Origin of the sequence: Bacillus crepusculi (assembly GCF_014764715.1) — a bacterium.
Taxonomy (GTDB): Bacteria; Bacillota; Bacilli; order Bacillales; family Bacillaceae; genus Bacillus.
On sequence record NZ_JACXXE010000001.1, the window covers coordinates 230687 to 346029 of the forward strand.

122 protein-coding genes and 5 pseudogenes (2 of these 127 running past the window's edge) are annotated in these 115343 nt (G+C 40.6%); 74 read left to right on the top strand and 53 right to left on the bottom strand.

Annotation, left to right across the window (positions count from 1 at the left end):
* Nucleotides 1-150, bottom strand: partial view of a S8 family peptidase gene (locus IEE86_RS01100; protein WP_191095552.1) — the 5' portion only. 1176 nt of this gene lie to the left of the window's left edge; the window shows 150 of its 1326 coding nt (coding positions 1-150); its start codon is at nt 148-150; its stop codon lies beyond the left edge, outside the window.
* Nucleotides 151-727: 577 nt separating this feature from the next.
* On the opposite strand from IEE86_RS01100, the gene IEE86_RS01105 reads away from it, so the two are divergent.
* The gene (locus IEE86_RS01105) at nt 728-1462 is read left to right on the top strand and encodes a poly-gamma-glutamate hydrolase family protein (RefSeq protein ID WP_191095553.1); all 735 of its coding nucleotides are present in this window, start codon (nt 728-730) and stop codon (nt 1460-1462) included.
* Nucleotides 1463-1540: 78 nt separating this feature from the next.
* Nucleotides 1541-1990, top strand: coding sequence for an OsmC family protein (locus IEE86_RS01110; RefSeq protein ID WP_191095554.1), 450 nt, complete (start codon nt 1541-1543; stop codon nt 1988-1990).
* A 46-nt stretch (nt 1991-2036) separates the two neighbouring features.
* Here the strand turns inward: IEE86_RS01110 and erbB are convergent, their stop codons facing one another.
* The 4 genes from erbB to IEE86_RS01130 form a co-directional block, all read right to left on the bottom strand.
* Nucleotides 2037-2405, bottom strand: coding sequence for an SMR family multidrug efflux transporter EbrB (erbB, locus tag IEE86_RS01115; RefSeq protein WP_191095555.1), 369 nt, complete (start codon nt 2403-2405; stop codon nt 2037-2039).
* Between the two features lie 13 nt (nt 2406-2418).
* The gene (gene erbA / locus IEE86_RS01120) at nt 2419-2736 is read right to left on the bottom strand and encodes an SMR family multidrug efflux transporter EbrA (protein ID WP_191095556.1); all 318 of its coding nucleotides are present in this window, start codon (nt 2734-2736) and stop codon (nt 2419-2421) included.
* Between the two features lie 2 nt (nt 2737-2738).
* Nucleotides 2739-3281 (bottom strand): TetR/AcrR family transcriptional regulator, encoded by a 543-nt coding sequence (locus tag IEE86_RS01125; RefSeq protein ID WP_191095557.1) that lies wholly within the window; start codon nt 3279-3281, stop codon nt 2739-2741.
* 108 nt (nt 3282-3389) lie between these two features.
* Nucleotides 3390-3662 (bottom strand): spore coat protein, encoded by a 273-nt coding sequence (locus tag IEE86_RS01130; RefSeq protein ID WP_191095558.1) that lies wholly within the window; start codon nt 3660-3662, stop codon nt 3390-3392.
* Between the two features lie 104 nt (nt 3663-3766).
* On the opposite strand from IEE86_RS01130, the gene IEE86_RS01135 reads away from it, so the two are divergent.
* The 9 genes from IEE86_RS01135 (at nt 3767) to IEE86_RS01175 (ending at nt 10642) form a co-directional block, all read left to right on the top strand.
* On the top strand, nt 3767-4168 hold the full coding sequence (locus IEE86_RS01135; protein WP_191095559.1) for a YmaF family protein: 402 nt from the start codon (nt 3767-3769) through the stop codon (nt 4166-4168).
* 69 nt (nt 4169-4237) lie between these two features.
* Nucleotides 4238-5194: a tRNA (adenosine(37)-N6)-dimethylallyltransferase MiaA gene (gene miaA / locus IEE86_RS01140; protein WP_191095560.1), complete on the top strand. Its 957-nt coding sequence runs from the start codon at nt 4238-4240 to the stop codon at nt 5192-5194.
* Between the two features lie 25 nt (nt 5195-5219).
* Nucleotides 5220-5441 (top strand): RNA chaperone Hfq, encoded by a 222-nt coding sequence (hfq, locus tag IEE86_RS01145; protein WP_003211269.1) that lies wholly within the window; start codon nt 5220-5222, stop codon nt 5439-5441.
* Between the two features lie 161 nt (nt 5442-5602).
* A complete protein-coding gene (locus tag IEE86_RS01150; RefSeq protein WP_191095561.1) occupies nt 5603-5929 on the top strand; it encodes a YmzC family protein in 327 nt (108 codons plus the stop codon).
* 80 nt (nt 5930-6009) lie between these two features.
* Nucleotides 6010-6222: a hypothetical protein gene (locus IEE86_RS01155; RefSeq protein WP_191095562.1), complete on the top strand. Its 213-nt coding sequence runs from the start codon at nt 6010-6012 to the stop codon at nt 6220-6222.
* A gap of 265 nt (nt 6223-6487) precedes the next feature.
* Complete coding sequence (nrdI, locus tag IEE86_RS01160) at nt 6488-6880, top strand: class Ib ribonucleoside-diphosphate reductase assembly flavoprotein NrdI (RefSeq protein ID WP_008360380.1); 393 nt, start codon at nt 6488-6490, stop codon at nt 6878-6880.
* Nucleotides 6840-8942, top strand: a complete 2103-nt coding sequence (gene nrdE / locus IEE86_RS01165) for a class 1b ribonucleoside-diphosphate reductase subunit alpha (protein WP_191095563.1) — start codon at nt 6840-6842, stop codon at nt 8940-8942. The genes nrdI and nrdE overlap by 41 nt, the downstream gene beginning before the upstream one ends.
* 17 nt (nt 8943-8959) lie before the next feature.
* Nucleotides 8960-9940, top strand: coding sequence for a class 1b ribonucleoside-diphosphate reductase subunit beta (gene nrdF, locus IEE86_RS01170; protein WP_191095564.1), 981 nt, complete (start codon nt 8960-8962; stop codon nt 9938-9940).
* Between the two features lie 84 nt (nt 9941-10024).
* Nucleotides 10025-10642 carry a hypothetical protein gene (locus IEE86_RS01175; RefSeq protein WP_191095565.1) on the top strand — a complete coding sequence of 206 codons (618 nt, stop codon included), beginning with the start codon at nt 10025-10027 and terminating at the stop codon, nt 10640-10642.
* A gap of 54 nt (nt 10643-10696) precedes the next feature.
* On the opposite strand, the gene IEE86_RS01180 is transcribed toward IEE86_RS01175, so the two are convergent.
* On the bottom strand, nt 10697-11455 hold the full coding sequence (locus IEE86_RS01180; RefSeq protein ID WP_191095566.1) for an N-acetylmuramoyl-L-alanine amidase: 759 nt from the start codon (nt 11453-11455) through the stop codon (nt 10697-10699).
* 320 nt (nt 11456-11775) lie between these two features.
* Between IEE86_RS01180 and spoVK the strand changes: the two genes are divergently transcribed.
* From spoVK to IEE86_RS01250, 15 genes and pseudogenes are all read left to right on the top strand, one after another.
* Complete coding sequence (gene spoVK / locus IEE86_RS01185) at nt 11776-12735, top strand: stage V sporulation protein K (RefSeq protein ID WP_191096026.1); 960 nt, start codon at nt 11776-11778, stop codon at nt 12733-12735.
* A 121-nt stretch (nt 12736-12856) separates the two neighbouring features.
* A complete protein-coding gene (hflX, locus tag IEE86_RS01190) occupies nt 12857-14119 on the top strand; it encodes a GTPase HflX (protein ID WP_191095567.1) in 1263 nt (420 codons plus the stop codon).
* 18 nt (nt 14120-14137) lie between these two features.
* Nucleotides 14138-15418, top strand: coding sequence for a methionine gamma-lyase family protein (locus IEE86_RS01195; RefSeq protein WP_191095568.1), 1281 nt, complete (start codon nt 14138-14140; stop codon nt 15416-15418).
* A gap of 90 nt (nt 15419-15508) precedes the next feature.
* Nucleotides 15509-15919 (top strand): MerR family transcriptional regulator, encoded by a 411-nt coding sequence (locus tag IEE86_RS01200; protein WP_191095569.1) that lies wholly within the window; start codon nt 15509-15511, stop codon nt 15917-15919.
* Between the two features lie 60 nt (nt 15920-15979).
* Nucleotides 15980-17314, top strand: coding sequence for a type I glutamate--ammonia ligase (gene glnA, locus IEE86_RS01205; protein ID WP_007499421.1), 1335 nt, complete (start codon nt 15980-15982; stop codon nt 17312-17314).
* Nucleotides 17315-17771: 457 nt separating this feature from the next.
* Nucleotides 17772-18863 (top strand): Rap family tetratricopeptide repeat protein, encoded by a 1092-nt coding sequence (locus IEE86_RS01210; protein WP_191095570.1) that lies wholly within the window; start codon nt 17772-17774, stop codon nt 18861-18863.
* Between the two features lie 2 nt (nt 18864-18865).
* Entirely contained in the window at nt 18866-19000 is a 135-nt protein-coding gene (locus IEE86_RS19510) for a hypothetical protein (protein ID WP_263479559.1), read from the top strand.
* A 126-nt stretch (nt 19001-19126) separates the two neighbouring features.
* Entirely contained in the window at nt 19127-21004 is a 1878-nt protein-coding gene (locus IEE86_RS01215; RefSeq protein WP_224740723.1) for a ribonuclease YeeF family protein, read from the top strand.
* 12 nt (nt 21005-21016) lie between these two features.
* Nucleotides 21017-21391: an immunity 22 family protein gene (locus tag IEE86_RS01220; protein ID WP_191095571.1), complete on the top strand. Its 375-nt coding sequence runs from the start codon at nt 21017-21019 to the stop codon at nt 21389-21391.
* A 324-nt stretch (nt 21392-21715) separates the two neighbouring features.
* Nucleotides 21716-22117: pseudogene (locus IEE86_RS01225) on the top strand (DNA/RNA non-specific endonuclease); the annotation flags it as partial.
* Between the two features lie 6 nt (nt 22118-22123).
* A complete protein-coding gene (locus IEE86_RS01230; RefSeq protein ID WP_191095572.1) occupies nt 22124-22606 on the top strand; it encodes a TIGR01741 family protein in 483 nt (160 codons plus the stop codon).
* Between the two features lie 204 nt (nt 22607-22810).
* Nucleotides 22811-23272, top strand: coding sequence for an SMI1/KNR4 family protein (locus IEE86_RS01240; protein ID WP_318010246.1), 462 nt, complete (start codon nt 22811-22813; stop codon nt 23270-23272).
* 293 nt (nt 23273-23565) lie between these two features.
* Entirely contained in the window at nt 23566-23880 is a 315-nt protein-coding gene (locus IEE86_RS19260) for a hypothetical protein (RefSeq protein WP_224740724.1), read from the top strand.
* Nucleotides 23881-23918: 38 nt separating this feature from the next.
* Nucleotides 23919-24089, top strand: coding sequence for a DNA/RNA non-specific endonuclease (locus IEE86_RS19265; RefSeq protein WP_263479560.1), 171 nt, complete (start codon nt 23919-23921; stop codon nt 24087-24089).
* A gap of 3 nt (nt 24090-24092) precedes the next feature.
* The gene (locus tag IEE86_RS01250) at nt 24093-24569 is read left to right on the top strand and encodes a TIGR01741 family protein (RefSeq protein WP_191095573.1); all 477 of its coding nucleotides are present in this window, start codon (nt 24093-24095) and stop codon (nt 24567-24569) included.
* A gap of 65 nt (nt 24570-24634) precedes the next feature.
* Here IEE86_RS01250 and IEE86_RS01255 read toward each other — a convergent pair whose 3' ends face one another.
* On the bottom strand, nt 24635-25057 hold the full coding sequence (locus tag IEE86_RS01255; protein WP_191095574.1) for a macro domain-containing protein: 423 nt from the start codon (nt 25055-25057) through the stop codon (nt 24635-24637).
* Between the two features lie 202 nt (nt 25058-25259).
* Here IEE86_RS01255 and IEE86_RS01260 point away from each other — a divergent pair, with 202 nt between their 5' ends.
* Entirely contained in the window at nt 25260-25802 is a 543-nt protein-coding gene (locus IEE86_RS01260; RefSeq protein WP_191095575.1) for a GNAT family N-acetyltransferase, read from the top strand.
* Between the two features lie 142 nt (nt 25803-25944).
* On the top strand, nt 25945-26526 hold the full coding sequence (locus tag IEE86_RS01265; RefSeq protein WP_191095576.1) for an undecaprenyl-diphosphatase: 582 nt from the start codon (nt 25945-25947) through the stop codon (nt 26524-26526).
* A 52-nt stretch (nt 26527-26578) separates the two neighbouring features.
* Here the strand turns inward: IEE86_RS01265 and IEE86_RS01270 are convergent, their stop codons facing one another.
* The gene (locus tag IEE86_RS01270; RefSeq protein WP_191095577.1) at nt 26579-26950 is read right to left on the bottom strand and encodes an iron chaperone; all 372 of its coding nucleotides are present in this window, start codon (nt 26948-26950) and stop codon (nt 26579-26581) included.
* 494 nt (nt 26951-27444) lie between these two features.
* On the opposite strand from IEE86_RS01270, the gene IEE86_RS01275 reads away from it, so the two are divergent.
* Nucleotides 27445-28557 (top strand): response regulator aspartate phosphatase, encoded by a 1113-nt coding sequence (locus tag IEE86_RS01275; RefSeq protein WP_191095578.1) that lies wholly within the window; start codon nt 27445-27447, stop codon nt 28555-28557.
* Nucleotides 28558-29016: 459 nt separating this feature from the next.
* The gene (locus IEE86_RS01280; protein ID WP_191095579.1) at nt 29017-29238 is read left to right on the top strand and encodes a hypothetical protein; all 222 of its coding nucleotides are present in this window, start codon (nt 29017-29019) and stop codon (nt 29236-29238) included.
* Between the two features lie 40 nt (nt 29239-29278).
* On the opposite strand, the gene IEE86_RS01285 is transcribed toward IEE86_RS01280, so the two are convergent.
* Both IEE86_RS01285 and IEE86_RS01290 read right to left on the bottom strand, forming a co-directional pair.
* Nucleotides 29279-29974 (bottom strand): YoaK family protein, encoded by a 696-nt coding sequence (locus IEE86_RS01285; RefSeq protein WP_191095580.1) that lies wholly within the window; start codon nt 29972-29974, stop codon nt 29279-29281.
* 34 nt (nt 29975-30008) lie between these two features.
* A complete protein-coding gene (locus IEE86_RS01290) occupies nt 30009-31877 on the bottom strand; it encodes a DNA ligase D (RefSeq protein ID WP_191095581.1) in 1869 nt (622 codons plus the stop codon).
* A gap of 115 nt (nt 31878-31992) precedes the next feature.
* On the opposite strand from IEE86_RS01290, the gene ku reads away from it, so the two are divergent.
* Complete coding sequence (gene ku, locus IEE86_RS01295; protein WP_191095582.1) at nt 31993-32841, top strand: non-homologous end joining protein Ku; 849 nt, start codon at nt 31993-31995, stop codon at nt 32839-32841.
* Nucleotides 32842-32863: 22 nt separating this feature from the next.
* Here the strand turns inward: ku and IEE86_RS01300 are convergent, their stop codons facing one another.
* On the bottom strand, nt 32864-33307 hold the full coding sequence (locus IEE86_RS01300; protein ID WP_191095583.1) for a DUF2188 domain-containing protein: 444 nt from the start codon (nt 33305-33307) through the stop codon (nt 32864-32866).
* Between the two features lie 161 nt (nt 33308-33468).
* Between IEE86_RS01300 and IEE86_RS01305 the strand changes: the two genes are divergently transcribed.
* From IEE86_RS01305 to IEE86_RS01335, 7 genes are all read left to right on the top strand, one after another.
* Nucleotides 33469-33942: a VOC family protein gene (locus tag IEE86_RS01305; RefSeq protein ID WP_191095584.1), complete on the top strand. Its 474-nt coding sequence runs from the start codon at nt 33469-33471 to the stop codon at nt 33940-33942.
* A 48-nt stretch (nt 33943-33990) separates the two neighbouring features.
* A complete protein-coding gene (locus IEE86_RS01310; RefSeq protein ID WP_191095585.1) occupies nt 33991-34404 on the top strand; it encodes an Rrf2 family transcriptional regulator in 414 nt (137 codons plus the stop codon).
* 140 nt (nt 34405-34544) lie between these two features.
* Nucleotides 34545-35396: an SDR family oxidoreductase gene (locus IEE86_RS01315; RefSeq protein ID WP_191095586.1), complete on the top strand. Its 852-nt coding sequence runs from the start codon at nt 34545-34547 to the stop codon at nt 35394-35396.
* A gap of 190 nt (nt 35397-35586) precedes the next feature.
* Nucleotides 35587-36303 carry a (Fe-S)-binding protein gene (locus IEE86_RS01320; protein ID WP_191095587.1) on the top strand — a complete coding sequence of 239 codons (717 nt, stop codon included), beginning with the start codon at nt 35587-35589 and terminating at the stop codon, nt 36301-36303.
* Between the two features lie 21 nt (nt 36304-36324).
* A complete protein-coding gene (locus IEE86_RS01325) occupies nt 36325-37749 on the top strand; it encodes a LutB/LldF family L-lactate oxidation iron-sulfur protein (RefSeq protein ID WP_191095588.1) in 1425 nt (474 codons plus the stop codon).
* Nucleotides 37746-38462 (top strand): LutC/YkgG family protein, encoded by a 717-nt coding sequence (locus IEE86_RS01330; RefSeq protein WP_191095589.1) that lies wholly within the window; start codon nt 37746-37748, stop codon nt 38460-38462. Before IEE86_RS01325 ends, IEE86_RS01330 begins: the two co-directional genes overlap by 4 nt.
* Nucleotides 38463-38586: 124 nt before the next feature.
* Nucleotides 38587-39495, top strand: coding sequence for a DMT family transporter (locus IEE86_RS01335; RefSeq protein ID WP_191095590.1), 909 nt, complete (start codon nt 38587-38589; stop codon nt 39493-39495).
* 12 nt (nt 39496-39507) lie between these two features.
* Here the strand turns inward: IEE86_RS01335 and IEE86_RS01340 are convergent, their stop codons facing one another.
* Complete coding sequence (locus IEE86_RS01340) at nt 39508-39699, bottom strand: hypothetical protein (RefSeq protein ID WP_191095591.1); 192 nt, start codon at nt 39697-39699, stop codon at nt 39508-39510.
* Nucleotides 39700-39809: 110 nt separating this feature from the next.
* Between IEE86_RS01340 and IEE86_RS01345 the strand changes: the two genes are divergently transcribed.
* The 8 genes from IEE86_RS01345 (at nt 39810) to IEE86_RS01380 (ending at nt 51603) form a co-directional block, all read left to right on the top strand.
* Entirely contained in the window at nt 39810-42026 is a 2217-nt protein-coding gene (locus IEE86_RS01345) for an RNA ligase (protein ID WP_191095592.1), read from the top strand.
* Nucleotides 42027-42089: 63 nt separating this feature from the next.
* Nucleotides 42090-42800, top strand: a complete 711-nt coding sequence (locus IEE86_RS01350; RefSeq protein WP_191095593.1) for a DUF421 domain-containing protein — start codon at nt 42090-42092, stop codon at nt 42798-42800.
* A 225-nt stretch (nt 42801-43025) separates the two neighbouring features.
* A complete protein-coding gene (locus IEE86_RS01355) occupies nt 43026-43604 on the top strand; it encodes a TetR/AcrR family transcriptional regulator (protein WP_191095594.1) in 579 nt (192 codons plus the stop codon).
* A 21-nt stretch (nt 43605-43625) separates the two neighbouring features.
* The gene (locus IEE86_RS01360) at nt 43626-46769 is read left to right on the top strand and encodes a bifunctional cytochrome P450/NADPH--P450 reductase (protein WP_191095595.1); all 3144 of its coding nucleotides are present in this window, start codon (nt 43626-43628) and stop codon (nt 46767-46769) included.
* Nucleotides 46770-46959: 190 nt separating this feature from the next.
* On the top strand, nt 46960-47868 hold the full coding sequence (locus tag IEE86_RS01365) for a trypsin-like serine peptidase (RefSeq protein ID WP_191095596.1): 909 nt from the start codon (nt 46960-46962) through the stop codon (nt 47866-47868).
* A gap of 141 nt (nt 47869-48009) precedes the next feature.
* The gene (locus tag IEE86_RS01370) at nt 48010-50004 is read left to right on the top strand and encodes an ArnT family glycosyltransferase (protein WP_191095597.1); all 1995 of its coding nucleotides are present in this window, start codon (nt 48010-48012) and stop codon (nt 50002-50004) included.
* Nucleotides 50005-50227: 223 nt separating this feature from the next.
* Nucleotides 50228-50608 (top strand): NucA/NucB deoxyribonuclease domain-containing protein, encoded by a 381-nt coding sequence (locus tag IEE86_RS01375; RefSeq protein ID WP_224740773.1) that lies wholly within the window; start codon nt 50228-50230, stop codon nt 50606-50608.
* A 146-nt stretch (nt 50609-50754) separates the two neighbouring features.
* A complete protein-coding gene (locus IEE86_RS01380) occupies nt 50755-51603 on the top strand; it encodes an STAS domain-containing protein (RefSeq protein WP_191095599.1) in 849 nt (282 codons plus the stop codon).
* Nucleotides 51604-51635: 32 nt separating this feature from the next.
* Here the strand turns inward: IEE86_RS01380 and IEE86_RS01385 are convergent, their stop codons facing one another.
* Nucleotides 51636-52178, bottom strand: a complete 543-nt coding sequence (locus tag IEE86_RS01385) for an IseA DL-endopeptidase inhibitor family protein (RefSeq protein ID WP_191095600.1) — start codon at nt 52176-52178, stop codon at nt 51636-51638.
* A gap of 296 nt (nt 52179-52474) precedes the next feature.
* Between IEE86_RS01385 and IEE86_RS01390 the strand changes: the two genes are divergently transcribed.
* Entirely contained in the window at nt 52475-52924 is a 450-nt protein-coding gene (locus IEE86_RS01390) for a hypothetical protein (RefSeq protein ID WP_191095601.1), read from the top strand.
* A 47-nt stretch (nt 52925-52971) separates the two neighbouring features.
* On the opposite strand, the gene lexA is transcribed toward IEE86_RS01390, so the two are convergent.
* Nucleotides 52972-53592, bottom strand: a complete 621-nt coding sequence (gene lexA / locus IEE86_RS01395; protein WP_003212311.1) for a transcriptional repressor LexA — start codon at nt 53590-53592, stop codon at nt 52972-52974.
* 158 nt (nt 53593-53750) lie between these two features.
* On the opposite strand from lexA, the gene yneA reads away from it, so the two are divergent.
* From yneA to IEE86_RS01425, 6 genes are all read left to right on the top strand, one after another.
* Complete coding sequence (gene yneA / locus IEE86_RS01400) at nt 53751-54062, top strand: cell division suppressor protein YneA (RefSeq protein ID WP_034660770.1); 312 nt, start codon at nt 53751-53753, stop codon at nt 54060-54062.
* A gap of 17 nt (nt 54063-54079) precedes the next feature.
* On the top strand, nt 54080-54727 hold the full coding sequence (locus tag IEE86_RS01405) for a YneB family resolvase-like protein (RefSeq protein ID WP_191095602.1): 648 nt from the start codon (nt 54080-54082) through the stop codon (nt 54725-54727).
* Between the two features lie 69 nt (nt 54728-54796).
* The gene (locus IEE86_RS01410) at nt 54797-55027 is read left to right on the top strand and encodes a DUF896 domain-containing protein (RefSeq protein WP_034323751.1); all 231 of its coding nucleotides are present in this window, start codon (nt 54797-54799) and stop codon (nt 55025-55027) included.
* Between the two features lie 188 nt (nt 55028-55215).
* Nucleotides 55216-57219: a transketolase gene (gene tkt / locus IEE86_RS01415; protein ID WP_191095603.1), complete on the top strand. Its 2004-nt coding sequence runs from the start codon at nt 55216-55218 to the stop codon at nt 57217-57219.
* Nucleotides 57220-57415: 196 nt separating this feature from the next.
* Nucleotides 57416-57862 (top strand): sporulation inhibitor of replication protein SirA, encoded by a 447-nt coding sequence (gene sirA / locus IEE86_RS01420; RefSeq protein WP_191095604.1) that lies wholly within the window; start codon nt 57416-57418, stop codon nt 57860-57862.
* An 84-nt stretch (nt 57863-57946) separates the two neighbouring features.
* A complete protein-coding gene (locus IEE86_RS01425) occupies nt 57947-58165 on the top strand; it encodes a YneF family protein (RefSeq protein WP_003212379.1) in 219 nt (72 codons plus the stop codon).
* 264 nt (nt 58166-58429) lie between these two features.
* On the opposite strand, the gene IEE86_RS01430 is transcribed toward IEE86_RS01425, so the two are convergent.
* Nucleotides 58430-58603 (bottom strand): aspartyl-phosphate phosphatase Spo0E family protein, encoded by a 174-nt coding sequence (locus tag IEE86_RS01430; protein WP_411955673.1) that lies wholly within the window; start codon nt 58601-58603, stop codon nt 58430-58432.
* 208 nt (nt 58604-58811) lie between these two features.
* Between IEE86_RS01430 and IEE86_RS01435 the strand changes: the two genes are divergently transcribed.
* A complete protein-coding gene (locus IEE86_RS01435) occupies nt 58812-59519 on the top strand; it encodes a cytochrome c biogenesis protein CcdA (protein ID WP_191095606.1) in 708 nt (235 codons plus the stop codon).
* 94 nt (nt 59520-59613) lie between these two features.
* Nucleotides 59614-60096 carry a CcdC family protein gene (locus tag IEE86_RS01440; RefSeq protein ID WP_191095607.1) on the top strand — a complete coding sequence of 161 codons (483 nt, stop codon included), beginning with the start codon at nt 59614-59616 and terminating at the stop codon, nt 60094-60096.
* A 19-nt stretch (nt 60097-60115) separates the two neighbouring features.
* Here the strand turns inward: IEE86_RS01440 and IEE86_RS01445 are convergent, their stop codons facing one another.
* The 4 genes from IEE86_RS01445 to sspO all read right to left on the bottom strand — a co-directional run bounded on the left by IEE86_RS01445 (nt 60116) and on the right by sspO (nt 61620).
* Nucleotides 60116-60544, bottom strand: coding sequence for a DUF2621 domain-containing protein (locus IEE86_RS01445; protein ID WP_191095608.1), 429 nt, complete (start codon nt 60542-60544; stop codon nt 60116-60118).
* A 262-nt stretch (nt 60545-60806) separates the two neighbouring features.
* Nucleotides 60807-61208 carry an Hsp20/alpha crystallin family protein gene (locus IEE86_RS01450; RefSeq protein ID WP_191095609.1) on the bottom strand — a complete coding sequence of 134 codons (402 nt, stop codon included), beginning with the start codon at nt 61206-61208 and terminating at the stop codon, nt 60807-60809.
* Between the two features lie 103 nt (nt 61209-61311).
* Nucleotides 61312-61458: a small acid-soluble spore protein P gene (locus IEE86_RS01455; RefSeq protein WP_044141403.1), complete on the bottom strand. Its 147-nt coding sequence runs from the start codon at nt 61456-61458 to the stop codon at nt 61312-61314.
* 15 nt (nt 61459-61473) lie between these two features.
* The gene (sspO, locus tag IEE86_RS01460) at nt 61474-61620 is read right to left on the bottom strand and encodes a small acid-soluble spore protein O (protein WP_034323737.1); all 147 of its coding nucleotides are present in this window, start codon (nt 61618-61620) and stop codon (nt 61474-61476) included.
* Between the two features lie 220 nt (nt 61621-61840).
* Between sspO and acnA the strand changes: the two genes are divergently transcribed.
* The 7 genes from acnA to IEE86_RS01495 all read left to right on the top strand — a co-directional run bounded on the left by acnA (nt 61841) and on the right by IEE86_RS01495 (nt 66634).
* Nucleotides 61841-64570, top strand: a complete 2730-nt coding sequence (acnA, locus tag IEE86_RS01465) for an aconitate hydratase AcnA (protein ID WP_191095610.1) — start codon at nt 61841-61843, stop codon at nt 64568-64570.
* A gap of 65 nt (nt 64571-64635) precedes the next feature.
* Nucleotides 64636-65139: a TlpA family protein disulfide reductase gene (locus IEE86_RS01470; protein ID WP_191095611.1), complete on the top strand. Its 504-nt coding sequence runs from the start codon at nt 64636-64638 to the stop codon at nt 65137-65139.
* A 74-nt stretch (nt 65140-65213) separates the two neighbouring features.
* Nucleotides 65214-65339 (top strand): FbpB family small basic protein, encoded by a 126-nt coding sequence (locus IEE86_RS01475; protein ID WP_003211002.1) that lies wholly within the window; start codon nt 65214-65216, stop codon nt 65337-65339.
* 51 nt (nt 65340-65390) lie between these two features.
* A complete protein-coding gene (locus tag IEE86_RS01480; protein ID WP_224740726.1) occupies nt 65391-65534 on the top strand; it encodes an acid-soluble spore protein N in 144 nt (47 codons plus the stop codon).
* A gap of 16 nt (nt 65535-65550) precedes the next feature.
* Nucleotides 65551-65793 (top strand): small acid-soluble spore protein Tlp, encoded by a 243-nt coding sequence (gene tlp, locus IEE86_RS01485; RefSeq protein WP_191095613.1) that lies wholly within the window; start codon nt 65551-65553, stop codon nt 65791-65793.
* 103 nt (nt 65794-65896) lie between these two features.
* Entirely contained in the window at nt 65897-66319 is a 423-nt protein-coding gene (locus IEE86_RS01490; RefSeq protein WP_191095614.1) for an acyl-CoA thioesterase, read from the top strand.
* A gap of 3 nt (nt 66320-66322) precedes the next feature.
* Nucleotides 66323-66634: a hypothetical protein gene (locus IEE86_RS01495; RefSeq protein ID WP_191095615.1), complete on the top strand. Its 312-nt coding sequence runs from the start codon at nt 66323-66325 to the stop codon at nt 66632-66634.
* 39 nt (nt 66635-66673) lie between these two features.
* On the opposite strand, the gene IEE86_RS01500 is transcribed toward IEE86_RS01495, so the two are convergent.
* Both IEE86_RS01500 and plsY read right to left on the bottom strand, forming a co-directional pair.
* On the bottom strand, nt 66674-66961 hold the full coding sequence (locus tag IEE86_RS01500) for a HesB/YadR/YfhF family protein (RefSeq protein ID WP_191095616.1): 288 nt from the start codon (nt 66959-66961) through the stop codon (nt 66674-66676).
* A gap of 99 nt (nt 66962-67060) precedes the next feature.
* Entirely contained in the window at nt 67061-67642 is a 582-nt protein-coding gene (gene plsY, locus IEE86_RS01505; RefSeq protein ID WP_191095617.1) for a glycerol-3-phosphate 1-O-acyltransferase PlsY, read from the bottom strand.
* A 155-nt stretch (nt 67643-67797) separates the two neighbouring features.
* On the opposite strand from plsY, the gene IEE86_RS01510 reads away from it, so the two are divergent.
* The 3 genes from IEE86_RS01510 (at nt 67798) to parC (ending at nt 73036) form a co-directional block, all read left to right on the top strand.
* Complete coding sequence (locus IEE86_RS01510) at nt 67798-68211, top strand: CoA-binding protein (protein ID WP_191095618.1); 414 nt, start codon at nt 67798-67800, stop codon at nt 68209-68211.
* Nucleotides 68212-68627: 416 nt separating this feature from the next.
* Nucleotides 68628-70595 (top strand): DNA topoisomerase IV subunit B, encoded by a 1968-nt coding sequence (gene parE / locus IEE86_RS01515; RefSeq protein ID WP_191095619.1) that lies wholly within the window; start codon nt 68628-68630, stop codon nt 70593-70595.
* A gap of 2 nt (nt 70596-70597) precedes the next feature.
* A complete protein-coding gene (gene parC / locus IEE86_RS01520) occupies nt 70598-73036 on the top strand; it encodes a DNA topoisomerase IV subunit A (protein ID WP_191095620.1) in 2439 nt (812 codons plus the stop codon).
* A gap of 57 nt (nt 73037-73093) precedes the next feature.
* Here the strand turns inward: parC and IEE86_RS19515 are convergent, their stop codons facing one another.
* From IEE86_RS19515 to IEE86_RS01530, 3 genes are all read right to left on the bottom strand, one after another.
* A complete protein-coding gene (locus tag IEE86_RS19515; protein ID WP_008357813.1) occupies nt 73094-73219 on the bottom strand; it encodes a hypothetical protein in 126 nt (41 codons plus the stop codon).
* 43 nt (nt 73220-73262) lie between these two features.
* Complete coding sequence (locus tag IEE86_RS01525; protein ID WP_191095621.1) at nt 73263-73598, bottom strand: hypothetical protein; 336 nt, start codon at nt 73596-73598, stop codon at nt 73263-73265.
* A 183-nt stretch (nt 73599-73781) separates the two neighbouring features.
* Nucleotides 73782-74954, bottom strand: coding sequence for an MFS transporter (locus IEE86_RS01530; protein ID WP_191095622.1), 1173 nt, complete (start codon nt 74952-74954; stop codon nt 73782-73784).
* Nucleotides 74955-75133: 179 nt separating this feature from the next.
* Between IEE86_RS01530 and IEE86_RS01535 the strand changes: the two are divergent.
* Both IEE86_RS01535 and IEE86_RS01540 read left to right on the top strand, forming a co-directional pair.
* Nucleotides 75134-76212 (top strand): annotated as a pseudogene (locus IEE86_RS01535) (isocitrate/isopropylmalate dehydrogenase family protein).
* A gap of 19 nt (nt 76213-76231) precedes the next feature.
* Nucleotides 76232-76894, top strand: coding sequence for a sugar O-acetyltransferase (locus tag IEE86_RS01540; protein ID WP_191095623.1), 663 nt, complete (start codon nt 76232-76234; stop codon nt 76892-76894).
* Between the two features lie 81 nt (nt 76895-76975).
* On the opposite strand, the gene IEE86_RS01545 is transcribed toward IEE86_RS01540, so the two are convergent.
* The 3 genes from IEE86_RS01545 to IEE86_RS01555 form a co-directional block, all read right to left on the bottom strand.
* Nucleotides 76976-77641, bottom strand: coding sequence for a DsbA family oxidoreductase (locus IEE86_RS01545; protein WP_224740727.1), 666 nt, complete (start codon nt 77639-77641; stop codon nt 76976-76978).
* A 133-nt stretch (nt 77642-77774) separates the two neighbouring features.
* Entirely contained in the window at nt 77775-78395 is a 621-nt protein-coding gene (locus IEE86_RS01550; protein ID WP_191095624.1) for an FMN-dependent NADH-azoreductase, read from the bottom strand.
* A gap of 115 nt (nt 78396-78510) precedes the next feature.
* Nucleotides 78511-79155 (bottom strand): NAD(P)-dependent oxidoreductase, encoded by a 645-nt coding sequence (locus IEE86_RS01555; protein ID WP_191095625.1) that lies wholly within the window; start codon nt 79153-79155, stop codon nt 78511-78513.
* A 225-nt stretch (nt 79156-79380) separates the two neighbouring features.
* Here IEE86_RS01555 and IEE86_RS01560 point away from each other — a divergent pair, with 225 nt between their 5' ends.
* Nucleotides 79381-79968, top strand: coding sequence for a TetR/AcrR family transcriptional regulator (locus tag IEE86_RS01560; protein ID WP_224740728.1), 588 nt, complete (start codon nt 79381-79383; stop codon nt 79966-79968).
* 472 nt (nt 79969-80440) lie between these two features.
* Nucleotides 80441-80617 (top strand): annotated as a pseudogene (locus IEE86_RS01565) (winged helix-turn-helix transcriptional regulator); the annotation flags it as partial.
* Between the two features lie 183 nt (nt 80618-80800).
* Here the strand turns inward: IEE86_RS01565 and IEE86_RS01570 are convergent.
* The 18 genes and pseudogenes from IEE86_RS01570 to IEE86_RS01655 form a co-directional block, all read right to left on the bottom strand.
* Nucleotides 80801-81904: a threonine synthase gene (locus IEE86_RS01570; RefSeq protein ID WP_191095626.1), complete on the bottom strand. Its 1104-nt coding sequence runs from the start codon at nt 81902-81904 to the stop codon at nt 80801-80803.
* Nucleotides 81905-81976: 72 nt separating this feature from the next.
* Nucleotides 81977-82351 carry a RidA family protein gene (locus tag IEE86_RS01575; protein ID WP_191095627.1) on the bottom strand — a complete coding sequence of 125 codons (375 nt, stop codon included), beginning with the start codon at nt 82349-82351 and terminating at the stop codon, nt 81977-81979.
* Entirely contained in the window at nt 82348-83013 is a 666-nt protein-coding gene (locus IEE86_RS01580) for a helix-turn-helix transcriptional regulator (RefSeq protein WP_191095628.1), read from the bottom strand. The genes IEE86_RS01575 and IEE86_RS01580 overlap by 4 nt, the downstream gene beginning before the upstream one ends.
* A gap of 135 nt (nt 83014-83148) precedes the next feature.
* Nucleotides 83149-83298: pseudogene (locus tag IEE86_RS19270) on the bottom strand (alpha/beta hydrolase); the annotation flags it as partial.
* A 519-nt stretch (nt 83299-83817) separates the two neighbouring features.
* Nucleotides 83818-85083, bottom strand: a complete 1266-nt coding sequence (gene xynC / locus IEE86_RS01590) for a glucuronoarabinoxylan endo-1,4-beta-xylanase XynC (RefSeq protein WP_411955674.1) — start codon at nt 85081-85083, stop codon at nt 83818-83820.
* A gap of 64 nt (nt 85084-85147) precedes the next feature.
* Nucleotides 85148-86692 carry a glycoside hydrolase family 43 protein gene (locus tag IEE86_RS01595; RefSeq protein ID WP_411955675.1) on the bottom strand — a complete coding sequence of 515 codons (1545 nt, stop codon included), beginning with the start codon at nt 86690-86692 and terminating at the stop codon, nt 85148-85150.
* A 218-nt stretch (nt 86693-86910) separates the two neighbouring features.
* Nucleotides 86911-88371 carry a CoA-acylating methylmalonate-semialdehyde dehydrogenase gene (locus tag IEE86_RS01600; RefSeq protein WP_191095631.1) on the bottom strand — a complete coding sequence of 487 codons (1461 nt, stop codon included), beginning with the start codon at nt 88369-88371 and terminating at the stop codon, nt 86911-86913.
* A 380-nt stretch (nt 88372-88751) separates the two neighbouring features.
* The gene (melA, locus tag IEE86_RS01605; RefSeq protein ID WP_191095632.1) at nt 88752-90083 is read right to left on the bottom strand and encodes an alpha-glucosidase/alpha-galactosidase; all 1332 of its coding nucleotides are present in this window, start codon (nt 90081-90083) and stop codon (nt 88752-88754) included.
* Between the two features lie 31 nt (nt 90084-90114).
* Nucleotides 90115-90945, bottom strand: a complete 831-nt coding sequence (locus IEE86_RS01610) for a carbohydrate ABC transporter permease (RefSeq protein WP_191095633.1) — start codon at nt 90943-90945, stop codon at nt 90115-90117.
* A complete protein-coding gene (locus IEE86_RS01615; RefSeq protein WP_191095634.1) occupies nt 90945-91877 on the bottom strand; it encodes a carbohydrate ABC transporter permease in 933 nt (310 codons plus the stop codon). The genes IEE86_RS01610 and IEE86_RS01615 overlap by 1 nt, the downstream gene beginning before the upstream one ends.
* Before the next feature lie 30 nt (nt 91878-91907).
* Nucleotides 91908-93164, bottom strand: a complete 1257-nt coding sequence (locus tag IEE86_RS01620) for an ABC transporter substrate-binding protein (RefSeq protein WP_191095635.1) — start codon at nt 93162-93164, stop codon at nt 91908-91910.
* 217 nt (nt 93165-93381) lie between these two features.
* A complete protein-coding gene (locus tag IEE86_RS01625) occupies nt 93382-94428 on the bottom strand; it encodes a LacI family DNA-binding transcriptional regulator (RefSeq protein WP_191095636.1) in 1047 nt (348 codons plus the stop codon).
* A gap of 186 nt (nt 94429-94614) precedes the next feature.
* Nucleotides 94615-95307, bottom strand: a complete 693-nt coding sequence (gene alsE / locus IEE86_RS01630; RefSeq protein ID WP_191095637.1) for a D-allulose 6-phosphate 3-epimerase — start codon at nt 95305-95307, stop codon at nt 94615-94617.
* 18 nt (nt 95308-95325) lie between these two features.
* Nucleotides 95326-96588, bottom strand: coding sequence for a PTS ascorbate transporter subunit IIC (locus IEE86_RS01635; protein ID WP_191095638.1), 1263 nt, complete (start codon nt 96586-96588; stop codon nt 95326-95328).
* A gap of 25 nt (nt 96589-96613) precedes the next feature.
* Nucleotides 96614-96880, bottom strand: coding sequence for a PTS sugar transporter subunit IIB (locus IEE86_RS01640; RefSeq protein ID WP_191095639.1), 267 nt, complete (start codon nt 96878-96880; stop codon nt 96614-96616).
* A 15-nt stretch (nt 96881-96895) separates the two neighbouring features.
* On the bottom strand, nt 96896-98968 hold the full coding sequence (locus IEE86_RS01645; protein WP_263479564.1) for a BglG family transcription antiterminator: 2073 nt from the start codon (nt 98966-98968) through the stop codon (nt 96896-96898).
* A gap of 730 nt (nt 98969-99698) precedes the next feature.
* On the bottom strand, nt 99699-99974 hold the full coding sequence (locus IEE86_RS01650) for a DUF3986 family protein (RefSeq protein ID WP_224740729.1): 276 nt from the start codon (nt 99972-99974) through the stop codon (nt 99699-99701).
* Between the two features lie 423 nt (nt 99975-100397).
* Nucleotides 100398-100817 (bottom strand): MarR family transcriptional regulator, encoded by a 420-nt coding sequence (locus IEE86_RS01655; protein WP_224740775.1) that lies wholly within the window; start codon nt 100815-100817, stop codon nt 100398-100400.
* A 170-nt stretch (nt 100818-100987) separates the two neighbouring features.
* Between IEE86_RS01655 and IEE86_RS01660 the strand changes: the two are divergent.
* Nucleotides 100988-102506: pseudogene (locus IEE86_RS01660) on the top strand (MDR family MFS transporter); the annotation flags it as partial.
* Nucleotides 102507-102549: 43 nt separating this feature from the next.
* Here the strand turns inward: IEE86_RS01660 and IEE86_RS01665 are convergent.
* The 5 genes from IEE86_RS01665 to IEE86_RS01685 form a co-directional block, all read right to left on the bottom strand.
* A complete protein-coding gene (locus tag IEE86_RS01665) occupies nt 102550-103419 on the bottom strand; it encodes a class II fructose-bisphosphate aldolase (RefSeq protein ID WP_191095643.1) in 870 nt (289 codons plus the stop codon).
* 2 nt (nt 103420-103421) lie between these two features.
* On the bottom strand, nt 103422-103880 hold the full coding sequence (locus IEE86_RS01670; protein ID WP_191095644.1) for a PTS sugar transporter subunit IIA: 459 nt from the start codon (nt 103878-103880) through the stop codon (nt 103422-103424).
* Between the two features lie 15 nt (nt 103881-103895).
* Nucleotides 103896-105311 (bottom strand): PTS fructose transporter subunit IIC, encoded by a 1416-nt coding sequence (locus IEE86_RS01675; RefSeq protein ID WP_191095645.1) that lies wholly within the window; start codon nt 105309-105311, stop codon nt 103896-103898.
* A 12-nt stretch (nt 105312-105323) separates the two neighbouring features.
* On the bottom strand, nt 105324-106238 hold the full coding sequence (gene pfkB / locus IEE86_RS01680; protein WP_191095646.1) for a 1-phosphofructokinase: 915 nt from the start codon (nt 106236-106238) through the stop codon (nt 105324-105326).
* A gap of 130 nt (nt 106239-106368) precedes the next feature.
* Complete coding sequence (locus IEE86_RS01685) at nt 106369-107145, bottom strand: MurR/RpiR family transcriptional regulator (protein WP_191095647.1); 777 nt, start codon at nt 107143-107145, stop codon at nt 106369-106371.
* A 161-nt stretch (nt 107146-107306) separates the two neighbouring features.
* Between IEE86_RS01685 and IEE86_RS01690 the strand changes: the two genes are divergently transcribed.
* Nucleotides 107307-108713 (top strand): phospholipase D-like domain-containing protein, encoded by a 1407-nt coding sequence (locus tag IEE86_RS01690; protein ID WP_191095648.1) that lies wholly within the window; start codon nt 107307-107309, stop codon nt 108711-108713.
* Nucleotides 108714-108723: 10 nt separating this feature from the next.
* Here the strand turns inward: IEE86_RS01690 and IEE86_RS01695 are convergent, their stop codons facing one another.
* Genes IEE86_RS01695 through IEE86_RS01705 form a run of 3 tightly spaced genes read right to left on the bottom strand, consistent with a single transcriptional unit; the run spans nt 108724 to nt 110356 of the window.
* Nucleotides 108724-109209 (bottom strand): DMT family transporter, encoded by a 486-nt coding sequence (locus IEE86_RS01695; protein WP_191095649.1) that lies wholly within the window; start codon nt 109207-109209, stop codon nt 108724-108726.
* Nucleotides 109210-109230: 21 nt separating this feature from the next.
* On the bottom strand, nt 109231-109917 hold the full coding sequence (locus tag IEE86_RS01700; RefSeq protein ID WP_191095650.1) for a Crp/Fnr family transcriptional regulator: 687 nt from the start codon (nt 109915-109917) through the stop codon (nt 109231-109233).
* 13 nt (nt 109918-109930) lie between these two features.
* The gene (locus tag IEE86_RS01705; protein ID WP_019744156.1) at nt 109931-110356 is read right to left on the bottom strand and encodes a DMT family transporter; all 426 of its coding nucleotides are present in this window, start codon (nt 110354-110356) and stop codon (nt 109931-109933) included.
* Between the two features lie 211 nt (nt 110357-110567).
* Here IEE86_RS01705 and IEE86_RS01710 point away from each other — a divergent pair, with 211 nt between their 5' ends.
* The 3 genes from IEE86_RS01710 to cysI form a co-directional block, all read left to right on the top strand.
* Complete coding sequence (locus IEE86_RS01710) at nt 110568-111995, top strand: aldehyde dehydrogenase family protein (protein ID WP_191095651.1); 1428 nt, start codon at nt 110568-110570, stop codon at nt 111993-111995.
* A gap of 271 nt (nt 111996-112266) precedes the next feature.
* Entirely contained in the window at nt 112267-114078 is a 1812-nt protein-coding gene (locus tag IEE86_RS01715) for an assimilatory sulfite reductase (NADPH) flavoprotein subunit (protein ID WP_191095652.1), read from the top strand.
* Nucleotides 114079-114111: 33 nt separating this feature from the next.
* On the top strand, nt 114112-115343 hold the 5' portion of the coding sequence (gene cysI / locus IEE86_RS01720) for an assimilatory sulfite reductase (NADPH) hemoprotein subunit (protein WP_191095653.1). It continues 487 nt past the right edge of the window; only the first 1232 of its 1719 coding nucleotides appear in the window; its start codon is at nt 114112-114114; the stop codon falls past the right edge of the window.

Sequence of the window (115343 nt, forward strand, 5' to 3'; positions counted from 1 at the left end):
TTTCTTCTTTAATCTTCCTTCAAAAAAGCGATGAAGAAAGCAAGGCGTCCACTTAAAAGGTTTATAAAGCTGAAGGACGGTTTCTCTTAAAGGCTGATCCAGTTTACTAGCATGCGTTCTGACCATTTGCACCATAGAAAATCCAAACATGTGATGCCCTCCATTCTAGCTATCAATTCTTGTACACTCATACGTTATGAGAATGCAAGCTGCTTTGTTCGGATTCTTGTCCCTCCTTTTCTTGGAGGCTTGCTCATTTCTTCTAAAAAGAAAAACGCTTACATTTTGTAAAATAATAGAAAAAGGTGGAAATGATGTAGAATCTGCCGATGATAGGTGGGAGAGTTCTTCTTAGAGAACCAGTGAAACAATGGATTTTGCAGAAAAAAAAGGGGGGGAGACAGGGTCAATGCTCATACAAATGTGATGCGTCACAGAAGAAAAAAATCAAATCCGCATAAAAAAAAGCCGAATTAAAGAAAACAGACTGGGTAGGACTAGGTCATTTTAAACATAACTTCATTTGTTTGTCATACTATTCTAACTCTGTTTTCAAACAGGAGAGACGTTTCTGTGTATATAAATGCAATTATCTTATTTTTGAGGAATCTCATGATCTAGAGTGTTATGATCAAATTTGAAGAGAAAAAGTGGAAAAAATGAAAAGAATTGATGATTCCTTATTAATCATAGAAGCGGCTTAGAAATCTGTTAAAGGAGAACGGGAATGAAGAAGTTTTTTGCTTTGCTTCTCCTGCTTGCGATTGGATGGGGCGTTTATTATACTATGCAAGCACAGGAACATGATGAGCCAGTGTCATCAGGTGGGGAAGACGAAAGCGGTTCAAACGATATTTATCGCAATTTTAAAGAACTGGAAGAGAACGAATCAACAAGTAATTATCAAATTACAGCCAACCCAGTGCCTGGAAGCCGGCTTCTTGTGATGTCCCCCCATGGCGGGAGAATTGAAGGCGGCGTTAGCGAGATCGTCCATTTTTTTGATAACGATTTTTCTACGTATTTATTTGAAGGCTTAAGAGAGAATGCATCAGAACTTCATATTACAAGCACAAATTTTGATGAACCAATCGGAGTCGCACAGGCAAAAGCGCATGATTATGTATTAGCAGTGCACGGATATAGAGGTGAGGAAGGGATTGACCATACTCTTGTAGGCGGAACCGACTACGACCGTGCAGAGAAAATTGTGAATTCATTAGAGCGGAATGGATTTTCTGCTGAACTTGCTGTTGCACACGCAACCCTAAGCGGAACGAGCAATCATAATATTAATAATCTTACAAAAACAGGGCAAAGTGTGCAGCTTGAGATTAGTAGAAGTCAGCGTGAAGCTTTATTTGACAGTTTCGATTATCGAAGGCGGTCGAGTACGAAAAATGAAGCGTTCTACCGTTATGTCAGGGCGATTCGGACGGTGCTTGATGAAGAATATACATAAGAATGGTGCACATCTGAAGACAAGCAGGATGAATTCTTGTTACACTATAAAAAGTGATAACAAAAGGAGAGACGGGATATGGCGCGTCATCATTTTCATCTTCAGGCGAACTGGCCTGGTTTGCGTAACGATGTTGGTACAATTGCATGTGAGCAATTAAAAACGAAGATTTCGATTCCAAAAGAAATGGACGGCCCGGGCATTGGAACAAATCCAGATGAGATGCTCTTAGGTGCAGCGGCCACGTGTTATATCATTACACTTGCGGCCATGATGGAGCGGAGTCAATTAGAGAAAGAGGATCTATCGATGAGCTCTGAAGCAGTCGTAGATGTGACAAATGGTGTGTTTACTTATGAGAAAATCATTCATCGGCCTGTCATCATCCTCAAAGAGTCCGCTTCTGCACTTGATATTGAACTAGCTCGTAAGCTTGCACATAAAGCCGAAAGCTCATGTATGATCTCAAGAGCTGTTCAGGGAAATGTGGACATTTCCTTAGAAGAAACCATTCAAGTTGGCCGTTAAGACAAAAAAGTCATTTTCTCTTTTTACCTGGAGAAAATGACTTTTTTTATGACGTCCATTCAGTTTGATCCATTTGTTCTTTGTTTTCTTCCTTTTGTTTCTTTGACTGATTTAAGACAATTACACCGCATATAACAAGTGCAAGACCGATAAAGCCTTTCATATGAATGGTTTCGTTAAAGAGCACGAGCCCGACAAGAGCGGTGAGTGCTGTTCCGGCGCCAGACCATGTGGCATAGGCGGATGAGAGCTCAATTGTTTTAAGGGCCAAGCTAAGAAAAGTAAAGGCACATCCAAATCCAATCAGCACCCCCATACTCGGCAGCAGCTGTGAAAAACCTTGTGAAAGCTTCAGCATCGTACTGCCAAAAACCTCCGTTAAAATGGCCCCTGTTAAATAAAGCATTCCTTTCATCTTCTCACATCCTTTATGACATATTTAAAAGTACGACCCCTGAGACAAGCATAGCCATTCCAATGATGGCTCTCTGGTTCAAGGTTTCTTTGAAAAAGAGCACACCAAAAAAAGCCGTGAGGATGGTGCCAACCCCAGACCATGTTGCGTACGACATGCTAAGTGGAATGATGTTAAGTGTTAATGACAGCATATAAAAAGCAAGTGTATAGCCAGCGACAACAACAGCGCTAGGCTTTAAGCGTGTAAAGCCATTTGATCGTTTTAACATCACGGCCCCAATCGCTTCTGAAAAAATAGCAACAGCCAAAAAAAGATACCCGAGGATCATCATCATCCCTCCTCTAATAAGTGTAAAATCCGATGAAGTAAAAGGTTTTTTTCCTCTCGGTTTAGGGGTTCAAGCTGAAACATCTCTGAAAACCAAATCCCATCACATGCCAGGCGGATCAGCTGGCTCAGCGCAGGGTCATTTATTTCCTCCGCTGCTTTCTCCTTGAACTCTGCATAAAAATCACGCCATGGGTTCAATAATGCTTCATCAAAAGACATGGTGGCTAGCATGCTTGTACATAACTGGGTTGTGTTTTGCATATCCAGATCATGTAATGTCGCCAAAATATATGCCCGTACATAAGGAGCCTTTTCGGTTTTGAAGGATTCCTGATACGACTCGAGCTGCTGACGAAAGCAAAGGATCGCATGCTCATTCATTTTTTGAATAAGCTCTTCCTTGCTTGAAAAATGATAAAGCAGGCCGGCTTTGGTCATATGTGCATGCTCTGCTACCTGCTGAAGGGTCAGCCCGCTTAATCCTTCTTTTAAAATCGTACAAGCAGCGGCCTCGAAAATTTGCTCTTTTTTCGTTTTAGACATAAAAAAAACACCTACTTTACTGAACGGTCGGTAAAGTAAATGTTAACTCATGAAAAACGAGAGTGTCAATCGATTCATTTTATGAAAGGGTGTTTTCACTAAAAAATCTTAATAATAAGGGTATGGTCCATATGGTGGGTATGGCGGTGGATAAGGATATCCATAGCCATATCCTGGGGCAAGCAAGGATCCAGCAAGTAGTCCTCCGGCAAAACCACCTAAAAATGGAGGTCCAAAAAATCCAGGTCTCCCAAAACCAAATCCAGGGCGTCCGAATCCAAATCCAGGTCTCCCAAAACCAAATCCAGGTCTTCCAAATCCAAATCCAAAAGGTCTTCTCATGTCTTCTTGAATAAACGGCGGTGTGTCAAAATAATTCATAAAAAAAGGCTCCTCTCACATAAAATCACTGTAACTGACATCAGTGTATTCAAATGGCCTACATGTGTTTGGGTGACCGCCTAATATAAGGAGGAATGTCAAAAATGGGCCTGTATCCATCTGATTGGGCAAAATGCCCGCCGCATGCTCATGCATATAAAGCACGTACGGATGTAACAGAAGAGCATGATCATTTAATAGAAGGTATTTCTCAGCCTGTAAATGGAAGCAGTACTGACAAGCATACGCATTATTATCGCGGGATCACCTCTTTTGAAAGGGGGCATTTCCACAGATACTATGGCATCACAGGGCCTGCTATCCCTAGAGTGGATGGAACGCATTATCACGAGATTGAGGAAGTCACGTATTCTGCTTATACAGATCCTGTCCCCATCCGATACGGAGGTGTCGTCTATAGTCCAGATCAAGAGCGGCCAACACATACCCATCGTTTAAAAGGAAAAACTTATGAAGTGGTCGGAAATGAACCATTCGGCTGGTGATGAGCAGTATATAGGAGAGAAAGAGAAGTTATGCTATACTGTAGGCAGTTTGTAAAAGAGAGTGATGTTATGAAGAAAGCGAAACAACCAGTGATTGTGTTAGTAGGACCGACGGCTGTTGGCAAAACAAAGCTGAGCATTGATATAGCCAAAGCATTTAATGGAGAGATCATCAGCGGGGATTCTATGCAGATTTATAAAGGAATGGATATTGGAACAGCAAAAATCACCCCTGAAGAAATGGAAGGCATCCCGCACCATCTCATTGATATTAAACAGCCGGACGAATCATTTTCTACTGCTGAATTTCAGCAGCTTGTCCGTTTGAAAATCAAAGAGATTGCCGCTAGAGGAAAAACGCCAATGATTGTCGGCGGAACAGGCCTGTATATTCAATCTGTTTTATATGATTACACATTTACCGACGAGAAAAGTGATCCTGCTTTTAGAGAGGAAATGACGCTGTTCGAACAGCAGCATGGACCTCTTCAGCTGCACGAAAAGCTAAAGGCAGTAGATCCTGACGCTGCAAAAGCGATCCACCCGAATAATGTCAGGCGTGTGATCCGGGCGCTTGAGGTGATACATACAACTGGACAGAAAATGTCTGAGATGCAAAACGGGCATCAGGAAGCACCTCTTTATGACACAGCCTTCATTGGGCTGAAAATGGAGCGAGAGCTTTTGTACGAGCGCATTCATCAAAGAATTGATATGATGTTAGATGAAGGCTTAATTGAAGAAGTGAGAGCGCTATATCAATCTGGTTTGAAGGATTGTCAATCTGTTCAAGCGATTGGTTATAAAGAACTGTATGCCTATTTTCAAGGTGACTGCTCTCTTGATGAAGCCATCCGGCAATTAAAGCAAAATTCCCGGCGATATGCGAAGCGTCAGTTTACGTGGTTCCGTAATAAAATGGATGTCACTTGGTTTGATATGACACCCCCTTGCCACTTTTCAGACAAAAAAGAGGAAATTTTCGCATATATAGCAGGAAAGCTAGGACTTAAAGCGAAACTGTAGTTATCAGAATCGAGGAGGACGAAACATGAAACCGATTAATATTCAGGACCAATTTTTGAATCAGATCCGCAAAGACAATACATTTGTCACCGTATTTTTACTGAATGGCTTTCAGCTTCGCGGTCAAGTGAAGGGATTTGACAATTTCACAGTGCTGCTTGAGACAGAAGGGAAGCAGCAGCTTATTTATAAACATGCCATTTCTACATTTGCACCTCAAAAAAATGTAAATCTAGAATTAGAATAGGACATTTTGTACCCAATAGCCCCATGCATCTGCGAATAAACCGGCCGGAACCCGCTACGTTTTTTGTCAGTGCAGAGGGGCTATTTTGCATGTCGTGAAACTTTTCTGTCCATTTTGCGTATGATTCCTTATTGGACATTTAAAAGGGTGAGGGGATTTATATGGAAAATGCAGAGCTTGAATTAAGAAGGATTAGAGTGATCCTTCTTTTGATTGGGATTGTTGTCTTATTTGGATCATGTGCCATCTCAAACATCGAAACGAGACAAGAAAGCTGGTACAACTATTCTCATCAAGATGATCATGGAAATATAGATGGCATGATGCAATCAGCTGTTGCGCTAAAAAATAATCACTTTGCTGTTGTCAAAGAGGACGAAGTACTTGTGTACCGGTTTGATGAAAAAGAAGGGCAGCTGACCCTCGTTAAAACGAAGTACATAGATGAATGGGACGAAGAAAATGATGATGGCTCTGATGAAGAGTAAGCACGTAAATTTACAAATGAATGTGAAGTCGCTACACTATAATCATGCATTAGACATCTAGGGCAGAAAAGGATGAGTTCATGATACACAAAATTAAAATTAATCACTGGGAACAAACTTGTGAAGACGACTCCTGTTTCGAATATGGAACAAGCGTTTCTGTAAATGGGAAAGAATTAGTGAGAGAAGCTTCAATCGTCTCTGCGCTTGAAGCGGTGCTAAAAGAATTAGGTGTTGAAGTGGAAATTACAGAAGTGTCAGAAGATTTACAGTGCGATGCCTACAAAAAATAAAACAAAAAGTCTAGTCTACTAAGCGATTTTTTTTCATGTTATGATAGATTTCGGTTTCAGTTGAATAGGGAGTAGGGCAGTCTATTTTTAGATCCTGCTCTGCTCTATTTATTTGAACGTACGAGTTCGGCTATGAATGTTCGGCCGGGTTGGTTGATTTTTTTCGTTTCGAACATCTATATGTTGTGTTTTAAAAAAACATAGTATACTATATATAGTGAATAACGAAATGATCAACAATACTAAAAACTAGGTCGTGATGGAATTGATTCAAATCGTATTTGATTCAAAAACAGGAAATGTTCAACGCTTTTTGGACAAGACCCCTTTTACAGACAAACGAAAATTGACTGGAGAAGAGTTTTTGGATACGCCGTTTATTCTCGTCACCTTTACGACAGGATTTGGACAAGTCCCTAGTACCACTCAGTCCTTTTTAGAGAAAAATGCGCATCTTTTACTAGGTGTAGCGGTGAGTGGCAACAAAGTGTGGGGAGATAATTTTGCAAAAAGCGCCGATACGATTTCTAAACAATATCAAGTTCCTATTTTGCACACCTTTGAACTAAGCGGAACAAAAAGGGATGTTGAATTGTTTACACAGGAGGTAGAAAGAATTGTCACAAAATCAGGTTCCAAAGTGGATACAATTAAATAACGAGATTATGATTCAAAAAGAAGGAAAGTTTCAGTTTGATAAGGACAAAGAAGCTGTACATAGTTATTTCGTAGATTATATTAATCAAAACACGGTCTTCTTCCACAATTTAGAAGAGAAGATTGATTACTTAATAGAAAACGACTACTATGAGGAAGAATTTTTAAGACAATACAGCATGGCAGATATTAAAGAAGTATTCGAAGCTGCATATGCTAAGAAATTTAGATTCCCATCATTTATGAGTGCGTTTAAGTTTTACAATGATTACGCACTGAAAACAAATGATAAAAAGAAAATTCTTGAACGCTATGAAGACCGTATTTCAGTTGTGGCTCTTTTCTTCGCAGGCGGAGACAAAGAAAAAGCACTTGAGTTTGTAGAACTGATGATCAATCAAGAATATCAGCCAAGTACACCAACATTCTTAAACGCTGGGCGTAAAAGACGCGGTGAGCTCGTAAGCTGTTTCTTGCTTGAAGTGAATGACTCTTTAAACGATATTTCAAGAGCGATTGATATTTCCATGCAGCTGTCGAAACTAGGCGGCGGCGTCAGTTTGAACCTGTCAAAGCTTCGGGCAAAAGGTGAAGCGATCAAAGATGTAGAAAACGCGACAAAAGGTGTCGTAGGCGTGATGAAGCTTCTTGATAATGCATTCAGGTATGCAGATCAAATGGGACAAAGACAAGGATCAGGCAGTGCCTACCTCAATATTTTCCACAGAGATATCAATGACTTCTTAGATACGAAAAAAATCTCTGCTGATGAAGATGTTCGTGTGAAAACACTGTCCATTGGTGTGGTCATCCCGGACAAATTTATCGAGCTTGCTAGAGAAGATAAAACAGCTTACACCTTCTATCCGCATACAGTCTATAAAGAATATGGGCAGCATCTTGATGAGATGGATATGGAAGAAATGTATGACGAGCTTGTGGAAAACCCGAATGTCAAAAAAGAAAAGGTCAATCCGAGAAAGCTTCTTGAAAAATTGGCTGTTCTACGTTCAGAATCAGGTTATCCATATATCATGTTCCAAGATAATGTGAACAGAGAGCATGCATTGAACCATATTTCACGAGTGAAATTCTCAAACCTTTGCTCAGAAGTGCTTCAGGCTTCAGAGGTATCTTCTTACACGGACTATGATCAAGAAGATGAGATCGGTCTAGATATTTCCTGTAACCTTGGTTCATTAAATATCATGAATGTCATGAAAAACAAATCGATCGAAAAAACAGTCAAGCTTGCAACAGACTCACTAACGCTTGTGTCTGAAACAACAGATATTCGCAATGCACCAGCTGTTCGAAAAGCGAACAAAGCGATGAAATCAATTGGACTTGGCGCGATGAACCTTCATGGGTACTTAGCTCAAAACCAAATCGCCTATGAAAGCGAAGAGGCAAGAGATTTCGCGAATACGTTCTTTATGATGGTGAACTATTATTCGATTAAACGCTCAAGTGAGCTTGCAAAAGAAAAAGGAGAAACATTCCATCGTTATGAGGGCTCAAGTTATGCAACTGGTGAGTACTTCAATAAATACGTGGAGAATGATTTCACACCAAAGACAGAAAAAGCAGCAGCATTATTTGAAGGCATGCACATTCCAACAAAAGAAGACTGGGCAGCACTCAAAGAATTTGTAGCAGAAAATGGCATGTACCATAGCTACCGTTTATGCATTGCTCCAACAGGTTCAATTTCTTATGTGCAATCGGCAACAGCATCTGTTATGCCAATTATGGAACGTATCGAAGAAAGAACATACGGCAACAGCAAAACCTATTACCCAATGCCAGGTCTTTCAGCGCAAAACTGGTTCTTCTATAAAGAAGCGTACGATATGGACATGTTCAAAGTGGTCGATATGATCGCAACGATTCAGCAGCACGTCGATCAAGGAATCAGCTTTACATTATTCCTAAAGGATACGATGACAACGCGTGACTTAAACCGCATTGATCTTTATGCACACCATAAAGGCATTAAGACACTTTATTATGCAAGAACGAAGGATACAGGGCAGGAAGGCTGTCTTTCTTGTGTTGTTTGATTAAAGGAGAGTTTAACGTGACAAAAATTTATGATGCAGCCAACTGGTCAAAACACGAAGATGATTTTACACAAATGTTTTACAACCAAAATGTAAAGCAGTTCTGGCTTCCTGAAGAAATTTCCTTAAACGGGGATCTCTTAACATGGAAATATTTAGGTGAAGAAGAGCGGGATACGTACATGAAGGTACTTGCTGGACTGACTTTACTTGATACAGAACAAGGAAATACGGGTATGCCGATTGTGGCAGAACATGTAGACGGCCATCAGCGTAAAGCGGTGTTGAACTTTATGGCCATGATGGAAAATGCGGTGCATGCGAAATCATACTCAAATATCTTCATGACACTTGCACCAACTGAAACCATTAGTGAAGTGTTTGAATGGGTCAAGAAGAATAAATTCCTGCAAAAGAAAGCAGATATGATTGTCAGTTTATACCGTTCGATTCAAAAAGACGATCCTATCTCCCTCTTTAAAGCAATGGTTGCTTCTGTTTATTTAGAAAGCTTCCTATTTTATAGCGGCTTTTACTACCCGCTTTATTTCTATGGACAAGGGAAGCTTATGCAAAGTGGTGAAATCATTAACTTGATTTTGCGCGATGAAGCGATTCACGGTGTGTACGTCGGATTATTAGCACAAGAAATTTACAACAAACAAACACCGGACGTGCAAAAAGAGCTATATGATTTCTCTATCCATCTGCTCAATGAGCTTTATGAAAATGAGCTACATTACACTGAAGATATTTATGACCAAGTCAATTTATCGCATGATGTGAAAAAGTTCATTCGTTACAATGCCAATAAAGCGTTAATGAACCTTGGATTTGCCCCTTACTTTGAAGAAGAAGAGATTAACCCTATTGTGTTGAACGGACTCAATACAAAAACAAAGTCACATGACTTCTTCTCAATGAAAGGGAACGGCTACAAAAAAGCAACAGTTGAGCCGTTAAAAGATGACGACTTCTTCTTTGGAGATGAATCATAAGTAAAACGCAAAAGTCAAAACGCAGCATTCGTTTTGGCTTTTTGCCATTTCTTACAACAAGTGACACACTGGAGGTAACCGAACATGGGAAAAATGGATGAAATCATTTTAGTCGCACCGCGCGCGCGCGTTTTCCAAAACGAAACACTTGCGTTTAATGGAGTGAATAGTGAAGAGGAAACAATCAACACCATCATGAAAGAAATCGAAGAGCACTTTGAAGAGATGCGAAGAGGCGATGCAGAAGAAAATCCTGACTTCAAGCAGCCGATTCCTTATGTTGTCATTAAGCGTGAGGACGAAGTGTATGTATATGAAAGACTTCAAGGCGGGGGAGAATCGAGATTACATCATAAGCTATCTCTTGGCTTTGGCGGTCATATGAATTTTATCGAAGGAAAAGATTTTACTGAGATCCTTAAAGAAAATACCGATCGTGAACTGGACGAGGAACTTTTGATTCAAGAAGAAGACAAACTTGAGATGAAAACCCTTGGACTCATCAATGATGATGACAACAGTGTCGGCCGTGTGCATATTGGCCTGTTATCAGCCCTTGAATTATCGCCGGGTGCTCATGTAGAAGTAAAAGAAACAGATCAAATCGCAGGAAAATGGATGAAAGTAGCAGACTTGAAAAAGCCTGAATACTTCGATCGTCTTGAAACATGGTCTCAATTTGTCGTGAACATCTTAGCATAAATGGGTAGACAACAAACCGGCTCTAAAGATGCCTTGAGCCGGTTTGTTTTTTTGTTATTGGAAAACGAATGCATCGTGACCGGCCTGCTTCAATCGAGCAACGAGGTCATCTGCATTTTGCTTTGAACGAAAAGCCCCAGCTTGTACCCGGAACATCCCGCCTTCTAGTAAGACGAGTGCTTCGAATCCTTTGGATTTAAGTGTAGCAACTAGCTCATACGCATTGGTTTTCACCTTGAAAGCCCCTGCCTGCACTTTATAAAGATTACCTGCTTTTTTCTTCAACTGAAAGGCATTCTCTAATCCATTGGCATGAGCACGAGCGATGCCTTGAAGGAAAGTAGCGTTCCGGAGCTTATTTGCATCAGCTGTTGTATCAATGAAACCGTTCTCTGTTAAAATAGCGGACATAGAAGTTTCACGAAGAACGTGGAAGTTCGCAGTTTTCTTGCCGCGGTCGGCAAAATCAACCGAGCGGACAATTTCATCATGGAGGGCATGACGATACGTGGTTGTTGGTGCTGAAACGTCAGGATACACATAGCTTTCAAAACCTGTACCCCCGCCAGCATTAATATGAATAGACACGAAATAGTCAGCTCCCCAGCTATTTGCTGCATTCGTACGCTGGGATAAAGTGACGGATTGGTCAATTGAACGACTTAAGCGGACGGAAACCCCATCATATTCACTAATCAATATATCTCTCAGTAAAAGTGCGATTTGAAGTGTGAGATTTTTCTCCAAAAGTCCATTAGCACTAGCTCCAGAATCTGTTCCTCCGTGGCCAGGATCAATAAAAATTTTCACCATCTATTCATCACCTCATCTTTATTTTATGAGGAAATAGAAGAATTGCCTGTACCAAATGCGGAAATCATTGAGACTCTTTTCTGCACAATTTGTGATGAGAAAGCTACATTTTTCTAAGAAAAAGCAAATTGTTGGTTTGTCCGCCTAAAAGGGATGAATACAATGGAAATAGCACATCATTTCCTGGGAAACCGCAGAAATCCCTACAATATTCGGTATCTCGGGTCATTTTGACAGCAAACTTGGGCTTAAGCGGGCGATTGTCACGATTACAGCTCCACCCGAATAGAATAAAGAGAGAAGAGCGAGAGGTGAATACGTTGGAGCGAGCTGTCACATATAAAAATAACGGCCAAATCAATATTATACTTAACGGACAAAAGCAAGTATTGGTTGATGCAGATTCAGAGGCAGAGTACCTAGAAGCCTTGCAGAAAAATGAGGCAAAACACAGCATCTTGCGGGAAATAGAGCGTGAAATGAACAGCCTTGTCGGTATGGATGAAATGAAACGAAACATAAAAGAGATTTATGCTTGGATTTTTGTCAATCAGAAAAGACAGGAACAAGGATTAAAGGTAGGAAAACAAGCACTTCATATGATGTTCAAAGGGAATCCAGGAACGGGGAAAACAACGGTTGCAAGGCTTGTCGGAAAGCTATTCTTTGAAATGAATGTCCTCTCTAAGGGGCACTTAATTGAAGCCGAACGCGGTGATCTCGTTGGGGAATACATTGGGCATACTGCGCAGAAAACAAGGGATTTAATTAAAAAATCACTAGGCGGTATTTTGTTCATTGACGAAGCCTATTCTCTGGCCCGCGGTGGAGAAAAGGATTTTGGGAAAGAAGCGATTGATACATTAGTGAAACATATGGAGGACAAACAGCACGAATTCATTCTCATCCTCGCTGGTTACTCCAAGGAAATGGATCATTTTCTATCTTTAAACCCCGGCCTTCAATCAAGATTTCCAATCAATATCAGCTTTCCTGATTATACAGTCGATCAGCTTATGGATATTGCAAAACGAATGATGGCTGACAGGGAATATATCTTTACCCAAGAAGCAGAATGGAAGCTGCGAGATTATTTGATGCACATTAAGAGCACCACGAGTCCTGCAAAATTCAGCAACGGAAGGTTTGTGCGAAACACCATTGAAAAGGCGATCCGAACCCAGGCGATGAGGCTGCTGCTTGTGGATCATTATGATAAAAAAGATCTGCTCACCATTAAAAGTCATGATCTTCAAATGAAAGAGGATACGCCTTCTTGAAATGGCGTATCCTTTTTGTGAAGAGACGCTAAAATAAACCTTCCGAATAGTGGTATACGTGTGATGTGTTTGGTATGATGGTGATACTGAAAACTTAAGTACAGAAAGGAAACAACTGACGTTGAATGAACATGAAATGACTGAAAAAGCGATCCTTGTCGGCTGTCAATTGCCGCATGTAACGGATGAACGCTTTCAATACTCAATGGAAGAATTAGCTTCCTTAACCAAAACCGCTGGCGGTGAAGCTGTCAGCGTCATGACGCAGAAAAGAAATAGACAAGACAGCGCAACATACATTGGAAAAGGGAAAGTAGAAGAGCTTAAAGTGCTTTGCGAGGAATTCGAATGTGATGTCATTATTTTTAACGACGAGCTTTCTCCAAGCCAGCTAAAAGCGTTGGCAACTGCCTTAGATGTGAAAATAATTGATCGCACGCAATTGATTTTAGACATCTTTGCCAAAAGAGCCCGTACAAGAGAGGGGAAGCTCCAAATAGAGCTTGCCCAGCTTCAGTATGCCTTGCCAAGACTAAGTGGACAAGGGATCAGCCTCTCAAGACAAGGAGGCGGAATTGGCGCAAGAGGTCCAGGTGAAACAAAACTTGAAACAGATAGACGACATATTCGAAGCCGCATTCACGAAATTAACGGGCAATTATCTGCCGTAAAAGAACACCGTACGAGGTACCGAGAACGACGGAAGAAAAATGGTGTGTTCCAAATTGCCATTGTCGGGTATACGAATGCCGGAAAATCTACTTTGTTTAACCAGTTAACAGATGCTGATAGTCATGAAGAGGATTTGCTATTTGCGACACTTGATCCAATGACACGTAAGATGACATTAGCATCTGGCTACAGTGTGCTGATTTCAGATACAGTTGGTTTTATTCAAGACCTTCCAACAACACTCATTGCCGCATTTCGTTCCACTCTTGAAGAAGTGAAGGAAGCCGATTATTTGCTGCATGTGATCGATTCTTCTAATGAGGATTATGAAGGACACGAACGGACGGTTCATGAGCTTTTAGAAGAATTAGAAGCAGACCGGATTCCGATGCTGACAGTCTATAACAAAGAAGATCAAATTAGACCAGATTTCATCCCATCTTCAAAGCACCGCCATTTGTTAATCAGTGCAAGACGCGAGGAAGATGTGAAGCGATTAAAGGCGGATATAATGGCTGAACTGAAAAAAGCTTTTTTAAAGCCATACCATGTGAAGATTCCAGCATATGAAGGGAAGCTCATCTCCGCATTAAAATCAGAAACGCTCGTGGAATCACTAGAATTTCAAAAGGAAGCAGAGCTTTATGACATCACCGGATTTAGTGGTGAGGAGCAGACCATATTAGGCCAAATCAAAAAGTATATGTTGTAGGAAAGGAATTTAATAAAGATGTTTCACACGTTAAAACATGGCACCATTTTAGAAAAAGTAGCAGCAGAAACAGAACAAGAAATCTTACGCATGCATCAACAAATTGACCAAAAAAGCGAACAAAATGAGTGGCGGGTGCTTGAAAGCTATCGAAAGCATCGAGTGAGCGACTCTCACTTTCATCCAACCACTGGATATGGCTATGATGATATGGGAAGAGACACGTTAGAAAAGATTTATGCGGATGTCTTCGGAGGAGAAAGCGGCCTTGTGCGCCCGCAAATCATTTCCGGAACACACGCGATTTCTATTGCCTTATTTGGTGTGCTGAGACCTGGCGATGAATTGATCTACATGACGGGGAAGCCATACGATACGCTAGAAGAAATTGTTGGGATTCGCGGGAAAGAAGGGACAGGCTCATTAAAAGACTTCCAGATTGACTACAAAGCCATTGATTTGCGTCAAGATGGGACCGTCGATTATGACAAAGTAAAAGAGTCTATTTCCTCTAAAACAAAAGTCATCGGCATCCAGCGATCAAAGGGCTATGCGTCAAGACCCTCCTTTACAATAGAAGAAATTGAGCAAATGATTTCATTTGTGAAAGAGATTAATGAAGAAATCATTGTGTTTGTTGACAACTGTTATGGTGAATTTACTGAATTACAAGAGCCATGTCATGTGGGAGCAGACCTTATGGCGGGCTCTCTCATTAAAAACCCAGGTGGCGGTCTTGCTAAAACAGGTGGCTATATCGTTGGAAAAGAGAAATGGGTAGAAGCTTGCTCTTATCGAATGACATCTCCAGGCATCGGCAGTGAAGCGGGTGCATCGCTGTATGCGCTCCAGGAAATGTATCAAGGTTTTTTCTTAGCACCGCATGTTGTGGCGCAAAGCTTAAAGGGCGCAGTGTTTACAGCTCGTTTTCTTGAGAAGCTTGGGTTCCAAACAAATCCGGCGTGGAATGCGAAAAGAACGGACTTGATACAATCCGTAGAATTTGGAGATCCTAACAAAATGATTGCGTTCTGCCAGGCTATTCAATATGCATCTCCGATCAACAGCCACGTTACACCGCATGCAAGCTATATGCCGGGTTACGAGGATGATGTCATTATGGCAGCGGGCACCTTCGTCCAAGGAGCTAGTATCGAATTGTCAGCCGATGGACCGATCAGACCGCCTTATACAGCCTACGTTCAAGGCGGACTCACCTATGCCCATGTGAAAAATGCGATTTGCAGTGCTGTCGACGCCTTATTGGAACAAGGTTTTATTGAAGTACCTGCTCAATAAAAAATCCATGTTATTATTCCTAACATTTCGTTGACACATAATATAACATGACATATAATAAATTTAAGCAAAGAGGAGGAGACAGTTGAGATGAGTGATAACATTCGCCGCTCAATGCCTTTATTCCCAATTGGGATTGTCATGCAGCTAACAGAATTATCTGCAAGGCAAATTCGCTATTATGAGGAAAATGGTTTAATATTCCCAGCAAGAAGTGATGGGAATCGCCGATTATTTTCTTTCCATGATGTTGATAAATTACTAGAAATTAAAAACCTCATCGAACAAGGTGTAAACATGGCAGGAATCAAAAAACTTTTTGCCAAAGCTGAGGCGGAGAATCCAGCGTCTACAACAAAGACCGAGGAGAAAACCACAGCCAAGCACAACTTGACAGATGATGAACTCAGGAAGCTACTGAAGAAGGAACTCATTCAGGCTGGACGTTTCCAACAAGGAACGACCTTTAGGCAGGGGGATATGTCAAGGTTCTTCCGTTAACCGATTAGCAAAAGCATTGCTATACACATTTTACCTTTTGTAGGGGAGGAGTTTTACGAAATGGCAAAGTACACAAGAGAAGATATCGTAAAATTAGTAAATGAGGAAAACGTAAAGTACATCCGTCTGCAATTTACAGACATTCTCGGAACGATTAAAAATGTTGAGATTCCTGTGAGCCAGTTAGAAAAAGCTCTCGATAACAAATGTATGTTTGATGGTTCATCGATTGAAGGGTTCGTACGTATCGAAGAATCAGATATGTACCTATACCCAGATCTAAACACATTTGTTATTTTCCCTTGGACAGCAGAAAAAGGTAAAGTTGCACGCTTTATTTGTGACATTTATAAGCCAGACGGGACGCCATTTGATGGTGACCCTCGTAACAACTTAAAGCGTATCTTGAAGGAAATGGAAGAACTAGGATTTAGTGATTTCAACCTAGGACCTGAGCCAGAATTCTTCTTATTTAAATTAGATGAAAAAGGCGAGCCAACGCTTGAACTAAACGATAAAGGTGGATACTTTGATCTTGCCCCAACAGACCTAGGTGAGAACTGCCGCCGTGATATCGTGCTTGAGCTTGAAGAAATGGGCTTTGAAATTGAAGCATCTCACCACGAAGTAGCACCAGGGCAGCATGAAATTGATTTCAAATATGCAGGCGCGATCCGTTCTTGTGATGACATTCAAACGTTCAAGCTTGTGGTGAAAACAATCGCGAGAAAGCATGGTCTTCATGCGACATTCATGCCAAAACCATTGTTCGGTGTAAACGGATCTGGTATGCACTGTAACCTATCATTATTCAAAAATGGCAAAAACGCATTCTTTGATGAAAAAGCAGATTTACAATTAAGCGAGACTGCTAGACACTTTATCGCAGGTATCGTCAAGCACGCAACAAGCTTCACAGCGGTCACAAACCCGACGGTGAACTCTTACAAGCGTCTTGTTCCTGGCTATGAAGCACCTTGCTATGTGGCATGGAGTGCACAAAACCGTAGCCCATTAATCCGTATCCCTGCATCACGCGGAATCAGCACACGTGTAGAAGTGCGCAGCGTAGACCCATCTGCAAACCCATACCTTGCACTTAGCGTATTACTTGCAGCAGGTCTAGACGGAATCAAAAACAAACTAGACGCACCAGCGCCAATCGATAGAAACATCTATGTCATGGACAAAGAAGAGCGTCTTGAAAACGGCATCGCTGACCTACCTGCAACACTTGCAGAAGCACTTGAGCTACTAAAATCAAACGAAGTCATGATCAACGCACTAGGCGATCACCTATTCGAGCACTTTATCGAATCAAAAGAAATCGAATGGGATATGTTCCGCACCCAAGTTCACCCATGGGAACGCGATCAGTATATGTCTCAGTATTAATAAAGAAACCCCTTGGGGCCATTGGCTTCAGGGGGTTTTGATTTTGGTCAAATTATATTCACAAAAGAAGAAAACGAGATGTAAATCTATGTTCAAAAAGAGAATTAGTGTTTCTAAAGAAAATGTTTTAAAATTAATTTCTACGCCACCAACTGTAATATCCCTTCTAAGCAATTCTTCATGTTTTGAAGCGGCAAATTGCGCTTCTTCTTTGTATTATATCCTTTAGAAAACTCTGTTACTTCTTGTGTTACAGGATACCTAAGTTTAATTTTCTATTGCTATGTCGTTCCTCTTTTATTTTAATGCACTCTACATAAAACATACCTTTTATAGATAAGTATGTTTGCATTTTGCCGGATACCGAAAACTTTTAAAATGAACACCTTGACTTTACATATGTTGTAAATACCATGCTAAAATTATACAAGGGAAATGATAGCAAGGGGGTAATGGGATGTCGAATTTGATTTCTTCTGTAGATGTAGCAAACACTCTCAACAAATGGTATCTACATATTAAAAAGAGGGAAGTTTCACAAGCAGTAGAGTTGAGGGATGAGATTCAAGAAATGTTAGGCGAAATGGAAGAAGATCAAGATGTGTTACTCTATTTCAATATTCTTGATTACAGATTTAAGGTACTGATGGAAGATTTAGTGGGGCAACCAACAATAACAGAAAGTGAAAGAGTCAAAACAGATGACATGTTAAGGTTTTATTTTTATCTTTTCAAAGGTATGTATGAGAGTGCAAAGAATAACTATTCAGAAGCTCTAGTTCTATTCAGAGTAGCTGAGAGACAATTGGACAAGGTACATGATGAAATTGAAAAGGCTGAGTTCCATTATAAAATTGGCACACTCTACTATTTCAATAAGGTCACGCTCCTTTCTCATCATCATCTACAAACAGCAAAGGACATCTACAAAGGTCATGAAGGCTACAGCATACAGACCATAAACTGTAATATGTTATTGGCACTGAATTTGATTGATGACGGTAGACTAGACAAAGCTGAACGAATGCTTTTGGATTGTGTGGATAGACTGATTGAAAAGAATGATAAGAGATTGTTAGCGTTGGCTTATTATGATTTGGGATTTCTCAAAATTCAGGATGATCACCATATAGAAGCAATTGAATATTTCAACAAAGCAATTTCCGCAGATAATCTAAAGCAGTCAGCTCCTGTTTCATACTTACAATGTGCGTATGAATTTGCAAGATCAAGCTACAAATCAGATCAGTTGGATCAGGCAATAAGTTGGGTTGCTGAGGGGAAAAGCTTCTCTAAAGAACAGCAAAACACAAACTTTATTTTGAAATTCAATATCCTTGAGAAATGTTATACAACACCACGGGAAAGCTATGAGGACATCAAGAAAGGGCTATGTCTTTTGGAAGAAAGAAAAGCATATGTTGATATAGAGGCTTTAGCTCCTGATGTAGCCTCCATATATAAAAAGTTAAATCTTTATGAAGAAAGTAACTACTTCTTGGAATTGGCTTTGAAATCTTGTACGCTTATAGGAAAGGAGGTCATATGATCATGAAAAAAATAATGATGATGATTACTACTGCTTTGCTAATAGGTACAATTCTAGGAATGCCTGTAGTACAACAAACTCAGGCAGATGCTAAAAATGAGGTAGTGTTACTTTCCTCAAGAGGTGCAGGATCATAAAAGGGATAGAGTTTTAATCCACCACTACGGAAGATAATTGGTTAAAAAACGATAAAGTGGATTAAAGTGTCAGACTCCTTATGGTATTCTAGTAAAAGAATATTCCATAAAAGGAGTCTTTTTTATATGAAAATATTAGATGCTCCATCTTTACTATCAGCTGTCGAACAAAGGTCAAAAGTCTATCAGGAGCTTCGAGACGAAATGCAGCATGTGAAAAAAGCATTAAAAAGTGTGTCAGGGTTAGGTGATGAATTTACTGGAAAAGGTGCAGACAATATCAAAGCCTTTTATGAGGATCTTGCGCTTTACACGGACACTTATCTTGATTTTATTGATATGCAAAAAGCTTTTTTAGATGGGGTAAAAGGAAAGCTTGATGATGAATCGTTAGGCGGGAGTACATTTATTGATGAGCATTTCTTAGACGCTCAACTGAAACAAGGGATTCAGAATAATAAAGATATGGTCAAGGAACAAAAAGAAGCTCTATCCACTATTTTTGATGACATCAGTGATCTCATAGAACTGAATGTATTTTCAAGTAAAGAGGTCAATGAACATTTAGATGATGCGAACAAAAAAAGAAAAGAGGCAATTGATGCTGTACATAAATTAGATCATGCCCTAAAAACTGAATACGAAAAATCAGAAGCGATTGAGAAACATCTTGCAACCTTTTATACAAAAATGATGGCTGCTACAGGAAAAGGGAAAAATGCGCAACCAATGTATTACGATGCAAAAGCATTTCATGAAACAGATGTCTACAAGAATCATGATAAAATTGATGCACAGGTGAAAGCTTACTTAAAGGTGAAAAAAGAAGAAAAAGAAAAACGAAGAATCAAAGAATTGAAAGAAAAGCTCAATGATCCTTCTTGTATATCAGTTGAGAAATACTTTGAGATTGTAGACGAAATTGGATATGAAAATCTTTCTTACAATCAAAAAATGTATTATAGCCAGCTGCTCCAAATCAAAGCGCAGGAAGAAGCATCAGAGGTATTCGTTGATAGCGTAAAAGGTGCAGCAGTGGGTCTATATGATGTGGCCAAAGATACAGTAGTGGGCATCTACGATCTTGTAACAGACCCTGGTGGTGCCGTTGAATCTGTCGTAACGGCTGTTTCTCATCCAATTGAAACATCGAAAGCAATAGGAAAAGCGATTTCAGACTCATTCGAAAAAGAAGTCATAGCTGGTGATGCGTATTCACGGTCACACTGGTTCGCCTATGCGACTGGTTCTCTAGCAGAAATCGTCTTTGGTTCTAAAGGGGCAGGTGCCATTACAAAAACGGGGACAACAGCGGCCAAAACAACGGTGAAGAAAGGCCTTGAACAAGGAGCAAAATCATTAGACAGAGTCTCTATTCCGAATCTATTGCCATATTCACCAAAGTTTCAACTAGCAGGTGGAGGGAAACTGCCTTATAATGTGTTTGATGGTGAGAATATCAAAAATAAGCTTCTCTCCATGGCGAAGCGACTAGACAATTCAGAAGGTAATGGAGGTCATTTGACCTTATCTAATAAAGGATATAAGGGTATAGACAATGCTAATGATATAACCAAATTAACTGTCGATGATATACCAACTGCAAAAAGTGGGAACTTTAATAAATTTTTCAATTCCCTTACAAGTAAAGAACTAGACGAACTTTGGAAAGATAAAAGAATTAGAAAGAAAATTGAACGTCAGCTTAGAGAACCTGGAGGTTTACATGAGTGGCACTTAGTTTCAAGAGCGCCGCAATTTAAGCATTGGAATATTAGTGCGGAAGAGATTAAAGATTTACGAACAGCAATATCTGATGTTAAATTCGTCAATCCAAACGGTGTCCATGGTGGATTAGGCTCAACTAAGGCACATAATGAATTGTTAGCAATAATAGATACTTCTAGCGACTATGATACATTTGTAAGACGACTTAATAATTGGGCTAATTATAGACTAGAGGGTGGGGTTTCATCTTTACCGGAAGGTCTTAAATTAAAGTAGGAGGATATTATAATGGAAAAACAAGGATGGGTTTCTATTTGGCTAGGTACTATTAAAGAAGGGGACTCTATAGAAGAGTATGTAGATTTAAAGTATGATGAGGATGGCGAGTCTGTACCTTCCAAATTTTTCATTGATTTTAATATTGATATGGATGAAACAGATGAGGATACAATAGAAAAAGCAGTCTATAAGAATAGTAGTAGTGATATTTCATCATTATTAGATGGGTGTTCGTATGAAGAGATTGTCATCCCAAAAATCCAGAAAAGTATAAACCTAAAGAAATCATATAACGCAGTAATTTTAATATATAATTTTGAATATAACAATGAAATTAGTTCAACTGGTGCTTTTGATTTTATTGCTACTACAAATTATAAATAAGAGAACCCTTAAAGGTTCTGATTAGCAAGACTACAGGCAAAGAGATTGATATAATGTAATTTATGTGAAACCTTGATTGGCAAAGTGCCTTTCAAGGTTTTTTTGTTGAAGAGATACCTCGTCACGAAATAAACTATTTACTACTTACTGAATAGAGATAATCTTTGCAATCCCAATCTGATGTTTTAACAAAATTTTTAGTACGTACAACACCTTTAAATTGTATGCCCTATTTAATGAATTTCTTAAAAATCGTCATATATTACCATTTTTATTCCCGGATATTTTACCTTCCCTTTTTCCCTGCCTTTTAAATTTTTCTCAACTTTTACAACCGATCACTACGGACGTATTGTCAAAGTCGAAGCAAGTGATTTAAAATACGGAGAGGTCAAAAGAAACCAATATGCCCAATCCAATTCAGGCAAGCCAGATCGATTGTTAGATGATGATGGTGGGCACTTGATTGCGTCTATTTTTAAAGGATCAGGCGATATTGATAACCTACTTCCGATGAATTCACAGATTAATCGAAGTGGCGGGAAATGGTATAACATGGAGCAGGAATGGTTGGCAGCCTTGAAAGAGGTTCCGCCTCAACAAGTAGAGGTTAGTATTCGACCTATTTATAAAGATGATTCATTAAGACCTGAAAGGTTCGTAGTGCGATATAAAATTGGAGAACGTGCCAAACGTGAAACTATTAAAAATCAACATGGAGGTTAAAACTCAATGGAAGAATTAGATCAATACTATAAAAAAATAGCAGAATCAACTGATAAAATGATCCCGTGTGATTGGGATAAAGTTTGGATGTATGCAGAAATACTAGATGATTCAGCTGGAATTACTTTTTACTTCACTGAACCTAATAGTGAAGAACGTGTCTATGGAGACGATATTCCCGAACGATATAAAGTAAGTGACTCCGTTTATGATCATTTATTAGTTGAACTCTGTGAAGCCTTTGAAGAATTGAAAAATGAATATATAAAAAATGATTTGGGAGCTTGGACAACAGCTACCCTTCAACTTGAGAAGTCAGGGAAGTTTTCAATTGAGTATGGTTATGAAGACATTCTCAATATAGGGCTTTATGGCATTCAGAGAATAGAAGTTTGGGAATACGAAACTTTTGGAATTTTACCTGAAAATGAAAAAAACAAAGAAATTGTATTAAATTATATAAAAAATAAAGAAAACAACAATAACTAACACATTACCCCCCTCTTTAAATTTGGAGGGTTTTTGTATTAGATACGAATTGGTTCTAGAAAAAGTAGGCTAAGAAGATACAGCTTGTTCCGACTGACTTACATAAAAATGTACCGCATATTGGTGCTGCATCAGATTTAAGAGGAGGTTATTAAAATTAGTTTTAAACGAATTAAAGACAAATTTGATCAATACACTATCGATATTAGATCAACCAAAACAAATGATTCATTAAACGAATTTTCTTCTGATTATAAAAGTTTTATTAATGAATACGGGGAATGTTGGATTGAGGACAATGTATATACCTATCTAAGAGAAAAACCAGTGTGGTTAGTTGGTGAATCAGTGCCAGTCGAATTGTTTTATGGGTTAGAGCAGAATGATTATGATATACGAGAAGCCATAAAAACATATAAAGAGCAATTGCCAGAAATCGCAGATGTAGATGGCGGAGACCTAATTTGTTTAGATGTTAGTGAAATAAATCAAGGGAAAATATATTTCTGGGATCATGAACTAGGAGATGGCGAACAAGACCTATTCCTGATTGCTAATACTTTTACTGAATTTATTGAAGGGTTATTTATTGTAGAAGATGATGATGATGACATTTCTTCTATCTATATGGAAATTCATTCTAATCTGAATAACTTTCAAGTTTAAAGGGTGCTAAAGTGCATCCTTTTTATTTTTTTAAAAAAACACTCTTAATGGGTGTTTTAGTTTGTATTAGCTATAGAACTTTTACCCACGAAGTATTCAGCAAGTTTTATTAGGGAACAATGAATATCTTCTTCGTTGATATCATTGAAATTAATATATTCGCACTCACCAAACTTTGCTTTATATAGATATATTTTGCTGAAATCTATGTCATCAAAGGGAAGGCTTTTTATTATGGTGATGCATATTCTCGATCACACTGGTTCGCCTATGCGACTGGTTCTCTAGCAGAAATGGCCTTTGGTTCTAAAGGGGCAGGTGCCATTACAAAAACGGGGACAACAGCGGACAAAACAACGGTGAAGAAAGGCCTTGAACAAGGAGCAAAATCATTAGACAGAGTCTCTATTCCGAATCTATTGCCATACTCACCAAAGTTTCAAATGGCGGGCGGCACAAAGCTTCCGTATAACGTGTTTGACGGAGAAAATCTCAAAAATAAACTCCTCTCTATGGCAAAGCGTCTAGACAACAATTCAGGATACGGAATCTCTAAGACAGGCAGACGATTACCAGCACCAAAATCACCGCCAACCGTCTTCCGATGAATTCACAGATTAATCGTAGTGGTGGGAAATGGTATGAGATGGAGCAGAAGTGGAAAAAAGCATTAATGGCTGACCCTCCAAAGCATGTAGAGGTTAAAATTGAACCTGTCTATATGAATGATTCATTAAGACCTGCAGAGTTTCTTGTAGAATATAAAATCGGAGACCAAAAGAGATTTAGAACTATTAAAAATAAGCCAGGAGGTTGAAGTATGGAAAAAATAGAAGAAAACTATAAAGAAATAGCAGAAATAATAAATGAAATGATTCCTGTAGAATGGGATAAAGTTTGGATGTATGCAGAAATCGTGGATGATTCGTCAGAAGTGAATTTTTATTTCTGCAACCCAGGCAATGAAGAATTGATATATGGTCATAATATTCCTGAAAAGTATAGTGTTAGCAACTCTATTTATAAAGAGTTATTATTAAAACTTCTCCATTTTTTTGAAAACTTAAAAAAGGAATATGTAAAAAGTGGATTTGGAGATTGGTCGACAGCAATTTTAAAAATGGAGCAACCAGGGAAATTCTCGATTGAGTATGGGTACGAAGATATTTATTCATTAGGCATTGATGGTGATCAAAGAATAGCAGTTTGGGAATATGAAACGTTCGGATTTTTACCCGAAGATGAGGAAGATAAAGAAGCCGTATTAAATTATTTAAAAAATAAAGACGATAACTAACGCGCAATCCCCTCCGAATTAAGGAGGGGATTTGTCATATATGTTTCATATAAACCTCATTCCCTTTATCTAAACCGATAAACCGTCACCTTACAATCACCCAGTACCTCTTCAATCATCTCTTCAACAATCGTCCAATCGCCGCCAGCCAATCCGCAACCGATCCCGTATGGAATGGCGATGGACGTTTGGTTTTTCTCTTCAGGTGAATGTGTCACTGTATCCTTTAGGTGTTGAAAGCAGCTGCGTAAAGCATCGTAGTCAGTTTGCATTCTTGTTCTTCCGTCTTTTGTTGTGATGAGTTGAACGGAGCTTAACAAGTTATCTCCTTGTTCTGTACATAGCTGTTTATAATCTTTGAACACATTCGGATATTTGCTTTTGATCTGTTTGGCTAGTCCAGCTCCCATGACCCCTTTACAGTTCACCTGGTGACAGATGATGTCTTCGCTTGCCTCTAAAATGTTGCCATCCACCGTTTTGAGCATATGATGTAACCCCTTTTTGATAAAATAGAAACTTATGTTCTATTATAACAGTTGTGATCATGTGATTTAAGAGCCAAAATGCTTTTGATGCGTTTAATTGAAGACACTTCAACATGATCTGATTGTCAAAGTGGATACATGTCATCTAGAATATGGAGAGGCTACAAACGCGAAATCAAGCAGAAACAGTGAGGGGTAACATATGAATCTATTAGAAACGAATCGGTTAATTCTTAGACCGTTTTGCGATGAAGATGCGGCAGGAATGCTTGAGTACTTGGCTCATCCAAGAGTCAATTGTTTTCTCGATGATCGAATCTCTACATTAGAGGAAGCGGCCGCTAAGGTGCAAAAGAGAAAAGAAGATCACTCTTATGTAGCGGTTTGTTTAAAAGAAAGTGGGCAAGTTATTGGTGAGTTGTTTCATCTAAAAGAGGAGCCTGATACGTATTCAATCGGGTGGAATTTCAATGCGGCATATGAAGGGAAGGGATATGCACGTGAAAGTGCTGAAGCATTCTTGTCTTATTTATTCGTTGAAAAGGGAGCAAGGCGGCTTTATGCCTATGTAGAGGATGATAATGTCCGTTCACAGGCATTATGTGAGCGATTAGGCATGCGGAAAGAAGGCCTTTTTCTTGAGTTTATTTCATTTACGAACCATGAAGACGGCACACCTAAATATGAAAACACGTATCAATATGCTTTGCTAAAAAAGGAATGGGAGCAACATCACGCTCGTTAGACAAGTTAGTACATGAGGTTCAAGTGACAGAAAAGTGACAAACATGTCATATGATTCCATGTTTTGTTCGTTCGATCGATGGAGGCAGACATCTCATTTCAATTATCCTTGTCATAAATCAAGTAAAAAGGGATGAAATGAGTTGCGGGGATTTAATGAAGATTTATTTAGGTGGGTGAATCAGCTCAGTATCGATCATGGTCACTTGAATCCGATATTCATTGGATTAGCTGAATATACAGTGCTGTTAGCGGCACTCATGTGTTTGTTCATATGGTTTCAAAATCGCAGCAGGTATAATAGGGCGATGGTCGTATCTGCCGGACTTACTTTCATATTGGCAGAGATACTTGGGAAAATCGCAGGGGTCTTTTATGTTAATCAGCAGCCCTTTGCAGAAATGAGCCGCGTCAATCTTTTGATTCAAAAGGAAGTGAATAACTCGTTTCCAAGTGATCATACCATCTTTATTTTTTCGATTTGCCTGATCTTTTGGCTGTTTCACAAACGCCATATTTATTGGCTGATCATTGCGTGCTCGGTTGGTTTTTCAAGGATTTGGGTAGGTGTTCATTATCCATTTGATGTCTTAGCAGGTGCTGTCATAGCATGTTTAACAGCGGTCGCTGTTGTAGGTTTGCCGATATTTCAAAGGAGCGTTGACATCATCTTGTCATGTTATGAATGGTTTGAACAAAAATTGGTAGGGAAGAGAACAAAATAACATGTTGCAGCAAAATACCCCGATCTGTTATTGGCTCAGATCGGGGTACTCTTCATTTTCTCCAAAACGTTGAACAATCCGCTTTGTCTTCGATGTTAAATTCGATGATTTTTTTTAGAAGAGGATAATCAATGGGCAAGCTTTCTTTCATGCGAAACATCTTTTTTCCATGATCATAACCAGCTTGTACAATGTCAGCTGAAAAGCGATCAATTCCTTTTCCTTCTGGCGCGACAGAAATGTGATGTTTTGCGACGCTAAACCCAATAATAAATGTGCCATGATCTATGAACATGGGTTGATTCCATGCAATTCTTGGCTCTAATTGAGGGAATGTGTCTTCAATCCATTGTAAGATGTCTTGCGTGCGCTGCTTTAGCTCTGGGTTACCAATATTGCTTACATATTCTTCAAACACATGCATGATGTTTTATCCTCCATTTCCATCGACCTCATGCGCTGTTCCTAGAGATAGTAAAGCACTGAAGTTCTTGACCATATTATATAAAGAAACTTCATAAATGGAAAGCTACGCTCATCATTGGTGCCGTTGATCTTTTAGACAAATCTCACAAAATAGTCAAAGGACTATAATAAAAGTCCAGATTTGTTTCCAGCATGGAAGTGGGAAAGGGATGAACCTGTTGATGCGTAAAAGCGTGTACACAGACCCTTGCATTCGGTTTCATTCCTGCGTGCCGGTGCTCACGAATTTTACATTTCTTCCGATACTCGTCCTTCCTAGTAAAGAAACATCATTGTCTAGAAGAAATAAACGCATGTTCAAATGAAACGGTTATTGAAGATTCAAGTGATTCATATTAAAATGATGTCAAATGGACTAATTAGCAATTGCTAATAGAAGTTCCATATTTAGTGAAATCATGTCATGTAGCTGAAGGTGATTGGGGGTGTAGAATGAGCAAAGTTCCTGTTGCGGAATTGGCATCACTATTAAATGACTGGAACATGGAAATCAAAAAAGATCATGCAGATGAGGCAGAGCGGTTATTTGCAAAAGCGAAACAAGCAGTAGAGGAAATTGACGATGCTGAAATCCTCATGTACTATTCTCTTCTTGAGAAGAGGCATCACATTCTCATGTACAATTTAAGAGGACAAAAGGGCAATGTACCAACGAAAAGTATAGAAGGTCATTCTGGGAAAAAAGATGAGGATCTGTCGAATCGCCTCGCCTATTATTTTGATTTTTATGAGGGTGTGTATGAGCAGCACCAAGGGAATTATGAGGTTGCATTGCAAATGTATCAAAGTGCTGAAAAGCTCTTAGATAAAATTCCAAGTGAAATAGAACGTGCTGATTTTGATTTTAAGGTGGCATGGCTTTACTATCGTCTTAGTCATATTATGCTCTCATTAAGCTATATACGCAGAGCTCTCCACGTCTATAAACGTCACAAGCATTATGAAAGAAGAACAGCACTTTCATACTCTCTTATTGCTGCTAATCTCACAGAGATCGGCCGGTACGAAGAGGCGCTTGAGAATTATCGTCTGGCGGAAGAGGTTTTGACAAGCGAGCAGGATGACTTTATGCTGGCTCAGCATCACCACAATGTGGCCATTTTATATTCATTTTGGAACAAACCGAAGGAATCAATACGTCATCTTGAAAAAGCGCTGTCCCATCAAGAGTATTATGATTCGGATTTCTTTTTCCATTCTACGTATCTGATCAGCCGGGAACTCTGTGTGATTGGTGAAAAGCAGCGTGCAAGCCAATATATAGAGGCTGCATATGCCAGAATGAAAGATGCTTCTCATGAAGTGTTTCAGCTCAAAATAGGTATCGTACATGATCTTTACTTAACGAATGCACCACAAAGATTTCAGCAAATTGATGAGAAATTAAGAAAGTTAGAAGAAAAGAATGAATATCATGAAGTGAAGGAGCTTTCACATTTTGCGGCAAAATATTGTGAAAGGCAAGCATTTTATGAGCAATCTGTTTTTTACTTGAACAAAAGTTTGGAAGCGGATTTACATATGAAAAGAAAGGGGTTGATTTAAGATGAAAACAGGATTAAAAGTTTTATTCGTTGTGGGTTTAGCGATCGCTGCGTCTGTTCTGACTCAAAACGTTGCGGGTTCTTTCGAAGTAGCAGAAAAAATCATTGGTGGTTAATGACCAATCTATATCTTGCCCTTGTTGATGATGATCGTCAGCAAGGGTTTTTTATTTAAATAGGCTCTTCTTATTAAACGCTACAAGAACGTTTAATAAGAAGAATTCGCAACAAAGGGGGTGTGCAAATTTGTTACCTGCCCTATTATTCTAAATAAACATAGGGCAAAGCAACAAGTTAAAAAGGTCACCTTTCTTTGCTTAATTTAATTTTTTGCAGGACTTTTCATTCAAATTTTAACAAATTGGTCTATTGTACATAGAATTGAAAGAAAAAGCGTGAACACCGCTCCATTTGTCATGCATATGATGAGATGAAGTGTATCTAGAAGGTAGGTGATTGTATGGACCCACGGGTTTATGGAGGCTTTCACGGAGGCGGTTTTAGCGGAGGAGCAGTAGGCCCTCATATCGGCTTTGGCGGGTATTATGTGAGCCCTGGTGTGTACTCTGGCTTAGGAGGTTACCCTGGTTATGGCGGATTCGGGACATTTTCTGGATATTCTCCATATGGCTCCACGTTCATTATGGGGCGTCCACCTGGTTTTTATGTAAGAAGTTATTAGTGTTTCATCACAGTGATTGAAATAGCCACCTAGAGATTGGCTATTTCAATTGGTGAAAGTTTTTAAATGTAGCCGTGATCACAATGACCCCTAGGATGCAGATAGGTAGCCAAATGATGATAAACGGATCGTAAGCATCCGTGTACGCAGCTAAAGCAGCACCTAGGCAGTAAAAGACAATAGAACCGATTCGCAACAAGCTCACATGCTGAATAGGGGCTTTTCTTTTTTCTCGATTTGATAAGCGCTGAGCCAAGTCTTCAAATAGGTTAGCAAGTGTACTCGTTAGAACAGTTGTGGAAATGCCAGCGACATTTAATTTGCGCGCGGCCGTCGTCTGCATGCCCATGGCCATACTTAAAAGGATAATCAGCATAAAATAAGCACCCTGCGTATCAGGAAAAATGGTCATAAGAGCAAATAGAAGCAAAATCATCACTTCTATGATAAAGATGCGTGTAACAGCTTTTGGCCAAAATGTCTTTTCATGCTTCCCGCCCATCACAGCAGCAAGTAATACCCCTAAAACGAATCCACTCAGTGCGGTAATGGAATGCAGGGCGGTTAGCTGCAATGAACTTCCTGCTGCAATGCCAAGTAGCACAATATTACCCGTCATATTTGCTGTAAACACATGTCCTAGGCTCAAATAGCCAATCACATCCACAATTCCTGCGGAAAGACATAAGAAGGTTAGTGCTATGTTTCGAAATGAATGTGCGGTCAAAATGGTCATCCCTTTCATACTCTCTAATGAATAAGTGTAACGCTTAATGGCCGCGAATGTCCATCTTATGAGCTGGTAAAATGTCTTGAAGCTGATGCAAGACTTGTCTAAAAGCCTCCTCATTCACATGGTGCCTCATGCGGCGAAACGGATCGCCTTTTTCCTTTAGCCGTTCAATGACAGCCGGCATGGTAAACAGAGAAGGATGAAGTTCAGTGCGATTCAATTCGTCCCATTCAAGTGGTGTCGCAACGAGTCCAAGCTCGTTTCCTCTTGGGGAATAGGGGGCGATGATTGTTTTTCCAGCATCATGCTGAAGGTAGTCTAAATACAGACGATTTCCACGTTTTTTCTTTAGACGTTCCAGAGTAAAAAGTTCAGGTGCTTGTTCACATAAAAATTGACAGATAAATGCTGTGAATTGTCTCGTTTCCCCGTAAGTGAAGGCGTTTTTCTTTAATGGAATATACACTTGAAGTCCTTTTCCACCGCTTGTTTTGATAAAAGCCGTGAGAGAGAGTCCATCTAAAAGCGCTTTGATGCGTTTTGCAGCTTCTATGGCCAGGTGAAATTCTTTGACAGATGGCGGGTCTAAATCGAAGACAATTTCCGCTGGTCGATCGGTATCCCTTGTTTCAAAAGGGATATGAAATTCCATCGCCAGCTGGTTACCGAGCCAAAGTAATGTGTTAGGATCATTACAGACCGTGTAAGGAATATCTTCAACTTGATCTGTTACAACAAAATCTGGCGCATAATCAGGTGTTGACTTTTGATAAAAGAATTCGCCTCCAGTGCCATGAGGGAAGCGAATTAAAGTAAGACGCCTTTCGCGTAAAAAGGGCAATAAATAGGGAGCCGCTCGTCTTAAATAAAGTAAGTAATCTGCCTTGTTCAGATGAAGGGCTGGCACAATTGGTTTTTCAGGGTGAGTGACCTCAATGATGGCAGGGAGCGGATACAGCTGTTTGAGCATTTGCTGAAATGTACACGCTGCCGGATCTGCATCTAGTAAAAAAGAAGAAAAACGTGGCTCTCTTAACGCTGACCCATCAAAGGATATACAAGCAATATTTGCAACAATAGATGGTGGAATTTCATATTCAGATGCTCCTATGAGATCGCCTTGTGTTTGAAATAGCTGACGGAGTGTTTGTTCTTCTTCTTGAGAAAAACCATGCTTGAATTGGACAACCTCGATAAGAACCTTATCTTGATAAATGCAGCCCTGAAAATAGCCATTTTCTTTATCAAAACGGGTCACAATGACAGAGACATACCGCCAATTTTTGATTTTTAGCCATTCTTTTGAACGGGTATTGTCCTGCCATTTACTCGTCTTTTTTTTCGCAACTAGTCCTTCCGCTAAATACGTCGTCATCAGCTCTTTTATATACTCAGGGCGTGGATCTGTACGAATGATTTGAAGAAGGGAGGGGTACTCTAGCTGAACAGATGACGGGAGCTTCGCCTCTTGGAACACTTTTTGTAACCGGGTTTTTCTTTCCATCAGCGGTAAATCAACAAGGGATTTCCCTTTGCATCTTAATAGATCAAACGCAATCAAATGACATGGAAACCGCTTGGCCTGTTGCTGTATAGCATCTTTGTTTTTCAGCCTGCCTCTTTGCTGAACCCTCGTAAAATCGCTTTGCTGTTCACTCAGTAAAAAGACCAATTCTCCGTCAAGCGTCAGCGGTAAAAAAGGAGCCATCCGGTCCTTTAATTCAACACACTGGTCAATCACCTCTGGAAATTGTTCGTTTAGCCGTTTTCCGGCTCTGCTCTCTAAATGAATCTCGTCATCTTCCTCCCACAAAAGAATGGCCCGAAAGCCATCATATTTTAATTCATACAGCCAGTCTGCACCGGCAGGAATATCATGTGCAGACGTTAATCGCATAGGTTTCATTGTGCATCTCACTCCCTCATATCATGTGTTCTTAGAGTGGGATGAAATTTTCATTCACATACATAAGTCTGATGAAAACATTACATAGTAAGGAGAAAAGAACGGAGGCGACGCGATGCATACAGTTTGGAAAGGCGGCATTAGCTTTGGATTGGTCAATATTCCAATCAAGCTGTTTACCGCTACAGAGAACAAAGATATTAAATTACGACAGCTGCATAAAGAATGCCATACCCCCATTAATTACAAAAAGGTTTGTGCCAATTGCGGGGAAGAGGTAGCGCCAGAACAAATCGTGAAAGCGTATGAATATGCGAAAAATAAATTTATTGAATTGGACGACGAAGAGTTAGAGAAATTGCGAAAAGAAAATGAAGAAAAAGCCGTCGAAATCATTGATTTTGTGAAGATAGAAGAAATTGATCCGATTTATTATGAAAAAAGTTATTTTTTATCACCAGATACGGGCGGTGCTAAGGCTTATTCACTACTCAGAAAAGCACTTGAGGAATCGGGGAAAATAGGTGTTGCCAAGATTATGATCCGCTCAAAGGAGCAATTAGCGATTGTCAGATGCTATGAACATATTTTGCTGATGGAAACCATTCATTTCCCTGACGAAATTAGACAAGTATCAGATGTACCGAATATTCCGCAAGAGGAAAACATTGTCAAGAAAGAGTTAGATACAGCGCTCCTTTTAATCGAACAGCTGACCACAACATTCGACCCAGCCGCCTATCAGGATGAATACAGACAGCAACTAATGAATTTAATAGGGGATAAAATATCTGGAGAACATACGGTTCAGCCAGAAACGACAGGCAAAAAAGATCCGTCATCCAATGTGACGGATTTAATGGCAGCTCTTCAGGCTTCGATCGACCGATCAAAACCAGCCAAAGCAAAAAAAGCAGCGCCTAAAAAGAGAAAAGCACCAGCGAAAAAAGAACAGAATGCATAAATAAGACCGCTTACGGGCGGCCTTATTTCGGCTTTATCACGTCCTGAATCGTCCCGTCTTTTCGGTGGATGACCACGGACGTTCCTTTATTAGATGAAATCTCTTTCGCACGGTCAATAGCTTCCTGTTTCGTTTCTTTGACCTCGCTTGCGCGTTTCGCTTTTTCAGCTTGAACCGCCCAGCCGTCTCCATGTTTGACAACATGCTGCGCATGGTCCATGAGCTCAGGTCGTGCAGAGCTGCTTTTCTTAGAAGGAGTCACAGAGCCATGAGAGTGAAAATCCTCTATTTCTTTCTCAATGGCATTCTTTTTCCATTCTTTCGCTTGATTGATCGCAATTGGAATCGCTCTACCTTCTTCATAGCCTTCCTGCACCATTTTGTTGGCAATCTCAAGTGCTTTTTTTTGAATGACTTTGTCTAACGATTGAAATGGAGCTGGATAATCGTTCATCGTCCAAGGCATTTGAAACGCTCCTTTCTTTTATTTGAACACCTTCCCCGATCTGCAATCGATCAAACATACAAGTCCTCTCAAACGAATGACGGGGAGTAAAATACATCGTTTTGCTGAGGCAGCATCTCATCAATTCCCGCAGAATAGAAGATAGAAAAGGAGGGATTTTGATGATGATGAAAGGTCTGTATGAAGCACATTTACCTGTGAGTGACTTGAAGGCATCTATTGCGTTTTATGAAAAATTGGAATTGACACTTGCTCATGAAAATGAACGAGTTGCTTTTTTATGGATTGAGAAAGGAAAGAGCTGGATTGGCCTGTGGAAAGTAGATATAAACGCCTTTCCATACCATCCATCGACTCGGCACGTTGCCTTTCAAATTACTACGTCCAGCATCGAACAAATCAAAGCCTGGCTGATAGAAAAAGGGATCAGCATTCATCCGATGTTTGGCTTTTCGGAAGAGCAGCAGCCTTTAGTTCTTGATAATCCACCGCAATTTCATGCTGCTATATACTTTCTTGACCCAGATGGCAATCTGCTTGAATGCATAGCACCGCTAGAGCTTGATTCAGCAGGAGACTACGATATGACGACATATGAAGATTGGGATAGAAAGAAAAATCCGTTTATTGATTGACAAACCCCCTAATTGTAACTATATTGATTACAACGGTGGTGAAGGATTGTGAAACAAATTAGCAGCAGGTATTCGATTGCTGTTCATATTTTGTCATTTATTGCAGGTGTTCCAAAAGAATGTACTGGTGATTTTATTGCAGAGAGTGTCAATTCAAACCCAGCCATTGTTCGAAAAATGATGGCAATGCTCAAACGGGCGGGTCTCATTGAGATCCGCCGCGGAGTAGGCGGTGCATATTTAAAAAGACCGGCAGAGGACATTACACTGCTTGATGTGTACCGAGCTGTAGATGTAAGCGCGGATGAAGAGTTATTTAACTTCCACGAGCCAGTCATCGCCTGCCCGATTGGTCAGGCGATGGATACAAAACTGCGCAATGAACTAAAAGAAGCACAGACTGCTCTTGAGAATCATCTCAAACAAGTGACCATCAAGCAATTATTGACAGAGGCAGAATAGAAGAAGCTCAGGCAGCACCCTGAGCTTTTTTACACCATTGTTGTAATCAGTATGATTATAACAAAAGAACTGATGTATACCGGAAGCTGTTCCATCCAACAAACATCACCGTCGAATCACAAAATGAGGAGGTCAAACAAATGAAATTATTAGTAACAGGTGCAACAGGACAGCTTGGATCACTCGTCGTCAAGCATTTGCTCACAAAGGTACCAGCTGAACAAATTGCAGTCAGTGTTCGAGACGTGCAAAAAGCAACACATTTGAAGGAAGCTGGGGTGGATGTACGTCATGGAGATTTTACTCAGCCAGACACTCTTGCATCAGCGTTTCAAGGCATTGACCGTCTTTTGATCATTTCAACTGCGGATGGAGACCGCGTGCAGCAGCATACGGCTGCCATCCAAGCGGCAAAAGCAGCGAATGTGTCATTTATTGCTTATACAAGTGTTGTCAATGCAAGAGAGAGTCAGCTTGTTCTTGCACATGACCATGCAAAAACAGAAGAAGCCATTTTGTCCTCTGGCATTCCTCATGTATTTTTAAGAAACAATTGGTACGTAGAAAACGAAAAAGACACGATTCTGTCGTCCGTCAGCGGAGCACCATTTTTAAGCCCTATTGGCGAAGGAAAGGTTGGCTGGGCGACAAGAAATGATTACGCAGAAGCGGCAGCAAATGCGTTAACACTTCCGGCACATGACAAGGAAATATATGAACTGTCAGGCCCGCTACGTACACACACTGAACTTGCACAAATTGTCAGTGAGGTGAGCGGAAAAGAGATTAAAATAGAGCAAATCGATGTCGACACATTTGGAGAATTTTTAGCCTCAAATGGTGTACCACAAGAAGCTGTACCATTTGTCAAAGCCATTCAAAGCGGCATTCGCAATGGTGCCTTAGCCGTTGAAAGCCATGATTTTGAAACATTATTAGGCCGGCCATTAACACCTATTGAAGAAAGAATTCAAGAATTGATTTCAATATAAATATCCTCAAACGCCCTGTAAAAAGGGCGTTTTTTCATTCAGCCACAAAAGCAATATGTACAAATCTTAGACAAATCCCTTCGTTGAAATTTCAGAAATTTGGGATTAAAATGAAATTAAAGTCTATATTATTTAGTCATCAGATGACCAGATATAAATCAAAGTGCAGCAAAAGAAAGGGTGTTCACCGATGAAAGTCAGTTTATTCATCACCTGTTTAATTGACACCATGCAGCCAAATGTAGGAAAGTCGACAGTCGAGGTGCTAGAGCGGCTCGGTGTAGAAGTGGAATTTCCAGAAGCGCAAGTGTGCTGCGGACAGCCAGCCTTTAACAGCGGCTATACAAAAGAAACCATCAAAGCAGCAAAAAACATGATCAAAGCCTTTGAATCAGCTGAATATGTTGTGACACCATCAGGTTCTTGTAAGGCAATGTTTTTAGAATATCCTCATCTTTTAAAAGAAGACCCAGTGTGGTCAGCAAAAGCTGAGGCACTTGCAGCGAAAACGTATGAATTAACGGAATTTATTGTAGATATTTTGCACGTAACAAATGTAGGAGCGAGCCTGAAAGGAGAAGCAACCTATCATACATCCTGCCATATGACGAGACTGCTAAGAATTAAGGAAGCGCCTTTCACACTGTTGTCAAATGTCAAAGGTTTGACAATGAAACCATTGCCCCGCGCAGAAAATTGCTGCGGATTTGGAGGAACCTTTTCAGTGAAAATGACACCTATTTCTGAGCAGATGGTCGATGAAAAAGTACAAAGCATAGAGGAAACAGGTGCTGAATATATCATTGGTGCTGACTGTGGATGTCTCTTGAACATTGGCGGGAGGCTGAATCGCCTTAATAAACCAATACAAGTGATGCATATCGCAGAAGTATTAAATAGCCGCTGACAAAAAGAGGGGGAATGGCACATGAGTATGAAAATTGGAGAGAAGGCCTTTAAAGAACGGATCGGGGAAGGCTTGGAAGACACTGTCATGAGAGGCGCTGTTTCCTCAGCGCAGGAACGCCTGTATGAAAGGCGGCTATCTGCAAGCGAAGAGCTTGGCAACTGGGAAAAATGGCGTGAACTTGGCGAGGAAATCAGACAGCATACGCTCATGCACCTAGGTGACTACTTATATCAATTAAGCGAAAGCGTGAGTGCGCGCGGGGGGCATGTCTTTTTTGCGAAAACAAAGGAAGAGGCATCAGCGTATATTCAAGATGTGGCACAGAAAAAAGCGGCCAAAAAGATTGTCAAATCAAAATCAATGGTCACAGAAGAAATTGAAATGAATCAAGCGCTGGAAGAGATCGGTTGTGAGGTAGTTGAAAGCGATCTTGGCGAATATATTCTGCAAGTAGATGATCATGAACCGCCGTCACATATCGTGGCACCTGCCCTTCACATGACGAAAGAACAAATAAGGGACGTGTTTCACGAAAAGCTCGGATATGAGATGTCAGAAACCCCTGAAGATATGACGAGCTTTGTGAGAGCCATCTTACGAGAAAAATTCCTCGAAGCAGATATAGGTGTGACTGGCTGTAATTTTGCTGTGGCCAACACAGGTTCCATTTGTCTTGTGACAAATGAAGGGAATGCGGATCTTGTCACGGCCATACCAAAAACGCATATCGCCGTGATGGGGATGGAGCGGCTTGTTCCCACGATGGAGGAGCTAGATGTCCTTGTTGGTCTTTTGTGCAGAAGTGCAGTCGGTCAAAAGTTAACGAGTTATATTTCTATCGTCGGTCCAAAGGGAGAGGGAGAAGTAGATGGCCCAGAAGAATTCCATTTGGTCATTGTTGATAATGGAAGGTCGAATATATTAGGTACAGACTTTCAGCCTGTTCTCCAATGTATCCGGTGCGCAGCCTGTATCAACGTGTGCCCAGTTTATCGGCATGTTGGTGGACATTCGTATGGATCGATTTATCCAGGGCCAATTGGCGCTGTTCTTTCGCCGCTTCTTGGCGGCTATGATGACTATCAAGAGCTTCCCTTTGCGTCAAGCCTGTGCGCAGCCTGTACAGATGCTTGTCCAGTGAAGATTCCACTTCACGAGCTATTAATTAAACATAGACAAGTCATCGTTGAAAAAGAGGGAAGAGCGCCTAAAGCTGAAATGATGGCGATGAAAATGTTCGGAATGGGGGCATCGACTCCTATGATGTATCAATTCGGGACAAAAGCAGCTCCTTTTTTCATGAATCGTATGGCTTCAAACGGACAAATTTCAAAAGGCATGGGTCCTTTAAAGAATTGGACAGATATTCGTGACCTGCCAGCTCCAAGCAAAGAACGCTTTAGGGATTGGTTTAAAAAGAGACAAAAGGGGGAGCGATCATGAAGGGAACCATTTTTCATCGAGATTCGTTTTTAGCCCATATTCAGCAGCAATTAGGTAAATCTCCATCTCCATCTATTCAGCGTCCGGAATGGAAGCATCGAGTACAGTGGGAAACAAACGGTCTTCTGTCTAAAGAAGAATTGGTGAAGCAATTGAAGAAGCAATGTCAACAAATTCATACAAGAGTGATAGAGACAACGCCTGAGGAAGCGCCTTCTGCATTACAATTATTGATGACAGAGTATGGAGAGGGCTCCGTGATAACCTCACAAGATCGTCGTTTTGAACAATATGGATTCCGCCCTATGTTTAACGGGTTGCAAAAAGAGGGAATCTCAGTCACCAGCTGGAATGCAGATGCATCAAGGGATGAAAAGATAAGGCAGGCAGAACAAGCAAAATATGCCGTTGTGTTTAGTGATTACACACTTGCAGAATCTGGAACGGTTGTTCTTTCATCTCATCAAGGTCAAGGAAGAGCACTTCATTTTTTACCGATGGTATATATCGTGTGTATAGAAAAAAGCTCAATTGTTCCACGGATGATTCAGGCTGTTTCGGCTCTCAATCGCTCAGTAGAGGAGGGAGAGCAGACGAAAGGTGCCATTCATTTGATATCAGGCCCGAGTAATTCTGCCGATATTGAGATGAATCTAGTGGTTGGAGTTCATGGTCCAGTTCGGGCCGTTTATCTATTAATAGATGATGAATGAAGGCTTTTATGATGAAAGCTTTTTTTATCAAAAAAATCATCTTGCCTCTAGGTGAATGGACATAGTAAGATGACCACATACAAGGTGAGAAGCTCATCTACTGCTGATGTAAAGGAAGCTGCTTATGGAAATGAATACAACTGCTCCAAAGAAGTCCATCGCACTACCGCTTGTGATTTCAATTATTGCTATTTCGTTTTCTGCCATCATTGTGAAATGGTCGAGTGCTCCTGCTGCTATTTTAAGTATGTATCGAATGCTCTTTGCAGCGGCTCTCATGCTGCCGTTGATCCTGCCGCGTAAAAAGGAATTTCTCTCAATTAAGCGTAGAGACTGGTTTTTCTTATGTATGTCAGGCTTCTTTTTAGGGCTCCATTTTGTGTTGTGGTTTGGATCACTGAAGCTAACCACAGTGGCAAGCTCTACGATCATCATCGCTCTTCAGCCGATGGTGTCCTTATTAGGTGGATTTCTCATTTTCCGTGAACGGACAACACGGTCTGCGATATTCACGATGTGTGCAGCGATTGTTGGAGCACTCATGATTGGGTGGGGAGATATAGGGCATAGCGAGGCGGCAATTATAGGAGACATTTTATCCTTTTTAAGTGTGATCGCTGTTGTCTGTTATTTATTAATAGGTCAACAGGCTGTGAGAAAAATATCTCATTGGATTTATAGTTTTTGTGTATTTGGTTTTGCCGGCCTTTTTTTAATTCTTTTCAACCTGCTTCAGCAAACTCCTTTCACAGGCTATCCGGGAAAAGAATGGGGAATCTTTTTATTACTCGCCATTATCCCTACCATGTCTCATGTCATTAACAATTGGCTTTTAACCTATGTCAATGCCACAACCATTTCAATGAGTATTCTCGGTGAACCCGTTGGGGCTACGATACTTGCTGTATGGCTGCTTGGAGAGAAAGTCACACTGCTGCAAATGATGGGCGGTCTTCTTGTCCTTTTAGGTGTCTTTTTCTTTTTAATGCAGCAGCGTCAAGGCATCGTGATGAAATCAAAAAAATCCGGTTAATCTCCGGATTTTTTACTCTTTTAAATGGTTTCTTTCAATGACTTGGTTTAATCTAGCCTCGACCTTTTTCAATTCCATCCTTTTCTTTCTGATCATTCGAAACGCGATGACAATCATTGTCACGATAAATGCGATGAATAGAAGTGAAAACACTTGAAATAGGATATCTCCAATGTTAAATACAACATTCTCTTCATTAGACATGCGTAAAACCTCCTTCTCTATCTATATATTACCATATTCAATAAAAGATTGAGATTTATTCATAATTTATCTATAATAGGTAAAATATCACTCATTAAAGGAGAACCAATATGAGAACTTTAGTCCTTTTACGAGGTCTCCCAGGTGTAGGTAAATCAACATGGATCAAAGAGCAAGGCTTAGAGCCGTATACTTTATCAGCTGATCAGATCCGTCTGTTGACCCAACCGCCGCAGTTATCAGTCAATGGGAAACCGGAAATTACAAGCAAGCATGATCATAAAGTCTGGTCATTATTATTTGATTTGCTCACAGCCCGACTGGAACGCGGAGACTTTACTGTCATTGACGCGACACATGTTACAAGCAAGTCGATATCTCAATATAAGTCGTTAGCTACGACAAATCGTTACAGGGTGTATGTCGTCGATTTCACGCACGTGCCGCTGGAAACAGCCCTCCTGCAAAATCGATCACGAGAACCTCACAAAGTTGTGCGGGAGTCTGTTTTGTATCAAATGAACGAACGGTTAAAAACAGAAAAGGTCCCGTCATGGGTGACCGTTTTGCAGCCGGAGGAATATCCGCACGTGATGACCTATCAGCCTCGATCCTTTGATCAATATGATGCCATTCATGTCTTCGGAGATATTCACGGTTGTTATACAGCTCTTACCACCTATTTGCAAGGAGACATCAAAGAAAATGAGCTGTATATCTTTGCAGGGGATTTGCTTGATAGAGGAATAGAGAACAAAGAAATATTAGAATGGATGCTCGCACATAGAGAATGCCGGAATGTCATCGTGATTGAAGGCAATCATGATCAGCATTTATACCGGTTTGCACATGGCGAAAAAGTAAGAAGCAACATGTTTACCCGTCATACTGCACCTGAAATCGAAGCAGCAGACTTTGATTTAAAAGAAGTAAGAAAGTTTGTCAGAACCTTTCATCAGCTTACTTATTTTACGTACCATGGCAAGACATATCTTGTGACCCACGGGGGGCTTGCTCATTTGCCAGAAGAGCTTCTGCATGTCTCGACCCAGCAGCTCATTCACGGCGTTGGTGAATATTCAGATGACATTGACCACTTATTTGTTCAAAACACAGCTGGATTAGATGTCATTCAAATTCACGGGCATCGCAATTTATACAGGCTGCCTATTCAAGCGGCAGAAAGGTCTTATAACCTCGAAGGTCAGGTTGAATTTGGAGGACAGCTGCGGGTGTTGAAAATCACAGCTGAAGGGATTGAGACACATGAAATTAACAATCCTGTTTATAGAGTCTCCGAGAAAAAACAATCGACTTCTGTACCAGCAGATATTTCGCTGGATGATTTTTTAGATCATTTAGATCAGCATGAGTATGTACAGGAATTAAAGCTGCCGCACCATATTTCATCTTTTAATTTTACGAAAAAAGCTTTTAGTGAACGGCAATGGGACGACGTGAATGTGAAGGCAAGAGGTTTGTTTGTCAATATGGCTTCAAAGCAAATTGTATCTAGAAGCTATAATAAATTTTTTAACATTGATGAGCGACCTGAGACAAGAATGCAGCATTTAGTGAATCACCTTCAATTCCCTGTCACCGTATATGATAAAGCAAATGGATACTTAGGAACTGTCGGGTATAACGAAATGGAGGATGAATTGGTGTTTACGTCTAAATCGTATACATCACATGTCAAACAAAATCCGCATGCTTCCTGGATCGAAGAGCTATTTTATAAAACCTTTGACGATGTGCAGGCAAGCTACATCAAATCATACGTACGTGACCACAATGTATCTCTTGTGTTTGAAGTCATTTTGCCAGAGAAAGATCCACATATCATCGCATATGATCAAGATCAACTTATTTTACTTGATATTGTGAAACGGCAGCTAAGCTATGAAAAAGCGCCATTCGCTGAAGTGAAAAGATTAAGTGGCCAGCTTGGAATGTCATGCAAAAAGGAAGTAGCTGCGTTTCAAGATTGGACGTCTTTTTATAAATGGTATCAGGCAGTTTCTCATGACGACTCGATCAAAGAAGAAGGATATGTCATTGAGGATAATCGCGGATTTATGACCAAACTCAAGCTTCCTTATTATCAATTCTGGAAACAGATGCGCTCGATAAAGCAGCGCGTTGCAGAGAAGCGTTCCTCGCAAAAATATATGCAAGCTTTGCAAACGGCAGAGCAAGCTAGATTCTATACGTGGCTTCTTGAGCAAGATGCAAAGCATGTGAAAAATAGTTCAATTATTGAACTGCGATCACAATTTGAGCAAAGCGATGCTGTCCAATTGAATAAAGATGGAATAAATGCATAATCTAAAAAAGAGTCTTTTCTAAAGAAAAGGCTTTTTTCATGCGATTGAAAGGTGGACGTTTATATGCCTGACCATATTGAAGTAATTCTTCGGACGATATTTGCTTTTGCTATTTTATTTGGCGGAGCACGTCTTCTTGGAAAACAAACCATTGCACAAATGAATATTTTTGATTTTATTGCGGCTATCAGCTTAGGCTCCATTGCAGCGAACTTGGCGTTTAATACAACGCTTCCGCTTCATCACACAACGATTTCCTTTGTGTCACTTGTCATGATCATTTATGTGATTTCTTTGCTTGCTTTAAGAAGCCGGAAGATGAGAGGGTTTATGGCTGGCAAACCAACCCTTGTTATACAAAATGGCAAAATTCTTGAAGAGAATATGAAGGGGATGAGATATACCCTTGATTATTTAAACCAGCAGCTGAGAGAAAAAGACGTGTTTGACATTAGCGAGGTTGAATTTGCGATGATTGAAACAGATGGACATATGTCAGTGAAAAAGTACCCCTCGTTTGAAAATGTAACACGAAAGGACCTTCATTTGTTCAAGGAGGCAGAGCGTTACATGCCTATTGAGGTCATCATGGACGGAAAGCTCATTATGAAAAACATTGATGAAAATCAATTAACAGAGCAATGGATACATGAAGAGCTTCAAAAAAGGCAACTTTCCTTAAAGGACATTGTATACGCTGTACGCTCAAGTAATGGACGCTTATATATTGATACATATGACGATCACATCCATTCTCCAATCGATCAGGAATGAATGTGTAGTGCCGAGGACACCCGTATGTCACAAAGCTGCCAATATTTATAAGTCGTTTGGATGCAACCTAACTAGGTATCATGTCTCAATTATTATTATTTTCAGAAAATGTGATGACTGAGGGAAATAAGTGTGTTTAAGTATAAATAGAAGAAATTAAAATATTAATATAATATACCTCAAGCGGAATGAACGTTCATTCCTAAAAAGAGAGGAGGGGATCACATGCCGGCAGTTACGGATAAACAAGAGCAGATCATGAAGGCTTCACTTGATTTATTTATTGAACGAGGCTTTGATGGCACGACAATGCCGATGATTTCAAAAAGGGCAAACGTCGGAGCGGGAACCATTTACCGGTATTTTGATAGTAAAGAGGCACTTGTCAATATTTTGTACCAGCGCAGCCTCACTGCATTTATCGAAAAAATGAACACAAACAGTCCAGATCCAAAAGCAAGTATCAGGGATTACTTTAAGCATGTATTTTATTGTTTGGTTTTGTTTACAAAGGAGAATCCAAGCGGGCTATATTTTTTAGAAATTGATAAGCGGTCCCATTACTTAGACGAGACGAGCAAAGAGAAAATGCAGCATTTGTTAAATGAGCTATTCCTTATCTTTGAAGAAGGGAAAAAGGATGGGATTCACCCGAATCTTTCAGGTAGAACCATTTTATCGATTGTATTTGGTGCCTTTGTGCAGCTGCATAAACAGATCCTTGCAGAGGAAATAGAGCCAACAATTGAATTTATAGAGGAAATTGAGCAATGCTTATGGCGCGCCATTAGCGTTGCATCTTAATGAAATAAAGGGAGTGGGAATATGCAACAAACATCAATCATTCCAAAACCAAAAACATACGGACCGCTAAAAAATATCCCTCTGTTGAAAAAGGGAGAGCTTTCTCAAACTTTTTGGCGGCTGGCAGATGAATTAGGACCGATCTTTCGATTTGAATTTTCAGAAACAACCGGTGTTTTTGTTTCCAGTCATGAGCTTGTCCAAGAAGTATGTGATGAGAGCCGATTCGATAAATTCATCGGGATTAGTCTTGATAAAGCAAGAGCATTTGCAGGAGATGGCCTATTTACAAGCTGGACAGAAGAACCAAACTGGAGAAAAGCTCATCAAATCTTGATGCCGGCGTTTAGCCAGCAGGCGATGAAGGGCTATCACGAGATGATGCTCGATATTGCAACGCAGCTTGTGCAAAAATGGCAAAGAACAGGTCGCGATGAAGAAATTGAAGTAGCCGAGGATATGACAAAGCTCACTTTAGATACAATTGGTCTTTGCGGTTTTGATTTCCGGTTTAACAGCTTTTATAAAGAGAATCAGCATCCATTTATCGAAAGCATGCTGAAAGGCTTAAATGAAGCGATGGACCAATCGAAGAGATGGCCGATTGCAGATAAACTCATGATCAAAAGAAGAAAAGAATTTGAGCAAAATGTCGATTTTATGAAGCAATTAGTAGATGATATTATTCAGGAACGGAAAAAACAAGATAAAACGGGCGATGATTTGCTGTCCCTTATGTTGCATGCTGCGGACCCTGAAACAGGTGAGCGTCTGTCAGATGAAAATATCCGTTATCAGATCATTACCTTTTTAATCGCGGGGCATGAAACGACAAGTGGTCTGCTATCATTTGCGATTTATTTCTTATTAAAGAATCCAGAGAAACTAAAGAAAGCCGTCCAAGAAGCAGATGAAGTTCTACAGGACGGTCTGCCGACATTTAAGCAGGTGCAAAAGCTAAGCTACACCCGTATGGTGTTACATGAGGCACTTCGACTTTGGCCGACTGCGCCTTCTTTCTCAGTTTACGCTAAAGAGGACACAGTAATCGGAGGGGAATTTCCGATTGAGAAAAATCAAAGTGTGACTGTGCTGCTTCCTAAATTACACCGTGATCAAGCGGTTTGGGGAGAGGATGCGGAAGAATTTAAACCAGAGCGGTTTATGCATCCTGAAAAAATCCCGCAGCATGCTTATAAGCCTTTTGGGAATGGCCAGCGTGCATGTATTGGGATGCAATTCGCACTTCATGAAGCCACGATGGTTCTAGCTATGGTCCTAAATAATCTTGAATTGATTGATCACACATCATATGAACTTGATTTAAAAGAATCTCTGACAATTAAGCCAAACGATTTTAAAATCAAAGTACGGCCAAGGAAGCAGCAATTCTTTATGGCACCTCCGAAAGAGGAACCGAAAAAAAACGCTACATCTAGTGAGTCAAAAGTGACCAGTCACGGTACACCTCTGCTTGTCTTGTATGGATCAAATCTTGGTACAGCGCAGCAGATGGCCAACGAATTTGCTGAAGATGGAAAAGCAAAAGGGTTTGATGTCACTACTGCCCCGCTTGATGATTATACACGCCAATTACCAGAGTCAGGTGCTGTCTTAATCGTGACGGCTTCATACAACGGACATCCGCCTGATCATGCGAAACAATTTGTGGATTGGGTGACGCAGGATGAGGAGCAGGATTTATCAAACGTGACCTTTGCAGTCTTTGGATGCGGAGATCGAAATTGGGCGAGTACGTATCAGCGTATTCCGCGTCTCATTGATGAAGCACTTGAAAGAAAAGGAGCAAAGCGTGTTACTGATTTAGGGGAAGGCGATGCAGGCGGTGACATAGATGAGGATAAAGAAATATTCCAGAAGACTGTTTTCGAAGAGCTTGCAAAAGAATTTCATTTAACTTTTCAAGAGAAAAGTCAGGAAAAGCCAAAGCTATCAGTTGCTTATACGAATGAGCTTGTGGAACGTCCTGTGGCGAAAACATATGGTGCCTTTTCAGCTGTTGTATTGAGAAATAAAGAATTACAATCTGAAAAAAGCCCACGGCAAACAAGACATATTGAACTGAAATTGCCTGAAGGGAAACAATACAAAGAAGGGGATCATCTCGGGATTGTACCGAAAAATAGTGATGCACTCGTTCAGCGGGTGACCAGTCGCTTTCAACTAGATCCTCAGCAGCACATTAAGCTTTCTTCTGAAAAAGAGGCAAGTCATTTACCATTAGACCAGCCAATTCAAATCAGAGAATTACTCGCGTCACATGTTGAGCTTCAAGAGCCTGCGACACGTACGCAGCTAAGAGAGCTTGCAGCATATACAGTATGTCCGCCTCACCGCATAGAGCTTGAACAAATGGCTGGTGAATCCTATCAGGAAACCATATTAAAGAAACGGGTAACGATGCTGGATTTATTAGAGCAATATGAAGCGTGTGAGCTACCCTTTGTACACTTTTTAGCGCTTTTACCAGGCTTGAAGCCGCGTTATTACTCGATTTCCAGCTCGCCAAAAGTCGATGAAGAGAGGCTTAGTATCACAGTAGCAGTTGTGAAGGGTAAAGCGTGGAGTGGCCGCGGAGAATATGCTGGTGTCGCATCCAACTATTTATGTGGTGTGCAAGAAGGAGAAGAAGTGGCCTGCTTCCTGCATGAAGCGCAGGCAGGATTCCAGCTTCCGCCTTCATCTGATGTACCGATGATCATGATCGGACCAGGAACAGGAATCGCCCCATTTAGAGGGTTTGTTCAGGCAAGAGAAGTGTGGAAGAATGAAGGAAAACAACTTGGTGAAGCCCATCTTTACTTTGGCTGCCGTCACCCTCATGAAGATGATCTGTATTTTGATGAAATGCAGCAGGCAGCGCAAAAAGGAGTTGTCAACATCCACCGGGCTTATTCTCGCTACGAAGAGCAAAAAGTATATGTCCAGCACTTGTTGAAAGAGGATGGTAACATGCTGATTGAATTGCTTGACCAAGGTGCGTATCTGTACGTTTGCGGGGACGGAAAGGTCATGGCACCAGACGTAGAGGCTACACTTGCCGGACTGTATCAAGCCGAGAAGCAGTGCTCGAAGGAAGCAGCTGAAAATTGGCTGACATCACTTTCGAATAACAATAGATATGTAAAAGATGTGTGGAGCTAAAAGCAGCGAAAACCGCCAAATTGGCGGTTTTTTTAAGTTGACATAGAGAGATCAATAGAATGGTTGTTGGGAAGATACAAAACACCTAATTTAAAAATGAAATATTTTGTAAAAATAAGAATATTCTCTCATTTACTCCAATATGAAACAATCGTATGATTTTTGATATAGGACATAAAGGAGGAATATAATGAAAAAGGTGAAAATGTTCATCCCATCTCTACTCGTTTTTGGTGTTTTTAGTGTGCCTAGTTTTGCCCATGCCGCATCGGATTCAGTACTAACGTCTGATTACGACATGGTGACTTCTGATGGAAAGGTGATCTCTTCAAGTGATTTCCACAATGATACGAAAGCCCCCTCATCCTTTGATAAAGTGGATGATCTTTCTTCTACTGTTGGTGAAAAAGTAAAACCTCTAACAAAATACTTAAAAGACTTTCAAACAAAAGTTGTCATTGGAGACGACGGCAGAACAAAAGTAGCGAACACAAGAGTTGCGCCATACAATTCGATTGCTTATATTACATTTGGCGGCTCCAGCTGCACGGGGACACTCATTGCTCCAAACAAAATTTTGACAAACGGACACTGCGTGTACAATACAGCATCAAGAAGTTATAGTGCAAAAGGGTCAGTGTATCCAGGCATGAATGATAGCACTGCCGTGAACGGCTCAGCAAACATGACCGAATTCTATGTGCCAAGCGGATATATCAATACAGGTGCGAGCCAATATGATTTCGCTGTCATTAAAACAGATACGAACATCGGAAATACGGTCGGTTACCGCTCCATCCGTCAGGTGACCAATTTGACTGGAACAACGATTAAAATTTCTGGATATCCAGGAGATAAAATGAGGTCGACTGGTAAGGTGTCACAGTGGGAGATGTCAGGTCCTGTGACAAGAGAAGATACGAATCTAGCATACTATACAATTGATACGTTTAGCGGAAATTCAGGATCTGCGATGCTAGATCAGAACCAGCAAATCGTTGGGGTTCATAACGCAGGGTATTCAAATGGAACGATTAATGGCGGTCCAAAAGCGACAGCTGCCTTTGTTGAATTTATCAACTATGCGAAAGCGCAATAAACATAAAGCTTGTTTCCTTCTAAGGGGACAAGCTTTTTTTCATAGTCGAATGTGTAGAAAAGTTTCTTTTTTTATTCATCACTTTTTCATATTTAAAAGCTATGCTGAATGAAATAAATGAAAAAGAAAGAAGAGATATGAGTGAAAAACAGAAAAGTAGATATGATATTGGTAATGATTGTGCTTATTGCCGCATTTCTCTACACTTATCAAATTTGGCAGAATGATAGTGCCAATCAATATTATTTAGCCGCGGTCAAAAGTATGTCCAAGAGCTTCCATCACTTTTTTTACGCTTCATTTGACGCAACTGGATTCGTATCAATTGATAAACCACCTGTCGTTTTATGGATTCAAACCATTAGTGCGCTTATTTTTGGCTTCCATACATGGAGTGTGATTTTACCGCAGGCTCTTGCTGGAATTGGTTCCGTTCTTCTTCTTTATCTGATGATAAAACCGGCCTTTGGCAAGGGGGCTGCAAGGGTGTCAGCGGCAGTTATGGCTCTCACTCCAATTGCGGCAGCGGTTAGCAGAACCAATAATATAGACAGTATGCTCGTTTTTACATTACTTGCGGGTGCTTATTTCTTAATGCGAGCTGTGAAAAATGGAAGGATGCGCTGGCTCCTCATGTCCTTCGTTTTAATAGCCATAGGGTTTAACATGAAGATGCTGCAAGCATTTATGGTTCTTCCAGCATTTATTTTCTATTATGTGATTGCTGCTCGCGTATCGTGGAAAAAGAAAATCGTCTCTCTCCTATGCTCACTGGTTGTACTTGTTTGCTTATCTTTATCATGGGCAGTTGCTGTTGATATGACGGCTGAAAGTGATCGTCCATATGTGGGCAGCAGCCAAACAAATTCTGTGTTAGAACTTGCCTTTGGTTATAACGGCACAGAGCGGCTACTTGGACAGACAACCGGCAAATCCGTTGGTGAGATGAATCAGCAAGCAGGTGCTATGATGCCAGACAGTTCTGGAATCAATGGAACGTCAGGTGGTCAATCAAATAAAAATCAGCCGCCCCCATCACAAAATCAGATGATGCCATCTCATCAGGGGCCAGCTGGTGGAGGCCCGCCTGGCAGCACCGTTAGTGGTCAAAGTATGAATATGTATGGGACTGGAAATCCAGGTGTTTTTCGTTTATTTCAATCTGCATTGTCAGGTCAAATCAGCTGGATGCTGCCTTTCGCCTTATTTGGATTGTTAGGGATGGTCATTAGCTGGTGGAGGGAACGTAAAGCTCGATTAAATGAGTGGAAACAAACGCTGTTTTGGACAGCATGGCTGATTCCTGTTGCTGGCTTTTTCAGCATTGCTGGTTTTTTCCACCACTACTATCTCATCATGCTTGCCCCGCCAATTGCGGCACTATGCGGCATAGGAGCCAAAAAGATGGGTGAGTTATTTACGGCGAACAAAGGAATGGCCGCCTATCTACTTCCAGCGGCAATCGCTGTTACAGCGATCTTTCAAGGGTATATTTTAAGCAATTATACGTCTCAAATAAGTAGTGTGTGGATGTATACAATTGCGATTGCAGGTTTGAGTATCGCTATTTTATTGCTCATGTATAGAGAAAAACAATTGATCAAAAAACGGTTGACGATCATCGCTTTGACAACCCTATTGCTGATTCCTGGTTATTGGGCTGCAACGCCTATCATTTATGGAGGGAACAGTGTTCTTCCTGAGGCAGGTGTTCAGCTATCTAGTTCACGAGGAGGAAATATGTTTACATCTAGTGTCGATCAAGATTTACTCACCTATTTAAAGGCTCATCAAACAGGTGAAACGTATTTATTTGCGACGCTGACGACCGTTACCGCAGCACCATATATCATTGATGAAGATGAGAATGTGATGGCCTTAGGCGGATTTAATGGAACGGATCCAATTTTGACTGTAAACAAATTAAAAGCACTGATTCAACAAGGGAAAGTAAAATACTTTTTATTACCAGACAATCAGTCATCAGCTAACAGCGATTTGGTCAACTGGATCAAATCCCATGGTACAGTGATCTCAACAGAAGAGTATAAGGACCAATCCTCATCAACTGCTGAGGGAATGCCAAACATGTCTTCGCAAAATGAAACATTATATAGAGTAGATGGAATATCCTAAATATGGGGCAAGGCGAATGATTTCTCAATCATTCGCCTTTTCTCATGGAGAAATCGCTCGACAGCTTCATCTCATCTTTTTCACATGTCATCACTCATCCACTCATACATTAAAAATGACTCATTTCCTTAAAGTCAAGATCATGCCTGTATGAGGAGGTCAAAAGCTTTTGAAGATGAGAAGAGGCTGGTTCGGTGCTGTCGCAATATGTTTTGTGATATGGATGGGTACGTTATTAGGTGGATTTGGAGAGGATCAAGCGGCAAAAGGGGCTGATCGATATGATCATGTCATTCAATTTCCAAAGGAACGGTATCCTGAAACAGGCAGTCATATTCAAGAAGCCATACAAAAAGGGCATTCAGATGTGTGTACCATTGATCGAAACGGGGCAGATGCTCGCAGACAAGAATCGTTAAAAGGAATTCCGACAAAACCTGGCTTTGACCGGGATGAATGGCCGATGGCGGTTTGTCTTGAGGGAGGAAAGGGTGCAAGTGTTCAATATGTCAGTCCATCAGATAATAGAGGGGCAGGCTCATGGATCGGTCACCAAATAAGCGGCTATCCTGATGGGAAAAGAATTTTATTTATTGTGAAATAAACCTAGATAAGAGGCTCCTTTCGTGAGAGCCTTTTTTGTTTACAATTAGAGCGTATTCGATCTAGCAGCTACAAAAGATTCAGTGGTACAATTAATCTTTAAGGTACAAACACTGACAAGAAGAAAATGTGAAGGGACATACGCTTATGGATAAGAACCGTGCATTATACGATTTTTTCATGCAACATGCAGAGAAATTAACTGAAACGTGGTATGAATCAATTGAGGATGATGATCCAGAATCTATTTATCGTACGACAGATTCTAGCATCATAGCAGAGCTGAAACGGCAAAATCAAGATTATTATCAGCATTTTATACGTGCTCTTATTGAAGACAAGACATATTTACATACTGAGTTTAAAAAATGGTCGGAAGACTTAGCAAGTGATCCGAAGCATTTAAATACACCATTAGATTATGTCGTGAGAGAATACATGTCCAATCAAAGAGTAGTTCTTCATTACTTAAAAGAATTTATTAAACAGCGTCAAGATGAAATTGATATTGATCGCATTTTTTATTGGTATGATTTAATATCAGAGGCGTTTAACATTTCAATCCATGTGTTCATTCAGCAATATGTGAAAAATACTAACCAAAAGCTCGTTGCACAAAGAGAGATGATTTATGAGCTGAGCTCACCTGTGATCGTCTTAAAAAGCGATATTGCATTATTACCCTTAGTAGGTGACATTGACACAGCGCGAGCAAAAATTATATTAGAAAATACATTAAAACAGTGCTCGCAAAAAGGTGTTCAGCATTTATGTATTGATCTATCGGGCGTCGTCATTATTGACACAATGGTGGCTCATCAAATCTTTGATCTTGTTACATCACTTCGGTTAATTGGGGTGGAGGCGACCATTTCAGGGATTAGACCAGAGATTGCTCAAACAGCTGTACAGCTGGGGCTTCCTTTTAATGAATTCCGCACAGCATCCTCACTTGCTCACGCGCTAGATCGCATGACAGAATTTGCTCCCAAATAAAAACCAGGCCTAGTAACGGGCCTGGTTTTTATTTAAATCACAGCGTCAATTTTTGTAACTTTCCAATCCTTTTGTACTTTTTCAAAAGTAACAGATCGTTTTACTTTACGTCCATCAAGCGTTGGGACTGTGAATTCATATGTGCGGATTGTATTCTTTTTAGAGACAAGTTTTGGTGTTGCTTTCTCCCAATTGAGCATATTGTCTCCGTCTCCGACTGGAACAGCCATTTTACCTTTATGAACAATAAACTGATAGTCTTTTAAACCATGAGTGATCGCATCTTGTGTGAAAACTTGAGATAGGTAGCTGTTTAGTTTTTTCTTTGTATCAAATGTTTTAGAAAGATAGTTGTATGTCATGTCTTTATAACTAAATGATTTTAATTTGTAATCGGAATGTTCATTAATTTTGTAGCCTGACATCGCACTCCAGAAGTGTTCTCTAGCATCAAGTGCAATATGTAACGCTTCTTTATTTGTCAAAGCGGCTGGTTTTTTGGAAGCGGCCAGTGTTGTTGTTTGTAATGAGATCATAAGCATAATAGCAGTTAATAAAACCAATAATTTTTTCAAGGCGATTGCCTCCTTTTCTCAATGAAAACTTCTTATGTTACAAATGTTACAATAATTACAGCGATATTACAAGTATTAAATCTAAATGTTTTTTATTTCTTTTCTTTCTACCTATATAACGTTTGAGCGAGACAAAAAGTTTTCATTTTTTTATTTTTTTCTTCCTCACTATTATTTAACCGTTCTAAAGGAGAACAAAACGTCTTTTGGAAAAATTTCTATTTGGATGCTCAACACTCTTTTTCATTTGATGACATATACTGTCGTGATGAATGTCTAAGAAAGTGGTGTTTAATATGTATCATCCTTATGAAGGAATGTGGAATGGATACTTATACGATAGGCATGTACAGGGGATGCCATCGCTTCCTATTTCTCAGGTTGGAGGGTTTCCTGGGTTTCCAATCGGAGGGGGAGGTCCTGGATCTGGGCAAGGTTCAGGCGGACAATCAGCCCCGCCAGCTCCGCCGCAGCATATCATCTCGCAGTATCAGCAAGCAGTCTCTCACCCTCAAAGTATGCAGTCACTTATTTCAGGGCAAAGTGTAGGTGGAGGCCAGCAAACTGTTCAATTTGCAGCGGGATGTAATAGACGATGGACGATTGTGTTCCTTCGAAACGGGCAAGTATTTTTAATGTATGTCCTTTCCTCACAGCCTTTTGGCCGCACAACAGGCTTTATATGGCCGAATTTTACATTTGGTTCATTCCCAAGTTCGAGTATACTTGCTTATTCTTGCTCATAAAAGAAAAAGCCGGCTTTCATCAGCAACTGATGAAATACCGGCTTTTTTTAATGAATATTTCTAAATACGCCAATCACTTTACCTAGTATACTCACATTCTGTAAAATAATCGGTTCCATTGATGGGTTCTCTGGCTGTAATCTAAAGTGTGTATCTTCTTTATAAAAACGTTTCACTGTGGCTTCATCTTCCTCTGTCATGGCGACCACAATATCTCCATTGTTGGCGGTGCTTTGCTGACGGACAATAACATAGTCCTTGTCCAAAATACCTGCATCAATCATACTTTCTCCCATAATTTCAAGCATAAATACTTGCTCATCTGGCGCTGCAAAAGTCTCTGGAAGAGGGAAGTATTCTTCTACATTCTCAACAGCCGTAATAGGCAAGCCGGCTGTTACTTTTCCGATGACTGGTACGTTCATTACAGCACTCTTTGGAATATTCATTTCCTCTTCATCTAGTACTTCGATCGCTCTAGGCTTCGTCGGATCTCTTCTAATTAAGCCCTTTGTTTCTAGTCGGGCTAAATGTCCATGGACAGTTGAGCTCGATGCCAGACCGACAGCTTCTCCAATTTCACGAACGGATGGGGGATAGCCCTTGCTTTTTACTTCCTCTTTGATGAATGTCAGGATATCGAGTTGTCTTTTTGATAGCTTCGTCATCTTTTGCACCTCAAAACGTCAATTTTAAAGAAATTATAGCATGTTTTTCCTAACAGTACAAACATAGGTTCGAAAAAAACGTTTGACAGAAACGTTTGTTCGTATTTATAATGAATAACAGAAAGACGAACACATATTCTGTTAGGAGAGATGACATTATGAGGTTAAAAGAATCTATTATTTTTATTGGGGTATTCTCATTCATCGTTGGCATATTTCTCTCACTTATCGCAGTCACTAGCCATAATGATCCAAATCAATATGTTAAAATAGAGGTTCAATCAGGTGATACTCTTTGGGGGTTAGCTGATCAAGTAAACGATAGTAAATCAATCGACAAAAATGCGTTTATTGACTGGGTAACCGAACACAATGATCTTGCTTCAACTGAAATTCAGCCTGGAGACATCCTTGTGATACCAGTCAAAAAAGAGCATCCAGTCGTATATCAACTTGCAACCGTACAGTAGAAAGGTCGATTAAAGACATGAACGCAATCATTTATGCGAGAGTCAGTACTGTTAAAGATGAACAGGAAACCTCACTAAAAAGACAAGAAGAAGAACTGCTAGCATTAGCTGCTTTGCACAAGATGAATGTGGTCAAAGTGATTAAAGAAAAAGCAAGTGGATACGATCTAGATCGTGATGGTGTTTTTGATATGCTTGCTACGCTGAAGGAAGAGTCAATAGAGGCTGTTCTTATCCAGGATGAGACGCGCCTAGGAAGAGGACAAGCTAAAATTGCGCTTCTTCATTGTCTTTTTAAAGAGAACGTAAGGGTTTATAGCGTTTTTCATAGAGGAGAGCTTGAGCTTTCAGAGGCAGATGAGATGGTCATTGAAATTGTAGGCGTTGTGGAAGAGTATCAACGAAAAATTCATAACCTTAAAATAAAGCGAGGAATGAAGAGGGCTGTTGAACGTGGTTATCAGCCTGAACTCAATTTAAAACACCAGGAGCAGGCACCTGGGCGAGAGCGTATTGAAGTACCGATTTCTGAAATTGTTCGATTAAGAAAAAACAACATGACTTTCTCCGAAATTGCAGCAACACTTCAAGCACTAGGCTTTGATATTTCAAAGGCGACCGTACATAGAAGGTATCAAGAATACGAGAAAGGTCTTTCCACCTGAAGCGCGAATTGTTGTCAAATTGAATGATATTTAGTAGTATGTAGAGAAAATGTTTTAAAGGAGTTTGTCATGATTTCTAAAGAACAGCTTGCAAGAATCAATGAGCTTTCAAAAAAGTCGAAAGAGACTGGTTTGTCAGACACTGAAAAAACAGAACAAAAGCATTTAAGAGAAGAATATTTAAAAGCTTTTCGTTCTTCTATGAAAAATACACTCAAAACCGTGAAAATCGTTGATCCTGAAGGAAACGATGTCACACCAGAAAAACTAAAAAGAGAAAGAGATCAAAACCTTCATTAAAGGCTGTGATTTCTTGAATTTTGAAAAGATGGGAAGAATATTCTCATCTTTTTTCTTATTTGTATAAGTTTTTAGGTGATCGATAAACTAAATGTGACAAAATCCTTCTTTTTCAGCGTGAAATAGTTGTGAAAAAAGGACAGTAGATTTATGATAATGGTGTACACAAGATACGGAAGGGGATTTATATGGAAACGATTGAATTGAAATCTATTGCAACAATACGTACTCTCTCCATAGACGCAATTGAAAAAGCAAATTCCGGTCACCCTGGAATGCCAATGGGTGCTGCACCAATGGCATACGCTTTATGGACGAATCACTTAAACGTAAGTCCGCAAAACCCAAATTGGTTTAACAGAGACCGCTTCGTTTTATCTGCTGGACATGGTTCTATGCTTCTATATAGCATGCTTCATTTAAGCGGATACAACCTTAGCATTGAAGATTTAAAACAATTCCGCCAATGGGGAAGCAAAACACCTGGACATCCCGAATTTGGACACACAGAAGGCGTAGATGCCACAACAGGTCCATTAGGACAAGGGATTGCCATGGCTGTTGGAATGGCACTTGCAGAAAGACATCTTGCGGAAACGTATAACAAAGACAACTATAATGTTGTAGATCACTATACATACAGCATTTGCGGAGATGGAGACTTAATGGAGGGCATTTCCTCTGAAGCTGCTTCACTTGCTGGTCACTTAGGCTTAGGCCGATTAATTGTTCTATATGATTCAAATGATATTTCTTTAGATGGCGACCTAGATCGTTCATTCTCTGAAAATGTGAAGAATCGTTTTGAAGCGATGAACTGGGAAGTTCTTTACGTTAAAGACGGCAACAACATTCAAGAAGTGACGGCTGCTATTGAAAAAGCGAAACAAAGCACGGACAAACCTACACTTATTGAAGTGAAAACAACGATCGGTTTCGGATCTCCAAACCGTGCGGGAACCTCTGGTGTGCATGGTGCACCGCTTGGCAGCGAGGAAGCAAAGCTGACGAAGGAAGCCTATTCTTGGACGTTTGAAGAAGATTTCCATGTCCCTTCTGAAGTGTACGATCATTTCAAAGAAGCTGTAAAAGACGCTGGCCAGAAAAAAGAAGCAGCGTGGAATGAGCTATTCGAGCAATATGAAAAAGAATATCCAGAGCTAGCAGCCCAGCTGAAGCTTGCGATCGAAGGAAAGCTTCCTGAGAATTGGGATCAAGAAATTCCTGTTTATGAAGCTGGCTCAAGTCTTGCCTCTCGCGCTTCTTCTGGCGAGGTATTAAACGGCATTGCGAAACAAGTACCTTTCTTTATTGGTGGGTCTGCTGACCTTGCTGGATCAAATAAAACAACGATTAAAAACACAGACGACTTTGGTAAAAATAATTATGCTGGCAAGAATATTTGGTTCGGTGTTAGAGAATTTGCAATGGGTGCTGCGTTAAATGGTATGGCACTTCACGGCGGCCTTCGTGTATTCGGTGGAACGTTCTTTGTATTCTCAGATTACTTACGACCAGCTATTCGTCTTGCGGCCTTAATGGGTCTTCCAGTGACTTATGTCTTTACGCATGATAGTATCGCTGTCGGTGAAGATGGGCCAACACATGAGCCGGTTGAACAACTTGCTTCATTACGTGCGATGCCTAATCTTTCTGTCATTCGCCCAGCAGATGGAAACGAAACTGCTGCAGCGTGGAAACTGGCTGTATCATCAACGGATAAACCGACAGCACTAGTTCTTACTCGTCAAAACCTTCCAACGATTGATCAAGCACCAGAGAAGGCGTATGAGGGAGTAGAAAAAGGCGGATATGTCGTCGTTGAAGCTGCTGATGCACAGCCTGAAGCACTTCTGCTCGCTTCAGGTTCTGAAGTAGGATTAGCGATTGAAGCGCAAAAGGCACTTGAAAAAGAGGGTATCCGCGCATCTGTTGTCAGCCTTCCAGCATGGGATCGCTTCGATCAGCAGTCAGACGAATACAAAGAATCAGTTCTTCCTAAAGCAGTGAGAGCACGTATTGCGATTGAAATGGGTGCTTCACTTGGCTGGGAGCGTTACACGGGCCTTGATGGTGACGTGATTGCAATTGATAAATTTGGCGCTTCTGCACCAGGTGAAACCATTATTGAGAAATACGGATTTACTGTCAGCAATGTGGTCAGCCGCGTGAAAGCGAAGCTGAATAAATAATCGATCTCCAAGCATCATAATTTTTGTCATCTGTTTGCAGAGCATTTCCACCCGCTCTGCAAACTTTTTTCTTTTTCTTGTTTTTTTGACAAAACTAGTTTCTTCTTGCTTCATATATAGACAATTCTTTCCTTCACATTTTTGTATAATACAAGCAATAAATGAGATTGACGAAATGTGAAAGGAAGGGATAGACATGGAACGCCATTATTATATTTATTGGATTGAGGATGAGTTTGCTCATCATTATTTTGGCAGAGAATCGATTTTATTTCATTTGTTTGAGTCGTTACACTGGACGAACCGTACGGACGATGAGTTAGTCATGCTTGTTAAGCAAGTGGATTACGTGACGAAACGAATCCCTGCTTTTCATATGCATCAGCGATTATTGAACAACTTAACGAACATTCACTATACACAAATAGGCTCGATTTACAGCGCCTCACTACCAGATGGAAAAGGGACAGCTGCATTCATTATCAAAGATCGTTATATCCAAATGTCTGCCACGGGCAGTTATGAGGCAGAAGCGGTGTTTTTTGAGGTGCTTAGAAAAATTAGTCCTTGCTTCCTAGCGATGGACTTTGGATCAAAGAAGCATGGATGGCTCAATCCGGTAAAAGTGAGGAATTTTGTTTAAAAAAATAAAATTGAACGCGAAATGTTGTATAATAGCCTTTTGTTTAGTACACTTTATACGAGACAACATGAAGGAGGAAGAATTATGGATTTATGGGTTGTCATCCTTGTAGGCGTTGTTGCACTGCTTGCAGGAGTTGCACTCGGATTCTTTATTGCTCGTAAGTATATGATGAGCTACTTGAAAAAGAATCCACCAATTAATGAACAAATGCTTCGAATGATGATGATGCAGATGGGCATGAAACCGTCCCAAAAGAAAATCAATCAAATGATGAAAGCCATGAACAACCAAGCGAAATAATACGTACGATATTATGATCATAGATGGAACATGGTTATAAAGAATGGACAAGCGTTGTCCTATCTTTATTGAATTCACCTTCATCAGACGCTTAAAACCACTGTACTTGCATGAATGAAGCAGGGAAGGTGGTTTTTATTATGGCGTCATTCATCATGTTAAACAACAAAAAACCCCTGTGATCAGAGGTTTTTGTTTCGTTTATGGTCACACATATCAACTGTTCTAAAAATCGTGCGGCATGATGGATATCATGAGATATGATTAGTTGGCTGAGTTTGAGTGTAAGTGTCGTTGATATTGTAAGAGGAGATGATCTAGCTGCTGGCTATGTTCGATGGTCACAGTTGATGTCATGCCATTATCCAAGACAACTTTCATCAGCTCTTCTCTTTTTTCTTCAATTTGAGTTAATAATGATGTTTTTACCAAAGTCATGTTCCTTTCATGCAAATCTTGATAAAAAGAATCGATTCTATTATATCCATATTAAGGTTTATTTTCAAATTTAAAGGATTCGTTATCTCAATGTCAAATTAAATTATATAAGGTTTTAAGAGAATAGACCATCTTTATTGAGAGGATGTAAAAAAAATGAAATGATTTTGTCATCTCTTATTGTATATTGTAAGAAGGGGGTGTTCTTTTGTCAGATTTGAATTACTTTTTAGCTTTTGGAGCAGGGTTTCTTTCTTTTATCTCACCGTGCTGTCTGCCGCTTTATCCAGCCTTTTTATCGTATATTACGGGCGTTAGTATAGATGAAGTGAAATCTGAGAAGGTGATGCTGAGAAGAAGAAGTCTGCTTCATACATTATTCTTTTTAATTGGTTTCTCTATCATTTTTATTGCGATTGGCTTTGGGACATCGTTCGTTGGTTCGTTTTTCATTGAATACCATCAAGCGATTCGTCAAATTGGGGCCATTCTCATTATTTTCTTTGGTTTTATGATTCTTGGTATATTTCAGCCTTCTTTTCTCATGGGAGAAAAGAGAATGCAGTTCAAAAATCGTCCTGCTGGTTTTTTTGGATCGATCCTCATCGGAATGGGTTTTGCTGCTGGATGGACTCCTTGTACAGGCCCTATTTTATCCGCCGTCATCACACTTGCGAGTAACAATCCGGAGTCGGCTGTGATGTATATGATTGCGTATATTTTAGGATTTGCCATTCCATTTTTCATTCTTTCCTTTTTCATCACGAAAATGGCGTGGATCAGAAAGCGTCAGCAGCTCATCATGAGAATCGGCGGGGTCATTATGATTGTGGTTGGAATTTTACTGTTCTTTGATCTTCTAACATGGATTATCATTATGTTCTCATCGTTGTTTGGAGGATTTACAGGTTTTTGAAATCGTTTTCTACAGTCGCGGCGAATGGTTTTTTTTCGTCAATTGGAGTATATTATACATAGACTGACCTTAAAGAATAAAGGAATGATTTGATATGATGATCATAATCTCTTCTATAATTGCGGTATGTATGGCGGTAGCCGTCATGTTTATTCGCATTAAATCATCTGCAAAACCTGCAACCGCGAAAAAAATTATTTTACCTCCTATTTTCATGAGCACTGGTGCACTGATGTTTTTGATTCCTATGTTTCAAGTCACTGGAGCCGAATTTCTTGAGGCGATTACAGTGGGGATGTTTTTCTCTATATTCCTAATTAAAACATCGAAATTTGAAATTAGAGGCAATGAAATCTATTTGAAGCGTTCAAAAGCATTTGTGTTTATTCTCATTGGTCTTCTTGTTATTCGTATTGGCATGAAGACCATTCTGAGTTCTTCCATTGATTATGGTGCGTTAAGCGGGATGTTTTGGATTCTTGCATTTGGCATGATCGTGCCTTGGCGGGTCGCCATGTATTTGTCGTTTAGAAAGCTGTCTAAACAATTAGACTTGCAGCAGGCTCAAATGAATTAAACCTCCTTTTTAAAGGAGGTTATTTAAATAGCGATTCGTATGGCGTGTGATCGATATTTTTTTCTTGAAGGCGCTTAAGTAAAAACTTATGATCCCGCTTTGGCGTAGCGATGATATAACCGCGGATGATTAAGTCTAAATTAATACTGGCGGCCTGTTCTTTTAATGCCAGCTCGCCAACTTTACCGGCAATTTTTTCTTTGGCGACATCTCTAAATAGCTCTGGAACTGGTAATACTAGCTCATTTAAAAGCTGTTTGTCCTCATCCCGCCATAGATGAAGGCTCTTTTGAATATATTCATCCTGCCAATCAAGTTCTGATTTCCCGTCTTCCTTCGGCAATCGTTTTAAAAATTTTCGAAACATAAAAAAGCCACCGATTGCAAGTAATCCGATCATCACTGTACCCCAAAATAAAATGAACCACAAAAACCAGCCGCTTAACATGTTCTCACTCCTTATACCCCTTATCTCTCTATCTTATTTTACATGAAGAGATGATAGAAGAAAATAACAAAAATGTATGTCTCTCATCTCTATAAAACGCCCCTTTTCATTGATTGCCGCCTATTTACTAGAATGACCCAAACCATCTGGTAGAAAAAGAATACATTATCGTATAGCGACTCTACTATTTGGCCATGGTGGTTCGCAAAAGGGATTGACTTGAACTGAACGGAAGAGAGCCCACCTACATGAAGGTGGGCTCTTAATGTTTGATATGCGGCATTTGAAAGGAAAATGCGCCGTCTTGATGGCGAGAATATTTTCTAATTTTTATTGATATGATTCTGTTTTCGTATACTGTGTTAATGTCTTTGTTATTCAAATAAAAAGGGAGCATGACGCTTTTTTCAATTTGCTGTTCGCCTTCATCATTTGGCTTTTGTGCCGTGAAAGCTAGAGTGAGCTCATAGCCGGCGAAGGTCAGCTTTACATCAGTGATCGTTAGGGTGGAGACATCAATCTCAATAATATAGTCACGGCTTGTTTCATAAAGATCAATTGGGAGGTGTTCATCATACCAGGCAAATGGATCATCCATTAAGACATTAAGCCAATCATCTATTTCCAGAAAATCAGAGGCATTCGCTTGCTGTTCATTCTCCATAAATACTCCTCCATCACATCTCATAATAAATCATATGTTGAAAACTGAAATGTGTGAAAGACCTAAAACATCCCGTTTGTTTCACGGGATGAGAGGGGGATGTTTACATGTCATGATGTGAATTGTGCTTTTGTCTTGTATGGTTTCGGTTCTTTACTTTTTTACTGCCTGATAATGGCTCAGGCTGTCCGCCTTGATGCTCCTTAGGAGAGTTTTGACGGATGTCTTTCCCTGAGTTTTTATTCGTCATGATTTTGCTCCTTTCTTATTGATTCTTTTTGCGTTTTTTATTATTTTGCCTTTGTTCTTCTGTTAAAACGAGCTGATCATTTTCAATATAGCCTGCACCTTTTCCTTGGCTTTTGGCTGCGTTCATGCCGTCAATCACATGATTTGCTTTTCGTTTTGTCATGTTCTATCACCTCATATATAGTCTGACCCCGCACCGCTTGGTTTATGAAGAGTAATCATTTCCTAATGATAAGATAAACTTATTGAATTTAATAAAAGCATTGTTATTTACTTATGTATGAATTTGTTTTAAGATGAAATTGTGAGAAAATTGTGGTGAAATACGACGATTTTTCTGAGAATTGAAATTGATCTTGATCATCAAAAGGGGGATTTTGGACATGTCGAAACAGCAGCAAGTCGCTAAACAAGACGCTTTTCAATCTAGAAAAACGTTTTCGACAAACGGGAAAACATATCACTATTATTCGTTAGAAGCACTAGAGAAACAAGGAATTGGAAATGTTTCTAAGTTGCCTTATTCCATTAAGGTACTGTTAGAATCAGTGCTTCGCCAAGTAGACGGTAGAGTGATCAAAAAGGAACACGTTGAAAACTTGGCAAAATGGGGAACTGCCGAGGTAAAAGAGATTGACGTTCCATTTAAACCATCTCGTGTTATTTTACAAGACTTTACGGGTGTACCAGCCGTCGTTGACCTTGCATCTTTAAGAAAAGCAATGGCAGATGTCGGAGGAGACCCGGATAAAATCAACCCTGAAATTCCAGTTGACCTTGTCATTGACCACTCAGTACAAGTTGACAAAGCTGGAACTGAAGACGCGCTAAACATTAATATGGATTTAGAATTCGAACGTAACGCAGAGCGTTATAACTTCCTTAGCTGGGCAAAGAAAGCGTTTAATAACTATCAAGCTGTTCCGCCTGCCACAGGGATTGTTCACCAAGTGAACTTAGAGTATCTTGCAAGTGTTGTTCATGCGATTGAAGAAGACGGTGAGATCATTACTTACCCAGATACGCTAGTTGGTACTGACTCTCATACAACCATGATTAATGGTATCGGTGTACTTGGATGGGGCGTTGGCGGTATTGAAGCGGAAGCTGGTATGCTTGGTCAACCTTCTTACTTCCCAGTACCAGAAGTGATTGGCGCTAAATTAGTTGGAGAGCTTCCAAACGGAACAACTGCAACTGACTTAGCATTAAAGGTCACACAAGTACTACGTGAAAAAGGCGTTGTGAACAAGTTTGTTGAATTCTTCGGACCAGGTGTTGCACAGTTGCCGTTAGCGGATCGTGCAACGATTGCGAACATGGCGCCTGAATACGGTGCTACTTGCGGATTCTTCCCAGTAGATGAGGAAGCTCTTGCTTACCTACGTCTCACTGGCCGTGATGAAGAGCAAATTAATATCGTTGAAGAATATTCTCGCGCAAATGGTTTATTCTATACGCCAGATGCAGAAGAGCCAATTTTTACTGATGTTGTGGAAATTGATCTTTCTAAAATCGAGTCAAACTTATCTGGTCCAAAACGTCCACAAGATTTGATTCCACTTTCTGAAATGAAAGAGACGTTCCATAAACATATTGAAAGCCCAGCAGGAAACCAAGGATTCGGCTTAGAAAAATCAGAGCTGGATAAACAAATCGAATTTGATCTTGCAAACGGCGAAAAAGCTGTGATGAAGACAGGCGCGATTGCGATTGCAGCAATTACGAGCTGTACGAACACCTCTAACCCATATGTATTGATCGGAGCAGGTCTTGTCGCGAAGAAAGCAAGTGAGCTTGGTATGAAGGTACCAAACTATGTGAAAACGTCACTAGCGCCAGGTTCAAAGGTTGTAACAGGATATCTTGTGAACTCAGGACTTCTTCCATATCTAAAAGACCTTGGATTTAACATTGTCGGGTATGGCTGTACAACATGTATCGGAAACTCAGGGCCTCTTGCACAAGAAATCGAAGATGCTGTTTCTGAAAATGATTTGCTGATCACTTCTGTTTTATCAGGTAACCGTAACTTTGAAGGGCGTATCCATCCGCTTGTGAAGGGGAACTACCTTGCATCTCCACCATTAGTTGTGGCGTATGCACTTGCTGGAACGGTGAATATTGATTTAACAAAAGATCCTATCGGTGTGGATAAAAATGGTGAAAACGTTTATTTCAATGACATTTGGCCTTCAATGGACGAAATCAATAGTGTCGTGAAAAGCACTGTCACACCTGAGTTATTCCGCTCAGAGTATGAAACTGTTTTCGACAGCAATGACCGCTGGAATGAAATTAAAACGACGGATGATGCCTTGTATAAATGGGATGAAGATTCCACATACATTGCGAACCCGCCATTCTTTGAGAACCTATCAGTTGAACCTGGTAAAGTTGAACCGCTTAAAGGCTTGCGCGTAGTCGCGAAGTTCGGCGACTCTGTCACAACTGACCATATTTCTCCAGCTGGAGCGATTGGGAAGGACACACCTGCAGGTAAATACTTGCAAGAAAGAGGCGTATCGCCTAGAGACTTTAACTCATACGGATCTCGACGTGGTAACCACCATGTGATGATGAGAGGCACATTTGCAAACATCCGTATTAAGAACCAAATTGCACCAGGCACAGAAGGCGGATATACAACGTATTGGCCAACTGGTGAAGTGACATCAATTTATGATGCATGCATGCGTTATAAAGAAGATGGAACGGGTCTTGCGATCTTAGCGGGTAAAGATTACGGAATGGGTTCTTCACGTGACTGGGCTGCAAAAGGAACAAACCTTCTTGGCATCAAATTTGTTCTAGCTGAAAGCTTTGAGCGTATCCACAGAAGTAACCTTGTCTTCATGGGCGTACTTCCTTTACAGTTTAAGGACGGAGAAAGTGCAGAGACTCATGGACTCACAGGAACGGAAACATTTGAAGTTGATGTTGATGAAACAGTTCGTCCGCGTGATCTTGTCACTGTGAAGGCAATTGATACAGATGGCAATGAGAAAACATTTGAAGTGCTTGTTCGCTTTGATAGTGAAGTCGAAATTGACTACTATCGTCATGGCGGTATTCTTCAAATGGTACTGCGCGAAAAATTGGCAAGCAACTAATAAAGCGAAGAAGAGAAGGCGCTCGAAAGCTTTCTCTTCTTTTTTAACATAGTGGAGGATCAATCATGTGGAAAAAAGGAATGGCAAGCGCTGTTTTACTTGTGTTGATTGGTTTACTTGCGTGGAATTTATTTGGCCCAAAAGAGCCGGCCATTGGTCTTGAAAAAGGGGATCAGGCCCCTGATTTTGAGCTCAAAACACTTGACGGTAAAACCGTATCGTTATCTGATTATCGCGGGAAAAAGGTGCTCGTCAATTTTTGGGCGACATGGTGTAAGCCATGCAAAGCGGAAATGCCGGATTTAGATGCGATTAGAAGTGAAAACGATCAAGTCGAAGTACTAGCAGTGAATTTGACGACCACTGAAAAGAGTGTAGATCATGTCGCAGCATTTCGAGATGAATTAAAGCTGAGCTTTCCTGTTTTATTGGACCAAAAAGGCATTCAAGCGAGGTATCAGGTGCTTTCATATCCAACTACATACATATTAGATGAAAAAGGACGCATCATGTCTGTGAAGCATCAAATGCTGACAAAAAAAGAAATTGAAACAGAGCTGGATCTATAATGATTCAGCTCTTTTGCTTATTTTCTAAATATTTTGGCGAAAATGAATTTATGCATATACTGGAGGTGAGTGGAATGAGAAGAAGAAAACGCCGCACATTTGAAGAGCTTGTGCTTGAAAATAAGAAAGAATTATTAAGCAATGAGGAATTTTTAAACCAGCTTGAAGAAAAGTTGGAAGAGCGATTTAGACAGAAATAAGTTATGAATTATTCGTTTTCGTTCATCCTAAAGAAGAGGGAGGGATGAATGATGGGTAGAGAGCATGATAAACAAGCGCAGTTTACACCAGACCATTTAGGGACAAAACCTGTAGCATACAAACGCAATAAAGGTAAAAAGATGCATAATAAAACAAATGAACAGCCTGATGTGATACAGACGAAGGGCGAATAATAAGGAGGGAATCATCATGAATAACGAGTCATATCAATCCAATCCAGATGATCGTTCTGATAATGTTGAAAAGCTGCAAGATATGATCGAGAACAGCCTCGAAAATATAGATGAATCTGAAGCAGCAATGGCCTTTTCGACGGATGCAGAAAAGCAAATGATCAAGCAAAAAAATGAAAACCGAAAAATGAGTATTGACGCGATGCGTTCTGAGATCAAGGACGAAGAAGCAGCAAGAAAGAATGGCTATACCGAATAAACCAGGGATTCCTGGTTTATTTTATTGTCTCTTTTTAGAAGAACCTTTAGGAATGTGGTAAAATGGCAGAGACCTTAGGTTTCGATAGGAGAGCGATGAAAACGTGTATGTATCCAAAAAAGAAATAGAAGTTCGTTATGCAGAAACAGATCAAATGGGCATTGTTTATCATGCCAATTATTTAATTTGGATGGAAGTCGGCCGAACTGCGTTGATTAAAGAACTAGGATTTTCCTATGCGCAGCTAGAAGCAGACGGTGTCCTTGCACCTGTTGTAGATCTTCAGGTTCAATATAAAAAGCCGCTACTCTACGGCGAAACAGCAATCATCCATACGTGGATTGAAGAATACAATGGTGTCAAAACAGTATATGGCTATGAAATTCAAAAGCCAGATGGACAAACGGCGATTACAGGGACAACCTCACATATTTGTGTAGACAAAGACACCTTCAGGCCTATTCAATTTAGAAAAGCCTTCCCTGCCTGGCACAAAGTATACGAACAGTCGAAAAAGCAGGGTTAATCTATGGCATTTGGTATTAAAAGAAGCGATTTGAATGCGTGGAAATCAACTGTTAGGCAAGGAAAAGTCGCCCTTTTAACACACTATTGGCTGGATGACCGTTTTCCAAATGCCAATACAGTCACAAAGGCAGCTTGTCAGGATATAGGGCAATTAATTGCTTGGGGAGAAACACATGGTTTAAAAAAAGAATGGATTCATGTTCGTGAAGGCTTTCCTCACTTTGACCTGATCGGTGAATGGCAAGAAAGGATCTTGCAAAAGGAGCGGTCTTTAGGAAACATTCAGGAGTATGGGCTATATATTGAGGTATAAAACAAAAAAGATACCCGAGGGATGAGGTATCTTTTTTGCTTATTCATAATGAAACTCTGGTTCTTTCACGGACTCGTTATAATCAATATGCAGATCATGGTTGTCAAAATACCAAATATCACTTTCCTCAATAAAGAAAGTAATACCTTCTAATTCAGCGGTTGCGCCTACATTTTGAGGTTCATCTTTTGCGACGCCGAGAGAAAAGCCTTTTTGTACATTACTGCACCCGCCATATCTCACAAAAAAGCGAACATGATCACCTTTTTCTAAATCCAGTTCATCCTTGTACCAATTCAGTGCATCATCATTTATCGTTAATTTCAATGTGATCGCCCCTTTTTGAAAGTCATGCTGTTTTTTTAAAATGCAGGATGCAAAAACAGCTTTTCTGTACTTTACCACATATTTAAACGTCATAAACGGCTAGAGCCATTTGATTTTCGGTTCAGTTTTGTTGAGAATTCGTTTGAGGTTCGCGATGTGTCTGAAGATCACAAAGCCAGCAAGAACAGCTACAACAATAATTAAGAATAGGTCTTGGGTGAATATGCTGTAAATGAATGTATAGATCCCAGTCAGCATTGATGATAAAGACACATATTTACTAATGTATAAAAATAAGAAAAAAGCAGCGATCATCGTGATAAATAAGAACGGGGCATAAAATAGCAATACGCCACCTGATGTAGCGACTGCTTTTCCACCCTTAAATTTTGCAAAGGCAGGAAAGCTGTGACCGATAACAGCAGCAACTCCTGCTAGTAAGGGGTGAATGTCCAGTTGCATGAAAAACGGTAGAGCTGAAGCGAGAGTCCCCTTTAAAATATCAGCTGTAATAACGATAGACCCTGCTTTTATCCCAAGCGTACGAAATGCATTTGTCGCACCTAGGTTCCCGCTGCCATGTTCACGGATATCGATTCCCTTTGCAGCTTTCCCGACAATGAGACCGGATGGAATACTGCCGAGTAGATAAGCCAAAATAAACATCAAAGCAATTAACATCTGCATAACTCCTTTATATTCTCCCTCTTGTCTTACATTTTAACATGATCTTATGAAAAACATGGCGATCTTTTTTTGAAAAAATAGAAGGCGAATGAATTGATCTTTGTTTTTCAGAAGAAACTTCGCTAAAATAGAGGAAAGGGAGTGTCTGGATGAATCATCCTACTAAACAAGAAATTGGTCGTATATTAAAGAGCAGCAAACGAATTGCTGTTGTGGGTTTGTCAGATCAGCCGCACCGAACGTCTTATATGGTTTCAAAAGCGATGCAGGATGCCGGTTATGACATCATTCCAGTGAATCCAACGATCGATGAAGCACTTGGCGTAAAAGCGGTTGCGTCTTTAAAAGACGTGAAAGAGCCTGTTGATATTGTGAATGTCTTTAGACGTTCTGAATTTCTGCCTGAGGTGGCAAAAGAATTTCTTGATATGGATGCACCTGTTTTTTGGGCACAGCAAGGTGTATATCATGAAGAAGCGAAAAGACTGATTGAGGAAAAAGGTAAAGTGGCCATCATGGATTTATGTATTAAAGTGGCTCATGCTATGACAAAAACGCATTAAATCGTCAAAAATCCTTGGTTTTTCAAGGATTTTTGCTTTTTTGTTGTAGAAATATATTTGCGATTCTAGAAGAAAGCGATAAAATAAGGCGACAGGGACATATCGATGACCTTGCATATCGAGAAAAAGAGCGATAAGATAAATATAGAACATTTGTTCTGTTTCGCTAAAACCATCATATGATTGCATTTGGCTTATGAAACAGTCTTGTTTATAATGGACTTCTAGTTCTGATTTCAGAACGGAGTACATTCTCATAGCCGTGCAAAAGAGCATGTATAGCTGAATCACACATGCATGGTGATGATGCAGCTTATTAAAGTGGACATTAATGAGCAGCATGATCATCATTTAAATCTAGAGAGATCATTTGATGATTAGCCGGTTATGTTTGTTAGTGAAAGGGGATTAAGCATTTGGTTAAAAAGCAGCAAGTGGATTATAACGATGATTCTATTCAGGTGCTAGAGGGGCTTGAAGCGGTCCGTAAACGTCCAGGTATGTATATTGGTTCTACGGATTCACGCGGTCTTCATCACCTTGTCTATGAGATTGTAGACAACTCTGTCGATGAAGTGCTCGCTGGCCATGGAGACCATATCATTGTCAAAATACATAAAGATAACAGCATTTCGGTCCAAGATAAAGGACGAGGAATGCCTACAGGTATGCATAAGCTTGGAAAACCGACACCTGAGATCATTTTAACTGTCCTGCACGCAGGCGGAAAATTTGGTCAAGGAGGATATAAAACAAGCGGCGGACTTCACGGGGTTGGGGCATCTGTTGTAAACGCGCTGTCAGAATGGCTCACCGTCACAATTGAACGAGATGGTTTTATTTATCACCAGCGTTTTGAAAACGGCGGCAAGCCAGCGACATCACTTGAAAAAATCGGGAAAACGAAAAAGACAGGAACACTGATCCATTTTAAGCCGGATCCAACAATGTTCAGTGTTACGACCTATAATTTCGATACATTATCAGAACGTTTAAGAGAATCAGCCTTTTTATTAAAAGGGTTAAAAATAGAGCTGATCGATGAACGCCACGATGTACAAGAAACCTTTTATTATGAGACGGGTATCGAGGCATTCGTTGCTTATTTAAATGAAGAAAAGGATGTACTCAGTGAGGTCGTCTCGTTTGAAGGGGAGCATCAGTCTATTGAAGTAGATTTTGCTTTCCAATTCAATGATGGCTACTCAGAGAATATTCTTTCCTTTGTGAATAACGTGAGAACAAAAGATGGCGGTACGCATGAATCTGGTGCAAAAACAGCAATGACGAGAGCCTTTAATGAATATGCACGTAAAGTGACCCTTTTAAAAGAAAAAGACAAAAATTTAGAAGGCACTGATATTCGAGAAGGATTGTCTGCCATTATTTCCGTCAGAATTCCTGAAGAGCTGCTTCAATTTGAAGGACAAACAAAAGGAAAGCTTGGGACAAGCGAGGCTCGATCAGCTGTTGATACTGTTATTTCTGAAAAGCTGGCTTATTTCCTTGAAGAAAATCGGGAAACGGCGACTCTTCTTGTGAAAAAGGCGATTAAAGCCCAGCAAGCAAGGGAAGCTGCTAGAAAGGCAAGAGAAGAAGCGAGAAGCGGAAAGAAACGGAAAAAGTCCGAAGCGACGCTGAGCGGGAAATTAACACCTGCTCAATCGAGAAACCCGGCAAGAAACGAATTGTATCTAGTTGAGGGCGACTCAGCGGGTGGATCAGCAAAGCAAGGACGTGACCGAAAGTTCCAAGCAGTGCTTCCGCTTCGAGGGAAGGTCATCAACACAGAAAAGGCGAAGCTTGCTGATATTTTCAAAAACGAAGAAATCAACACCATTATCCATGCAATCGGTGGCGGCGTCGGTGTCGATTTTAATGTAGAAGACATCAATTATGACAAAATTGTGATCATGACAGATGCTGATACGGATGGAGCGCATATCCAAGTTCTTCTGCTTACCTTCTTTTATCGCTATATGAAGCCGCTGATTGAGCATGGAAAAGTGTTTATTGCACTTCCGCCATTGTATAAAGTCAGCAAAGGCTCAGGGAAAAAAGAAGTCATTGAGTACGCATGGTCTGATGAAGAAATGGATGGCGTACTAAAGAAGGTAGGAAAAGGGTATACGATCCAGCGCTATAAAGGTTTAGGTGAAATGAATGCCGACCAGCTATGGGAAACGACAATGAATCCAGAGTCGAGAACTCTTGTCAGGGTAAAAATCGATGATGCTGCACGCGTGGAACGCCGCGTCACGACACTTATGGGTGACAAAGTAGAGCCGCGCCGTAAATGGATTGAAAAGAATGTCGCCTTTGGACTTGATGAGGAAAGCAACATTCTTGAAAATGAAAACTTGTCGCTAGCTGAGGAGGTTTAAACATGGCACAACAAGAACGATTTCATGATTTACCATTAGAAGAAGTGATCGGGGACCGGTTTGGTCGCTATAGTAAATATATTATCCAAGATCGTGCGCTTCCAGATGCACGTGATGGCCTAAAGCCTGTACAACGAAGAATTTTATATGCGATGTACGCAGAAGGTAACACACAAGATAAAAACTTCCGTAAAGCCGCCAAAACAGTCGGTAACGTCATTGGTAACTACCATCCGCACGGTGACTCATCTGTTTATGAAGCTATGGTGAGAATGAGTCAGGAATGGAAAGTACGAAATGTGCTGATTGAGATGCATGGGAATAACGGAAGTATTGATGGAGATCCTCCTGCTGCTATGCGTTACACAGAAGCAAGACTTAGTGCGATTGCTTCTGAGCTTTTAAAGGATTTAGACAAGGAAACAGTCGAATTTGTCGCAAACTTTGATGATACAAGCAAAGAGCCGGTTGTATTACCAGCGATGTTTCCAAACCTTCTCGTGAACGGATCAACAGGAATTTCAGCAGGTTATGCGACTGACATTCCTCCGCATCACCTGGGAGAAGTGATTGATGGGGTCATTAAACGAATCGAACAGCCGCATTGTACGGTGGATGAATTAATGACAGTCATCAAAGGACCAGATTTCCCAACAGGCGGTATTATTCAAGGTGTGGACGGCATTAAGAAGGCTTATGAAACGGGAAAAGGAAAAATTATGATTCGCGGAAAAGCGGAGATTGAAACCATTCGCGGTGGACGTCAGCAAATCGTGATCACAGAAATCCCTTATGAAGTCAATAAAGCCAACCTTGTGAAAAAGATGGACGAGTTTCGAATTGAAAGAAAAGTAGAAGGGATTTCAGAGGTTCGGGATGAGACCGACCGGACGGGCCTTCGAATCGTTGTAGAGCTGAAAAAAGAAGCAGACGCAAATGGTGTCTTGAATTTCTTATATAAAAATTCAGACCTGCAAATTCCGTATAACTTTAATATGGTTGCGATACATAATCGAAGACCGACCTTAATGACGCTCACAACAATACTTGATGCATATATTGCCCATCAAAAGGAAGTGGTGACAAATCGCTCAGCATATGAGCTTCGAAAAGCGAAGGAACGTCATCATATTGTAGATGGTTTAATTAAGGCCCTTTCTATCTTAGATGAAGTGATTGCCACAATCCGTTCGTCTAATGATAAGCGTGATGCGAAAAATAATTTGATGGAGAAATATGATTTTACAGAGGCACAGTCAGAAGCGATTGTTTCTCTCCAATTATATCGTTTAACAAATACAGATATTACGCAATTAAGAGACGAAGCAAGAGAGCTTGACGTGCGTATAGCAGAACTTGAAGATATTTTAGGGAACGAGAAAAAGCTACTAAAGGTGATCACGAACAGTTTGAAAAAGCTCAAAAAGACCTATGCTGATGAGAGACGATCTGTCATTGAGGAGAAAATCGAGGAAATTAAGATTAACCTTGAAGTGATGATCGCATCAGAGGATGTATACGTTACGGTCACGAAGGATGGGTATATCAAACGGACAAGCCAGCGATCCTATGCCGCATCTAACGGTAAGGACTTTGGTATGAAGGATACAGACCGGCTGATTCATCAGTTTGAAATGAATACAACGGATGTTCTTCTTTTGTTTACGAATAAAGGAAGCTATATTTATTGTCCGGTTCATCAGCTACCAGATATACGATGGAAAGACATGGGTCAGCATATTACGAATATTATTTCGATTGATCGTGATGAATCGATTCAAAAAGCGATTCCAATTAAGGAATTTGATGAATCGTCCTATCTTCTGTTCTTTACAAAAGGCGGTATGGTGAAGAAAACAGAGCTTCTTCAATATAAAGCGCAGCGATATTCGAAACCGCTTGTCGCTTTGAACCTAAAAGGTGACGATGAACTTGTAGATGTCCATGTGACAACAGGTCAGCAGGAATTGTTTATTGCAACGAGAAATGGTTATGGATTGTGGTTTGATGAAGAGGAAGTAAGCGTTGTGGGCCCGAGAGCGGCAGGGGTCAAAGGAATCAACTTGAAGGAAGGGGACGAGGTAGTCTCTGGACAAATCATTGATCCGAAGAACGATGTGCTTGTGCTCACGACACAAAGAGGTGCTGTGAAGCGAATGAACCTCTCTGAATTTGATAAGACATCAAGAGCGAAACGCGGAGTTCTCATGCTAAGAGAATTAAAGAAAAACCCGCACCGTATTGTGGCTGTGATCGCTGCATCCTTGCATGATACAATTGAGATGGATACAGATAAGGGTACAACGATTCCGCTTCATATCTCTACCCTAAGAGCGAATGATCGCTATAGCAATGGATCATTTGTTGTAGATGAGGAAGAACAGGGAGAAGTGACTCATGTCCTTCTGTCACCTGTACCAACTTTAGATGACAATAAATAAGCAAACGAAAACCCCCCTGTTTATCGCAGGGGGGTTCTTTTATATGCGGGTCCTTTTTTAGCTCTCATGGTTGCCAAACATGCTAGTAATGGCGTGAACCACTTCAATTCCTTGGTAGACGAAAAGAGAAAGTGAAGTGACAGAGAACAGACCTAGAATGAATAATCTTAAGAAAAATAACATCGTGTAAAACCTCCCAATTTTTGTTTTGATTTAAATGGTTGGGTTAAACACGGGCTAGTCGGAAATAAGAAGATTGATAGAATACTGCAAGTAAATGCTTCTTTTTCCGGTCAAATCGATCAGTATGAGTGATGCGTGCAAATCCAGCTGTCATACTGCCAATGATCAAAAGTGCTGTAAATGCGGCAAATACTGCGTTCACATGTTTTTGTTTCTTTTCATCGCCCATTGTCTGAACGATTTTCATTTCATGTGATTCTTGATCGGCAACCACCTTTGCATGATGGTATACCTGAACGGAATGAGGCATTGAGAATAAATGAAAACTTGCAAGTGCTATGAATAAGACTGCTAATTTTAACAGCATATTTTTTTTCATTTTTCTCACCCCTTCCTGTTTATTTTCATGATCTTACCACGTTTTCAGTTATTTGAAAAGTCTTATTTAATTACTTTCCCTCTTTAAAAAAGCGATAAACATCAGGACATCTATAGGACTGTTTCACTTCATGAAAGGTTTCAATTTTATTTTTTAAATTTAAAAAAGTGTCATGATCAAGGATCAGACACTTTTAAATGAATGTGGCTTTGCTACAGCTTTTGTAAAGATTCCTGCAATACAAATGGCGAATAGAACAAATATAAAGGCATGAAGCAGTCCTACCTCATTGGCAAGCAGTCCTAAAATAGGCGGGCCAGAAAGAGAGGCGGTGTAACCAGATAAGGTCACAATGCTGACGCGTTTGACGGCGTAGCGGCTATCATCACCAGCTGCCGAAATGGTCAGCGGGAAGCCTAAAGAAGCGCCAAGTCCCCATAAAAAGATCGATATCATACACACGACAAGTGAAATTTTTAAAATGACCAGGAATAGTCCTGTAGCTGCTGATAAAATAGCGACTCTTAACAATAACACTCTGCCGAAGCGATCAATTAAACGTCCACTGATGAGTCTGCCGCTAATCATTCCGCACAAAAATAAAGCATAGATGACCGTACTCATAGAATGTGAAACCTGGTAGCCATCGACCATCGCAAGTGGAATCCAATCATTTGCAGAGCCCTCTACAAATGCAAGGCATAGGGCGATCATCGCAAGAGATATTGTCCGTTTGTTCAGCCATGGTGCATGAGAACCGTCCGTTGTTTCTGGCTGTATCTCATGCTGATCCTTTCCTGTCCCATGCGGAATAAACCGTGTACATATCAGAATGCTGAGAAAGAAAAGAATGGCAATGCTCAGAAGATGAATCAATACGGATACCCCTAGATGGATAAAGAGAATTCCAGCACCTGCACCGATTAAAGTGCCAATGCTGAAGGAAGCGTGCAATATAGGCAGGATGGTTTTCCTGATGCTGTACTCAATTTCCGTCCCTTCTAAGTTCATGGCCACATTGCACATGCCCGAGCCAGCTCCAAAAAGAAAAAGACCGGCAGTGACAACAAGAGTAGAAGAGAGAGCAGAACCAATGGCAAGAGTGGTGAATCCAATGAACATTAAAAAAGCGCTGATCACAATGGCCACTCGGCCGCCTTTTCGGCGAACGAATATATTGGAAAGAACAAGTCCAACAATCGAACCAATAGATAAGCCAAGTAAAATAAGTCCCATTGTTCCTGTATTCGCTTGTAATAAATCTCTGACTTCCGGTGTCCGTGAAAACCATGTAGAGATGGAGATCCCAGACATCGTAAAAATGACAATAATGGCTTGATACCACTTTAATTCCATCTAATCCCTCACATGTTAAAGATGTATATGTTACTGAACAAATCTACTTGATTATAAATGAGAGTTCCTGATTCGTAAATAACATGAGGGAGGAGCATGATGAAATTTCTAGTCAAAAAAACATATCTTCACAATTTTTCTGCTAAGAAGGTAAAATAAAGACAAAGGGGGCGGTATGTATGAAGTCATATCGAATTGGTGTAATGAAAGGAGATGGGATTGGACCAGAAATTGTGCAAGCAAGTATGCGCATCTTAAAGGCTGCACTGTCGCAGTTTCATGAGTCTTTTGTTGAAAATTTGTAGAATGTCCAATCGGCTTTGAAGCCATCCATTCTCACCATGATCCTGTACCAGTATCTACAATAGAAGAATTAAAAAAGTGCCATGGATGGATATTAGGACCTCATGATTCTGCATCCTATCCAGACCGATGGAAAGAAAGGAGAAATCCAAGCGGAGAGCTCCGTCATACGTTTGATCTATTTGCGAATATTCGTCCGTCTCAATCATTACCAGGGATACAAAGCATAGGACAATACGTCGATCTCGTGATTTTTCGAGAGAACACAGAAGGCTTCTATCCAGATCGGAACATGTATCATGGGGTAGGAGAGTGGATGATTACACCAGATGTCGCTATATCTACAGGTGTGTTTACTAAAAAGGCGATTACACGCATTGCCCACGAAGCCTTTCAAAGTGCAATGGCGCGCAGGAAAAAGGTGACGATTGTTCATAAGGCAAACGTGATCAAATTAGGATCTGGTTTATTTTTGCGAACATGCCAAGAGGTAGCAAAAGCGTATCCGCAAGTAGCATTAGAGGATGTACATATTGATGCAATGGCAGCTCACCTAGTGAGACGCGCAAGTGATTTTGATGTGATTGTGACAGAGAATATGTTTGGTGATATTTTATCTGATTTAACAGGGGAGCTTGTCGGAAGTTTAGGAATAGCGCCTTCATTAAACTGTAACAAAGACCAAGCCATGGCACAGGCGGCACACGGATCAGCACCGGATATCGCTGGGCAAAATATCGCCAATCCAATGGGCATGATTCTTTCTACAAAGATGCTTTGTGACTGGTTATATGTGAAATATCATGATGAGAGATTAAAAAAGACGGCAGCTCTTATCGAATGTACACTTCATGAGATCCTGAAAAAGAACATTAAAACGAAGGATTTAGGAGGAAAAGAGACGACGGCACAATTCACAGAGGCATTCATTCAAAGGATGAATCAGGATAAATAGAAGAAAGGAGAGGATCAACATGAAAAGTGAGAAAGAAAAGATGATCCAAGGAGAACATTATGTATCTAACGACCAAACGCTGATGGCAGATCGAGAAAGAGCAAGACAATTGACTTTTGCGTATGAGCAAACCAACCAGCCAGAAAAAAGACAAGCCATTTTAAAGGAATTATTAGGCGCTTGCGGTGAAGATGTGGTTTTTGAAGGAAGGTTGCAATGTGATTATGGATACAATATTGAGGTCGGTGAGCATTTTTTTGCGAATTTTGATGCTGTGCTATTAGATGTTTGTAAAATCACGATTGGACATCACTGTTTATTAGGTCCGAATGTACATATTTATACGGCTGGCCATCCGCTTGATCCAGTAGAACGTGCAAAAGGCATTGAATTCGGAAAACCAGTTACAATTGGAAACCATGTGTGGATTGGCGGTGGCGCTATAATTAATCCAGGTGTCACCATTGGCGACAATGCTGTCATTGCGTCCGGCGCCGTTGTCACGAAAAATGTTCCGGCAAATGTGGTAGTCGGTGGAAATCCTGCGAAAATCATTAAATATCTTGATAAATCAACATCTGGCAAATCAATGTTGGATGTTGATTTTTTCTTTTTTATCTCAATAAGAAAAGTATACTTAATTTTGAGACAGGAAAAATGGATTTTTGGTTTAACTTCCTAGAATATATATTATGTAAACTAAAAAAGACTTATATCGATAAAATGACATAAGCCTCTTCCAGCAATAAACAAGAAATACACATTAAAATATTTCAAACTTAGGATTCGCGTACTTTTCTTTCGAAACCTGTTGTAATGTTTCTAAAAATACTTCGCTAGGTTGTGCTCCTGAGATGACATATTTATCATTCACTACGTAAAAGGGCACGCCCTGAATCCCAATTTTTGATCCCTCGGCTCTATCAGCTGCAATATTCTCGCTATATTGATCATTTGCTAAAACATCCAAAGCTTCGTTACTATCAAGACCTATTTCACTTGTAAGTTGAGCAAGTGTGGCGTGGTCACCGATATCTAGTGAATCTGTGAAATGAGCTTTCATAATACGCTCCATAAACTCCCGTATCTTTCCTTTCTCTTTTGCATAATAAGAAAGACGAAGTGCATCATATGAATTCGTAGGAATCATTGTATCAAATTGATAATCTAACCCAACCTCTTTTGCTTTCTGTTTCAATTGATTGTTTCTTGCTTTTGCTTTTTCATATGGGATACCATGCTTGGAAGATGCTACTTGATGGATATCCATTCCTGTATTTTTTTTCGCATATGGATCTAATTGAAAATGACGAAATAAGACTTCGACCTCTTCTTTATGTTCAAACTGTTCTGATCCTATTTCAAATTGACGTTTGCCAATATAACAAAACGGACAAACAAAATCAGACCAAATTTCTACTTTCATCATAATATGTTCCCCCTTTATGATTTTGATGAATGTGTTTTGTCTATTCTTTATTACGCTTGTCAGTGCAATTGAACGTGCGAGGTGGGATTATGTGAATAAAAATCTTTTTAACTAATCCCACCAATACTTTTTTTTAAAACGTTCGTGCTACCGCTTTTGCCTTTTCAATTGCTGCACCAACAATTTCTTCTTTCGTAGTTGGATCATAGTCAATACCTTCAACAAAAATCGTTGGTTCCACTTCAATTCCAACAAACTTTAGCGCACCTCTCACGTAAGAATCGGAATGTTCCATTCCAATTGCCTGCGAATAAAATCCTCCCATTCCATGAATATGGATTGCTTTTTTTCCTTTCATCAATCCTTCTGGACCTTCTGATGTATATTTAAACGTTTTTCCAGCACTCATGATTGTATCAAAATAGGCTTTTAATAAGGGTTGGATTCCTAAATTCCACATTGAAGACTGAATGATGTATTTATCTGCTTCCATAAATTGCCTTGTAAATGCATTCACTGCTTCTATTTTTTGTGCTTCAACATCTGTTAGCACTTCCCCACTTCTTAACTTCTTTTGTCCAGTTAAAAAGTCAGCATCGATTAATGGCACATTTGCATAATAGACATCTACTTCCATTATTTCATCCGTTGGATTTACTTCCTTATATTCATTGATAAATGCTCTAGCAACTTGCGTACTTCTTGATTGTTCCTCACTTTGAGGTGTTCCTTTAACAAATAATACTTTTGACATGATCATTTCTCCTCTATGATTTTGATGAATGTTTGTATTTCTAAAACATTTTTTGAATACTTATTAAAAAATTTACACGCTTCATCTGAACAATATTTTCGGTATGAAAGCTGATTTAATGATTATAGACAATGGGCATTTTTCCGATTAATTGGCTTTGCCTAGCGGCGTCATACATGAGTTTAGCGACATTTTCCCTAGATACGGACATTTTAGCTGGCTGATCGCCGAATGAATAACCGTAAGATTGCCCGTTGTATTTGATATTAGGATTAATGATTCGAACGACTGTCCAATCCAGGTTCGATTGTTTAATCAGTTCACCTATCTTCTTCATTTCGGCATAACCATTTGGCATGAGAAGTTTAGGCAATATTCTCGGCAATATCGTCGATAAGCTTTTCTTATCGTCTTCAGATTGCAAGGCTGGCGTTGCGAGTGTAATCAATCTTTTTTTGGTGAACTGCTTCATCGCTTTGACAATACGGTTATGTCCGTCGGCGATCGGTGTGCCTTTTCGTTTTCGTGACAAATCAATGCCGGGACCTAAGGTGCTGAACACAACATCAGCTTCTGAAACTGCCGTTTCAATAGCTGAAGTGTTCGTTAGTTCCCCTGTTACAATGCGTAAATTCGAATGCTTTCGCTTGATTTTCTCAGGGTTTCTAACATATACCGTAACGAAATCTCCGTTTTCTAATGCAAACCGTGTTAAAAGTTGACCGATTGCACCAGTTGCCCCAAAAATAGTGATGTTCATGATCTTCTATCCCCTTTTGTTATTCTGAATGATCACAATGATTTCCTTGATCAAAACTCTTTCGTAATAACATGTGTTATTTAAGCAACGCGCGTTGTATAATTGATGATAAGATGAAAAAGAATAATAAACAACAACCAAAATAGCCAATATGTTGTTTACACAACACTTCTATTGTATTGTCGTTTTTAGACACGATGATGAACCCTAAAAGGAGAAGAAAAAATGATTATGCCAAAAAAAGATCCGAGAATACTTCGTACAAGACAATTGATTGTAGACTCTTTTCTTTCGTTAGCTAGTGAAAAAGATTTCAACAATATAACGGTCCGTGATATCACAGAAAAGGCTACTATTAACCGCGCTACATTTTATGCGCACTTTGACGATAAATTTGATTTATTACATTCTACAATCACCAATACATTTACAGACAAATTGAAAAAAAGACTAAATGATCACGATGGATTCAATGAAAAAGTCATTGCCAATATTTTTCTAGCCATGTGTGATCACCATAAAGAGTTAAGCGACCTATGTCCTAAAGGTTATAATTCTTTAGGAACTATTATAGAAAGTAAAATTAAAGAGGAGTTACAGAAGCTAATAGCTGACCTTGTGCTAAAAGGAACTGAAAATACCATTGAATTAGAGGATAAACAATTGGTAACAACCCTATCTACTATGCTAAGTTGGGGGATATACGGAGCTGCATACACATGGAATAAGGATGGAAGACCTATTTCACCACAAGAGCTAGTGACTAAGACCATGCCTATCTTTAAAAATGGCATGAGTAAGTATTTTCTTTAATGAAACTGATGTTAATTATCAATTATTTTAGCCATTTTAAAGTAGCTAAAAGAAACATCAAAAAACACAGAAATGATATGGATTTAAATAATGGGGGTATTTTAAGGAGAAAGCAATGATCAATTGCCTGCAAGAGGTCAATTAGTATTAGTCACCAGTTATGAGCAGGCTCGATTTGTTGTTGCTTAAATGACTGGGGAAAAAGAGTCTGCTGACGTGTAGAACTTAGGTTACAAAGCTTTACTTAGAGTGGATTCATTAAATTGTGGAATTCTTATACGGCTATTGTTTATCAGGTCATACAATGGATCTACATTTACTTTCTTGTACAAGTCTACTTTTGTTTGTCTAAATCTCATCTCTTTTAAATTTCAAAGCTTCTACGACCTTCTCAATAAATTAAATCGGTCGTAGAAGTTGGGCCTTTTTGATCTTCTTGCTCCGTTATCGAATTTGTTGGTACTGTAAATATTTTAAAACATTAACCAACACACTAAAAGAACTTGAAGCAGATCATTTAATTAATCGTAAAGAATATCCTCAAGTGCCTCCAAAAGTAGAATATAGTTTATCTGAAAAGGGATTATCACTGATACCTGTATTAGATGAGATATGTGATTGGGGAGAGGAACAAATGAAAAATAATTAGGTAGACTGGAAAGAAAGCTACTACGGTTTAAACATGCTTTCTAAAGTAGCTTTCTTCTCATCTTATATCAATCGTTTTCAAATTGTAATGGTCGTTTCAACACTCGCAAATATCACTCCTGATTGATCATATAATAGGTCAACGAGGCACGCAACTCGAGTTCTGCGTGATTTTTCTCTAAGGTTATTTTGATTTAATTCCTGCACCACAAAGAGGGATGACAATGGTTTCTTCTGGTTTCTTTTGATATTTCATGTAGCCAGCAAAATTGACTGCAGATGTCACTTCGACATAAAATCCTTTCTCACTTAGTTTAGAACGTGCATTCAGAATGTCATCTTCTTCAATATCAATAAACGTACCATTGGTATCTTGTACAGCTTCTAAAATTTGTTTGGAGCGCGCCGGGGCAGCAATGGCAATCCCTTCTGCTAAGGTCCCTTTATTCGTGACAGGTGATGCTGATTCCTCTTCATTTTGATACGCTTTCACAAGGGGTGCACAGTTTTTCGCTTGAATAGCAACGATTTTCGGTATTTTATGAATGAGACCATTTTCAAATAATTCTTTAAAGCCATAATATGCACCTAGGAGGAGAGTACCGTTTCCAACCGGAATGATTAAAGCATCAGGTGCTCCTTTTAGTTGCTCATAGATTTCATAGGCGTATGTTTTAGTGCCTTCAAAAAAATAAGGGTTATAGACATGGCTTGCATAAAAAACGTTTTCATTGTCTACTGCCTTTTGGGCCGCAGCTGCAATGTCCTCTCGCGTCCCATGAATTTCTTTAATCGTTGCTCCATGGGCTTTTATTTGAGCGACTTTTTTGGGTGAAGTGTCATCGCTTAGATAGATGTCACAGGCGATACCACAACGTGCTGCATAAGCTGCAATCGCCGTTCCTGCATTCCCACTACTATCAGCAATCACTTTTGATACCCCTAATTCTTTCGCATGTGTCATCAACACAGCGGCTCCTCGGTCTTTAAAGGATAATGTCGGCATCATATAATCAACTTTTACATAAGTATTTAGCTCATTAGGATCTAGAACGATTAAAGGGGATTGACCCTCCCCCATTGTGACAGTTTCCCAAGTCTTAGAACCTTTTGAAAATGGCATAGTTTCAACATAACGCCATAATGAATTTGGATAGTGATCCCAAGCTGCGACGTCTATTTTTGGGGTATCTTTTACTAGATTTAATACTCCACCACAATCACATTTCCATAGAGTTCGTGTCATCTCATATTTTTTCCCGCAATGGTTACAAATTAATTGATTCATTCATCATCTGCCCCTTTGAATATTTTTTTATATAAAATATATTTTTTTATATAGAATGGTCAAAAAAATATTCTAAATATATGCGATGGCATCCATTTCAATTTTGAAACCAAAATGTAATTCATTCGTTGGTACAATCGTACGTGCTGGTTTATGTTGACCGAAAAATTCAGTATAAACAGCATCTACTTTGTCCCATAATTCAATATCTGAAATGTATAATGTCATGCGCAAAATCTGTTCTTTTTTACTTCCTGCAGCTTCTACAATCATCTCCACATTCTTAAGCGCTTGTAATGTCTCTTCTTCAATGGGGCCGAATTCTTTTTCTCTCGTTTCTGGATTGATGGCAAATTGTCCTGAAACATAGACCATGTTTTGATGAATGGTTGCGAATGCATAGTGTCCATTTGCTTTTAAATTGCCTACCTCAAGGATGCTTTTCATTTCGTTTCACCTTCATTCGATTTATTTTTGATTTCATCCAAATAGCTATAGACGGTTACTTTGGAAATGCCTAACATAGATGCGACCTTCTCAACAGAGCCTTTCATTAAAAAAATCCCCTTTTCGTCCATGAATCTTATTAATTCAATTTTTTCTTGACGTTTCATGACTGGATGAACACTGTTTTGAATGATTTGTTGAATCAATTGATCTACTATTTCTTCCACATTTTCAAGATCATCATTTGATGTTGTTTCTGTCTCTTGAGCTTCCACCTGTGTAGTAAGAAAAGTATCCATAAATTGCTGCATTTGATTTAGGGCTTCAATATCAAAATTAATACATAAAGCACCAACCACTTTTTGCTTTGAATCACGTATTAATGAAGTCGAAGAACGAATCGTACGATTATCTTCTGTTACAAATGTATAACCAGCCAGATAATCTTCTTTAAAATCTTCTGATTGTAATACAGTCTTTACTAGATGATCAAATGATTGGCCGATTTCTCTTCCTGTCACATGGTTATTTACTGTAAACATGACAGATGCTTGAGGGTTCGTTAAATCATGAATCACCACTTCACAATTTGATCCAAACATTTTTGCAGTAGATTTTGCTAAAGGAATATAACTCTCTAATAAATTCTGAATATTTTCCATATCTAAATACCTCATTTTTTTATTTCACCAAATTATATAATTTTTTATATAAAAAATCAATATGTAGACTTTTTTATATAATATTTTTTCTACTTTTTTAAGTGTGAGCTTTTTATCAGCAACCCCTCAGGTATATCACTTGTTTCTGGTCTTCTTGATCAAATTCACGCCATCGTAAGCCAGACTTTCTACACATGCCGCTTTCTTGAGTATGTAATGATCAAAAAAAGTCTTCGTATAGTCTGTAACAAGATTTCGCATGTCCATAACATTCCGTTCGCCTCTGCGCGTCCGGCAGTATAGCCACCGATTGGTTCTGGGAATGTGTCATAGCTTTTCATCCTTTTGTTCCTCCTTCATGAATGATAGTGCCGGTTGTGAAATACACATTGCGCTATAAGCATTCAAACCAATATGTCGAGATTGTCCCTTGTGTTAAGAGTTTGTTATTGAGGGATAAAACCTGTACTGATGCCATCGTCTTTATGTATATATCTTTGTGATATAATCATGATCAAGACCAAATGCCAAGTGAAATGAGAATGAACTTGCTGAAAGGTATTCACGATTTTAAAAGATTCTGAAGAATGGAACAATATATTTTTAACATGGCGCATATGAAGAAAATATATGGGGCTGTTTTTGTTGAGCGATTTTTCAGTTATCTTGACTCACTCTCCTGAAGTCATTGTCATTATTATACCCAATGTGAATGACAAGTGAAAAACAACTTCAATGTGACATAGAAAAAAGTCAATTTTCTTTTTTGAATGAGAAAATTGACTTTGTAAGATTCGGAGGTATTTATCGTTTTAGAACAAATGTTGTCACACTTTGAGCCGGGAGATGAGCCCAAAATTGATTACCCGATATATTGAAATCTGTTCCAGGCTGAAGGTTGCTGCTACTGCTCGTGATCCATCTAGACGCCTCGGAAACAGATCCATTTTGCACCACGAAGTGTTGATTCACCCCGGTGTTGTTTTTATTAATCGCTACAACGACGACTTTATTGTCGCCTTTATAGGCTGATACGAATACATTCGGTTCAGGACTTTTCGTTGCATCAAGCCTTACGTAGCCAGGGCGCACAAATTTTGAGAAATGTGCCATGTTGTAGCCGCGTTTGCTGATGGTCCCATCTTCCTTCATAGGGCCGTAGGATCTGCGGATATACCACCAAACATACGCCTGAAAGTCTCCTTCCACCATCGAATGGTGAATATGCTCTGAAACTCCTAATGCCTCTGGCCAGCGGTCCGCTGAATTGTTGTCGCTATTCGGGTAGTATACCTCTGTCATCCATAGCTCTTTTCCTCCTCCCTTTTGTTTGAAAAGAGGATATGGAAGCTGGCTGATTTGGGTTCCGTACAGGTGGGCACCGAGAATGTCCATATTACTAAGTGCCTGCGGATCGTTTAAAATAGGATCTGATATATTTTTCAGGTATTGAAAGGATTCTGGCGCAATGACGCGGGCATTAATAGAGCCGGCATTTTCTCTCATGAAACGCAGAATTTCCTGAGGGGTCCACCATGTCCATTCATGTGCATAATCGGGCTCGTTTTGTACGGAAATCGCATAAAGATTCACACCATTATTCTTCATGTACGTCACAAAATCATTTAGATGCTGAGCATATGCTGCGTATTGATTGTATTTAAGCCGCTTTGCAGATGCGCCATTACGGTTAAAGGTCTCGATCATATGGCTTGGAGGATTCCAAGGTGAAGCGATCACTAAAGCGCCATGCTCTATCGCTCTTTTGGCTGTAGCGACTTCTCTGTTCCAATTGTTTCTGTTTTCGTCTACATAAATTCTAAGAATTGAAAAACCTAACTGATTCTGTCCATTGCCAAAGGCAGTCTCCCTTTGAGGAGCCGTTAAATCACCAATCCAAGCCGGGTGGTTCATTCCACCAAAGCCGCGAATCACTTGCCTTTCCGCATTGATATTAATGTTTGCATCACTTGCTGCTGAAACCTCAGTCAATCCGGGTCCTATGAACATGACTGATAGCATCGTAAAGCAGACCAATAAAGTACAAATTGGCTTTTTCACAATTGACATCAAGTTTCCCCACTCCCCACCAAACGTTTATGGAAATAGCAATCTCCGTTTTTCTCCTCATATGCTACCTTTGCGTAAACTGCCAGGAATCAAATTGAAATAGGTTTCCAGTGCCTGTTCCGGTAAAGACAAAAAATACGTTGTGCACACCTGCTGCGCCGTTTACCGCTGTTTCTATTTCTCGCCAGTTTTGCGTTCCGCCTGTGGAAGGGACATTAAGTGTTCCGACGAGTCTGCCGTCTGCACTGCCAAGGCGTACTTCTATTTTTCCGCCTGTACTTGATGCTACATTGGCCTTAAATGTTCTAGCACCGCTTGATCCGAAATCTACGTTACTGACTGCCACCCAATCTCCGTTTTGAATGTTTGTGACATGCTGGTTATTGACTGGTCCACCGGGTGCTGAGGAGGCCTCTGTCAAAATGCGTCCATTCCAAGCGAATGTTTCAGCTTCTACCCGCTGATATGGATTCAGATTGGATAGCTGTTTCACCCCTTCATAATTGGCTGCTACCTCTTGAAGGGAGCCGTCAGCATTATGCACAAGCTTATTAATATGGGGAGATCTGTATCCTTTACCTGCTCCGTATAATGCAGAGCTGACCGTTTGTGTATGATACACAACATACCACTCGTTTTTAAAATTGAACACAGCATGATGGTTGTTACCGCCTCCACCGAAAAATGCACCCGGATTTTTCAGGAAGTGTCCTTTATACGTAAAGGGACCCATAGGGTTTGAGCTCGTCATATAGCCGATCTCACCAGGTGGTTTATCAGCTGGATGGGAGCCGCCAAAATTGATGCAATAGGAATAGTAATACGTTCCGTTATACTTGTGCATCCCTGAGTCTTCAAACATAAAAGGTGCATCAATGGTCGATGCACTGCTGGCAACACTTGTCATATCAGGCCCTAATTTCAGAACTCTTGCTGTGTTAGGATTGGCCCATTGTCCCTGCGTTGGATTTGAACCGCCTGGAACGCCTCCACCGGCATATAGATACCCAGTACCGTCATCATCGACAAATACGGCTGGATCAAAAAGCCATACAACACCGGACATACCTGGTGTGCTTGGTGTGACAAGCGCTTTTCCGATTGGATCTGTCCATGGACCAATCGGGCTGTCTGCTGTAAGAACGCCAATCCCTCCGCCGCTGTTTGCGAAATAAAGGAAAAATTTATCCTTCCCATTGATCTTTTTCACCGCCGCTGATGGAGCCCAGGAAGCACCTGCCCATTTGGCAATCCCTCTGCCGCCATTTGCCCCATTTGCCCCGGCTACTGGAATGGCGCCGTGATCTGTCCAGTTCACCATATCCGCCGAAGAGATGACGAACACCCTATTTAAATTTGCAAATGAATTATCTTTAATTGTTCCGTTGCTGTGATATTCATAGTCATCACTTGACATATAAATGTACACTCTGCCGTTATAGGTGAGCGCAAACGGATCTGCCCCCAAGTGGTGGTCTATGAGCGGGTTTGCATTTCCTACTCGTTTTGCAATGGGGGTACTTGCTGCACTCGCATCATATACAGGTATACAGCTTAGTACCAAAGCTAGAATCAAAAAACCTACACCGCACTTCATCCTCTTCCTCATCGTGTCATTTCCTCCTGTTTTCATCTTCCTAATATTGGGGTTTACGCCCAATTTCAAATTATGTTGATATGCGCTAATGAAGAATGAATACAAAGGATGATTTCTAGTGCAAATCACTGCAATAATCACAATGAAAACCCTTACTTTTTAACTAGAAAACAACAAAAAAATGCAGTCCTCCATGTTGGAGCTGCATTTTTTCTCATGATGAATGTAGACTACATATACCGAGCGGTCACCATTTTCTTTCTTGTGTAAAACTCCACTCCATCTGTTCCATTGGCATGCAAGTCCCCGTAGAAAGAGTCTTTCCAGCCGGAAAACGGGAAGAATGCCATTGGTGCAGGCACACCGATGTTCACGCCGAGCATACCCGCTTCGATATTTTCGCGGAATTCTCTAATGCTTGATGCACTGTCTGTGTACAGGCAGGCACCGTTTGCAAATGTTGATTGATTGGACAGGTCGATTGCTTCAGTTAGTGAAGACACACGGACAATTGATAAGACTGGGGCGAAAATCTCGTCCTGCCAAATTTTCATTTGATTTGTGACATGATCAAAGATCGTCGGCCCGACGAAATACCCTGCTCCATTTGTTTCGTGATCTTGCCGGCCATCACGAACGAGTCTTGCCCCTTCTTCAATCCCTGATTGGATGTACTGAAGCGTCCGTTCCTTATGTTCCTTTCGAATGACTGGCCCAAGAAAAACATCTTCATTTATTCCGTTTCCAATCACGAGCTGGTTCGATTCATCAACTAATTTTTGAATCAAATCGTCCGCTACTTCCTCTTCCACTGCGACAACAGCTGCGGCCATGCAGCGCTCTCCCGCTGATCCAAAGGCAGCCCCAATGATTTGTTTCGTTGCCACGTCTAAATCCGCATCTTTTAGAACAATGGAATGATTCTTTGCGCCCGCAAGTGCTTGGACACGCTTGCCATGCTCTGTTCCTTTTTTATAGACGTATTCTGCGACTGGCTGAGAGCCAACAAATGAAATGGCTTTAACCTTTTGATGTTCAAGCAGGCCGTTTACGACATCGTGAGCCCCATTGACAATGTTAAGAACACCTTTTGGTAGCCCCGCTTCTTCAAATAGTTCTGCTAACCTTGCCGCAAGAATAGGAGTTCGCTCTGAAGGTTTTAAGACAAATGTATTGCCGCATGCAATGGCAAGGGGGAACATCCAGCATGGGACCATCATCGGAAAGTTAAATGGTGTAATGCCGCCAATGACGCCAATTGGATAGCGGTACATGCCCGATTCAAGTCCAGTTGCGATATCTGGCAATTGCTTTCCCATCATTAAGGTCGGTGCGCCCGCAGCAAATTCCACACATTCAATCCCGCGCTGCACTTCTCCTTTTGCTTCTGTTACACTTTTCCCGTTTTCAATTGTGATTAGCTCTGCCAGCTCATCCCATTTTTCAACGAGTAACTGTTGGTATTTAAATAAAATGCGTGCACGCTGGGGAACGGCTGTTTTAGACCAAGTGGTAAACGCTTCTTGTGCTGCTTGTACCGCACGTTCGACATCCGTTTTTGTTGAAAGTGGTACTTCTGCGATGACTTCGCCCGTAGCCGGGTTATAAACAGCCTCCGTTTGGCTTGTTTCTGCCTCAATCCATTGTCCGCCAATATAATTTTTCAACGTTTGTACTTCTGTTCTGGTCATGTTCCCTCTCTCCTTTTGTCTAGATTGTCATGATATAAGGCGTTTATTTATCGCCATTGTCTCATCTTGTGGGCGCTCATCTGTATACACTCTTTGTCAAATCAAACGGCTGTTTCGGTTTACGTTGTGATCAACAGCTTTCTTTAAGCTATCAGGTCAATTGCTACCAGCCCTTGTTTGCCGCAGGTTTGTCCCACTTTAAGATCCGTTTGTTGGGCGATAGGATGCCGTAATGTAATGAAATTATGATCTGTTTTTGGTTAACTGTTGGTTAACTTTAGAAAAATCATAATATTAAAAACGTTTTCAGTCAATCCTCTTTTTGTAGCATAAGAAAAACCTGATGCGCTTTGCATCAGGTAGAGGCTGATTCATTTCGGTTATTTGGATGCTGCAGCATATTGATTCGGTTCTGTATAATTTGGCAGCATCTCTCCATGCGCTTCAATTAAGTCATCACATAATTGAATGGTGTCATCAATCGAAAGTTCAGCACTTGTATGTGGGTCTAGTAAAGCCGCTTGATAAATGTGCTCTTTTTTGCCGCTGATCGCTGCTTCGATTGTCATGAGCTGTGAGCTGATATTGGTCCGATTGAGTCCAGCCAATTGTTCAGGGATCTCTCCGACATAGCATGGCATGATACCGCTTCGATCTGCAACACACGGTACTTCTACACAGGCTTTTTCAGGCAAATTGTGAATGAGACCTCCTGTGTTCAGTACATTCCCGCCAAATTTAAAGGGAATATTGGTTTCGATCGCTTCAATAATACGTGAGCCATATTCTTTAGAGCGAGTATGTGTGATCTGTGTGTTCCCCACAAGGTCATGCTTCATTGTATTCCAGTTGTTGATTTGTTCCTCACAGCGCCTTGGATATTCATCGAGCGGAATGTTAAACTGACTAATCAGTTCTGGATAGCGTGATTTGATGAAATAAGGATGATATTCGGCATTATGCTCTGAGGATTCTGTGACATAGTAGCCGAATTTATCCATCAGTTCAAAACGAACCATATCATGATGGCGCGATTGCTGCTTTTCTTTTGCTCTTCTTTTGATTTCTGGATACAAGTCTTTTCCGTCCCGTTTCACCTCTAATAACCAAGCCATGTGGTTAATGCCGGCAATTTTTTCCTCAATGCCTTCATGATCCATTTCAAGTGCGTCAAATAAATCCTTTGTACACACCTGCACACTATGGCAAAGACCAACCGTTTGAACCTGAGTATAGCGCAGCATGGCACCTGTCAGTGTGGCCATTGGATTCGTGTAATTCAACAATAAGGCATTTGGGCAAACCTCTTCCATATCCCTTGCAAAGTCAAGCATCACAGGAATCGTTCGAAGGAAGCGGAAGATGCCGCCGATGCCAACCGTATCGGCAATCGTTTGTCTTAACCCATATTTTTTCGGAATCTCAAAATCTATGACAGTGCTTGGCTGATAGCCTCCCACCTGAATGGCATTGATGACATATTTCGCACCCTTTAAGGCTTCTTTCCGGTCGTGATAGGGCTTAATGGTCACATTTGCGCCGTAGTTCTCTTTTAAATGCCGCATCATCGTTTCTGATTCTTTCAGCCGGCTGTGGTCGATATCATATAACGCGAATTCAAACCCAGCAAGTGCAGGGACGAACAGACAATCTCCTAATATATTTTTAGCAAACACGGTACTTCCTGCACCGATAAATGTAATTTTAGACATGGGCGACTCTCCTTTTTACATCAATATTGGACTATCCTTTGACAGAGCCTTGTGAAAGACCTGCGATAAAATATTTTTGCAAAAGTAAAAACAACGTGACCATTGGCAGCATCGCAATGAGAGCGGCGGCGCCAACGAGCTGAAGTTGATGCTGATTTTGACCAAAAAAATTAGATAAGGCGACAGTGAGTGTATGCATCTCTTTATCTTGCAAAAAGAAGATGGCAAATTGATAGTCGTTCCATATATACACACAGGCAATGATTAAAACAGAAGCGGTAATCGGCTTCAGAAGTGGAAAAACGATGGTGAAAAAGACTCTGAGTGTTCCCGCTCCATCAATACGGGCTGCTTCTTCAAGCTCCTTTGGAATCGTTGAGCGGATAAAGCCTGCGTATAAAAAAATCGTCAGCGGCAAAAAAGCGGCTACATTGTTTAAAATAGCGATTTGATACGTATTCATCATTCCGATTTGAACGACCATTTTATAGAGCGGGACAAGGGCTGTGAGTGGTGGAATGACCATAATGGCAATGAATAAAAGATAAACCGCTTGATTCAGCTTTGTGACCCTTCTTGCAAGCGGATAGGCTGCAAGAGATCCTAGAATGATGAGTAATACAGCGGAGCTGAACGTTATGATCACTGTATTCAAAAAGGATTGACCAAGCTGAGCCTCTGTCCATGCTGCGTGAAAGTTTTCAAGATGCAGCGCTTTTGGAAACAGCCATTTTGAACTGAAATCTCCTATCCCCTTTAATGATGTCGTCACCAAAATATAAAATGGAATGAGGTGAAGCAATGTAATTAATAGTGCGAGGAAGGAGTACCATCTTTTCTTGCGTTTATAGGCGTTATCCATCACACCTCTGTCTCCTTTCGTTTAAAATAAATCAGCGCTGCGACACTAATGACAAGAATGATCACTGCCATAAAGACCCCTTGCGTTGCTGCATAGCCTGCATCCTGACGTTTGAAATACAGATCATACATAAAGGTCGACATGGATTGCGAGGAATCCCCAGGACCGCCGCCCGTGAGTGCCACAATGACATCAAAGAGCTTGAGCCCGCCAATGACATTAAGCACAACATTTATGGTGATGGACGGCATAAGCAAAGGCAATGTGATCCGCCTGAATTGCTGGAGGCTTGATGCGCCGTCTAATTGTGCCGCTTCATAATAATCCTTTGGAATACTTTGAAGTCCTGCTAAATAAATGATCATCGCAATACCGACGAATTGATACGTGTTGACAAGCACAATGATCCATGTGTTTAATTGCGGATTGCCGAGCGCATTCATTTGGTCAAATCCAAAAAGCGTTACCACATCGTTTAAGGCGCCGCCTTGGTAAGCAAACACAAAATACCAAATATAGCCCATGGCAATCGGACTAATCATGACGGGTAAATAGATCACCGTTCTTGTGATGGCTCTCATCCTTAAGCTTTGATTTAATAAGAGAGCATAGCCAAGTCCAATGATATTTTGTAAGATTGTGCTCCCGATTCCATAAAGAAGGGTGTTTTTGACAACAAGCCATGTCGTTGGATCCTGAAGCAGCCGTTTGTACTGATCAAGGCCAATCCATTTATAGTTTTGTGAGAAACCGTTCCAATTCGTAAAAGAAAGCTGAATTCCGTTAAAAAAGGGATAAATGATAAAGGTACTGACCACGAGAACAGCAGGCATGTACATCCACCAAAGTGATGAATGTTGACTTTTTTTCACCTTTTGTTTTGAGAAAGAGGTGAAAGTCGCCGCCTGCTTTGTTTTAGTGATGTCACTCATTGGCTTCACTCCTATTTCAGCATCAGCCGGCTATTGTTTTTTCAGACGCTTATACTCCTCTTCCATTTTCTTTGATAGTTGTTCTGGTGTGATGGAGCCTGCTAATAATTCTTGACCAGTCGTTGCCATGACAGCCCACATGCCGCTTGGTAAGTATTTTCGATCGAAATAGGGTTCAATCTTAATCTGTTCATATTGCTCATAAAATGTAGAATAATAGTTTTTGGCTTTCACTTCTTTTAAGGCTGTTTCAGAGGACGTGCCCTCTGCGATTTTCTTCGCATTTTCTGGTTTTGCTAAAAAGTCGATGAATTGTTTTGCTTCTTTTAGATGCTTTGAGTCTTTCCATGCAGCAACAGTAAAGCGTTCTCCACCAATCCAGCTTTGCTCATCTCCTTCATGAATGGCTGGAACTGGCATCGTGCCTACTTTGATCGATTGATTGAGCTCTGTTGCTTCAGGCCCTAGAGAGCCTCCAACAAAGGTGAAGGCGATTTTGTTTTGCGCCATCAGTTCAGGGGCTTGGGATAATTTCGCAGTGAGCACATCTTTGTTTAAAAGGTCTTGATCCTTCAGCTCCTTCATAAACTGTGCAAGTGGTGTATAGAAAGACCAATCAAATGATCCATTTTCAAGTTCTTTTCCATATTGATGTTTTTGATCGGTGATTAATAAAGGTGTGGCTAGCTCATCAAAGACTTGGGCGATATTTGAGTTATCTCCTCCTGGTATCCAGAGCGGTACAACCTCTCCTTTGCTCTTTTCTTTGACTGTCAGCAAAGCATTTTTGAGCTCATCCAATGTTTTAGGAACTTTCATGTTATATTCTTTTAATAGACTGGCATTAAAACTTATCCCGTCCTTCGCTTGATTTAGCGGATAAGCGTACACTTTGCCATCTTTGTCCTTTAAAATCTGGTCGAGTGAAGGATCAAGCTGTTTGACCCAATCCATATCCTTTAAATCAGCCACATACTCGCTATAGCGCAGTTTCGCCCAGCCATGCGTATCAAACAGATCGGGCATATCGTTCGCCCCCATTTTGACGCGTATCATATCTTCATAGCTGTTGCCGGGGAAATTGGCATCGATTCGAATATGTTGATGCTTCTTTTCAAAATCGCGAATCACTTCTTCAAACGCTTTTCTTTCCCCGCTGTTACTCATCGTCGAAAATAGCGTCAGGGTGACCTTTCCGTTTACTTCAGACGAGCCGTTATTGCCGCAAGCAGACAAAATAATGGCCATGATAAAAACGACAGTCAGCATCATGATTTTTTTATTCATGTGTTCCTCCTTTTAATCACTGAAAATTCTGACGATAACAGGTAGAATTCATGCAGTTGCGGAAACAAAAGAAGTCCACTATACTGGAATTCTATTCTTTTGAAAGAGATAAGAGAGCATACGGGTAGGCTGCCTTGTGCTCAGCATGATCTGGCCATCATGCTGAGCCGCTTCCTTCCTGCTTTTTTGTCTCTTTTTTGTTTGCTGAAATCATGGTTCACCCCCTTTCATGGATAAGGCATGTGCTGCCTCTTTCAATGAGTTTTGTTGGCACGACGACTTTTAGAGGGATCTTTCTTCCGTTTATTCGCTCAAGCAAAAGCTTCAGGCCGACTTCCCCCATCTCTTCTGTATATACTTTGACGGTTGTAAGCGGCGGGCTTGAAAATGAAGCGGCTTCGATGTCATTGAAGCCAACAATGGATACATCTAGAGGCACACGGAGACCGGCTTCATGTAGAGCGCGCATAGCACCAATCGCCATAGAGTCACTTCCAATGAAAAAGGCTTGTGGCAGTTTTCCTTTTTTGATGGCTTGCTGCATCAGCGTATAGCCTTCTTGCATGGAGTATTCACCAATGTGGATGTCCTCCGTATGAAGACTTCCCGCCTCCTGCATTCTTTTCATAAAAGTTGTTTGCCTTTCGTCCTCAATCACAGCGTTTCCTTCGAAATAATGCTCTCGCTCTTTTCCTCCAATATAGCCAAGGTGTGTATAGCCGAGAGATTGCAGGTGACGAATCGCTCGATCTGCCGCTCTTACAAAGTCCACATGTACGCAATCATACAAATCTTCATCTGCATAATGATTGATAAAAACAATGTGCTCCATGCGATTTGTCATTTTTTCAACCGTATCGGGGCTGATTCGACCAATGACGATCAAACCGTCTATATCCTTTAGCATCACTCCTTTGTCCATGCTTCTCAGGCGAAATGTATGGAGGGTGGACAAACCTTGTTTGGCATATTCTTTCTCAATTCCTTTTCGAATGGATGAAAAAAAGGGATCATTTAATTCTTCGTCAATGGATTGTGCAACAACGACACCGATGACTGGGGATGGGGATTCAGATGGGCTTTTTCCTTCTGCTTGCTCGGCTTTTCTTGCTCTCACTGGGGTATAGTTTAACTTCTTAGCAATGCCTAGGATGTTTTGTCTCGTTGCGTTTGAAACGGCAAGTGTTTGATCACCATTTAATACACGGGATACAGTGGAAACGGACACTTTTGCATCATGAGCAATATCTTTGAGTGTGGTCATAGGTAAACTCCTCATGGCTTATTTGACTAAATATTTACTAAAGATATTTGAAGAATAACACATAAATAAAGCGCTTTCAATTATAAATTTGCACTTTTCGTTTCGTTTTCGAGTATGTGTTGATGAGTGTGTAAGGCATTTAGTAAATTTACGTAAAAAAGAGGACGGTTTTCATCCTCTTTTTTACTATGGAAATTCAATTGAGGCAGTTTCTTTTGCAAACAATTGCTTCATTTTTTCCCAAGCGATGTCAAGTTGTTCGTGAAGTCCAAATAAACCTGAGGTGCCGATGATGTAGATCTCATTTCCAGCCTCAGCAAGGAGGCGGAAGGTGCTTTCATTACAAGAGCCGTCTACTTCGATTGAAAACGAGTATCCTCCCTTCTCTTTTACATCCTTCACCTCTTTGATTTTCTGAACCATTTCTTGGATAAAAGGCTGTCCGGCAAACCCAGGATCGATCGTCATGATGGTCACTCGGTCTATTAAATGAATATAAGCATCTAATGCTGAAACTGGTGTGGCGGGATTTAGCACAAAGCCAACCTCACATTTTCTTTGGTGGATATGCCGGATGATTCGAAAGCTGTCTTTTTGCACGACTTCTGGGTGTAAACAAATCATCGTTGCGCCTGCATCAATACATGAATCGATTAAAAATTCCTGGGGATGTTCGGCCATAAGGTGAACATCAATCGGTACATCTGTCAGTTTTCGAAGCTGTTCAATGAAAAAGGGGGATAAGGTGATATTCTTCACGTAATGACCATCCATCACGTCGACATGGTACCGATCTGCTCTCGTGTTAAGAAGATGTATTTGTTCACGGAAGTGCGTTAAATCCATGCACATCAGTGAAGGTGAAAAAAAGGCTGTCATTCTCAGGCTCCTCCTTTTTTAAAGATGAAATAAAAGCTGGATCAATCCAATTAAAATTCCGATGATCCCGAAGTCTGTATCTCCAAAAGTTGTCCCTTCAAAGCCAAGGGTTCCTAACACAGGGAGTAAACAAGCAGGTAAAAAGGAAAGAAGTAATCCATTCACAAAGGCCCCGGCGACAGCACCTCTCACCCCTCCTGTTGCATTGCCATACACCCCTGCTGTAGCGCCGCAAAAAAAGTGCGGGACAAGACCAGGGACAATGACCGTTAAACCAAACAAAGGTAAAAGAAAAATGGATACGATGCCTCCTGCAAAGCTGCATAAAAAACCGATAATGACGGCATTTGGAGCAAATGGAAAAACGGTTGGCGCGTCAAGTGCCGGCTTTGCACCTTTCACAAATCGATCGGCAATTCCTTTAAAAGCAGGCACGATTTCACCGATTGCCATCCGCACCCCTGCTAAAATAATGTACACACCAGCGGCAAAGGTAATAGCCTGAATGAGAATGAAGACAGCGAAGTTCGTGCCCCCGCTCATTTGTTCTATAAAGGGAATTCCTGCAAACGGCGCAATCGCAAAGAACAGCAAAGCCATCGTAATCGAAATGGCAACCGATGTATCTCTTAGAAAGCCGAGTGATTTAGGCACTTGAATGGTTTCCGTTGATTTCTCTGGACGACCGACCCATTTGCCGATCATTCCCGCTGTAAAATAACCGAGGGTACTGAAGTGTCCAAGCGCGAGATCATCGCTTCCGGTAACTTTCCTTGTGAATGGCTGAAGAATAGCGGGTGCAATGACCATAGCTGTGCCTAATATAATCGAACCAGTGGTGACAAGAAATCCTCCTTGCATGCCGGCTGTCGAGAGAACGACTGCAAGCATTGCGGCCATATACAAGGTATGGTGACCTGTTAAAAAGACGTATTTAAAGGGCGTGAATTTTGCCAGTATTAGATTAACCAGCATGCCAAAAATCATAATGAGAGCCGTTTGTGTACCGAATTCCTTTTGAGCAATGGCCGCCATGGCATCTGTATTTGGGACAACCCCTTGAATGTGAAAGGCTGCTTCAAACATTTTCCTGAAAACCCCAAGTGAATCAGACACGACTGTGGCACCCGCTCCTAATATTAAAAAGCCCATGGTTGTTTTCAAGCTGCCTGACACAGTATCTGCGGCCGATTTTTTCTGTAAAAGTAAACCGGCCAGTGCAAACAAACCGATGAGAATTGCCGGTGTGCCCAATATATCGTTCATAATCAGTTCTATCATGATGTGAATCCCCCTTTTTCGTGGCTTATATGTGTTTGCGAAGGACGTCTTTAATGGCTTCCTGGTCTAACAAGTTATTTAATCCAGCGACCTTTCTTGTGCCGTCATCGAGCTGGTCAATAATATCTGTTGCTCCGATATACAGATCGGCCTGTTCATTTTTACTTGTGCTGAGATCGGTATGATCCACTTCAGCAAAAAGGCCTAACTCTTCTAATGCTTTTTTGACATTCATTTCTACGATAAAGCTGCTTCCTAATCCGTTTCCGCACACAACAAGAATTTTTTTCATTCTCTTTTTCCTCCTTTATATTTGTGAAAATTGATCAATTAGTTCTTGAACTGATGCTAATTCCTTTGCTTCAACCAATTGTTGAATCCGTTTTTCCTCGCTTAACAGCATGGTCAGCTGTTTGAGTGCTTTCAGGTGGGTCATACTGTCAATGGCTGCTAGTACAATGATGAGGCGAACCTGTTTTTCTTCATCGTTAGAGAAGAAAACGGGCGGTTCGAATGACATGAGTGACATGCTTAATTTGTTCACGCCATCCTCTGGTCTAGCATGCGGAATGGCTACTTGTGGTGCAATGACAATATAAGGACCATTTTGATGAACGGACTGAATCATGGCTTCCACATAACTTCTCTGAATGGCATTTTGATCGAGTAAAGGCTGTGCTGCTTTGGCGATGGCCTCTTGCCACGTTTCTGCCGTTTGCTGGAGCTGAATGGTTTTTTCTGTTAATAAATCGTTTAACACTGGTTTCCACCCTTTCTGATGGGATACATATGCGGGATGAAGCAGCTCCTTAAGATCACGAAGCAGTGCTTTTTCATTTTGTATGATGGTATGCTGCTGAATAATGTTGAATAAAGCGTCCACATTTTTCTCATCAAGCCTGGCTTCTGCGCCTTCCCCATATTGAAGCAACGTTTTTTTCTCATAGGCAGTGAGAATAGGATGAACGAGGTGAACGGGTTTTCCTTTAAACGAAATAGGTGTTGTTGATACAACGAAGTCGACATCAATGGATGACATGTCTTCATATGAACGCTTTGATAATAGCTCACGTACTTCGATGTAACCGATTAATTCGATAAGCTGTGTTTTCAGCATGTGACTTGTGCCAATTCCTTCACCGCACACAATGTATACAGAACGCCGCACTATTGGTGAAATCCCTTCTCTTCTCATCCAACCACCAAAATGCATCGCCACATATGCAATTTCATGGTCGCTCATCTTTGAGCAGGTCGCCTGTTCTAAATGGCATACGACCTTTTGAGTCATGTCAAACACCTCTGGCTGTGCTTTTTTAATAGAATCTGTTAATTCATTGATGATATCAATGTGATAGATGAGTCTGTAATAGGCCGGGATGAGATGCATCGTCAAGTTTTGCTCCAAGGCTTCGTACTCTTGAAAGGAAATACATGCATACCGCTGGAAGTCAAAAATCATTTGTCTGGCAATGGTGCGAATGAGATGCTCTTCTGGCTTTTTACTTGATGGAAGCTTTTGTTTCTTGGCGCTAAGCCATAGCGTACTAAGGAAATAGATTTCATCATCATGAACATGAAGGCCGGTTTCTTTTTGAATCCGTGCCATGAAACGAATAGCCGCCAAGCATTCATCTGTTTCCTGCAATGTACGCTTTTCTTCGTTTGAAAGATGTACAGCACGTCCTAGCTTTATCCGTTTGAAGTAGAAAAAGAGATCCAAAGACAGCTGATCCAGCATGTCATCTGCAAACTCGAGCTTAAGCTCTTGTTCTGACTGCTCGAGTAGATGGTGTAACCGTTTATATGAAATAGGCCCCTTTAACCAAAACGATGGAAACGTTTTTTCATTTTTTATCATTGTGCGAATGAAATGAATATAGGGTTTCAGCGCCAATCGAATCGCTCTTTCTTCACCTGAAATCAAATAGCCACAGGCTGCCTGATAGTGGAGTGTGAGCTGCTGCTTTGAAAGTGCTTCTTTTAGCTGTTTCATATCTTCAAGCAATGTATTCCGGCTCACCTTTGTCATCTTCATAAAATCATCAATTCTTAGGCGTTTCTCACTGCATGCAATGGATAAGAGCAGGATGGCCCTTCTTTCCTTTACACATGGTTCATAATCATGGCCAACGAGAATGGTGTCGGCTTTTTGAATAATGACTTCTTTTTCATGTGGGTTTAAATAGTAGCCAAGTTGATCCTTTCGCTGAACACCACTAAGCTGATGAGTTTCCAGCCAGCTATTCATGCGTTTGATTTCAGTGTAGACGGTTCGAGTAGAGACATTTAGTCGATTCTGTAAATCTTCTATTGATAAATAAGATGTCGCGTGAAGCAGCATTGATAGTAAAGTAGTGCCCCTTTTGGTTAAGTGCAGTTGGAATTCCTCCCTTCTTCCCTTTGGTTATAAGTCTAATCAACTCACATGCGTCAAAGAAGCCCAAATGTCTTCAGCAAATGTTGTGCAGGTTTTTGGGTGCTCTTTTGCCATAAGAAAACAGCACACCCGTATGAATGTGCTGTTTTCAGTGAGCTTACTTACCCTTTGATGACTATACTTCGAGAGGACGACAAGTACAGTCGATCCTCATAAAAGAAACGCTGTCCTCGATACGGCTGCCGTAGACCAGCTGAGCATGCTCCTCTCGTTTGGTCGCATTTTTCAACAGCTTAGTTCTGTATAAAAAAGCGGACACTAATCAAGGCACTAAATGTGCTCAATGAATCAGTATCCGCAGGCTCTTTCTTCTGGACAGAATATTTCGTTCGTTTTTTATGTATCTATCATATGATGCTCCAAACAGGAAAAAAGGCACCATATTTTCTCGGTAATACAAATAAAAAAGTGCCCATAAACATGGACACTTTAGTTCTATTATTCCCAAAACGCATCCCCTTCAGAATCAATATACTTCTGAAGGACAGTTTCAAAGTCTCCATCAAGCAACCTATTTTCTAAAGCGTCTTCATACAGAAAAGACTCAGACTTTTCCTTATTTGTTATCAAGTAGCTCTCTTCAAAAAAGAAACTTTAGATATTATTTGACAATTTGGCTTTGTCTTCTTCTATATCCTGTTGTTTTATTGTAACGTATTACACCAACACTCTATGCCTTTATTAAACCGTTCTCCTTTAGAAACCGTTCGAATAATTCATCACCTTTATCCTCAATATGTTCATCATCAATAGTATACTCTCCAACCAACAAACCAAAATCATCGTATTTTTCATATTTTTGTCCAAGTTTTACACCATAGCTTTCTTGATCAAAAAACAATAACCATTTTCCTGAATCTAAACTTTTAAAAAACACACCTTCGTAATCTAAATTATTTTCATAATAACCTACATGTAAATGCATTGTATCGTCTAAATTAAGCAACGTTGATCTCTCCTTTAGAAAATAACATGGTGATCTTTTAGATTAGGTGGAACGTGATAATGTAGAACAGCAGGTCTTCCATGTTTTATTGTGCCAAATGACATTAAAATAATATCAACCTTTGCTGTTTTCTAGCGCTCTTTCTATCTGCCGGACCTTAATTTCATTTAGATATTCCTCATTCAGTAGAGAAGGAAAAAGCCCCTTTTCTGTTATCTTCCTTCTCGCATGAGATTCCAAAGTATCCATCTAATAAATGCGATAAAACAGAAACCACGGTTTTGATTGTTTGAGCGTTATCTTTCTTAGTTCAATCCTCCTTTTATCATCAGTCATACTTTCAGCTGAACACATCTTCAGAAAATGTGTGTAGCCTTTGGATCCTTTTTTCCATAAAAAAGCACACCGGCATCAGTGTACTTTTTACGACTTAGACTTAAGCAATTGCAGCTCTTGGTCCATCATATCTGCCGCTTCGGTAATAAATTGAATGATCAAGTCTAATTCTTCTCGTGTGTATTCGTTTGTAAGCTGTTTTGTTGATGCCGATAAGGATTGGAAGAGTTCTTTTACCTGTGATTTCCCCGCTGTTAGCGGGACAATGATGACTCTTCGTTTGTCTTTTGGGTCCTTTTCTCTTTTAGCGTAGCCAGCTTTTTCAAGCCGGTCAATAAGAGCTGTGACGGCACCTGAGCTAAGGCCTGTCTTTTCACTTAATTCCCCTGCTGTGAGGGGGCCGAGTTCGTTTAATAAATCCGCTGATTTGAGATCTGTTGGAAAAAGGCCGAGCGATTGAGCGGCCGCTTGGTGGAATAAAACTGTTCGTGTGGCGAGGCGCCTCATCGTATGTATGATCAGATCCGCTTTGTCTTCTGCTTCGTTCTTTATTGACAACTTGTTCTCCTCCCTTTAAAATCAATTTATCTTGATCATCAAGATAAATGTTCTCTGACTTTATATTTAAGTTGATCATAGCAAAAATAAGGAGAGAACGTAAGCAGGAGGTAAATGAAATGAATACTGTGGATCAAGGCAAGGCATCCACTCGCTTTGTTGTCATCGGTTTGCTGTTAGGAATATTTATGGCGGCGATGGACAATACCATTGTAGCAACAGCAATGGGAAGCATCGTAGCAGATTTGGGCAGTTTTGATAAATTTGCTTGGGTGACGGCTTCTTATATGGTGGCAGTAATGGCTGGAATGCCGATTTATGGAAAGCTTTCTGATATGTATGGTCGAAAGCGTTTTTTTCTGTTTGGACTTATTTTCTTTTTAATTGGATCTGCGCTGTGCGGTATCGCACAAACGATGGATCAGCTCATTATTTATCGAGCTATCCAAGGGCTTGGCGGCGGTGCCCTTCTTCCGATCGCCTTCACCATTATCTTTGATATCTTCCCGCCTGAAAAGCGCGGAAAAATGTCCGGTATGTTTGGTGCAGTGTTTGGTTTATCGAGTGTACTAGGACCACTCTTAGGAGCTATTATCACAGATTCAATCGGCTGGCATTGGGTTTTCTATATTAACGTGCCAATTGGTATTGTTAGTGTGTTCTTGATTGCCAGATACTATCAGGAATCGCTAGAACATCGCAAGCAAAAAATTGACTGGTCAGGTGCTATCACACTTGTCGTGGCGGTAGTGAGCTTGATGTTCGCATTAGAGCTTGGCGGTAAATCTTATGCGTGGGATTCGGTGCAAATCCTGACACTATTTGCTGTGTTTGTTGTCTTTGGTACCATCTTCTTTATTGTTGAGCGTAAAGCGGAGGAACCGATTATTTCATTTTGGATGTTTAAAAATCGTTTATTTGCGACATCTCAAATTTTGGCGTTTTTATATGGCGGGACATTTATTATTCTTGCTGTCTTTATCCCTATTTTCGTACAGGCGGTGTACGGTGAATCTGCGACAAGTGCAGGCTTCATCTTAACACCGATGATGATTGGGTCTGTCATTGGCAGTATGATTGGCGGAACGATGCAGACGAAGGTGCCATTTAGACGGCTTATGACCATTTCTGTCATTTCATTTTTCGCTGGGATGCTGCTGCTTGCCAATATGTCACCAGATACAGCTAGACTGTGGCTCACAATCTTTATGATGATATCAGGATTTGGTGTCGGCTTCAGCTTCTCCCTTCTGCCGTCAGCTTCAATGAATGATCTCTCTCCGCGCTACCGCGGCAGTGCAAACTCGACCAATTCATTTATGAGATCACTTGGCATGACACTTGGTGTCACGATTTTTGGGACGATTCAAACCAATGTCCTATCGAATCGCTTAACAGATGCCTTTAGTGGAATGAAAGGAAGCCCTTCTCAAATTGGCGATCCACAAGCCATTTTCCAAGAGGGTGCCCGCTCACAAATTCCGCCTGATATTTTAAATAAAGTCATTGATGCGATGTCACAAAGTATTACGTATGTATTTTTGATTGCGTTATTCCCGATTGCGCTTGCGGCGATTACGGTCGTATTTATGGGGAATGCACGAGTACGCACATCAAATGAAATGAAAGAAAGCGAATGATGTGAAAAAGCAGAGCGATGCGGCTCTGCTTTTTTTTTGTCTTATTGATATAAAGGATATGCTTTTCCTTCACTGCCAACGATTCGTATTTTCGATGTGACCATGTCTTTTGCTGCTTGTTTTGCTTTTTGTAAATACATACGTGGATCTAAGCTTTCAGGCTCGTTTGAGAAATGATCACGTATGGCCTCGGAGTATGCATTTTTGAGTTCAGTTGAGACATTGACCTTTGCCATACCAAGTGCGACACATCGTCTGACGTCCTCGTCTGGTACAGCGGAACCACCGTGCAGGACAAGAGGTACATCGACAAGCGATGCAATTTGTTCAATACGGTCAAAGTCAATATCCGGTACTCCTTTATAAATGCCGTGGGCGGTGCCGATCGCAGGCGCTAAAGTGGGTACCCCTGTTTCTTCTACAAATTGACGGCACTCAGATGGTATGGCTTTTTCAGCATCCTTTTCATCTACTACGATATCATCTTCTACTCCGCCAACCTTGCCTAGCTCTGCCTCGACATTCACACCTACTTTTAATGCCAGGTTCACGACTTCTTTTGTGCGGCGTACATTTTCTTCGTATGAATGCATGGATGCATCAATCATAACGGATGTATACCCCGCTCGAATACAGGTGAGAATCACATCAAAGTCCGTACAGTGATCCAGGTGCAGACCGATTGGGATTTGATATTGATCAGCCGCCGCCTTGACTGTATCTGCAATCGCTTTTGCTCCAAGAGATTGAACTGTTCCAACCGTTGTTTGCAAAATGACAGGTGATTTTAATTCTGCGGCCGTTTCGAGCACCCAATAGATACTGTCAAAGGAGTGCACATTGAATGCAACGATTCCGTATTGTTCTTTTTTTGCGGCTTCTAGCATCGGTGTTGTTGAAAGTAAAGGCATTGTCAAACATCCTCTCTAGTCAATATGTCTGTTTTTAAGATAGCAAGCATGTCTTCATCTGTTCTTGCTTCGAGCAGCTTTTGTCGTTTCGCTTCATCCATTAATCCTCGTGAAAGAGCAGAAAGAGCCTTTAGATGAGTGGTCCCTGCTTCATTTTTGGGGATCAGTAAGGATAAGAAGAAAAAGCAAGGCTTTCCATCAAAAGCGTCCCATTCAATGCCGGTTTCAGTGCGGACGATCACGAGTGCTGGTTTTGTGATGGCGTCTGTTTGTGTATGCGGAATGGCAAATCCATCTTGAAATCCAGTTGTGCTTAGTGCTTCTCTTTCAGCTAAGCCCTTTTTAACATCCTCTAGTGATGTACAAATACCTGCTTTATAAGCAATGTCAGCAATGGCAGCGAAAACGCCAGCCTGTGACGACGCGGTTTCATGAAGATTCATATAAATATGTTCCATCATTTCTCTTCCTCCCTATTAAACGGCCGGTTTGTCTATTTTCTTGCGGTAAAGTCCGTATAAAATGGCACCTACAAGTGATCCGATTAATATGGAAAGCACCCACTGGAATGCGCCTGTGACGACTGGAAGGACAAGGAACCCGCCATGCGGAGCTGGAACCTGTACGCCAAAGAGATACGTCAATATAGCAGAGATGGCGGAACCAAACATGATAATTGGCAGGACAACAATCGGGTTTTTAGCCGCAAATGGGATAGCCCCTTCTGTTATATGTGTCGCTCCTAGAATATAGTTGATGGCCCCTGCATTTCGTTCCTGCGGTGTAAAATGTTTTCGGAAAATCGTTGTGGCAATCGCAATGATAAGCGGTGGTGTGATACATGCTGCTGACACACCCGCCATGAAGTAAAGATTGCCTTGTGCAAGTAAAGCCGTTCCTGTCACATAGGCTGCTTTGTTAAAAGGACCACCCATATCAAATCCACACATCGCTCCAACAATTAAGCCTAAGAGCAGCGGATTTGTGGATTGAACGGATGAGAGGAAATCCATTAATGAATTATTTAGCCCTGTAATAGGAACTAATAGAGGGGTCATAACAGCCCCAATGAAGAAAATACCGATGACAGGATAGATGAAGATTGATTTTAATCCGTCAAGTGATGCAGGTAATTTTTGAAGCAGGAATTGAAGGAGTACGATGATATACCCTGCTGCAAAACCTGCGATAATACCACCTAAGAATCCAGCGCCTCCATCGTTTGCAAGCAGACCGCCGATAAATCCGACAACCATCCCTGGGCGTCTAGCGATTGAATCAGCAATAAATGCTGCTAAAATAGGCACCATTAAGCTAAAGCCGAGTCCGCCAATGCTTTTCAAGTAGGCAGCAAACGGATGATACGTTTCATGCTGAGGATCAGCAGAATAGATGCCGAATAGAAAAGAAATGGCAATTAAGACCCCGCCTCCTACGACGAATGGAAGCATGTGTGATACACCATTCATTAAGTGTTTATAGATGGTGTGTATCCATTTATTTGCCGCCTTTTGTTGAGAGGGTGAAGGAGCAGATGTTTTCTCCGTTACAGAAGCCCTTCCTTTCACTTGATGAACGGGAGCATCTCCATTTAAAATGCTCTGGATCAGCTCATCAGGCGTACGAATGCCTTTTGATACAGGCACTTCTATGAGTGGTTTTCCGTGAAACCGGTCTGTGTGCACATCTTTGTCAGCTGCCACAATGACCCCATCAGCTTCCATAATGTCTTGATCAGTTAAAGCGTTTTCAATTCCAACTTGACCATGCGTTTCGACTTTGATATCGACCCCTAATTGCTCAGCAGCGATTTTTAATGCCTCAGCTGCCATAAATGTGTGCGCAATGCCTGTGGGACACCCAGTTGCAGCGACAATTTTTTTACGGCTCATGTTTATTCCCCCTTATATCTTGTGAATGTGTATTTGGTCAATCAATTCATGAATGTCATGTAAATCACTTAGGCCTTTAGAAAATGCGGTAGATGCTCCCGTGGCAATGCCGTAGCGTAAGCACTCTTCAGGTGAATGTCCTTCAAGCTGTTTACTAATAAATGCTGCGAGCATGGCATCTCCTGAACAAGCAGTGTTTACCACTGTGCCTGCTGGTGCGTTTCCTTTTATTACGGCGTCCTTCGCCATGAATAAAGCTCCTTCTCCTCCGCGGGAAATGAGCACTTGCTCTGCACCCATCTCGATAAGTTTTTCTCCTGATTGAATGAGTTCTTTTTCTGACAATGGATGTGTTTTGCCGAAAAAAGCGGCTATTTCTTCTTCATTCGGTTTTAATAAATACGGCTTGTACTGAAGCGTCTCAAGAACCGCTACTGAGCTTGTATCTAAAATGAATTTGACGCTCTGTTGATGGCAAATTGCCGCAATTTCTGAAAAAATGCTGGCTGGTACGCCCTTTGGCAGACTGCCTGACATAATGAGGATACCGCCTTGCGGGATTGCTACAATTTTCTCACGAAAGGCGTGAAGTGCTTTTTCCTGAATGGCAGGACCTTGATTCACGAGCTTGTATTCTTCTGTTGTATTGATAAATACGTTAATGCGCGTGATTCCTTCAACTGGGATAAAATCTGTTCGAATGGAAAGGTCTTTTAAGGATTGTTCTATATAAGAACCAGAAAACCCGGCAATAAAGCCTAATGCGGTGCTGTTAACACCATATTTTTTTAGCATAATCGACACATTGACGCCTTTTCCATTCGGTTGATAATCTTCATCTTCCGTGCGGTTCACTGTATTTGCCCGCATTTCTTTTAATGCAATATATAGGTCAATAGCAGGGTTTAAGGTGCAGGTATAAATCATTTGGTTTCACCTTCTTTCTTTTCTCTAAAGAAAGTATCTCATACGATTCAGTCAAAATGTTTTCAGATTGTGTAAAGGTTTTCATGAGGAAAAGCCTTCCAGCACAAAGTCTAGAAGGCTTTCTTATCGGCTATTTCATTCGGATCACGTAGGCGTCTAATAAAATGCGGGCAATAACATGCAAAGAAAGACGGGACCTCACTTCATAATCTGGGAAGAAAGATTGTTCGCCTTTATATCCGACTAGTGTCATGTCAGATATTTTACTTAATGTAGAATCAATTCTTGTTGTGACGGTGATGGTCGTGACCTGCTTCATACTGAGATTTTGACAAGCTTCCACGAGCTCTGCTGTTTCACCATTTAATGAAACAAAGATGGCCAGTTCGTTTTTGTCAATGTCTCGCGATTTTAACCGAATGATATTCGGGTCGTCATGTACTTCACATATTTTTCCGATGAGCTGTAATTTAATGGTCATCTCTTTGGCAATCATCTCTGAAAAGCCTCTGCCAAAAATATAAATTTTATCTGCATCATGTATTTTTTGAACGGCATCTTCAATTTGCCCAATACTTTGCAGCTGTATCGTCTTTAAAACCTCTTCTTCATTTTTTCGAATGGCGAGTTTAATGTCTTCATCGATATTTTTGAGCTGGTCGCTTTCATCAGTCATTTTCTTTTCTTGTTTCAAACGATATTTAAAGGATGTATAGCCGTTGTAACCAATTTTCTTCATCAGTCTGACAATCGTGGCTGTCGACACATTGGCTCGTTCACTTAATGTGACGATGGATAAGGTGGAGATATCCTCTAAATGCTGGTGAATATAATGGAGTAAGTACCGTTCTGTTTCACTTAATGTTTGATACACATCACTTGGAATATTAAATAATGGTTCATTCAATTTGGATTCCCCCTTACTTATTTCATACTATAATTAAATGCCCTATGAAAACAAGGTGATTCTTTTGTCCTGTATTTTTTATTAGAAGGTGATATGAGTTAAATTTTATTTTTAACATAAACTACGAAAAAGCCGTGTCTGTTTGAAAGGAGCTGATACCTATGCTTCATCTGTTATTTTTTCTGATTCTTCTCTATGTCGTATATGTATTTTTGACCGCATTTGTTTTGTTTTATTTACCGGTACAAAAAGCATGCAAGGAGCATTGCATTTATAAAGCCTCATCGATCTCAGGAGACGACCAAGGCACAAATCAAGTCATGCTTCTTGACGACGGGTTTGAGTCTGGCCAGGTCAGAATCCAAATGATTCGCGAGGCTAAAAAGATCATTCGTCTAAGTTATTATTCCATTCAAAAGGGAAAAACAGCCGAATGGATACTAGGGGCTTTAATTGAAGCTGCTGATCGAGGAGTGAAAGTCCAGCTTTTGTTAGATGGCATCTGCCACAGCCTGCGCGGACCGCTGAAGCATTTGCGTTATGCTGTGGCAAATCATCCAAACATGTCGATTCGTTTTTATGAGCCCTTTCGTTTTTTCAAGCCATGGACGTGGCATAATCGCCTTCATGATAAGCTGCTATTGGCAGATGGAAGGGTCGCTGTAATGGGCGGAAGAAATATCGGTGATAAATACTTTGCAGATCAGCCGCCGAAGGACTTTGCTTATGACCGCGATGTGCTTCTTTATAACAGCAAAAAAGGAAAAGTATTAGATGAAATGGAGCAATATTTCGTCTATTTATGGAATCATGATTTTACGAAAAGAACAAAAGATGTGTTCTCTAAGCAAAAAGCGAAAAAAGGGTTAAAATTGCGCAAACAGCTTCTTAGGTCTTATCAAGAAGCAATGCGCACGAAAGAACCCTTTGTCATGTCCTCCTTTGATTGGGCAGCAGATGCCACTCCTGTGAAACAGATTGCCTTTTTCACAAATCCAGTGGAGCGATTCAATAAGCGTCCTCTCTTGCTCAAAAAGCTAAACGATCTCGCTCATCGGGCAAAGCGGTCTGTGCTCATACAAACACCTTATGTCATCCCAACACGCCCGATGAAAGACGGACTCACTCCCTTAGCTAGTGAGATTCAAACGACAGTTGTCACAAATTCTCTTACAGCGACACCAAATCCGTTAGCTTTTGCAGGATATTTAAGCACGAAAAAGGAACTGATGAAAACAGGCGTTCATTTGTATGAATATGAAGGTCCGTATTCCATTCATGGAAAATCGATGGTAATTGATGATTATTTAAGTATTATCGGGACATATAATTTAGATGCCAGATCCAGTTTTTTAAATACGGAATCGATTTTGGTGATTGATAGTGCACCATTTGCATTATCGCTTACGAAGGCAATAGAGCGAAAAATCGCCTATAGTGTTCTTGTCGCTAAGGACCACACAGAATATAAGGCGAGCACGTACGGGCATAAAAAAAAGCCTTTGATGAAAAGGCTCCTTTTAAATGGTTTATCCGCGATAACGGTTCTATGGCGGCGATTGATCTAAAAAAGGGCGGCTACTTTTGTAGCAGCCCTTTTTCTTGCGATGGATTCTCGTCTGCTGGCTCTAATTTGGTCAGCTTAAATACCAAGATCCCAGCGACAATGACAATCACACCTATTAGTTTTGTCAAAGAAAATTCCACTTTCTCTAACCCGAGCCAGCCGAGCGAATCAAACAAAAGCGCGCAGCCTAGCTGTGAGGTGAGGACAATCGAAATCCCATAAGTGGGGCCAAGACGTTTGATGCTTTGAACAAGGCAGATGACCACCCCTACCCCAATGGCTCCGCTTATCCAGTACCAAGCTTCCATATGTCTTAATTGAAACATGCCAGTTCCTTCTAACATAAGGCCCATCAAGAGTGAAGCTATAAAGCCCATTCCAAGGACAAGGGTCGTCGTGGACCAAGAGCCTGTATGCTCATTGACTTTACTGTTAAAAATGGTTTGTAGGCTGACGAGTGCGCCAGCAGTGATTGCTAATAGTATTCCTATGATCATATAGACATCCCTTCATTTCTTCTATTCATAAATGTTGTGCTCTGCTATTTCTAAGAGCCCTTTCCGGTCACGAATCGTAATGTTCCCTCTTTGCCTATCAATCAGCCCTTTTTCCGTGAATTGCTGAATGACTCGGTTAAGATGGCGGTAGCTCGTTCCAATTAAGCTTGCCGCATCAGTGAGGCGAAGTGGGCGTTCGCTCGCACTGTCATCACCTGTTAGGACAGACAATAAGTAGCTTGCGAGCCTGACCTCCACAGGATATAAAAGGTGGAAGCTCAAATCGTTTGATTTCGTATAAAATTTGTTTGTGATGCCTTTTAGCAAAAAGGTTAAAATGCGGGGGTCATCCTTCGCATGGCGCATGAGTGCTTGATGAGAAATTCTGAGCATATGTACTTCTGTGACGGCTTCGACTGTATTGACCATATCTGTCTGCTGGACGTATTCAATATCTCCAATCGCTTCAAGAGGGTTTTTAAAGCAAAGAATAAAGGTTTTTCCTTCCTTTGTGGTGGTGAAAATCTTTAATTTTCCTTTCACTAATAAGTACATGTACTCCCTCTTATCCCCTTTCGAACAAATCAGCTCACCTTGCTCAAAGTGCCACAACGTCACATGTGACATTAAGTTCTCATGAAAGATATGTTGTAATTGATGTGCCTTGAGATAAGAGGAAAAAAGAGATTCATCATGAAGCTCTTCCATTTAACGCCCTCCTTTATAGCTTTAAAATGATCACGCCTGCGATCATCAACAGTATTCCTGCATAATGAGGCCATTTCATTTTCTTCTTCTGTACACCAAACCATCCTTTTGCATCGATGGCAAAGGTAAACGCAAGCTGTGCGATGAGTAAAGCAGCGATCGTGAGTGTTACACCAATGATTTGAATGGCAGTGACCTCATTAAAAATAATAATGGCTGCAAATGCACCGCCAATTAAATAAAGAGGCTGCACTTTTTTGTATTCCTTAAAGTGGCCATCCCGTACGATGAGTAAAATGACGAGAGAGATGATAAACCCTGTCAGCTGCGTAATGGTTGCCGCCTGCCACGTCCCAATATCTTGACTAATTCTGGCGTTGGCTACGCCTTGTAGTGTAATACAAGCGCCTCCTAATAAAGCGAAAATAACACCTTTCATTCGTTCAAAAGCTCCTTCTTTTTTCAGTCTAGTTCTATTAAATGATAGATGCCCTGATGTTGAAAAGGACATATGTCCCACTTTGCGTATTATATCAGAAACTTTTTCTTTTGCAGTTTCTTCGTTTTAGATTTTTCACAGTGGGTACAGTTTTATATGAGCTGAAAACAGAATATTGAATGAATCACATATAAAAAGGAGACATGTCAAAATGAGAAATCAAGAGAAACATTTTATTAACGGAGAATGGGTTGCATCAACAGGAAACGAAACGACGGAGGTCATCAACCCTGCTACAGAGGAAGTCATTGGCACCATTAGCTTAGGAACAAAAGAAGATTTAGATAAAGCAGTGAAAGCAGCTCGTGCCGCCTTCCCTTCTTTCTCAAAAACATCACGACATGAACGAGTAGATATGCTGGAAAACATCGTGCGCGGGTACGAAAAGCGTAAGGATGAACTTGTAGAAGTGATGACCCAAGAGCTTGGTGCACCACTTAAAGTATCAGAAGAGGTTCATTACAAAATGGGTCATGAACATTTTTCTAAAGCAGCGGAGGCACTTAAATCTTATACATTTACTGAGGACCGCGGCGGACATACCATTATAAAGGAAGCCATTGGTGTCAGTGGACTCATTACACCGTGGAATTTCCCAACAAATCAAACATCACTTAAAATTGCTGGTGCCACTGCAGCAGGATCACCTGTCGTTTTAAAGCCTGCGGAAATTACCCCATTTGCCGCGATGATTCTTGCGGAAATCATTGATGAAGCAGGTGTACCAAAAGGTGTCTTTAATCTAGTAAACGGAACTGGTGACGTCATTGGTGACGGCATTAGCTCACACCCTGATATTGATTTTGTTTCATTTACAGGTTCAGGTGCCGTCGGCTCTAAAATTATGGAAAATGCTGCTGATAATATTAAAAAAGTGGCCCTTGAGCTTGGCGGAAAATCCCCTCTGATCGTCTTAGATGATGCAGATGTGGATGAGGCAGCCGAAACCGCCATTCATCATATTGCGATGAATACAGGTCAAGTATGCTCTGCAGCTACACGTGTGCTTATTCCAGAATCAATGAAAGACGCATTTGAAAAAGCGCTGCTGAATGCCCTGCCGAAATTTACAGTCGGTGACCCGAGAGAAGATCATGCCACTGGCCCGCTTGTCTCCAAAAAGCAATGGGATACCGTGCAATCTTATATTGAAAAAGGAATTGAAGAAGGTGCTACCCTGCTTGCTGGGGGAACTGGAAAGCCGGACGGAATAGATAAAGGATATTTCGCCAAGCATACCATTTTCACCAATGTGAAAAATGATATGACCATTGCGCAAGAAGAAATTTTTGGACCGGTCATGAGTGTGATCACGTATCAAGATCTAGATCATGCCCTTGAAATCGCCAATGATACGGTTTATGGCCTTGCTGGGTATGTGGTTGGGAAAGATGAAAAAACATTAAAATATGTCGCTGAACATATTCGTGCTGGCCAAATCACCATTAACAATGCCGAAACAGATTACTATGCCCCGTTTGGCGGCTTTAAGCAATCTGGTATCGGAAGAGAATGGGGAGACTTCGGTATTGAGGAATATTTAGAAGTGAAAGCTGTGATGGGACTTCCAACAGCATAAGTGAAATAGAAAAAAGGAAAAGAAGGCAAAGGGCTAAAATCAACATTATTTTAGCCCTTTGTCACCAATGTGAAGGAAAACGGTGATCCGTTTTCCTTTTTTATGCCTTCTCCCCTATTTGCGCATTTTTGGTCATTAGAAATCTTAATCATGACAATCAATATTATATATTTTACTTAATGGCAAACTTTCGGTAAAGTTCAAATTGAACCTATATATATAATTCCTATCGAATTAATCTATGTTTATATTCCTTGTGAGGTGGATATCGTTGCAACTTCATGTATTGAACAGTCCGTTTAGCCAGGAGCAGGCAGAGCTACTCAATCAGCTGCTTCCGGCTTTAACAGATCAACAAAAAATTTGGCTTACCGGTTATTTATCAGCACAGACAGCTCTAGCCGGATCAGAAACTGCTACTCAGGTCCCTTCTGCCGCAGCACCTGCGCAGCCTGTCAGCAAAGATGTGACCGTACTTTATGGCTCACAAACCGGCAATTCCGAAGGGTTAGCAAAAAAGACAGCACAGCATCTTGAAAAGAAGGGCTTCCAAGTGACGCTCGCTTCTATGTCAGATTTTAAACCAAATAATCTGAAAAAAACAAACAATTTACTGATCATCGTCAGCACACATGGCGAGGGCGATCCGCCTGATAATGCCCTTTCTTTCCATGAATATGTTCATGGGAGACGTGCGCCAAAGCTTGACCATTTAAGCTATTCTGTCCTTTCACTAGGTGATAGCTCCTACGAATTCTTCTGTCAGACAGGAAAAGAATTTGACGAGCGTTTAAAAGAACTTGGCGGAACGCGTCTTTTTGATCGAGTGGACTGTGACCTTGATTATGATGAGCCGTTTTCAGAATGGCTTCAAGGCGTTTCCTCCTCTTTGAGTGAAGGTGAAGCTGTATCACTGCCGCAAGAATCAGAAGGAGTAAACAATCAAGCCGTTTCTGAATACTCAAGAACCAATCCTTTTTATGCTGAAGTGCTTGAAAATATCAACCTAAATGGACGCGGATCTAATAAAGAAACACGTCACTTAGAGCTTTCTCTTGAAGGATCGGGCCTCGTTTATGAGCCAGGTGATAGCCTTGGCATTTACCCGACAAATGATCCTGCGCTTGTCGATGAACTGATTAAAACATGCGGATGGAATGCAGAGGAAGCCGTCACCATTCATAAAAACGGAGACACTCTTCCTTTAAAAGAAGCACTCACCTCGCATTTTGAGATTACGGTTTTAACAAAACCACTTCTTCAAAAGATCGCTGCACTGACAAAAAGCGAAGCCTTGCATGCCCTTTTAGAAGAAGGAAACGAAGAAAAACTGAAAGAATATATAGCTGACCGGGACCTAATAGATGCAGCTCGTGATTTCGGTCCTTTTGAAGGAACAGCAGCAGATTTTACGTCTATTTTAAGAAAAATTCCTGCACGTCTTTATTCGATTGCAAGCAGCCTCAAAGCAAATGAAGATGAGGTTCATTTGACAATCGGTGCTGTCAGATATGATGCGCACGGGAGAGAACGTCAAGGTGTCTGCTCGATCTTATGTGCAGAGCGCTTGCAGCCAGGTGATACGCTGCCTGTTTATATTCAGCACAACCAAAACTTTAAGCTTCCTGACGATCCTGATGCACCGATTATTATGGTCGGACCAGGCACAGGCATCGCTCCTTTCCGTTCGTTTATGCAGGAGCGTGAGGAAATTGGTGCAAACGGAAAGTCATGGTTATTCTTCGGTGATCAGCACTTTGTGACGGATTTCTTATATCAAACAGAATGGCAAAAGTGGTTAAAAGATGGTGTCTTAACGAAAATGGATGTGGCTTTCTCAAGAGATTCAGAGGAAAAGGTATATGTCCAGCACCAAATGAAGAAACAAAGTAAAGAATTATTCGAATGGCTGGAGCAAGGTGCCTATGTATATATTTGCGGAGATGAAAAGCATATGGCGCATGATGTTCATCGTACCCTTCTATCGATCATCCAAGAGGAAGGTGCAATGAGCAAAGAGAAAGCAGAAAGCTATTTAGCGAACTTGCAGCAGCAAAAACGCTATCAGCGTGACGTTTATTGATTTGATGCTTGAAAGAAAGGAGCTTTTACTTACATGGTGAAGACAGCATTAACAGCGCCGGATGGACCTCCGAGCGACGTAGAGGAAATTAAAGAAAAAAGTGATTATTTACGGGGAACGTTAAAAGAAGTGATGCTTGATCCAATTTCAGCGGGAATTCCTGATGATGACAACCGTCTGATGAAGCATCACGGCAGCTACTTGCAGGATGATCGTGATCTCAGAAATGAACGACAAAAACAAAAGCTTGAGCCCGCCTATCAATTTATGCTGCGTGTACGTCTGCCTGGCGGAATCGCTACCTCCAAGCAGTGGCTTGTGATGGATGAGCTTGCTCATAAATACGGAAACGGTACGTTAAAGCTGACAACTCGTGAAACCTTTCAGCTTCACGGTATTTTAAAATGGAACATGAAAAAGACTATTCAAGACATCCATTCCACTATGCTTGATACGATCGCAGCTTGCGGCGATGTGAACCGGAATGTCATGTGTACGTCAAACCCCTATCAATCAGAAGTACACCAAGACGTGTACGAGCTGGCCAAAAAATTAAGTGATGACCTGCTTCCAAAAACAAGAGCGTATCACGAAATTTGGCTTGATGAGGAAAAGGTAGCGGCAACGCCTGATACGGAGGTTGAGCCGATGTATGGTCCGCTTTATTTGCCAAGAAAGTTCAAGATTGGGGTGGCGGTCCCTCCTGCTAACGATATTGATGTCTTTTCGCAGGATCTAGGTTTCATTGCCATTATTGAAAATGATCAATTGGTCGGCTTTAATGTCGCAATTGGCGGCGGAATGGGTATGACGCATGGTGATACTGCGACCTACCCTCAGCTGGCAAAGGTCATCGGCTTTTGCTTACCTGAACAGGTTGTGGACATTGCAAAACAGGTCATCACCATTCAGCGTGATTACGGAAACCGTTCCGTGCGAAAAAATGCCCGCTTTAAATATACGGTGGATCGGCTCGGACTTGAGAATGTAAAAGAAGAGCTAGAGCGACGCCTTGGGTTTTCCCTTTTAGATGCAAGAGATTATCACTTTGACCATAACGGGGACCGTTATGGCTGGGTAAAAGGCATCAATGGTAGATGGCATTATACAATGTTTGTAGAAGGTGGACGTATCACAGATTATGATGATTATCCGCTAATGACAGGCATTCGTGAAATTGCAAAGATTCATACGGGTGATTTCCGCTTAACAGCGAATCAAAACTTGATCATTGGAAATGTCACATCTCATAAAAAGAAACAAAT

Coding starts and splice junctions, on each gene's coding strand:
- xynC (WP_411955674.1), bottom strand. CDS start 85,083: ATGTCAATTGTGAAAAAGCCAATTTGTACTTTATTGGTCTGCTTTACG.
- glnA (WP_007499421.1), top strand. CDS start 15,980: ATGGCAAAGTACACAAGAGAAGATATCGTAAAATTAGTAAATGAGGAA.
- IEE86_RS01480 (WP_224740726.1), top strand. CDS start 65,391: ATGGGTAGAGAGCATGATAAACAAGCGCAGTTTACACCAGACCATTTA.
- IEE86_RS01430 (WP_411955673.1), bottom strand. CDS start 58,603: ATGACTTTGGTAAAAACATCATTATTAACTCAAATTGAAGAAAAAAGA.
- IEE86_RS19515 (WP_008357813.1), bottom strand. CDS start 73,219: ATGTTATTTTTCTTAAGATTATTCATTCTAGGTCTGTTCTCTGTCACT.
- IEE86_RS01705 (WP_019744156.1), bottom strand. CDS start 110,356: ATGAAAGGTGTTATTTTCGCTTTATTAGGAGGCGCTTGTATTACACTA.
- IEE86_RS01345 (WP_191095592.1), top strand. CDS start 39,810: ATGAGAACTTTAGTCCTTTTACGAGGTCTCCCAGGTGTAGGTAAATCA.
- pfkB (WP_191095646.1), bottom strand. CDS start 106,238: ATGATTTATACCTGCACCTTAAACCCTGCTATTGACCTATATATTGCA.
- IEE86_RS19260 (WP_224740724.1), top strand. CDS start 23,566: ATGGCCTTTGGTTCTAAAGGGGCAGGTGCCATTACAAAAACGGGGACA.
- IEE86_RS01665 (WP_191095643.1), bottom strand. CDS start 103,419: ATGCCTTTACTTTCAACAACACCGATGCTAGAAGCCGCAAAAAAAGAA.
- IEE86_RS01580 (WP_191095628.1), bottom strand. CDS start 83,013: ATGGAAAATATTCAGAATTTATTAGAGAGTTATATTCCTTTAGCAAAA.
- yneA (WP_034660770.1), top strand. CDS start 53,751: ATGAGGTTAAAAGAATCTATTATTTTTATTGGGGTATTCTCATTCATC.
- IEE86_RS01510 (WP_191095618.1), top strand. CDS start 67,798: ATGAATCATCCTACTAAACAAGAAATTGGTCGTATATTAAAGAGCAGC.
- IEE86_RS01470 (WP_191095611.1), top strand. CDS start 64,636: ATGTGGAAAAAAGGAATGGCAAGCGCTGTTTTACTTGTGTTGATTGGT.
- IEE86_RS01655 (WP_224740775.1), bottom strand. CDS start 100,817: ATGAGGCGCCTCGCCACACGAACAGTTTTATTCCACCAAGCGGCCGCT.
- IEE86_RS01405 (WP_191095602.1), top strand. CDS start 54,080: ATGAACGCAATCATTTATGCGAGAGTCAGTACTGTTAAAGATGAACAG.
- IEE86_RS01320 (WP_191095587.1), top strand. CDS start 35,587: ATGAAAGTCAGTTTATTCATCACCTGTTTAATTGACACCATGCAGCCA.
- IEE86_RS01270 (WP_191095577.1), bottom strand. CDS start 26,950: ATGCATGTGTTTGAAGAATATGTAAGCAATATTGGTAACCCAGAGCTA.
- IEE86_RS01525 (WP_191095621.1), bottom strand. CDS start 73,598: ATGAAAAAAAATATGCTGTTAAAATTAGCAGTCTTATTCATAGCACTT.
- IEE86_RS01105 (WP_191095553.1), top strand. CDS start 728: ATGAAGAAGTTTTTTGCTTTGCTTCTCCTGCTTGCGATTGGATGGGGC.
- IEE86_RS01135 (WP_191095559.1), top strand. CDS start 3,767: ATGGGCCTGTATCCATCTGATTGGGCAAAATGCCCGCCGCATGCTCAT.
- IEE86_RS01355 (WP_191095594.1), top strand. CDS start 43,026: ATGCCGGCAGTTACGGATAAACAAGAGCAGATCATGAAGGCTTCACTT.
- IEE86_RS01230 (WP_191095572.1), top strand. CDS start 22,124: ATGGAAGAATTAGATCAATACTATAAAAAAATAGCAGAATCAACTGAT.
- IEE86_RS01560 (WP_224740728.1), top strand. CDS start 79,381: ATGATTATGCCAAAAAAAGATCCGAGAATACTTCGTACAAGACAATTG.
- IEE86_RS01540 (WP_191095623.1), top strand. CDS start 76,232: ATGAAAAGTGAGAAAGAAAAGATGATCCAAGGAGAACATTATGTATCT.
- IEE86_RS01410 (WP_034323751.1), top strand. CDS start 54,797: ATGATTTCTAAAGAACAGCTTGCAAGAATCAATGAGCTTTCAAAAAAG.
- IEE86_RS01455 (WP_044141403.1), bottom strand. CDS start 61,458: ATGACGAATAAAAACTCAGGGAAAGACATCCGTCAAAACTCTCCTAAG.
- IEE86_RS01375 (WP_224740773.1), top strand. CDS start 50,228: ATGGGTACGTTATTAGGTGGATTTGGAGAGGATCAAGCGGCAAAAGGG.
- tlp (WP_191095613.1), top strand. CDS start 65,551: ATGAATAACGAGTCATATCAATCCAATCCAGATGATCGTTCTGATAAT.
- IEE86_RS01290 (WP_191095581.1), bottom strand. CDS start 31,877: ATGAAACCTATGCGATTAACGTCTGCACATGATATTCCTGCCGGTGCA.
- IEE86_RS01200 (WP_191095569.1), top strand. CDS start 15,509: ATGAGTGATAACATTCGCCGCTCAATGCCTTTATTCCCAATTGGGATT.
- IEE86_RS01175 (WP_191095565.1), top strand. CDS start 10,025: ATGGGAAAAATGGATGAAATCATTTTAGTCGCACCGCGCGCGCGCGTT.
- parC (WP_191095620.1), top strand. CDS start 70,598: ATGGCACAACAAGAACGATTTCATGATTTACCATTAGAAGAAGTGATC.
- IEE86_RS01350 (WP_191095593.1), top strand. CDS start 42,090: ATGCCTGACCATATTGAAGTAATTCTTCGGACGATATTTGCTTTTGCT.
- erbA (WP_191095556.1), bottom strand. CDS start 2,736: ATGATCCTCGGGTATCTTTTTTTGGCTGTTGCTATTTTTTCAGAAGCG.
- alsE (WP_191095637.1), bottom strand. CDS start 95,307: ATGACAGCCTTTTTTTCACCTTCACTGATGTGCATGGATTTAACGCAC.
- IEE86_RS01445 (WP_191095608.1), bottom strand. CDS start 60,544: ATGTTAAGCGGCTGGTTTTTGTGGTTCATTTTATTTTGGGGTACAGTG.
- sirA (WP_191095604.1), top strand. CDS start 57,416: ATGGAACGCCATTATTATATTTATTGGATTGAGGATGAGTTTGCTCAT.
- IEE86_RS01600 (WP_191095631.1), bottom strand. CDS start 88,371: ATGACCAGAACAGAAGTACAAACGTTGAAAAATTATATTGGCGGACAA.
- IEE86_RS01155 (WP_191095562.1), top strand. CDS start 6,010: ATGATACACAAAATTAAAATTAATCACTGGGAACAAACTTGTGAAGAC.
- IEE86_RS01330 (WP_191095589.1), top strand. CDS start 37,746: ATGAAGGGAACCATTTTTCATCGAGATTCGTTTTTAGCCCATATTCAG.
- IEE86_RS01700 (WP_191095650.1), bottom strand. CDS start 109,917: ATGGAAGAGCTTCATGATGAATCTCTTTTTTCCTCTTATCTCAAGGCA.
- IEE86_RS01315 (WP_191095586.1), top strand. CDS start 34,545: ATGAAATTATTAGTAACAGGTGCAACAGGACAGCTTGGATCACTCGTC.
- IEE86_RS19265 (WP_263479560.1), top strand. CDS start 23,919: ATGGAGCAGAAGTGGAAAAAAGCATTAATGGCTGACCCTCCAAAGCAT.
- IEE86_RS01690 (WP_191095648.1), top strand. CDS start 107,307: ATGCTTCATCTGTTATTTTTTCTGATTCTTCTCTATGTCGTATATGTA.
- IEE86_RS01340 (WP_191095591.1), bottom strand. CDS start 39,699: ATGTCTAATGAAGAGAATGTTGTATTTAACATTGGAGATATCCTATTT.
- IEE86_RS01275 (WP_191095578.1), top strand. CDS start 27,445: ATGAGCAAAGTTCCTGTTGCGGAATTGGCATCACTATTAAATGACTGG.
- IEE86_RS01365 (WP_191095596.1), top strand. CDS start 46,960: ATGAAAAAGGTGAAAATGTTCATCCCATCTCTACTCGTTTTTGGTGTT.
- IEE86_RS01615 (WP_191095634.1), bottom strand. CDS start 91,877: ATGAGTGACATCACTAAAACAAAGCAGGCGGCGACTTTCACCTCTTTC.
- IEE86_RS01195 (WP_191095568.1), top strand. CDS start 14,138: ATGTTTCACACGTTAAAACATGGCACCATTTTAGAAAAAGTAGCAGCA.
- IEE86_RS01325 (WP_191095588.1), top strand. CDS start 36,325: ATGAGTATGAAAATTGGAGAGAAGGCCTTTAAAGAACGGATCGGGGAA.
- IEE86_RS01670 (WP_191095644.1), bottom strand. CDS start 103,880: ATGATGGAACATATTTATATGAATCTTCATGAAACCGCGTCGTCACAG.
- IEE86_RS01390 (WP_191095601.1), top strand. CDS start 52,475: ATGTATCATCCTTATGAAGGAATGTGGAATGGATACTTATACGATAGG.
- IEE86_RS01125 (WP_191095557.1), bottom strand. CDS start 3,281: ATGTCTAAAACGAAAAAAGAGCAAATTTTCGAGGCCGCTGCTTGTACG.
- IEE86_RS01550 (WP_191095624.1), bottom strand. CDS start 78,395: ATGTCAAAAGTATTATTTGTTAAAGGAACACCTCAAAGTGAGGAACAA.
- IEE86_RS01555 (WP_191095625.1), bottom strand. CDS start 79,155: ATGAACATCACTATTTTTGGGGCAACTGGTGCAATCGGTCAACTTTTA.
- IEE86_RS01220 (WP_191095571.1), top strand. CDS start 21,017: ATGGAAAAACAAGGATGGGTTTCTATTTGGCTAGGTACTATTAAAGAA.
- miaA (WP_191095560.1), top strand. CDS start 4,238: ATGAAGAAAGCGAAACAACCAGTGATTGTGTTAGTAGGACCGACGGCT.
- IEE86_RS01695 (WP_191095649.1), bottom strand. CDS start 109,209: ATGATCATAGGAATACTATTAGCAATCACTGCTGGCGCACTCGTCAGC.
- melA (WP_191095632.1), bottom strand. CDS start 90,083: ATGTCTAAAATTACATTTATCGGTGCAGGAAGTACCGTGTTTGCTAAA.
- IEE86_RS01300 (WP_191095583.1), bottom strand. CDS start 33,307: ATGCCTTGGACGATGAACGATTATCCAGCTCCATTTCAATCGTTAGAC.
- IEE86_RS01280 (WP_191095579.1), top strand. CDS start 29,017: ATGGACCCACGGGTTTATGGAGGCTTTCACGGAGGCGGTTTTAGCGGA.
- IEE86_RS01495 (WP_191095615.1), top strand. CDS start 66,323: ATGGCATTTGGTATTAAAAGAAGCGATTTGAATGCGTGGAAATCAACT.
- IEE86_RS01640 (WP_191095639.1), bottom strand. CDS start 96,880: ATGAAAAAAATTCTTGTTGTGTGCGGAAACGGATTAGGAAGCAGCTTT.
- IEE86_RS01380 (WP_191095599.1), top strand. CDS start 50,755: ATGGATAAGAACCGTGCATTATACGATTTTTTCATGCAACATGCAGAG.
- IEE86_RS19510 (WP_263479559.1), top strand. CDS start 18,866: ATGAAAAAAATAATGATGATGATTACTACTGCTTTGCTAATAGGTACA.
- IEE86_RS01545 (WP_224740727.1), bottom strand. CDS start 77,641: ATGATGAAAGTAGAAATTTGGTCTGATTTTGTTTGTCCGTTTTGTTAT.
- plsY (WP_191095617.1), bottom strand. CDS start 67,642: ATGTTAATTGCTTTGATGTTTATTTTGGCTTATCTACTCGGCAGTATT.
- IEE86_RS01210 (WP_191095570.1), top strand. CDS start 17,772: ATGTCGAATTTGATTTCTTCTGTAGATGTAGCAAACACTCTCAACAAA.
- IEE86_RS01440 (WP_191095607.1), top strand. CDS start 59,614: ATGATGATCATAATCTCTTCTATAATTGCGGTATGTATGGCGGTAGCC.
- IEE86_RS01570 (WP_191095626.1), bottom strand. CDS start 81,904: ATGAATCAATTAATTTGTAACCATTGCGGGAAAAAATATGAGATGACA.
- acnA (WP_191095610.1), top strand. CDS start 61,841: ATGTCGAAACAGCAGCAAGTCGCTAAACAAGACGCTTTTCAATCTAGA.
- hfq (WP_003211269.1), top strand. CDS start 5,220: ATGAAACCGATTAATATTCAGGACCAATTTTTGAATCAGATCCGCAAA.
- IEE86_RS01360 (WP_191095595.1), top strand. CDS start 43,626: ATGCAACAAACATCAATCATTCCAAAACCAAAAACATACGGACCGCTA.
- IEE86_RS01260 (WP_191095575.1), top strand. CDS start 25,260: ATGAATCTATTAGAAACGAATCGGTTAATTCTTAGACCGTTTTGCGAT.
- ku (WP_191095582.1), top strand. CDS start 31,993: ATGCATACAGTTTGGAAAGGCGGCATTAGCTTTGGATTGGTCAATATT.
- IEE86_RS01575 (WP_191095627.1), bottom strand. CDS start 82,351: ATGAAAAGCATCCTTGAGGTAGGCAATTTAAAAGCAAATGGACACTAT.
- IEE86_RS01530 (WP_191095622.1), bottom strand. CDS start 74,954: ATGGAATTAAAGTGGTATCAAGCCATTATTGTCATTTTTACGATGTCT.
- IEE86_RS01595 (WP_411955675.1), bottom strand. CDS start 86,692: ATGAGGAAGAGGATGAAGTGCGGTGTAGGTTTTTTGATTCTAGCTTTG.
- IEE86_RS01625 (WP_191095636.1), bottom strand. CDS start 94,428: ATGACCACACTCAAAGATATTGCTCATGATGCAAAAGTGTCCGTTTCC.
- IEE86_RS01675 (WP_191095645.1), bottom strand. CDS start 105,311: ATGAGCCGTAAAAAAATTGTCGCTGCAACTGGGTGTCCCACAGGCATT.
- IEE86_RS01305 (WP_191095584.1), top strand. CDS start 33,469: ATGATGATGAAAGGTCTGTATGAAGCACATTTACCTGTGAGTGACTTG.
- IEE86_RS01610 (WP_191095633.1), bottom strand. CDS start 90,945: ATGGATAACGCCTATAAACGCAAGAAAAGATGGTACTCCTTCCTCGCA.
- sspO (WP_034323737.1), bottom strand. CDS start 61,620: ATGACAAAACGAAAAGCAAATCATGTGATTGACGGCATGAACGCAGCC.
- IEE86_RS01335 (WP_191095590.1), top strand. CDS start 38,587: ATGGAAATGAATACAACTGCTCCAAAGAAGTCCATCGCACTACCGCTT.
- IEE86_RS01635 (WP_191095638.1), bottom strand. CDS start 96,588: ATGATAGAACTGATTATGAACGATATATTGGGCACACCGGCAATTCTC.
- IEE86_RS01620 (WP_191095635.1), bottom strand. CDS start 93,164: ATGAATAAAAAAATCATGATGCTGACTGTCGTTTTTATCATGGCCATT.
- IEE86_RS01255 (WP_191095574.1), bottom strand. CDS start 25,057: ATGCTCAAAACGGTGGATGGCAACATTTTAGAGGCAAGCGAAGACATC.
- IEE86_RS01110 (WP_191095554.1), top strand. CDS start 1,541: ATGGCGCGTCATCATTTTCATCTTCAGGCGAACTGGCCTGGTTTGCGT.
- IEE86_RS01150 (WP_191095561.1), top strand. CDS start 5,603: ATGGAAAATGCAGAGCTTGAATTAAGAAGGATTAGAGTGATCCTTCTT.
- IEE86_RS01285 (WP_191095580.1), bottom strand. CDS start 29,974: ATGACCATTTTGACCGCACATTCATTTCGAAACATAGCACTAACCTTC.
- IEE86_RS01425 (WP_003212379.1), top strand. CDS start 57,947: ATGGATTTATGGGTTGTCATCCTTGTAGGCGTTGTTGCACTGCTTGCA.
- IEE86_RS01450 (WP_191095609.1), bottom strand. CDS start 61,208: ATGGAGAATGAACAGCAAGCGAATGCCTCTGATTTTCTGGAAATAGAT.
- IEE86_RS01250 (WP_191095573.1), top strand. CDS start 24,093: ATGGAAAAAATAGAAGAAAACTATAAAGAAATAGCAGAAATAATAAAT.
- IEE86_RS01710 (WP_191095651.1), top strand. CDS start 110,568: ATGAGAAATCAAGAGAAACATTTTATTAACGGAGAATGGGTTGCATCA.
- erbB (WP_191095555.1), bottom strand. CDS start 2,405: ATGAAAGGAATGCTTTATTTAACAGGGGCCATTTTAACGGAGGTTTTT.
- IEE86_RS01130 (WP_191095558.1), bottom strand. CDS start 3,662: ATGAATTATTTTGACACACCGCCGTTTATTCAAGAAGACATGAGAAGA.
- lexA (WP_003212311.1), bottom strand. CDS start 53,592: ATGACGAAGCTATCAAAAAGACAACTCGATATCCTGACATTCATCAAA.
- IEE86_RS01180 (WP_191095566.1), bottom strand. CDS start 11,455: ATGGTGAAAATTTTTATTGATCCTGGCCACGGAGGAACAGATTCTGGA.
- tkt (WP_191095603.1), top strand. CDS start 55,216: ATGGAAACGATTGAATTGAAATCTATTGCAACAATACGTACTCTCTCC.
- IEE86_RS01475 (WP_003211002.1), top strand. CDS start 65,214: ATGAGAAGAAGAAAACGCCGCACATTTGAAGAGCTTGTGCTTGAAAAT.
- IEE86_RS01215 (WP_224740723.1), top strand. CDS start 19,127: ATGAAAATATTAGATGCTCCATCTTTACTATCAGCTGTCGAACAAAGG.